Source organism: Lysobacter sp. F6437 (assembly GCF_052547215.1).
This window is the reverse complement of record NZ_JBQWRB010000001.1, coordinates 966060-1078536: the sequence shown is the minus strand read 5'-3', so window position 1 is coordinate 1078536 and position 112477 is coordinate 966060. Positions and strand designations below refer to the sequence as shown.

102 protein-coding genes, 5 tRNA genes, 3 pseudogenes and 1 riboswitch (2 of these 111 only partly in view) are annotated in these 112477 nt (G+C 67.8%); of the genes and pseudogenes, 54 read left to right on the top strand and 56 right to left on the bottom strand.

What is annotated here, in order from left to right:
- The 10 genes from ftsH to ACT9F5_RS04985 form a co-directional block, all read left to right on the top strand.
- Positions 1–1296: the 3' portion of an ATP-dependent zinc metalloprotease FtsH gene (ftsH, locus tag ACT9F5_RS05030; protein ID WP_445118811.1), read on the top strand. Its footprint begins 612 nt before the window's first position; the window shows 1296 of its 1908 coding nt (coding positions 613–1908); its start codon lies beyond the left edge, outside the window; it ends in the stop codon at positions 1294–1296.
- Between the two features lie 72 nt (positions 1297–1368).
- The gene (gene folP / locus ACT9F5_RS05025; RefSeq protein WP_445118810.1) at positions 1369–2274 is read left to right on the top strand and encodes a dihydropteroate synthase; all 906 of its coding nucleotides are present in this window, start codon (positions 1369–1371) and stop codon (positions 2272–2274) included.
- A 216-nt stretch (positions 2275–2490) separates the two neighbouring features.
- Positions 2491–3999 (top strand): sodium/proline symporter PutP, encoded by a 1509-nt coding sequence (putP, locus tag ACT9F5_RS05020; protein WP_445118809.1) that lies wholly within the window; start codon positions 2491–2493, stop codon positions 3997–3999.
- A gap of 48 nt (positions 4000–4047) precedes the next feature.
- A complete protein-coding gene (miaA, locus tag ACT9F5_RS05015) occupies positions 4048–5001 on the top strand; it encodes a tRNA (adenosine(37)-N6)-dimethylallyltransferase MiaA (RefSeq protein WP_445119498.1) in 954 nt (317 codons plus the stop codon).
- 218 nt (positions 5002–5219) lie between these two features.
- Positions 5220–5522 carry an RNA chaperone Hfq gene (hfq, locus tag ACT9F5_RS05010; RefSeq protein ID WP_445118808.1) on the top strand — a complete coding sequence of 101 codons (303 nt, stop codon included), beginning with the start codon at positions 5220–5222 and terminating at the stop codon, positions 5520–5522.
- 75 nt (positions 5523–5597) lie between these two features.
- Positions 5598–6974 (top strand): ribosome rescue GTPase HflX, encoded by a 1377-nt coding sequence (hflX, locus tag ACT9F5_RS05005; RefSeq protein WP_445118807.1) that lies wholly within the window; start codon positions 5598–5600, stop codon positions 6972–6974.
- 107 nt (positions 6975–7081) lie between these two features.
- Positions 7082–8212 carry an FtsH protease activity modulator HflK gene (gene hflK, locus ACT9F5_RS05000; RefSeq protein ID WP_445118806.1) on the top strand — a complete coding sequence of 377 codons (1131 nt, stop codon included), beginning with the start codon at positions 7082–7084 and terminating at the stop codon, positions 8210–8212.
- Positions 8209–9072, top strand: coding sequence for an SPFH domain-containing protein (gene hflC / locus ACT9F5_RS04995; protein ID WP_445118805.1), 864 nt, complete (start codon positions 8209–8211; stop codon positions 9070–9072). The genes hflK and hflC overlap by 4 nt, the downstream gene beginning before the upstream one ends.
- Positions 9073–9247: 175 nt before the next feature.
- Entirely contained in the window at positions 9248–10540 is a 1293-nt protein-coding gene (locus ACT9F5_RS04990; protein ID WP_445118804.1) for an adenylosuccinate synthase, read from the top strand.
- A 177-nt stretch (positions 10541–10717) separates the two neighbouring features.
- Positions 10718–12235, top strand: coding sequence for a PAS domain S-box protein (locus ACT9F5_RS04985; RefSeq protein WP_445118803.1), 1518 nt, complete (start codon positions 10718–10720; stop codon positions 12233–12235).
- Position 12236: 1 nt separating this feature from the next.
- On the opposite strand, the gene ACT9F5_RS04980 is transcribed toward ACT9F5_RS04985, so the two are convergent.
- The 4 genes from ACT9F5_RS04980 to ACT9F5_RS04965 form a co-directional block, all read right to left on the bottom strand.
- Entirely contained in the window at positions 12237–13262 is a 1026-nt protein-coding gene (locus ACT9F5_RS04980; protein WP_445118802.1) for a CorA family divalent cation transporter, read from the bottom strand.
- Positions 13263–13287: 25 nt separating this feature from the next.
- Positions 13288–13677 (bottom strand): hypothetical protein, encoded by a 390-nt coding sequence (locus ACT9F5_RS04975; protein ID WP_445118801.1) that lies wholly within the window; start codon positions 13675–13677, stop codon positions 13288–13290.
- 27 nt (positions 13678–13704) lie between these two features.
- Complete coding sequence (locus ACT9F5_RS04970; protein WP_445118800.1) at positions 13705–14316, bottom strand: hypothetical protein; 612 nt, start codon at positions 14314–14316, stop codon at positions 13705–13707.
- A gap of 398 nt (positions 14317–14714) precedes the next feature.
- Positions 14715–15200: a hypothetical protein gene (locus ACT9F5_RS04965; RefSeq protein ID WP_445118799.1), complete on the bottom strand. Its 486-nt coding sequence runs from the start codon at positions 15198–15200 to the stop codon at positions 14715–14717.
- 313 nt (positions 15201–15513) lie between these two features.
- Between ACT9F5_RS04965 and ACT9F5_RS04960 the strand changes: the two genes are divergently transcribed.
- The 6 genes from ACT9F5_RS04960 to ACT9F5_RS04935 all read left to right on the top strand — a co-directional run bounded on the left by ACT9F5_RS04960 (position 15514) and on the right by ACT9F5_RS04935 (position 24219).
- Positions 15514–17361: an N-6 DNA methylase gene (locus tag ACT9F5_RS04960; RefSeq protein WP_445118798.1), complete on the top strand. Its 1848-nt coding sequence runs from the start codon at positions 15514–15516 to the stop codon at positions 17359–17361.
- Positions 17358–18701: a restriction endonuclease subunit S gene (locus tag ACT9F5_RS04955; protein WP_445118797.1), complete on the top strand. Its 1344-nt coding sequence runs from the start codon at positions 17358–17360 to the stop codon at positions 18699–18701. The genes ACT9F5_RS04960 and ACT9F5_RS04955 overlap by 4 nt, the downstream gene beginning before the upstream one ends.
- Complete coding sequence (locus ACT9F5_RS04950; protein ID WP_445118796.1) at positions 18698–19159, top strand: hypothetical protein; 462 nt, start codon at positions 18698–18700, stop codon at positions 19157–19159. Before ACT9F5_RS04955 ends, ACT9F5_RS04950 begins: the two co-directional genes overlap by 4 nt.
- Complete coding sequence (locus ACT9F5_RS04945) at positions 19156–20082, top strand: DUF5655 domain-containing protein (RefSeq protein WP_445118795.1); 927 nt, start codon at positions 19156–19158, stop codon at positions 20080–20082. The genes ACT9F5_RS04950 and ACT9F5_RS04945 overlap by 4 nt, the downstream gene beginning before the upstream one ends.
- Before the next feature lie 153 nt (positions 20083–20235).
- On the top strand, positions 20236–21072 hold the full coding sequence (locus ACT9F5_RS04940) for an HNH endonuclease (protein ID WP_445118794.1): 837 nt from the start codon (positions 20236–20238) through the stop codon (positions 21070–21072).
- 42 nt (positions 21073–21114) lie between these two features.
- A complete protein-coding gene (locus ACT9F5_RS04935) occupies positions 21115–24219 on the top strand; it encodes a DEAD/DEAH box helicase family protein (RefSeq protein ID WP_445118793.1) in 3105 nt (1034 codons plus the stop codon).
- A gap of 7 nt (positions 24220–24226) precedes the next feature.
- Here the strand turns inward: ACT9F5_RS04935 and ACT9F5_RS04930 are convergent, their stop codons facing one another.
- The gene (locus ACT9F5_RS04930; protein ID WP_445118792.1) at positions 24227–24577 is read right to left on the bottom strand and encodes a MazG-like family protein; all 351 of its coding nucleotides are present in this window, start codon (positions 24575–24577) and stop codon (positions 24227–24229) included.
- Between the two features lie 38 nt (positions 24578–24615).
- Between ACT9F5_RS04930 and ACT9F5_RS04925 the strand changes: the two genes are divergently transcribed.
- The 3 genes from ACT9F5_RS04925 (at position 24616) to ACT9F5_RS04915 (ending at position 25689) form a co-directional block, all read left to right on the top strand.
- Positions 24616–25032: a VOC family protein gene (locus ACT9F5_RS04925; RefSeq protein ID WP_445118791.1), complete on the top strand. Its 417-nt coding sequence runs from the start codon at positions 24616–24618 to the stop codon at positions 25030–25032.
- A 76-nt stretch (positions 25033–25108) separates the two neighbouring features.
- Positions 25109–25393: a ribbon-helix-helix protein, CopG family gene (locus ACT9F5_RS04920; RefSeq protein WP_445118790.1), complete on the top strand. Its 285-nt coding sequence runs from the start codon at positions 25109–25111 to the stop codon at positions 25391–25393.
- A 2-nt stretch (positions 25394–25395) separates the two neighbouring features.
- A complete protein-coding gene (locus tag ACT9F5_RS04915) occupies positions 25396–25689 on the top strand; it encodes a type II toxin-antitoxin system RelE/ParE family toxin (protein ID WP_445118789.1) in 294 nt (97 codons plus the stop codon).
- Positions 25690–25732: 43 nt separating this feature from the next.
- Here ACT9F5_RS04915 and ACT9F5_RS04910 read toward each other — a convergent pair whose 3' ends face one another.
- The 8 genes from ACT9F5_RS04910 to ACT9F5_RS04875 all read right to left on the bottom strand — a co-directional run bounded on the left by ACT9F5_RS04910 (position 25733) and on the right by ACT9F5_RS04875 (position 32912).
- Positions 25733–27121: a M64 family metallopeptidase gene (locus ACT9F5_RS04910; RefSeq protein ID WP_445118788.1), complete on the bottom strand. Its 1389-nt coding sequence runs from the start codon at positions 27119–27121 to the stop codon at positions 25733–25735.
- Between the two features lie 147 nt (positions 27122–27268).
- Positions 27269–28678: a M56 family metallopeptidase gene (locus ACT9F5_RS04905; protein ID WP_445118787.1), complete on the bottom strand. Its 1410-nt coding sequence runs from the start codon at positions 28676–28678 to the stop codon at positions 27269–27271.
- Positions 28675–29079: a BlaI/MecI/CopY family transcriptional regulator gene (locus ACT9F5_RS04900; RefSeq protein ID WP_445118786.1), complete on the bottom strand. Its 405-nt coding sequence runs from the start codon at positions 29077–29079 to the stop codon at positions 28675–28677. The genes ACT9F5_RS04905 and ACT9F5_RS04900 overlap by 4 nt, the downstream gene beginning before the upstream one ends.
- A 90-nt stretch (positions 29080–29169) precedes the next feature.
- Complete coding sequence (locus ACT9F5_RS04895) at positions 29170–29385, bottom strand: hypothetical protein (protein WP_445118785.1); 216 nt, start codon at positions 29383–29385, stop codon at positions 29170–29172.
- Positions 29386–29398: 13 nt separating this feature from the next.
- The gene (locus ACT9F5_RS04890) at positions 29399–30181 is read right to left on the bottom strand and encodes a response regulator (protein ID WP_445118784.1); all 783 of its coding nucleotides are present in this window, start codon (positions 30179–30181) and stop codon (positions 29399–29401) included.
- Entirely contained in the window at positions 30178–31455 is a 1278-nt protein-coding gene (locus ACT9F5_RS04885; protein WP_445118783.1) for a histidine kinase, read from the bottom strand. The genes ACT9F5_RS04890 and ACT9F5_RS04885 overlap by 4 nt, the downstream gene beginning before the upstream one ends.
- Before the next feature lie 158 nt (positions 31456–31613).
- The gene (locus ACT9F5_RS04880) at positions 31614–32402 is read right to left on the bottom strand and encodes a DODA-type extradiol aromatic ring-opening family dioxygenase (protein ID WP_445118782.1); all 789 of its coding nucleotides are present in this window, start codon (positions 32400–32402) and stop codon (positions 31614–31616) included.
- A 78-nt stretch (positions 32403–32480) separates the two neighbouring features.
- On the bottom strand, positions 32481–32912 hold the full coding sequence (locus ACT9F5_RS04875; RefSeq protein WP_445118781.1) for a DoxX family membrane protein: 432 nt from the start codon (positions 32910–32912) through the stop codon (positions 32481–32483).
- Between the two features lie 138 nt (positions 32913–33050).
- On the opposite strand from ACT9F5_RS04875, the gene ACT9F5_RS04870 reads away from it, so the two are divergent.
- Positions 33051–33959 carry a LysR substrate-binding domain-containing protein gene (locus ACT9F5_RS04870; protein WP_445118780.1) on the top strand — a complete coding sequence of 303 codons (909 nt, stop codon included), beginning with the start codon at positions 33051–33053 and terminating at the stop codon, positions 33957–33959.
- A gap of 1 nt (position 33960) precedes the next feature.
- Here ACT9F5_RS04870 and ACT9F5_RS04865 read toward each other — a convergent pair whose 3' ends face one another.
- From ACT9F5_RS04865 to ACT9F5_RS04855, 3 genes are read right to left on the bottom strand one after another with little or no spacing between them, the layout of a single operon-like run.
- Positions 33961–35829, bottom strand: coding sequence for an FUSC family protein (locus tag ACT9F5_RS04865; RefSeq protein ID WP_445118779.1), 1869 nt, complete (start codon positions 35827–35829; stop codon positions 33961–33963).
- A 42-nt stretch (positions 35830–35871) separates the two neighbouring features.
- Positions 35872–36312, bottom strand: coding sequence for a type II toxin-antitoxin system death-on-curing family toxin (locus tag ACT9F5_RS04860; RefSeq protein ID WP_445118778.1), 441 nt, complete (start codon positions 36310–36312; stop codon positions 35872–35874).
- A 10-nt stretch (positions 36313–36322) separates the two neighbouring features.
- The gene (locus ACT9F5_RS04855) at positions 36323–36544 is read right to left on the bottom strand and encodes an AbrB/MazE/SpoVT family DNA-binding domain-containing protein (protein WP_445118777.1); all 222 of its coding nucleotides are present in this window, start codon (positions 36542–36544) and stop codon (positions 36323–36325) included.
- Between the two features lie 159 nt (positions 36545–36703).
- Here ACT9F5_RS04855 and ACT9F5_RS04850 point away from each other — a divergent pair, with 159 nt between their 5' ends.
- Complete coding sequence (locus tag ACT9F5_RS04850) at positions 36704–36976, top strand: hypothetical protein (protein WP_445118776.1); 273 nt, start codon at positions 36704–36706, stop codon at positions 36974–36976.
- Between the two features lie 93 nt (positions 36977–37069).
- On the opposite strand, the gene gcvP is transcribed toward ACT9F5_RS04850, so the two are convergent.
- Complete coding sequence (gcvP, locus tag ACT9F5_RS04845; protein WP_445118775.1) at positions 37070–39979, bottom strand: aminomethyl-transferring glycine dehydrogenase; 2910 nt, start codon at positions 39977–39979, stop codon at positions 37070–37072.
- 39 nt (positions 39980–40018) lie between these two features.
- A riboswitch (glycine riboswitch) is annotated at positions 40019–40137 on the bottom strand.
- 168 nt (positions 40138–40305) lie between these two features.
- Here gcvP and nhaA point away from each other — a divergent pair.
- From nhaA to ACT9F5_RS04830, 3 genes are all read left to right on the top strand, one after another.
- Positions 40306–42141 carry a Na+/H+ antiporter NhaA gene (nhaA, locus tag ACT9F5_RS04840; RefSeq protein ID WP_445118774.1) on the top strand — a complete coding sequence of 612 codons (1836 nt, stop codon included), beginning with the start codon at positions 40306–40308 and terminating at the stop codon, positions 42139–42141.
- 112 nt (positions 42142–42253) lie between these two features.
- Positions 42254–43117 (top strand): 4,5-DOPA-extradiol-dioxygenase, encoded by an 864-nt coding sequence (gene ygiD, locus ACT9F5_RS04835; protein WP_445118773.1) that lies wholly within the window; start codon positions 42254–42256, stop codon positions 43115–43117.
- Positions 43118–43241: 124 nt separating this feature from the next.
- Complete coding sequence (locus ACT9F5_RS04830) at positions 43242–45917, top strand: M1 family aminopeptidase (protein WP_445118772.1); 2676 nt, start codon at positions 43242–43244, stop codon at positions 45915–45917.
- Between the two features lie 39 nt (positions 45918–45956).
- Here the strand turns inward: ACT9F5_RS04830 and ACT9F5_RS04825 are convergent, their stop codons facing one another.
- A complete protein-coding gene (locus ACT9F5_RS04825; protein ID WP_445118771.1) occupies positions 45957–46859 on the bottom strand; it encodes a pirin family protein in 903 nt (300 codons plus the stop codon).
- A 23-nt stretch (positions 46860–46882) separates the two neighbouring features.
- Positions 46883–48382: a catalase gene (locus tag ACT9F5_RS04820; protein ID WP_445118770.1), complete on the bottom strand. Its 1500-nt coding sequence runs from the start codon at positions 48380–48382 to the stop codon at positions 46883–46885.
- Positions 48383–48617: 235 nt separating this feature from the next.
- Here ACT9F5_RS04820 and ACT9F5_RS04815 point away from each other — a divergent pair, with 235 nt between their 5' ends.
- A complete protein-coding gene (locus tag ACT9F5_RS04815; RefSeq protein ID WP_445118769.1) occupies positions 48618–49880 on the top strand; it encodes a Bcr/CflA family efflux MFS transporter in 1263 nt (420 codons plus the stop codon).
- Between the two features lie 80 nt (positions 49881–49960).
- On the opposite strand, the gene ACT9F5_RS04810 is transcribed toward ACT9F5_RS04815, so the two are convergent.
- From ACT9F5_RS04810 to ACT9F5_RS04780, 7 genes and pseudogenes are all read right to left on the bottom strand, one after another.
- Positions 49961–51055, bottom strand: coding sequence for an SRPBCC family protein (locus tag ACT9F5_RS04810; protein ID WP_445118768.1), 1095 nt, complete (start codon positions 51053–51055; stop codon positions 49961–49963).
- Positions 51056–51292: 237 nt separating this feature from the next.
- A pseudogene (locus ACT9F5_RS04805) lies at positions 51293–53245 on the bottom strand (M2 family metallopeptidase); the annotation flags it as partial.
- A gap of 157 nt (positions 53246–53402) precedes the next feature.
- Positions 53403–53846, bottom strand: a pseudogene (locus ACT9F5_RS04800) (hypothetical protein); the annotation flags it as partial.
- Positions 53847–53979: 133 nt separating this feature from the next.
- The gene (gene minE / locus ACT9F5_RS04795; protein WP_445118767.1) at positions 53980–54255 is read right to left on the bottom strand and encodes a cell division topological specificity factor MinE; all 276 of its coding nucleotides are present in this window, start codon (positions 54253–54255) and stop codon (positions 53980–53982) included.
- A 3-nt stretch (positions 54256–54258) separates the two neighbouring features.
- Positions 54259–55068 (bottom strand): septum site-determining protein MinD, encoded by an 810-nt coding sequence (gene minD, locus ACT9F5_RS04790; protein WP_445118766.1) that lies wholly within the window; start codon positions 55066–55068, stop codon positions 54259–54261.
- 85 nt (positions 55069–55153) lie between these two features.
- Entirely contained in the window at positions 55154–55936 is a 783-nt protein-coding gene (minC, locus tag ACT9F5_RS04785) for a septum site-determining protein MinC (protein WP_445118765.1), read from the bottom strand.
- Positions 55933–56544, bottom strand: coding sequence for a GNAT family N-acetyltransferase (locus ACT9F5_RS04780; protein WP_445118764.1), 612 nt, complete (start codon positions 56542–56544; stop codon positions 55933–55935). Before ACT9F5_RS04780 ends, minC begins: the two co-directional genes overlap by 4 nt.
- Positions 56545–56720: 176 nt before the next feature.
- On the opposite strand from ACT9F5_RS04780, the gene ACT9F5_RS04775 reads away from it, so the two are divergent.
- From ACT9F5_RS04775 to ACT9F5_RS04755, 5 genes are all read left to right on the top strand, one after another.
- The gene (locus tag ACT9F5_RS04775; protein ID WP_445118763.1) at positions 56721–57944 is read left to right on the top strand and encodes a histidine kinase; all 1224 of its coding nucleotides are present in this window, start codon (positions 56721–56723) and stop codon (positions 57942–57944) included.
- Positions 57941–58594, top strand: a complete 654-nt coding sequence (locus ACT9F5_RS04770; protein WP_445118762.1) for a response regulator — start codon at positions 57941–57943, stop codon at positions 58592–58594. The genes ACT9F5_RS04775 and ACT9F5_RS04770 overlap by 4 nt, the downstream gene beginning before the upstream one ends.
- A gap of 155 nt (positions 58595–58749) precedes the next feature.
- On the top strand, positions 58750–59922 hold the full coding sequence (locus ACT9F5_RS04765; protein WP_445118761.1) for a polyketide cyclase: 1173 nt from the start codon (positions 58750–58752) through the stop codon (positions 59920–59922).
- A gap of 103 nt (positions 59923–60025) precedes the next feature.
- On the top strand, positions 60026–60337 hold the full coding sequence (locus ACT9F5_RS04760; protein ID WP_445118760.1) for a DUF423 domain-containing protein: 312 nt from the start codon (positions 60026–60028) through the stop codon (positions 60335–60337).
- 1 nt (position 60338) lies between these two features.
- Entirely contained in the window at positions 60339–61013 is a 675-nt protein-coding gene (locus tag ACT9F5_RS04755; RefSeq protein ID WP_445118759.1) for a DNA-3-methyladenine glycosylase family protein, read from the top strand.
- On the opposite strand, the gene ACT9F5_RS04750 is transcribed toward ACT9F5_RS04755, so the two are convergent.
- The 6 genes from ACT9F5_RS04750 to ACT9F5_RS04725 all read right to left on the bottom strand — a co-directional run bounded on the left by ACT9F5_RS04750 (position 61010) and on the right by ACT9F5_RS04725 (position 65419).
- Entirely contained in the window at positions 61010–61822 is an 813-nt protein-coding gene (locus ACT9F5_RS04750) for a D-alanyl-D-alanine carboxypeptidase family protein (protein ID WP_445118758.1), read from the bottom strand. The genes ACT9F5_RS04755 and ACT9F5_RS04750 overlap by 4 nt on opposite strands.
- The gene (locus tag ACT9F5_RS04745) at positions 61822–63156 is read right to left on the bottom strand and encodes an alpha/beta fold hydrolase (protein ID WP_445118757.1); all 1335 of its coding nucleotides are present in this window, start codon (positions 63154–63156) and stop codon (positions 61822–61824) included. Before ACT9F5_RS04745 ends, ACT9F5_RS04750 begins: the two co-directional genes overlap by 1 nt.
- Before the next feature lies 1 nt (position 63157).
- On the bottom strand, positions 63158–63343 hold the full coding sequence (locus ACT9F5_RS04740) for a DUF4177 domain-containing protein (protein ID WP_445118756.1): 186 nt from the start codon (positions 63341–63343) through the stop codon (positions 63158–63160).
- On the bottom strand, positions 63340–63528 hold the full coding sequence (locus tag ACT9F5_RS04735; protein WP_445118755.1) for an Arc family DNA binding domain-containing protein: 189 nt from the start codon (positions 63526–63528) through the stop codon (positions 63340–63342). The genes ACT9F5_RS04740 and ACT9F5_RS04735 overlap by 4 nt, the downstream gene beginning before the upstream one ends.
- On the bottom strand, positions 63528–64388 hold the full coding sequence (locus tag ACT9F5_RS04730; RefSeq protein ID WP_445118754.1) for an SPFH domain-containing protein: 861 nt from the start codon (positions 64386–64388) through the stop codon (positions 63528–63530). Before ACT9F5_RS04730 ends, ACT9F5_RS04735 begins: the two co-directional genes overlap by 1 nt.
- 74 nt (positions 64389–64462) lie before the next feature.
- Positions 64463–65419: a hypothetical protein gene (locus ACT9F5_RS04725; protein WP_445118753.1), complete on the bottom strand. Its 957-nt coding sequence runs from the start codon at positions 65417–65419 to the stop codon at positions 64463–64465.
- A 104-nt stretch (positions 65420–65523) separates the two neighbouring features.
- Here ACT9F5_RS04725 and purT point away from each other — a divergent pair, with 104 nt between their 5' ends.
- Together purT and ACT9F5_RS04715 are read left to right on the top strand one after the other, a co-directional pair.
- Positions 65524–66726 carry a formate-dependent phosphoribosylglycinamide formyltransferase gene (purT, locus tag ACT9F5_RS04720; protein WP_445118752.1) on the top strand — a complete coding sequence of 401 codons (1203 nt, stop codon included), beginning with the start codon at positions 65524–65526 and terminating at the stop codon, positions 66724–66726.
- 34 nt (positions 66727–66760) lie between these two features.
- Entirely contained in the window at positions 66761–67219 is a 459-nt protein-coding gene (locus ACT9F5_RS04715; RefSeq protein ID WP_445118751.1) for a hypothetical protein, read from the top strand.
- Positions 67220–67225: 6 nt separating this feature from the next.
- Here ACT9F5_RS04715 and ACT9F5_RS04710 read toward each other — a convergent pair whose 3' ends face one another.
- Positions 67226–68470: an endonuclease/exonuclease/phosphatase family protein gene (locus tag ACT9F5_RS04710; RefSeq protein ID WP_445118750.1), complete on the bottom strand. Its 1245-nt coding sequence runs from the start codon at positions 68468–68470 to the stop codon at positions 67226–67228.
- On the bottom strand, positions 68467–69219 hold the full coding sequence (locus ACT9F5_RS04705) for an arginyltransferase (protein WP_445118749.1): 753 nt from the start codon (positions 69217–69219) through the stop codon (positions 68467–68469). Before ACT9F5_RS04705 ends, ACT9F5_RS04710 begins: the two co-directional genes overlap by 4 nt.
- A 92-nt stretch (positions 69220–69311) precedes the next feature.
- On the opposite strand from ACT9F5_RS04705, the gene ACT9F5_RS04700 reads away from it, so the two are divergent.
- Positions 69312–69947 (top strand): EF-hand domain-containing protein, encoded by a 636-nt coding sequence (locus ACT9F5_RS04700; RefSeq protein ID WP_445118748.1) that lies wholly within the window; start codon positions 69312–69314, stop codon positions 69945–69947.
- A gap of 107 nt (positions 69948–70054) precedes the next feature.
- On the opposite strand, the gene ACT9F5_RS04695 is transcribed toward ACT9F5_RS04700, so the two are convergent.
- The 5 genes from ACT9F5_RS04695 to ACT9F5_RS04675 form a co-directional block, all read right to left on the bottom strand.
- A complete protein-coding gene (locus ACT9F5_RS04695) occupies positions 70055–70249 on the bottom strand; it encodes a hypothetical protein (protein ID WP_445118747.1) in 195 nt (64 codons plus the stop codon).
- A gap of 2 nt (positions 70250–70251) precedes the next feature.
- The gene (locus ACT9F5_RS04690) at positions 70252–71424 is read right to left on the bottom strand and encodes a sigma-70 family RNA polymerase sigma factor (RefSeq protein WP_445118746.1); all 1173 of its coding nucleotides are present in this window, start codon (positions 71422–71424) and stop codon (positions 70252–70254) included.
- Between the two features lie 85 nt (positions 71425–71509).
- Positions 71510–72367 carry a hypothetical protein gene (locus ACT9F5_RS04685; protein ID WP_445118745.1) on the bottom strand — a complete coding sequence of 286 codons (858 nt, stop codon included), beginning with the start codon at positions 72365–72367 and terminating at the stop codon, positions 71510–71512.
- Positions 72368–72370: 3 nt separating this feature from the next.
- Complete coding sequence (gene tesB, locus ACT9F5_RS04680; protein WP_445118744.1) at positions 72371–73267, bottom strand: acyl-CoA thioesterase II; 897 nt, start codon at positions 73265–73267, stop codon at positions 72371–72373.
- A 130-nt stretch (positions 73268–73397) separates the two neighbouring features.
- Positions 73398–74000, bottom strand: a complete 603-nt coding sequence (locus tag ACT9F5_RS04675; protein ID WP_445118743.1) for an N-acetylmuramoyl-L-alanine amidase — start codon at positions 73998–74000, stop codon at positions 73398–73400.
- A gap of 102 nt (positions 74001–74102) precedes the next feature.
- Between ACT9F5_RS04675 and ACT9F5_RS04670 the strand changes: the two genes are divergently transcribed.
- Both ACT9F5_RS04670 and rlmKL read left to right on the top strand, forming a co-directional pair.
- A complete protein-coding gene (locus ACT9F5_RS04670) occupies positions 74103–74627 on the top strand; it encodes a hypothetical protein (protein WP_445118742.1) in 525 nt (174 codons plus the stop codon).
- Position 74628: 1 nt separating this feature from the next.
- Complete coding sequence (rlmKL, locus tag ACT9F5_RS04665) at positions 74629–76770, top strand: bifunctional 23S rRNA (guanine(2069)-N(7))-methyltransferase RlmK/23S rRNA (guanine(2445)-N(2))-methyltransferase RlmL (RefSeq protein WP_445118741.1); 2142 nt, start codon at positions 74629–74631, stop codon at positions 76768–76770.
- Positions 76771–76785: 15 nt separating this feature from the next.
- On the opposite strand, the gene ACT9F5_RS04660 is transcribed toward rlmKL, so the two are convergent.
- Together ACT9F5_RS04660 and ACT9F5_RS04655 are read right to left on the bottom strand one after the other, a co-directional pair.
- On the bottom strand, positions 76786–77301 hold the full coding sequence (locus ACT9F5_RS04660; protein ID WP_445118740.1) for a hypothetical protein: 516 nt from the start codon (positions 77299–77301) through the stop codon (positions 76786–76788).
- The gene (locus tag ACT9F5_RS04655) at positions 77298–77573 is read right to left on the bottom strand and encodes a hypothetical protein (protein ID WP_445118739.1); all 276 of its coding nucleotides are present in this window, start codon (positions 77571–77573) and stop codon (positions 77298–77300) included. The genes ACT9F5_RS04660 and ACT9F5_RS04655 overlap by 4 nt, the downstream gene beginning before the upstream one ends.
- Between ACT9F5_RS04655 and ACT9F5_RS04650 the strand changes: the two genes are divergently transcribed.
- A complete protein-coding gene (locus ACT9F5_RS04650; protein WP_445118738.1) occupies positions 77572–78429 on the top strand; it encodes a pirin family protein in 858 nt (285 codons plus the stop codon). The genes ACT9F5_RS04655 and ACT9F5_RS04650 overlap by 2 nt on opposite strands.
- On the opposite strand, the gene aqpZ is transcribed toward ACT9F5_RS04650, so the two are convergent.
- From aqpZ to ACT9F5_RS04620, 6 genes are all read right to left on the bottom strand, one after another.
- The gene (gene aqpZ, locus ACT9F5_RS04645; protein ID WP_445118737.1) at positions 78426–79169 is read right to left on the bottom strand and encodes an aquaporin Z; all 744 of its coding nucleotides are present in this window, start codon (positions 79167–79169) and stop codon (positions 78426–78428) included. The genes ACT9F5_RS04650 and aqpZ overlap by 4 nt on opposite strands.
- A 28-nt stretch (positions 79170–79197) precedes the next feature.
- Complete coding sequence (locus ACT9F5_RS04640; protein ID WP_445118736.1) at positions 79198–79647, bottom strand: hypothetical protein; 450 nt, start codon at positions 79645–79647, stop codon at positions 79198–79200.
- Between the two features lie 121 nt (positions 79648–79768).
- Positions 79769–80155 (bottom strand): hypothetical protein, encoded by a 387-nt coding sequence (locus tag ACT9F5_RS04635; RefSeq protein WP_445118735.1) that lies wholly within the window; start codon positions 80153–80155, stop codon positions 79769–79771.
- Positions 80156–80239: 84 nt separating this feature from the next.
- A complete protein-coding gene (locus ACT9F5_RS04630; protein WP_445118734.1) occupies positions 80240–80770 on the bottom strand; it encodes a histidine phosphatase family protein in 531 nt (176 codons plus the stop codon).
- A gap of 80 nt (positions 80771–80850) precedes the next feature.
- Positions 80851–84324 carry a transcription-repair coupling factor gene (mfd, locus tag ACT9F5_RS04625; RefSeq protein WP_445118733.1) on the bottom strand — a complete coding sequence of 1158 codons (3474 nt, stop codon included), beginning with the start codon at positions 84322–84324 and terminating at the stop codon, positions 80851–80853.
- Positions 84325–84462: 138 nt separating this feature from the next.
- Positions 84463–85005 carry a GNAT family N-acetyltransferase gene (locus ACT9F5_RS04620; RefSeq protein WP_445118732.1) on the bottom strand — a complete coding sequence of 181 codons (543 nt, stop codon included), beginning with the start codon at positions 85003–85005 and terminating at the stop codon, positions 84463–84465.
- A 138-nt stretch (positions 85006–85143) separates the two neighbouring features.
- Between ACT9F5_RS04620 and ACT9F5_RS04615 the strand changes: the two genes are divergently transcribed.
- From ACT9F5_RS04615 to mdoH, 3 genes and pseudogenes are all read left to right on the top strand, one after another.
- Entirely contained in the window at positions 85144–86070 is a 927-nt protein-coding gene (locus tag ACT9F5_RS04615; protein ID WP_445118731.1) for a cation diffusion facilitator family transporter, read from the top strand.
- Between the two features lie 257 nt (positions 86071–86327).
- A complete protein-coding gene (locus tag ACT9F5_RS04610; RefSeq protein WP_445118730.1) occupies positions 86328–87695 on the top strand; it encodes a glucan biosynthesis protein in 1368 nt (455 codons plus the stop codon).
- A pseudogene (mdoH, locus tag ACT9F5_RS04605) lies at positions 87683–89587 on the top strand (glucans biosynthesis glucosyltransferase MdoH); the annotation flags it as partial. The gene ACT9F5_RS04610 and the pseudogene mdoH, both read left to right, overlap by 13 nt.
- Before the next feature lie 153 nt (positions 89588–89740).
- On the opposite strand, the gene ACT9F5_RS04600 reads toward mdoH, so the two are convergent.
- The gene (locus ACT9F5_RS04600) at positions 89741–90598 is read right to left on the bottom strand and encodes a 23S rRNA (adenine(2030)-N(6))-methyltransferase RlmJ (protein ID WP_445118729.1); all 858 of its coding nucleotides are present in this window, start codon (positions 90596–90598) and stop codon (positions 89741–89743) included.
- Positions 90599–90682: 84 nt separating this feature from the next.
- Here ACT9F5_RS04600 and creB point away from each other — a divergent pair, with 84 nt between their 5' ends.
- The 4 genes from creB to ACT9F5_RS04580 all read left to right on the top strand — a co-directional run bounded on the left by creB (position 90683) and on the right by ACT9F5_RS04580 (position 95080).
- Entirely contained in the window at positions 90683–91360 is a 678-nt protein-coding gene (gene creB / locus ACT9F5_RS04595) for a two-component system response regulator CreB (protein ID WP_445118728.1), read from the top strand.
- Between the two features lie 24 nt (positions 91361–91384).
- Entirely contained in the window at positions 91385–92812 is a 1428-nt protein-coding gene (gene creC, locus ACT9F5_RS04590) for a two-component system sensor histidine kinase CreC (protein WP_445118727.1), read from the top strand.
- Positions 92813–92918: 106 nt separating this feature from the next.
- Complete coding sequence (gene creD, locus ACT9F5_RS04585; protein WP_445118726.1) at positions 92919–94304, top strand: cell envelope integrity protein CreD; 1386 nt, start codon at positions 92919–92921, stop codon at positions 94302–94304.
- Positions 94305–94429: 125 nt separating this feature from the next.
- Positions 94430–95080 carry a GNAT family N-acetyltransferase gene (locus tag ACT9F5_RS04580; RefSeq protein ID WP_445118725.1) on the top strand — a complete coding sequence of 217 codons (651 nt, stop codon included), beginning with the start codon at positions 94430–94432 and terminating at the stop codon, positions 95078–95080.
- A gap of 19 nt (positions 95081–95099) precedes the next feature.
- Here ACT9F5_RS04580 and ACT9F5_RS04575 read toward each other — a convergent pair whose 3' ends face one another.
- The 7 genes from ACT9F5_RS04575 to ACT9F5_RS04545 form a co-directional block, all read right to left on the bottom strand.
- Positions 95100–95651 carry a phosphatase PAP2 family protein gene (locus ACT9F5_RS04575; protein ID WP_445118724.1) on the bottom strand — a complete coding sequence of 184 codons (552 nt, stop codon included), beginning with the start codon at positions 95649–95651 and terminating at the stop codon, positions 95100–95102.
- Entirely contained in the window at positions 95611–96774 is a 1164-nt protein-coding gene (locus tag ACT9F5_RS04570; protein ID WP_445118723.1) for a glycosyltransferase, read from the bottom strand. Before ACT9F5_RS04570 ends, ACT9F5_RS04575 begins: the two co-directional genes overlap by 41 nt.
- Before the next feature lie 79 nt (positions 96775–96853).
- Complete coding sequence (gene ppx, locus ACT9F5_RS04565; RefSeq protein WP_445118722.1) at positions 96854–98386, bottom strand: exopolyphosphatase; 1533 nt, start codon at positions 98384–98386, stop codon at positions 96854–96856.
- 14 nt (positions 98387–98400) lie between these two features.
- Positions 98401–100560, bottom strand: a complete 2160-nt coding sequence (gene ppk1, locus ACT9F5_RS04560) for a polyphosphate kinase 1 (protein ID WP_445118721.1) — start codon at positions 100558–100560, stop codon at positions 98401–98403.
- Positions 100557–101897 (bottom strand): phosphate regulon sensor histidine kinase PhoR, encoded by a 1341-nt coding sequence (phoR, locus tag ACT9F5_RS04555; protein WP_445118720.1) that lies wholly within the window; start codon positions 101895–101897, stop codon positions 100557–100559. The genes ppk1 and phoR overlap by 4 nt, the downstream gene beginning before the upstream one ends.
- Before the next feature lie 36 nt (positions 101898–101933).
- Positions 101934–102662, bottom strand: a complete 729-nt coding sequence (gene phoB, locus ACT9F5_RS04550) for a phosphate regulon transcriptional regulator PhoB (protein WP_445118719.1) — start codon at positions 102660–102662, stop codon at positions 101934–101936.
- 126 nt (positions 102663–102788) lie between these two features.
- Positions 102789–104480, bottom strand: coding sequence for a M48 family metalloprotease (locus ACT9F5_RS04545; protein ID WP_445119497.1), 1692 nt, complete (start codon positions 104478–104480; stop codon positions 102789–102791).
- Between the two features lie 40 nt (positions 104481–104520).
- Between ACT9F5_RS04545 and grxC the strand changes: the two genes are divergently transcribed.
- The 3 genes from grxC (at position 104521) to ACT9F5_RS04530 (ending at position 107516) form a co-directional block, all read left to right on the top strand.
- Complete coding sequence (grxC, locus tag ACT9F5_RS04540) at positions 104521–104808, top strand: glutaredoxin 3 (RefSeq protein WP_445119496.1); 288 nt, start codon at positions 104521–104523, stop codon at positions 104806–104808.
- 76 nt (positions 104809–104884) lie between these two features.
- Entirely contained in the window at positions 104885–105892 is a 1008-nt protein-coding gene (locus tag ACT9F5_RS04535; protein ID WP_445118718.1) for an isocitrate dehydrogenase, read from the top strand.
- 247 nt (positions 105893–106139) lie between these two features.
- Positions 106140–107516 (top strand): Na+/H+ antiporter NhaC family protein, encoded by a 1377-nt coding sequence (locus ACT9F5_RS04530; protein WP_445118717.1) that lies wholly within the window; start codon positions 106140–106142, stop codon positions 107514–107516.
- A gap of 60 nt (positions 107517–107576) precedes the next feature.
- Here the strand turns inward: ACT9F5_RS04530 and ACT9F5_RS04525 are convergent, their stop codons facing one another.
- The gene (locus ACT9F5_RS04525) at positions 107577–108332 is read right to left on the bottom strand and encodes a Bax inhibitor-1/YccA family membrane protein (protein ID WP_445118716.1); all 756 of its coding nucleotides are present in this window, start codon (positions 108330–108332) and stop codon (positions 107577–107579) included.
- Between the two features lie 158 nt (positions 108333–108490).
- Here ACT9F5_RS04525 and ACT9F5_RS04520 point away from each other — a divergent pair.
- From ACT9F5_RS04520 to clpX, 8 genes are all read left to right on the top strand, one after another.
- A tRNA-Pro gene (locus tag ACT9F5_RS04520) sits at positions 108491–108567 on the top strand.
- Positions 108568–108595: 28 nt separating this feature from the next.
- A tRNA-Arg gene (locus ACT9F5_RS04515) sits at positions 108596–108672 on the top strand.
- Between the two features lie 43 nt (positions 108673–108715).
- Positions 108716–108792: transfer RNA gene (locus tag ACT9F5_RS04510), tRNA-His, on the top strand.
- A gap of 63 nt (positions 108793–108855) precedes the next feature.
- Positions 108856–108931: transfer RNA gene (locus ACT9F5_RS04505), tRNA-Lys, on the top strand.
- A 122-nt stretch (positions 108932–109053) separates the two neighbouring features.
- Positions 109054–109138 (top strand) — tRNA-Leu (locus ACT9F5_RS04500).
- 259 nt (positions 109139–109397) lie between these two features.
- On the top strand, positions 109398–110708 hold the full coding sequence (gene tig, locus ACT9F5_RS04495) for a trigger factor (RefSeq protein ID WP_445118715.1): 1311 nt from the start codon (positions 109398–109400) through the stop codon (positions 110706–110708).
- A gap of 116 nt (positions 110709–110824) precedes the next feature.
- Positions 110825–111451: an ATP-dependent Clp endopeptidase proteolytic subunit ClpP gene (gene clpP, locus ACT9F5_RS04490; protein WP_445118714.1), complete on the top strand. Its 627-nt coding sequence runs from the start codon at positions 110825–110827 to the stop codon at positions 111449–111451.
- A 187-nt stretch (positions 111452–111638) separates the two neighbouring features.
- Positions 111639–112477, top strand: partial view of an ATP-dependent Clp protease ATP-binding subunit ClpX gene (gene clpX, locus ACT9F5_RS04485; RefSeq protein ID WP_445118713.1) — the 5' portion only. Its footprint extends 457 nt past the window's final position; 839 of the gene's 1296 nt are visible here — the first part of the coding sequence; it begins with the start codon at positions 111639–111641; its stop codon lies beyond the right edge, outside the window.

The window sequence follows — 112477 nt, the reverse complement described above, 5'->3', positions numbered from 1 at the left end:
ACGCTGTTGGCGCGCGCGATCGCCGGCGAGGCCAAGGTGCCGTTCTTCAGCATATCCGGTTCCGACTTCGTCGAGATGTTCGTCGGTGTCGGTGCCAGCCGCGTGCGCGACATGTTCGAGCAGGCCAAGAAGCACGCCCCGTGCATCATCTTCATCGACGAGATCGACGCGGTCGGCCGCCATCGCGGCGCCGGCCTCGGCGGCGGGCATGACGAGCGTGAGCAGACCCTCAACCAGTTGCTGGTCGAGATGGACGGCTTCGAGGGCGGCGAGGGCGTGATCGTGATCGCCGCGACCAACCGTCCCGACGTGCTCGATCCCGCGTTGCTCCGCCCGGGTCGCTTCGATCGCCAGGTCGTGGTCGGCCTGCCGGACGTGCGCGGCCGCGAGCAGATCCTGCGCGTGCACATGCGCAAGGTGCCGCTGTCGGACGACGTGGAGCCGATGACGATCGCCCGTGGCACCCCGGGTTTCAGTGGCGCCGACCTGGCCAACCTGGTCAACGAGGCCGCGCTGTTCGCCGCCCGCGGCAACGCCAAGGACGTGCGCATGGAGCACTTCGACAAGGCCCGCGACAAGATCATGATGGGCACCGAAAACCGCTCGATGGCAATGAGCGAGGACGAGAAGAAGCTCACCGCCTACCACGAGGCCGGCCACGCGATCGTCGGCCGCGTCGTGCCCGAGCACGACCCGGTCTACAAGGTCACCATCATTCCGCGCGGCCGCGCGCTGGGCGTGACCATGTACCTGCCCGAAGGCGACAAATACAGCTACAACCGCACCGCGATCCAGTCGCAGCTGTGTTCGCTGTACGGCGGCCGCGTCGCCGAGGAACTGATCTTCGGCAACGACAAGGTCACCACCGGCGCGTCCAACGACATCGAGCGCGCGACCAAGATGGCCCGCAACATGGTCACCAAGTGGGGCCTGTCCGACGAGATGGGGCCGATCGCCTACAGCGAGGAGGACGACGAGGTGTTCCTCGGCCGCTCGGTTACCCAGCACAAGAGCGTGTCCGACGACACCGCGCGCAAGATCGACGAAGTGGTGCGCGGCATCCTCGACAAGGCCTACAACCGCACCACCCAGATCCTCAACGACAACCTCGACAAGCTGCACGTGATGGCCAACGCCCTGCTGCAGTACGAGACCATCGACGCCAACCAGATCGACGCGATCATGGAAGGTCGCGAACCGGGACCGCCGAAGGACTGGATCAAGTCCGGCCGGACCTCGAAGGATGACCGCGGTGGCAGCGCCGGCGCGATCGGCGGGCCGGCGGCGCAGACCTGACCTGCTGACGCGCTTGTCAGCGGTGTATCGAAAGGCCAGAGTCCGCTCTGGCCTTTTTTATTGAGCATCGCGATGTTCGACATTGCCCCGACCCTCGGCTGCAACGGCCGTGCCCTCGTGCTCGACCGCCCGCGCGTGATGGGCATCGTCAACGTCACCCCGGATTCGTTCTCCGACGGCGGCGCGCATGACAGCGTCGACGCAGCGGTCGCGCATGGCCTGCGGCTGGTGGAGGAGGGCGCCGACATCCTCGATATCGGCGGCGAGTCGACCCGCCCCGGGGCTAATGACGTCAGCGGCGAGGAGGAACTGCGCCGGGTAATTCCCGTCATCAAGCGGCTGGCACTGGAGACCACGCTGCCGATCAGCATCGACACGTCCAAGCCCGGGGTCATGCGTGCCGCAGTGGCGGCCGGTGCCGGCATGGTCAACGACGTCTGTGCGCTGCGCAACGACGGCGCGCTCGCCGCGGCTGCGGAACTCGGCGTGCCGGTGGTGCTGATGCACATGCAGGGCGAACCGCGCAGCATGCAGGCCAACCCGCAGTACGACGATGTCGTGTCCGAAGTGTTCCGGTTCCTCGCCGAGCGCATCTTCGCCGCCGAGATGGCGGGTATCGCGAAGAAACGCATCGTGGTCGACCCCGGCTTCGGCTTCGGAAAGAACCTGCAACACAACCTGGCGCTGCTGGCACAACTGCAGCGATTCGACGAACTCGGCGTGCCGCTTCTGGCGGGCATGTCGCGCAAGAGGATGATCGGCGAACTGACCGCGCACGACGACCCGCGCCAGCGCATCCACGGTTCGGTCGCCGCGCACCTGATCGCGGCCCAGCGCGGAGCCAGGCTGTTGCGGGTGCACGATGTCGCAGCGATGGTGGACGCGCTGAAGGTCTGGGATGCGGTGGCAGCGCAGCCGATGCCGAAGGCGAACGCGAACGCATCGGCGCCGACGATCCGCTGGCCCGATGAAGATTGAATCGGGCGTGTTCCGTACGATGGCGAATATTTCACCACGACAAACGGACCTCCCGCCGCCACGGGCTCTGCGGCAGTTGTCCACAGGCTGTTCCGACCCGTTGTCCACAGCGACTGTGAACAACCCGGGCTGAACCATCCGGGCAGGTGCGCTAGGCTGGAGTATTCGCGGTCGCTCCGGCGACCTGATACGCAATGACGGGGGAGCTGCCTGCCTATGACCGCCAACACGCCACTACTCATCACGTTCGGGATCTACCTGGCCGTGGTTGTACTGATCGGATTCGTCGCCTGGCGTTCTACCAAGACGTTCGACGACTACATCCTCGGCGGCCGCTCGCTCGGTCCCTGGGTGGTGGCGCTCGCCGCCGGCGCCTCGGACATGAGCGGCTGGCTGCTGATGGGCCTGCCGGGCGCGATGTACGTGGGTGGTCTTTCGGAAAGCTGGATTGGCATCGGCTTGATCCTCGGCGCGTTCGCCAACTGGAAGTGGGTCGCCGGGCCGCTACGCGTCTACACCGAGCGTGCCGGCGACGCGCTGACCATCCCCGACTACTTCACCAACCGCTTCGCCGACCACGACCGATTGCTGCGGGTGCTGTCGGCGGTGGTGATCCTGGTGTTCTTCGCCGTGTATTGCGCCTCCGGCGTGGTGGCCGGTGCGCGCCTGTTCGAGAGCGTGTTCGGGCTGTCGTACACCGAAGCGTTGTGGTGGGGCGCGGGCGCGACGATCCTCTACACCCTGGTTGGCGGCTTCCTTGCGGTCAGCTGGACCGACACCCTGCAGGCCGGTTTGATGTTCTTCGCGCTGCTGCTGGCGCCGAGCATCATCCTGATGAACAACGGCGGCTTCGAAGCGACGGTCGACGTGGTCCGCGAGTTCGACGCCACCCGGCTCGACTGGCTCGGTGGCGGCACGCTCGGCTTCGTCGGCGTGCTCTCGGCGCTGGCCTGGGGCCTGGGCTACTTCGGCCAGCCGCACATCCTTGCGCGCTTCATGGCCGCCGACAGCATCAAGACCATTCCGCCGGCACGCCGGATCGGCATGACTTGGATGATCCTGTGCCTGGCCGGTTCGCTCGGCGTCGGCTTCTTCGGCATCGCCTATTTCGCCAACAACCCGGCTGCGGCCGGCCCCGTGAACGACAACGCCGAGCGCGTATTCATCGAGCTCGCCACGTTGCTGTTCAACCCGTGGGTGGCCGGCGTACTGCTGTCGGCGATCCTCGCCGCGGTGATGAGCACGCTGTCATGCCAGTTGCTGGTCTGCTCCAGCGTCATGACCGAGGACTTCTACCGCGGCTTCCTGCGTCCCGCGGCAAGCCAGCGCGAACTGGTCTGGGCTGGCCGGATCTCGGTGGCGCTGATCGCGTTGCTGGCGCTTTGGCTCGCGCGCGATCCTGACAGCCGCGTGTTGGGGCTGGTCAGTTACGCGTGGGCCGGCTTCGGCGCCGCGTTCGGTCCGGTGGTGATCCTGTCGCTGTTCTGGCAGCGCATGACCCGAAATGGTGCGCTGGCCGGCATCGTGCTTGGCGCGGCGACCGTGATCGCTTGGAAGCTGGTCGCGGTCGACCAGTTCGGCTCGGCGCTGTACGAGATGGTGCCGGGCTTCATCGTCGCGACCCTCGGCATCATCATCGTCAGCCGTCTGGACCGCGAGCCGCCGCAGGAGATCCAGGCGCTGCACCAGCAGGTGCGCCAGAGCCTGCGCGAAACCGGTTACTGATCGGCGGCAACAACGCCCCCAACCGGCGCCACGAAGCGCCCGCGGACCCTGCCAATGAACGACACGCGTCCGCGGGCGGTTGCACTGATGGGGCCGACGGCCTCGGGCAAGACGGCGCTTGCGCTGGAATGGGCGGAACGCCTGGGCGGCGAGATCGTCAGCGTCGATTCGGCGCTGGTCTATCGCGGACTCGACATCGGCGCGGCCAAGCCCGATGCAGCGGAACTGGCCCGGGTGCCGCACCATCTCGTCGACATCCGTGATCCGTGGCAGCCGTATTCGGCGGCGGAGTTCGCGATCGATGCGCGACGTGCGATGGAGGACATCGCCGCGCGCGGCCGACTGCCGATCCTCGCCGGCGGCACCGGCCTGTATTTCCACGCGTTGTTGCGGGGGCTCTCGGCGATGCCCAGTGCCGACGCCGCTACCCGCGCGCAGATCGCCGCCGAGGCCGATGCGCGTGGCTGGGGTGCGCTGCACGCCGAACTGGTCGCGATGGACCCGGAGTCGGGAGCCCGAATCCATGCCACCGATGCCCAGCGGATCCAGCGGGCGTTGGAGGTGTATCGCCTCTCGGGCCGTACCATCAGTGCATGGCGCCGCGATCCGGTGCCGCCGCGGCTGCCGTTCAAGGTGCTCAAGCTGGTGCTTGCGCCCCCCGACCGCGCGTTGCTGCATGAGCGCATTGCCCGGCGTTTCGATCTGATGCTGGAGGCGGGCTTCCTCGACGAGGTCCGCCGGCTGCGCGCATTGCCCGAGCTGAAGGACCATCCGGCGCCGCTGGAACTGCCGGCACTGCGCGCCGTCGGCTATCGTCAGGCATGGGAGCATCTCGATGGCGCTCTCTCGGCCGGTGATTTCCGTGAGCGCGCCATCTTCGCCACCCGCCAGCTGGCGAAGCGCCAGTTCACCTGGTTGCGCGGCGAGCTGGACGCACGCTGGTTCGACCCCCCGACCGAACGCGATGGCCTGGAGCACGCGCTGGCGATGTTCCTGCCGTAAACCGGGGGGCGGCACCTGAAAAAGCGTGGCGCATCAGGATTTGTCCATACGGTCACAACTCCACCGGTGGAGTTGCAGCCGCCCACGCGCGTATCACCGCCTGTTCCGAGTTGCGCTACCATCGGCCATCGCCGCTGTGGGGACAGCTCCCGGCGATGCGCCACCCAGCGGCAACGGGTGTCGCCCATAACTAGAAACCACTGTTGGGGGAAATTTCGATGTCCAAGGGACAATCTTTGCAGGACCCTTTCCTGAACGCACTGCGCCGTGAACGCGTCCCGGTCTCGGTGTACCTCGTCAATGGCATCAAGCTGCAGGGCACGATCGAGTCGTTCGACCAGTTCGTCGTGCTGCTGCGCAACACCGTCAGCCAGATGGTCTACAAGCACGCGATCTCCACCGTGGTGCCCGCGCGCAACGTCCGCGTCGGCCCGGGCGGCGGCTACGTCCAGCCGGGCGACGGCGGCGGAAACGGCAATGGCGACGACCACCAGGCCAGCGGGTCCGGCGACGACGATTGAGCCGCGCCATTGATTTGTGGCTGCCCCGCAACCATCTGGTGAAGATGCCGAACCGGCGCCCAGAGACCATCCTCCTTGTTTGAACGTTCCCGCAAGGGTGAACACGCACTGCTGATCCAGCCCCATGCCGGCGGTCCGCCGGACGAAGGCCTGCTGGAGGAATTCGCCGACCTCGCCCGCACCGCCGGCGCGAGCGTCGCCGCCGTGGTGCCGGCGCGGATCGACCGGCCCAACGCCGCGACCCTGATCGGCAGCGGCAAGCTGGAGGAGGTCAAGGCCGCGGCCGATGCCAGCGGCGCCGACCTGATCCTGGTCAACCATCCGCTGAGCCCCAGCCAGGAGCGCAACCTCGAGCGCGCGCTGCAACGTCGCGTGGTCGACCGCACCGGCCTGATCCTCGACATCTTCGCGATGCGCGCCCACAGCCACGAAGGCAAGCTGCAGGTCGAGCTCGCCCAGCTGCGCCACATGGCGACCCGCCTGATCCGCGGCTGGACCCACCTGGAGCGCCAGCGCGGCGGTTCGATCGGCCTGCGCGGTCCGGGTGAAACCCAGCTTGAGACCGACCGCCGGCTGCTGCAGAAACGGCTGGAGCAATTGCAGGTGCGGCTCGACAAGGTCCAGGTGCAGCGCACCCAGCAACGGCGCGCGCGCGTCCGCAGTGAGCTGCCGCGGGTCGCGCTGGTCGGCTACACCAACGCCGGCAAGTCGACCCTGTTCAATGCCCTGACCGGTGCCGGCGCCTACGTCGCCGACCAGTTGTTCGCGACCCTCGACCCGACCGTGCGCCGCATCGAGTTGCCCGGTGGAGGGGTGGTATTGGCCGATACCGTCGGTTTCGTCCGCGACCTGCCGCACGAACTGGTCGCCGCCTTCCGCTCGACCCTGAGCGAAGCGCGCGAAGCCGACCTGCTACTGCACGTGGTCGATGCCGCCGACCCGCTGCGCGACGAGCGCATCCGCCAGGTCGACGAAGTGCTGGCGGACATCGGCGCTGGCGACCTGCCGCAGGTGCTGGTATTCAACAAGATCGACCGGCTCACCGACGAGGGCGATGGAGAGGATGCCGACGCGCATCCCCCAATCCCGGCGCCGCGCATCGACCGTCCCGCCGAAGGCCATCCCCGGGTCTGGCTGTCGGCCCGCGAAGGCCTCGGCCTCGACCTGCTGCGCGGCGCGATCGGCGAAGCCCTGCAACTGCGCCAGGTGACCGGCGACATCGAGCTGCCGGCCCGCGCCGGCCGCCTGCGCGCGCGACTCCACGAGCTGGGCGCGGTGCGCGACGAACGGCACGGCGAACACGGCTGGCAACTGAGCCTCGACATGGCCGAGGTCGATGCCCTGCGCCTGTACGCGCAACCCGATGGCGAGGCGTTGCGGCCGCTGCTGGACGGTGCGTCGCTGGACCGCGCCATGGACGACCGGCCCGACTACGGCGTCGACCTTGGTTGAGGCGAACCGCACCCCCACCTAGAATCATCGGTCGCCCGCGCAATTGCGGGGGCGGCGCCGCAGCCCGGCTCGACCGGGCCTCGGCACCCACCTTCTGAGGAGCAGGCATGGCCTGGAACACCCCTGGCAGCGACAACCCCGGCAATTCCGGTGGCCGTCCGCCCCGCAAGCGCGGTACCGGCAACCCGGTGGATGCGATCCTGGACCAGCTGCGCGGCCTGTTCGGCCAGGGCGCTGGCGGCGATGGTCCCAGCCACATCGGCCGCTGGGTGCTGCTGGCGGTCGGCCTGTGGCTGGTGTTCAACTGCTTCGTGCTGGTGACCGAGCAGCAGCGTGGCGTGGTGCTGCGTTTCGGCGAGACCGCACGCGTCCTGCAACCCGGTCCGCACCTCAAGCTGCCATGGCCTGTTGAGTCGGTGCTCAAGGTCAACGCCACCGCGATCAAGACCTTCAGCACCAGCGTGCCGGTGCTGACCCGCGACGAGAACATCGTGCAGGTCGACATCAACGTGCAGTACCGCGTCAGCGACCCGCAGCAATACCTGTTCGGTACCCGCGATGCCGACGCCATGCTGCAGCAGGCCGCGTTGAGCACCGTCCGCGAGCAGGTCGGCCGCTCCACCCTCGATACCGTGCTGGGAGCCCGTGGCGCGCTGGCGGTGTCGGCGCGCGACCAGTTGCAGGCGTCGCTGGAGGCCTATCGCACCGGCCTGGTGGTGACCGAGATGAACCTGCCCAACGCGCGCCCGCCGGAGGAGGTCAAGCCGGCGTTCGACGACGTCAACAGCGCCCAGCAGGATCAGGACCGGTTGATCAGCGAGGCCCAGGCCTACGCCGCCCAGGTGGTGCCCGAGGCGCGAGGCCAGGCGGCCCGCGTGCGGACCACCGCCGAGGGTTACCAGGCCGCCGTGGTGGCGAAGGCGCAAGGTGACGCCGACCGCTTCTCGATGCTGGTCGAGGAATACAAGGACGCGCCGGCGGTGACCCGCAAGCGCCTGTGGCTCGAGACCGTCGAGGAGGTCCTGGCCGGCAACCGCAAGATCGTCGGCGGCGACTCGCGCCAGCTCATCTACGTGCCGATGGAAGGGCAGGGTGGCTCGTCGTCCGGACAGGCCCCGCTGCTGACCCCCGAGGTGCTCGCGCCGGAGGTCACTGCCAACCCGTCGACCACCAGCGATTCCGCAAATACCCGGAGCGGCCGCACGCCGCGGACCGGCCGTGAGGAGGTGATCCGATGAAATACTCCGCATGGCTTGTACTCGCGCTCGCCGTGGTGCTGGCGCTCATGGGCTCGACCTATGTCGTCCGCGAAGGCCAGATCGCGATGGTGCTCAACCTGGGCCGGGTCGACCGCACCGGGATCGGCCCGGGCCTCCACCTCAAGTGGCCGCTGGTCGAGCGGGCGATGGTGTTCGACCGCCGCCTGCAGGTGCTCGACGCCGAGCCGGAGCGCTACCTGACCTCCGAGCGCAAGGACGTCAGCGTCGACTTCTTCGCCGTCGGCATGATCGAGGACGTGCGCGCGTTCTACCGCGCCACCGGCGGTGACGAGAGCATCGCCGTCGATCGCCTCGCGCCGATCATCAAGGACTCGCTGCGCAATGAGATCAACGCCCGGACGTTGACCGAGATCGTCTCCGGCGACCGCTCGGAGATCATCGGCCCGCAGCTGGAAGCCATCAACAAGGGTGCCGGTACCGTCGGCGTGGCGATCGTCGACCTGCGGATCAAGCAGATCGACCTGCCGACCGACAGCCAGGTGATCACCGACGTGTTCCGCCGCATGCGCGCCCAGCGCCACGAGGTCGCCAGCCGCCTGCGCGCGGAAGGTGCCGAACAGGCCCAGACCGTCCGCGCCCAGGCCGACAAGCAGCGCGCGGTGATCCTGGCCGAGGCCGAGCGCGACGCCCAGCGCCTGCGCGGCGAGGGCGACGCCCGGGCGACGGCGCTGTATGCCGCCGCGGCGCAGAAGGACGCCGGGTTCTATGCCTTCCAGCGCAGCCTGGAGGCCTATCGCAAGTCGTTCGAGGACGGCAACGGCGTGATCGTGCTGGACCGCGACGACGCCTTCCTGCAGTACCTGGGCGACGACCAGTAGCGTCTCGCCACCCCGTGGCAGCCCGCCTTCACGGCGGGCTGGCCCCGGCGGCCGGAAACCCGGATAATGCACAAAAGCCGGCTGGGGGCATTCCCCGCCCGGCTTTTTCTGTGCGCGGAACCTTCCGCCCGGCCCGGCCCCCGCCGGTCCCCTCAATGCTTCAGGAGCATGCGTAATGGGTCAGTCAGTCGTCGTTCTCGGTGCCCAGTGGGGCGATGAAGGCAAGGGCAAGATCGTCGACCTGCTGACGCAGGACATCGGCGCGGTCGTGCGCTTCCAGGGTGGCCACAACGCCGGCCACACGCTGGTGATCAACGGCAAGAAGACCGTATTGCACCTGATCCCTTCGGGCATCTTGCGCGACGGTGCGCTGTGCCTGATCGGCAACGGCGTGGTGCTGCACCCCGGCGCGCTGCAGAAGGAGATCGCCGAGCTGGAGGCCGAGGGCGTCGAGGTGCGCAGCCGCCTGAAGATCAGCCCGGCCACGCCGCTGATCATGCCGTACCACATCGCCCTCGATCAGGCCCGCGAGAAGGCCGCCGGCGGCAAGGCGATCGGCACCACCGGCCGCGGTATCGGCCCGGCCTACGAGGACAAGGTCGCCCGCCGCGGCATCCGCGTCGCCGACCTGCATTACCCCGAGCAACTGGCCGAGAAGCTGCGTGCCGCGCTCGATTACCACAACTTCGTGCTCACCCAGTACCTCAAGGTCGAGCCGGTCGACTTCCAGCAGACCCTCGACGAGGCGCTGGCGTTCGGCGAGTACGTCGAGCCGATGAAGTCCGACGTCGCCGGCATCCTGCACGACCTGCGCAAGCAGGGCGCGCGCGTGCTGTACGAAGGCGCTCAGGGCTCGCTGCTCGACATCGACCACGGCACCTACCCGTACGTCACCAGCTCCAACACCACCGTCGGCGGCGCGCTGGCCGGCACCGGCGTCGGCGCGGACTCGATCGACTACGTGCTTGGCATCGCCAAGGCCTACGCCACCCGCGTCGGCGGCGGCCCGTTCCCGACCGAGCTGCATGACGACGTCGGCCAGGGCATCCGCGACCGCGGCCAGGAATACGGCGCCACCACCGGCCGCCCGCGCCGTTGCGGCTGGATCGACATCGTCGCGCTCAAGCGCGCGGTCGCGATCAACGGCATTAGCGGCCTGTGCATCACCAAGCTCGACATCCTCGACGGCATGCCGACCCTGAAGCTGTGCATCGGCTACCAGTACCGCGGCAAGCAGACCGAGTACGCCCCACTCGACGCCCAGGGCTGGGACGAGTGCGAGCCGGTGTACCTGGAGTTCCCGGGCTGGGAGGAGAGCACCCACGGGATCACCGAATGGGACAGGCTGCCGCCCGCCGCGCGTGCCTACCTGCGCGCGCTGGAAGAACTCTCGGGCTGCCCGTTGGCGATGGTTTCGACCGGTCCCGACCGCGACGCCAACATCGTGCTGCAGGACCCCTGGGCCTGACCTGACCGGGAATCCACGCCATCAAGAAAACCCCGCCCAGGCGGGGTTTTTTTGTGCCTCCCGGCTCCGCGACTGAACTGTTAAGTCGTAGCGCGCCCGTTTGGGCTGGACGCCCTGCGCCCCTTACTTCGAGGCGCAAGGGCGGGGTAAGGTGGCGGTCCATCCGGGATCGATGCCTTGAGTCCATCCACTCTCCAGTCGTGCAGTCATGACACGCCACCGCCGGTCGACGACGCCGACTTCCGCCTGCTGGTGGAATCGGTGTCCGACTACGCGATCTTCCTGCTCGATCCCCACGGTCGGATCCGCTCGTGGAACGCCGGCGCACAGAAACTCAAGGGCTACCGTCCCGAAGAAATCATCGGCCGCAGCTTCGAGACCTTCTATCCGCAGGAGATGATCGACATCGGCTTCCCCGCACGCGAACTGAGCGAAGCGGTGCGGCTGGGACGATTGGAGGACGAGGGCTGGCGCATCCGCAAGGACGGCAGCCGGTTCTGGGCCAGCGTGGTGATCACCGCGCTGTTCGACGGGGACGGCCGGCACCACGGCTTCGCCAAGGTCACCCGCGACCTCACCGACCGGCGGGGACACGAAGAAAGACTGCGCCGTAGCGAAGAGCGCTTCCGCCTGCTGGTGGATGGCGTGCGCGACTACGCCATCTTCATGCTCGACCCCGATGGCCGCATCGCCAGCTGGAACCTCGGCGCCGAAATCAACAAGGGTTACACCGCCGAGGAGATCATCGGCGAACATTTTTCCGTGTTCTACCCGCAGGAAAAAATCAGCGAAGGTTGGCCCGAACAGGAACTGGAATACGCCCTGCGCGACGGCCGCTTCGAGGATGAGGGCTGGCGCATCCGCAAGGACGGCAGCCGGTTCTGGGCGAGCGTGGTCATCACCGCCTTGTATGACGAGCACGGCCGCCACTATGGCTTCGCCAAGGTCACCCGCGACCTCACCGAGCGCCGCCGCGTCGACACCCTGGAGAGCCAGGAGCGCTACCTCTACCAGTTCCTCGCGTTGCTTGGCCACGAGCTGCGCAACCCGCTCGCGCCGATCGCCAATGCGGTGTCGATCCTGCGGCTGGAGGCGTCCCTTTCCGAGCCGCTGCGCCAGACCCGGGACGTCCTCGAGCGCCAGGTCGCACATCTGACACGGCTGGTCGACGACCTGCTCGATGTCGGCCGCATCGTCAGCGGCAAGGTCTACCTCGAACGCCAGCCTGTCGACCTGCAACACGTGGTGGCCGAAAGCGTGGAAGCGCTGTCCCCGACCCTGCAGGCGCGCCACCATGAGCTCGTGGTGGACGTGCCACCGGAGCCGCTGGAGGTCATGGGCGACCGCGTGCGCCTGGTGCAGGTGCTCAACAACCTGCTGCACAACGCCGCCAAGTTCACCCCCGACGGCGGCCGGGTGTGCGTGACGCTGGCGCGCCGCGGCGACCACGCCGAACTGAGCGTCGCCGACAATGGCCCCGGCATCGCGCCCGGGGAGCTGAACTACGTCTTCAAGCTGTTCGCCCAGAGCGAGAACAGCTCCGGTGGACACCACGGCGGCCTCGGCATCGGCCTGAGCATGGTCCACCAGATGGTCAAGCGCCACGACGGCGAAGTCAGTGCCTTCAGCACCGGCGAACCCGGCAAGGGCGTCGAGTTCGTTGTGCAGCTCCCGCTGCTGGAGCGCGACGCCTAGCTCAGAACCAATGCTTCAGTCGCCCGATGACCAGGGCGATGATCCCCAGCAACGACATCGCCCCCGCGGCGACCATGAAGCCGGTGGTCCGGGTGTCGAAGAACGCCGCATCGAAGTTCATCCCCAGCACGCCGGCCAGCACCGCGAGCAGGCCCAGCACCACGGTCGCGAATGTCAGGACCGCCATCGACTTGTTGGTCTGCAGCGCGGTCTGGCTGCTGAACAGCTCGAAGCTGCCCACCACCAGTTCGCGTGCGTTCTCGACCACGTCCATCGCGCGTTCGAAGTGGATGTCCAGCTTCTCGAAATGGCGGTCGGCGTCCTCGCCCTCGGTGGGCCGGAAATCCGGGCGCGACATGCCGTCGAACACCACCCGATGCGGCGCCAGCATGCGCCGCAACCGCGACGCGCCCTTGCGCAGCTGGCGCAGCTGCGGGAGGCAGTCGAGCCGCCGGTCCGACAGGATCCCGACTTCCAGGCGCTCGATGTCCAGCTCGAAATCCGCCACCGCATCGAAGTAGGTCGACAGCTGCCAGTCCAGCAGCGCCGCGGTGAAGCTTTCGGCCGACATCGCACCGACGTGAGAGTCCACGTCCTCGCGGTTGCGCTGTTCGTCCAGGTACTCCACCGGCTCGTCGTGGATGGTGAGGACGAAGCGCTTGCCCGCAATGATCGCCAGGACCAGCCCCTTCGGGCGTACCCGCATGTCCTTGCGGGTCACGGCATCATCGTCCGGCGGGTTGCCGGCAAGCGCCGCGACCCGGACCCAGAACACCTCGCCGTTCTTGCCCAGCGCCGGCCGGGTCGCATCCTTCTCGATCGCCTTGCGCGATCGCTCCGGCAATTCGAACGCCTGCCAGATCTTGTCCAGCATGTCGGCACCGGGTGCCCGCAGGTCCACCCACAGCAATTGGGAGTCGGCCAGCTGCAGCCCGGCGAGGTCGTCCAGTTCCAGTCGCCGGTCGTCGCCGTCGGCATCGAACAGGATGGCGTAATGCCCGGTCGCTTCTTGCTCGGGGTTCGGCATGTCGGGACCGGGCGGCCGTGTGCGGCTAACCGAGCATTACCGCGCTCGTGGACGCGCCGGGCAGGGTGGCCACCCCGTCGGCGGAGGCGGTGTCGCGATGCATGTTGCGCATCCGGTGCCACGCCGCCGCCGCGGCCGAGCTGGCCTCGTCCCAGTCGAGCCGGCTGCCGCCACGGGTGCGCCGGTAGGTCTCGCCGAGTCCGTCGCGCATTTCCTCGAACGACCGCCCGTGGTCGTCGAGGTACGCATGGATGCCGACTTTCAACGCCGCCTCGTACTCCTCGTAGCCGCGGTTGGGACTGAAGGCGGGATGCTCCCGATAGGCGTAGCGCCAATACGCCAACTCCTTGTCGAGATCGACGAAGTTCTGTTGAACCGCGTCCTGCACCGAGTCGATGTCACTTGCGAACAGCATGGTTGTAGCCCTCCCGGAATCCGGAAATCACGAAAGCTGCTGCGCGCGCGCCTGCTCCGCGCGTGACGCGCCAATCGCGGTTTCCACCTGCTTGATTTCCTCCGGCGGCGGCAGCACCGCCGGCATCCCCAGCGACTGGATCCACAGCTCCCGGCACCAGCCCTTGGTGTGGTACAGATGATGGTCCTCGTCCTGCTCGACCGCGTCGTAGGCCTGCTGCAGCGCATCGGTTTCCTTGCCCTTGCCGTGCTCGGCCAGGTGACCGATCAGTTCCCAGTTGCTGTGGTCCTTGGTCTCCGCCAGCAGCACGCATTCGCACGCCACCAGCTCGGCCGCGGCCGGCTCGCCCTCGGTCAGCGCCATCTCCATCGCCTTGACCAGCGACGCACCGATGTGACCGGCCACCTTGCGTCCCGGCGTCATCGTGTCGGGTGACAAGCCAAGGGACTCGACCAGGTTGGTCATCACCTGCACGTGGGTACGGGTCTGGTCCAGGTATTCCGAAAACTCCTTGTACAGGTCCCCGTTGACGGTGCACTTCAGCGCGGTCTCGTAGATCTTGACGCCGCCCAGCTCGGTTTCCAGCGACTGGTACAACAGCTCCTCGAGCTGGGCACGGTCGTATCCGGTTTTTTTCATGCGGGGAACTCCGACGGGGGAACTCCGAGGGTGGACCCGCACCGATAAAAGCAAGGTGAAACAACCCACTTACGCGCGATTGCGAGGCTTAACGCTTCATCCTCGGCGCTCGCAGTTCCGGCGATGGCGCGACGCGCTGCAACGGCGATACGTTTTCCCGCACCGCAGTGGTTCAATGCCGCAGGCACGACGCTTTTTTCGCCGACGCCGGACCTCATCATCGTCACCAGCGGGACTTTTTAGGGCTACCTCGCGACTCCGTGCCCTGCGCACGACGCTTTTTTCGCCACCGCCGACGCGCCAGACATCACCGCCCAAACAAAAAGCCGCATCGCTGCGGCTTTTTGTTTCACCCGATGCAGGAGCGACGCAAGTCGCGACCCGGGGAATCCCCGCCGTCAGGCGGCCTCCCCCTCCGGAATACCATCCACTTCCACCACCCGGGGCGCCTTGCTGAAGCGACTCCCCAGATCCCTGCGCAACCCCTCCAAACCCTGGTTGCGACCCGCCACCTTCAACAACGCATACCCGTCCAGCGCACAGCGCATGATGTCGCTGCCCAGCGCCGTATCCGTGTCATTCGCCCGCTCGGTCAGCCGCTGCAGGCGCATCAGGCGCGGGCGCAGCTGGTCCAGCGCGGCGAGGTCGGCATGCGCCTCGGCCAGCGTCAGGCTGGGCGGCACCACCTGCGGGTTCTGCGCCAGCACCTCCAGCGTCTGCCGGCAGAACGCCTCCGACTTGTCGCCCATGCGCAGCACGCTGCGGCGCTGGTCCGCGTTGAGGGCGGTGAGCCCCGACAGGCGGGCCTCGATGTCCACCAGCGACTGGTCGATGGCCAGCCATTCGGACTCGGGCAGGTTCAAGGTGGCGAGGTTCTGTGCCATGGGCAACTCCTTTGCATGTGCGGGACGGCCGGCAGGACGGAATGCCTGTCTGGAAGCCAGCCCCGGGGGCTCCGCCGCGATCCATGGGGCGTGTGCTGCGTGGCCGAGCATGGCGGCGACGGGAGCGGGGTGGAGTTTGCGGGAGGGGGCGGGGTGGAGGATGTAGGAAAATGCCTACTTGGTGGGTCGGGGTTCTGCCCGTCGCGGCTACAAGGCGTAGCAGGCATGATGTATTCAGAAGAATCGCTTCGGGGGGAAGCATGCCCACACACAGTTCAGCCGGCCGGACCCAGCCGGGCATCAAGAAGAGCGCATGAATCAATCTGCCCTTTCCTCATTCATTTGGTCCGTTGCGGACCTTTTGCGCGGCAACTACAAGCCGCACGAATACGGCCGCTTCATCCTGCCTTTCACCGTCCTGCGCCGGCTCGACTGCGTGCTCGCGCCTACCAAGGACAAGGTGCTCGCCGAGTTCAAGAAAAAGACCGAGGCCGGGATCAACCCCGACCCGTTCCTCCGCCGCCTCGTCGGCGAGGCGCGCTTCTACAACACCTCGCCAATGGACCTGCCCAAGCTCCTCGGCGACCAGGACCACATCCGCCAGAACCTCTACGCCTACGTGCAGGGCTTCTCCCCGGAGGCGCGCGACATCTTCGAGCGCTTCGACTTCTACACGCAGGTCGAGCGGCTGGCCAAGGACAAGCTGCTGTACCTGATCACCGAGAAGTTCGCCAACATCGACCTGCACCCGGACCGCGTGGACAACGCGCAGATGGGCCACGTGTTCGAGGAGCTGATCCGCAAGTTCGCGGAGCTGTCCAACGAAACCGCCGGTGAGCACTTCACCCCGCGCGAAGTCATTCGGCTGATGGTCAACCTGATCTTCATCGAGGACGACGACGTGCTGACCCCCGGCAATGCCGTGGTGCGCACCATCTACGACCCCACCGCCGGCACCGGCGGCATGCTGTCGGTCGTGGCCGAGCACCTCATGGATCACAACCCCGCCGCACGCCTGACCCTGTACGGGCAGGAGCTCAACGACGAGTCCTACGCCATCTGTAAGGCCGACATGCTGATCCGCGGGCAAGACGTGGACAACATCGTGCCAGGCAACACCCTGAGCGAAGACGGCTTCACCCACCGCAAGTTCGACTACATGCTGTCCAACCCACCTTTCGGCGTGGAGTGGAAGAAGGTGCAGAAGGCCGTGCGCGACGAGCACGAGCAGAAGGGCTTCGACGGCCGCTTCGGCCCCGGCCTGCCGCGCGTGTCCGACGGCTCTATGCTATTCCTGCTTCACTTGGTGTCGAAGATGGCGCCGATGGTCAACGGCGAGGGCGGCAGTCGCTTCGGTATCGTGCTCAACGGCTCGCCGCTGTTCACCGGCGGCGCCGGCAGCGGCGAGAGCGAGATCCGTCGCTACTTGCTGGAGAACGACCTGGTCGAGGCCCTCATCGGCCTGCCGACCGACATGTTCTACAACACCGGCATCGCCACCTACGTCTGGATTGTCAGCAATAAGAAGCCCGATGACCGCCGCGGGCACGTGCAACTAATCGACGCCAGCGGCTTCTGGCGGAAGATGCGCAAGAGCCTGGGCAGCAAGCGCAAGGAGATGGGCGAGGACGATATCGCCACCGTCACCCGGCTATTCGGCAACTTCACCGAGGCCGAGCGCGTCACTGTGCTGGATGCCGAGGGCCGCGAGCTGGAGCAGCGCATCGTCACCGGCACCGACACCCCGCCGGTGGCGCCCGAGGGCGGAAAGCTCAAGCGCGTGCCGATCTCCCGCATCTTCGACAACGACGCCTTCGGCTACACCACCATCACCGTCGAACGCCCGCTGCGCGACGAGGCCGGCAACGTCGTCAAGTTCGAGAAGGGCAAGCAGAAGGGCCGGTCGCAGCCCGACAGCAGCCTGCGCGATACCGAGAACGTGCCGCTGGGCGAGGACATCAAGGCGTACTTCGAGCGCGAGGTGCTGCCGCACGCGCCGGATGCGTGGATCGACGAGAGCAAAACCAAAGTCGGCTACGAGATTCCGTTCAACCGCCACTTCTACGTGTTTGAACCGCCACGTCCACTGGAGGAAATCGACGCCGAGCTGAAGCAGGTGGCGGGGAACATCATGCGGATGCTGGGGGAACTGGCGGAATGAGTCTGCCGAGGTATCCGGAGTACAAAGACAGCGGGGTGGATTGGCTAGGAAACGTTCCGGCCCATTGGGATGTCGCACCACTAAAGCGAGGCTTTGACGTGCGGCTGGGGAAAATGCTTCAGCCCGCTCGTTCAGGGGGCGACGACCTCTTGGCGCCTTACCTTCGCGCAGCCAACATCCAGTGGGAAGGCGTAGACCTCACCGACGTAAAGAAGATGTGGTTCTCGCCTCGGGAGTCTGTAGAACTCACCCTAGAAGAGGGGGACCTCCTAGTAAGCGAAGGGGGCGACGTGGGGCGGTCGGCACTGTGGCGCCGTGAGTTGGAACGTTGCTTTATTCAGAACTCCGTCAACCGTGTTCGTTCACGCGGAAGGAATTCGACGGCATACCTCTACTACTGGATCGCTACGATCAAGGCGAAGGGATACGTAGATGTTCTATGCAATAAGTCGACCATCGCGCACTTCACAGCAGAGAAGGTGGAAGCGGTTCCCACGCCGTTCCCGCTAGTTGACGAGCAGCCGCAGATTGCGAGCTTCCTCGACCGTGAAACCGCCAAGATCGACGCGCTGATCGCAGAGCAAGAAAAGCTGCTGGTGCTGCTGGCCAAAAAGCGCCAGGCCACCATCTCCCACGCCGTCACCCGCGGCCTCGATTCCAACGCGCCGATGAAGGACTCCGGCATCGCGTGGCTGGGTGCGATTCCGGCGCATTGGCAGATCGCAAACATCAAACGTCTATGTGAATTGATCACGGACGGCGCTCACATATCTCCGGAAACCGAGGATGGCGCCTTTTGCTTCGTTTCCACAAAGGACGTTAGGCGAGATGGAATTGATTTCGAAGGCTGTCTGTTGACTTCGGCGGCAAGCTACGAATATCTCGTCAGAACGGGTTGTCAGCCGCTGGTCGGTGATGTTCTCTTCAGCAAGGACGGAACTGTAGGGCGCACCACTGTTGTGCGGGATAAGAAGGAATTCGTTGTTGCCTCTTCTCTCATCATCATCCGTCCGATGGGAGGGCGTTTGGACCCCAATTTTCTTGACTATCTGTGTCAGTCGCGGCTTGTGAAAAATCAGGTCGAAGGCTTTGTAAAAGGTGCAGGTCTTCCGAGGCTGTCGATCCAGAACCTCCTCAAAGTCGTCGGAGTTTTCCCCCCTCTCAGTGAGCAGCGCCGCATTTCCGGTTTTCTTGCCGGATGCCTTGAGCGGAGTGACAGGTTGGAAAATGAGGTGTTGCATGCTGTGTCGACGCTCAAGGAGCGGCGGAGCGCCCTGATCGCCGCGGCCGTCACCGGCCAGATCGACGTGCGTGGACTCGCCGAGGCACAAGCCGCATGACCCGGCGCGGAGACGGTAAAAGCGGAGCTGTTGTCGGGTTCGTGGCCAACCTGATGCCGCTGTACACCCATGAAGACCGCGATGGCGTGTGGTGCGCGCGTTCGCTGCAGGACGGCACACTGATCCTGCCGGTGGACGAATCGGAGTGGGACGAGGAGCGCGGCATCGTCAGGGTGTGGTGGCAGGGCGATCCCGAGCGCGTAATGCTGACCGACGGCGACCAGCTCACCACGCTGGCCCTTGAGCGCTACGTTCGTCTGCACGGCGTCGGTGCGACCGAGGAAGCCATCGCCGCTGAGTTGTGGTTCATGGCCCAGCACTTCCACTTCAAGACTGGATGCCACGTGTACCTGCCGGAGTTGCCGGAGCCACCGAGCGCATTGATGAAGCTGGCGAGAACCGCATTGCGATTCGGGGGCGGTGCAATGGTGGCCGTGTTCAAAGGGGTAATGCCGTGAGTGACATCCAATTGTTCCGTCTCGCAGGCGGCCACGCCGTCGAACTTCCGGGCCGCGCCGCCGCCGTGGAAAAGCAACTGCAAACCCTGATCGAGGCGCAGATGCCTGCCTTCCTAGGCGTGCGCTTTCTCGCCAGCGAGTACGCCACCGGCAAGACCCACAAGGGCCGCATCGACTCGCTGGGACTGGACGAGAACGGCTGCCCGGTCATCGTTGAGTACAAGCGCCACAGCAACGAGAACGTAATCAACCAGGGCCTGTTTTATCTGGACTGGCTGCTCGACCACCAAGCCGAGTTCCGCTGGCTGGTGATGGAGCGTCTGGGCAAGGATGTGGCCGACGCCATCGACTGGGCCGGCACGCGCCTGCTGTGCATCGCCGCCGACTTCACCCGCTACGACCAGCACGCGGTGCAGCAGATCCCGCGCAACGTCGAGCTGATCCGCTACAAGCTGTTCGGTGACGATCTGCTGCTGTTGGAGCTGGTCAACTCGGTCAGCGTGGTCGATGCGACCGCGGGCAAGGCCGATGCCTCGACGTCTGCCACCGGCAAGCCCCGGGCCGGCGGCAAGGACAAGACCGCGGAAGAGCAACTGGCGCAGGCGCAACCGGCTATCCGCGAGTTGTACGACTCGCTGGCCGGCTACCTCAACGCGCTGGGCGACGATGTGCAGGAAAAGCACCTCAAGCTCTATACCGCCTTCCGCCGGCTGAAGAACTTCGCCTGCGTGATCCCGTACCGCGACAAGCTGCTGGTGATGTTGAAGCTCGATCCCGATACGGTGGCACTGGATGAGGGCTTCAGTCGTGATACCCGGAACATAGGTACTTGGGGTACCGGCGACCTTGAACTGACGCTGCGTACGTTGGCAGACCTCGACAAGGCCAAGCCATTGATCGACCGCAGCTATCAGGAAAGCTGAGCCGGCGGACAGGAAGGGGGGAAGAATGGACCTGAATCAGGAACTTTCGGCCAACGGCTGGCTTTCCGCCGGAGGCGATGCCGCGCACTGCGACCGCGAGCACGGTTTGTCCCAGTGCCAGCTCGGTGGGAGCAGCGCCAGCGTGTCAGAAACATGAAGCACACGGGCCGCATGGCATTGGCGCAGCTGGTGGCGGAAGAGTTCGGCGTCCCGCTGGAGAGCATCATGCTGCTTCGACACTCCGCTGAGAGCGTCAAGAAGCTGCTGGCTGCTGGCGGCACCGTGGAGGACTACACGTACACACAGCCGACGGAATCGGCGTATGACTACCTCCATCCCCACAAGACGCCCGTCGAGCTGTTGGTGGTGATCGTGCGGGATCAGGTCTACGGCGTGTTCCGGGTTCTGGGCGTCGAACGCGAAGGCACGACGTATTCCCTTACGTCTGAGGCGCATCAGCGGTTTGACATGGCGCGAGGTAAGCCTCCGCGACCCGCGAAGCGCTTCTCGATGCAGCCGATGCACACCGCCTACGCCGATCTGCCGGTGCACGGATGGGAGGGCCGGAGCAGGACCGCCGTCCAAAGATCCGATGGGTCTTTCTTCCTGGAGATTGCGGTGGCGCCGCGGGTTGATCCAGAGGATGCAAGCACTCTTCAGCAGCAGCTCAACCAGCGACTGCAGGCGGCCTTGTCCGATACGCCCACGCGGCGCAGAGAGCGCCTTGCGCTTGCACCGAAGCTCCCTCGCATCGTGACCGTCACAACGGCTGCTTTCGTCAGAAACGCAGATGTGATCGCGGAAGTGCTGTTCCGCGCCGCCGGAAAATGCGAGAGCTGTCGGTCGCCTGCACCGTTTTTCCGCAGGAAGGACCAAAGTCCATATCTTGAGGTCCACCACAAGGTACGGCTCGCGGATGGGGGCGAAGACACCGTCGCCAATGCCATCGCGCTGTGCCCGAATTGTCACCGCCGCGAGCATTACGCCTAGCATTCAATTTGCTGCTGCGGAAAAGCGGCAGTCGGGGGAAGGATGAACCTGCACCTGGAGCACCACTTCGAGCGCGAAATCTGCGCGCACCTTGCGGCCAACGGTTGGCTCCACGCCGAAGGTGATGCCGCCCATTACGACCGCCAGCACGGGTTGTTCCTGCCCGACCTGCTCGCATGGATCGAAGCGACCCAGCCCGACAGCTGGCAGCGGCTGCTGAAGACCCACGGCCCGCAGCTGGGTGAGCGGCTGGCCGAGCGCGTCCGCAAGAACCTCGACGAGCGCGGCACGCTGGACGTGCTGCGCCGTGGCGTGGAGATGCTGGGGCTCAAGCAGCCGCTGTCGCTAGTGCAGTTCAAGCCAGCGCTGGCGATGAACCCGATGACCCAGCAGCACTACGCGGCCAATCGGCTGCGGGTGGTGCGGCAGGTCAAGCACTCGCCCAATCGGCCCAACGACTGCCTGGACCTGGTGCTGTTCGTAAACGGCATCGCGGTGGCGACGGCGGAGTTGAAGTCGGAATTCACCCAGAGCGTGGGCGACGCGGTGGACCAGTACCGCTTGGACCGGCACCCGCACCCCAAGGGCGGGTTGCATGAGCCGCTGCTGGCGTTCCCCGGCGGCGCGCTGGTGCACTTCGCGGTCAGCCAGGCCGAGGTGATGATGACCACGCGGCTGGCGGGGGAGGCCACGCGCTTCCTGCCCTTCAACCGGGGCAATGCGGGGGGAGCCGGCAATGCGTCGGACCCGGCGGGCTTCGCTACCCGCTACCTGTGGGAAGACGTCTGGGCACGCGACAGTTGGCTGGAGATCCTCGGTCGCTACCTGATTGGTAAGCGCGACGAGAAGAAGCAGCTGCAGACAGTGATCTTCCCGCGCTACCACCAGCTGGACGCTACCCGGAAGCTGGTCGCCGACGTGCACGAGCAGGGCGCTGGGCAGCGCTACCTGATCCAGCACTCGGCCGGGTCAGGCAAGACCAATTCGATTGCATGGACTGCGCACTTTCTCGCCGACCTGCACCGCGACAACAAGAAGGTGTTCGACAGCGTGCTGGTGGTGTCCGACCGCAACGTGCTGGACAGCCAGCTGCAGGAGGCGATCTTCGACTTCGAGCGCACCACCGGGGTGGTGGCCACCATCACCAGCGACAGCGGCAGCAAGAGCGCGCAACTTGGGCAGGCGCTGAAGGACGGCAAGAAGATCATCGTCTGCACCATCCAGACCTTCCCATTCGCGCTGCAGGCGGTGCAGGAGCTGGCCGCGACCGAGGGCAAGCGCTTCGCGGTGATCGCCGACGAGGCGCACAGTTCGCAGACCGGGCAGGCGGCGGCCAAGCTCAAGCAGTTGTTGAGCCCGCAGGAATGGGCCGAGCTGCAGGACGGCGGCGAGATCGACACCGAGGCTTTGCTGGCGGCGCAGATGGGCGCGCGCAGCGCCGAGTCCGGGCTGACCTATATCGCCTTTACCGCCACGCCCAAGGGCAAGACGCTGGAGTTGTTCGGCCGGCCCGGCCCGGACGGGCTGCCGCAGCCGTTCCATGTGTATTCGATGCGGCAGGCGATCGAGGAGGAGTTCATCCTCGACGTGCTGCGCAACTACACGCCGTACGACCTCGCGTTCCGCCTTGCGCACGACGGCAAGGAGATCGACCACACCCAGGTCGAGCGCAGCACCGCGATGAAGGGAATCATGCAGTGGGTCCGTCTGCATCCGTACAACATCGCCGCCAAGGTGCAGATCGTGGTGGAGCACTACCGCGAGAACGTGCAGCCGCTGCTGAGCGGCAAGGCCAAGGCGATGGTGGTGGTGTCGTCCCGACAGGAGGCGGTGCGCTGGCAGAAGGCCATCCGCGAGTACATCCAGCGCCGCGATTACCCGCTGGGCGTGCTGGTGGCGTTCTCCGGCGAGGTGAATGACCCGGAGACCTACCCCGAACCGGTCACCGAGACCAGCAAGTTGCTCAACCCGGGCCTGAAGAACCGCGACATCCGCGAGGCCTTCGCCCAGCCGGAGTTCCACCTGCTGCTGGTCGCCAACAAGTTCCAGACCGGATTCGACCAGCCGCTGCTGTGCGGCATGTACGTGGACAAGAAGCTTGGCGGCATCCAGGCGGTGCAGACGCTGTCCCGCCTCAACCGCGCATACCCCGGCAAGAAGACAACTTACGTGCTGGACTTCGTCAACGAAGCCGGCGACGTGCTGAAGGCGTTCAAGACGTACTACGAAACCGCCGAGCTGGAGGCGACGACCGACCCGAACCTGATCTTTGACCTGCGGGCCAAGCTGGATGCCGCCGGGCATTACGACAATTTCGAGGTGGAGCGCCTGGCCATCGTGGAGATGGACCCGCGTGCCACGCAGGCGCAACTGGTCGCCGCCATCCATCCCGTCGCCGACCGCCTGTTGAAGCGCTACAAAGCGCTTCAACAGGCCCGCGCGGCGGCGATTGAAGCCGACGATGGCGACGCGGAAAAGAACGCCAAGGACGAACTGGATGCCCTGATCCTGTTCAAGGGCGACATGGCGTCGTTCAACAGGCTGTATGCCTTTCTTTCGCAGATGTTCGACTACGGCAACACCGACATCGAGAAGCGGTTCCTGTTCTACACACACCTGTTGCCCCTGCTGGAGTTCGGTCGCGAACGCGACACCGTCGATTTATCAAAGGTGGTGCTGACCCATCACACCCTGCGCAGCGGTGGCAAGCAACCGCTCAACCTCAACGCGGACGGCACCTACAAGCTGCCTCCGCTGGATGCGGTGGGCAGCGGTCGGGTGCAGGACAAGCAGCAGGCGTACCTCGCCGAGATCATCGAGAAGGTCAATGGACTGTTCGAGGGACAGCTCACTGATGATGACCAATTGGTTTACGTCAACGGCGTGCTCAAGGGGAAGCTATTGGAGAACGAAACGCTAGTGCAGCAAGCGGCGGACAACAGCAAGGAGCAATTCGCCAATTCACCGGATCTGAAAGATGCATTGATGCACGCGATCATGGATGCGTTCGAAGCGCACACCAAGATGAGCAGTCAAGCACTTGGGTCGGAACGCATTCGAGACGGCTTGAAAGACATTTTGCTTGGCCCTGCGCAGCTGTATGAGGCGCTCCGGTCCAAGAGCGGGGAAATGCGGCCTTCTGGCTAAGGGGCGATTACAACTCCGTGTACTTCGTAATCCGCCCCTTCGCCCGCTCTACCGGATACTTCCTCCCGTTAGCCTCCATCTTCCGCCACGCGGCATCCACCGGGTCGATGCCCAGCTTGTCGGCCAGCTGCAGCACGTAGATCAGCACGTCGGCCAGTTCCTCGGCGACCTGTTCGCGCTTGTCGCCGGGCAGGTCGCGGCTCTGGGCTTCGGTCAGCCACTGGAAGTGTTCCAGCAACTCGGCCGATTCCACCGACAGCGCGGCGGCCAGGTTCTTCGGGGAGTGGAACTGCCCCCATTCGCGCTCGCGGGCGAATTCGCGCAGGGCGGCTTGCAGCGCTTCGATGTCCTGGCTCATGCGCGGTGTCCGGGCGGTGTCCGGGCTATCCTAAACCCATGACGATTCCCTTCTCCCTCCAACGCCTCGACCACGTCGTCCTGCGCGTCCGCGACGTGGCGGCGATGCAGGCGTTCTATTGCGATGTCCTCGGCTGCACGGTCGAGAAGCGGCAGGAGGCGATTGGCCTGCTGCAACTGCGTGCGGGGGACTCGTTGATCGACCTGGTCGATGTCGACGGCAAGCTCGGGCGCATGGGAGGCACCGCACCGGGGGCGCAAGGCCACAACATGGACCACCTGTGCCTGCAGGTGCTGCCGTTCGACCGCGAGGCCATCGCCGCCCACCTGCAGGCGCATGGCGTGCAGGTGGGCGAGTTCGGTTCGCGCTACGGCGCGATGGGCGAGGGGCCGTCGCAGTACCTGTCCGACCCGGAGGGCAACGTGGTGGAGCTCAAGGGGCCGCCGGCCGGCTGAAGCCCGGCAAGGAGTTACAGTGCAAGTGTCACAAATGTGCTACATTCGCCGTGACAAATTCGCGCTGGAGCGCGCCATGAGCACTACCACCATTCGCCTGCCCGACGAGCTCAAGGTCCGCATTGCCGAGGCGGCGAAACGTGCCGGCACGACCTCGCACAATTTCATCCTGGAAGCGATCGCCGAGAAAGCCGAGCTGGCCGAGCGCTACGCCGACTTCGATGCGGTGGCGGAACAGCGTTACGCCCGCATCGTCGAATCCGGGAAGACCATCCCCTGGGGCGAGATGCGCGGCTACCTTGAAGCCCGCGTCGCCGGCAAGGCAGCCCGGGCGCCGGTTGCTCGTAGCCTGGCGAAGTAACGTTGGCGCGCATCGAGCTGGCCCCCGAAGTCGGCGATGACCTGGGTCGGATTCTTGAACACCTGACCCAGCATGAGGCGGAGCATGTTGCCGCCCGCTTGCGCGAGATCATCGATGCCGTCGGGGTGCTTGAAACCAACCCGCTGATCGGCCGCCCGGCCCTCAACGACAAGCGTGAGCTGGTGATCGGCCGCGGTTCGCACGGTTACGTGGCGCTGTACCGCTACGTGCCCGCGCTCGATACGGTGTTCGTCTTGGCCGTACGCGGGCAGCGGGAGGCCGGCTTTTCGCCGTAGGTGAGCGGCAGGGCACTTGTTGCAAGCACTGGGCTGGCGAGGCTCAAGGGGCCGCCCGCGAATACAGGTCGATGATCTCCTCCACGGCGTCACTGCAGACATCGCAGTAGGCGTCGCTGCGGTCGAACATCAGGCATTGCATCTGCGGGCGGTAGTAACCGGTTGCGGCGTAGTTGGCGCCCTCGAAGGCGCCGACGACGTTCTTGTACGCCGCGTCCGAGAACAGCCGGTCGGTGTAGGCCAGCTCTTCGCGGAACAGCGCTTCCATCTCGGCCTCGGGCCGCTTGTCTGCGCGCAACTGGGCTCGAGTCTGCTGGAACTCGCGCTGGCGCGCTTCGTACTCGTTCTTCGGCCACGGCGTCGGCACCGGGGTTTCGGCGCGCACGCGGTGGCCCCACTTCAGCTGCGTCGGGTCGTGCAGGGCGGTGACGTTGGGCTCCCACGGTTCGACCTTGGCGTCGCTGGGCGCGTAGGCCACCGGCGAGGTGTAGTACTCGTCGGCAAGGCCGGCGAAGTGGTGGCTGAACTCGTGCACGAACAGGTAGTCCGCGAATGCGTTGTCGGCCGCGGCGGTGCTGAACTGGCCGAAGATGCCGCCGCCGCCGTAGGTCTGGTTGTTGACCAGGATCTCGATGAACTCGTTGGGCGCGTGCTGGGCGATCTCGCGCAGGGCGCGGTTGTCGAGCGCGAGCACGTAGCGCTCGCTGCCGAAGATGTCGTAGCGCGCGCCGAGCGCGGAGGGGTGGTGGTCGCCGGTCGACGGGCGCGAGATGCCGGACTGCGGCGTCGGTGCCATCAGCGCCCAGACGTTGAAGTCGGCGGCGCGCTGCTTGAACGGCGAGACGGTGAACAGATGGTCGCTCAGGCGGCGGGCGTCGGCGATGAATTTGTCGCGCTCGGCTTCGGTGTAGCCGTCGCCGAGGATCAACAGGTCGACCTTCTGCGCCGAGGGGCCGTTGTCGCGGATGGCGACGGGCTCGAGCGTGGAGGGCAGCGCCTTGCGTTGGATGTCGAGCGCGTCGGGATCGACGTCGATGCTCCAGACCGGCACGAAGGCGTTGGTGGCATCGCGTTCGTAAATGCGCACGGTGACGGGGGTGGCCGGCGCGGGGAAACGCAATGATTCCTGGAACCCGCGCGACATGCCGTCGGCTTCTTCGGTGGTGCGCCATTCGGCGAACACGGTGCTGAAGCCGCGCGAGTACAGCAGCTCGCCGCTCGCGGCATCGACCACTTCGAACTTGTTGTTGCCGCGGTTGCTGTCATCGATAGGCCGCGCCGGGTTGCCTGCCCACGGCAGCGGTTCGATCACGATGCGGTCGAGCGCGTAGTGCTGCTCGCCGACATCACCGGTGTGCAGGTAATCCAGCCGCATTGTCTGCGGCGTCGCGTCCGGCGAGGCGACGGCCATGCCGATGGACGCGAGCAGCAAGATGAGCGAGCCAACGGCGGTTCGGAACAGGCGGTGGGTCATTGGACTGGCCGGCGAGTGGTGTCCCGGCGAGTCTAGGGCGACGGCTGCGGACATGCACTCGGCCAGCCGCATTGCCGGCGCCGCGCCGGCAATGCGGGGGATCGATCAGTAACCCGATATTTCCAGCGTCAAGACTGTCCAGGTGTCGCCTTGCAGTTCGCTCTGGACATGGACCAACGCGGTGGCTTTCGGGCCCGCAACCGCGAACCTGAGGTCGGCGCGGTCGTCGCCTATCCAGATGTCATGGCCGCTGTCCACGGCGCGTACCGGCGAGCCGACCACGCCGATCACGCCAGCGTCGGCTTGCACGCTACGCAGTGCGGACTGGTACGCGGCGCTGGTGGTCGGCGCGGGTGGTGCTGGCGGGGCCGGTGGCGCGGGCGGGGCGGATGGCACCGGTGGCACCGCGCCCGACCACGGCGCAGGCGGTGCGGGTGGGGCCGGCGGCGGTGGCGGTGGAGCCGGCGTGTGGTGTTCGACCGAGGTAACGGTCGCGGGTGGCTGGGCAGCGGTGGTGGATTGCGGCGACTGCAACTGGGCGGCCAGCAGCGCGCCGGAGCACACCGCGGCAATGACGCCCATCGGGATCGCCCAGCGCAGGCGCGGTGGACTGGGGGCGGCAGGGTCGTATGACAGCAGGCGGGCAACGCGTTTCATGAGCGGACCTCCAGTGGCGGACAGGGCAAGCGCAGGGGTGGGCAAGCGGTGGTGTTCCAGCGTCGCCAGCGCCTCGGCCAGCACGATGGCGTCGCCACACACCGACACCGCCAGGTCGTCGCAGGCGTTCTCGCGTTCCTGGCGGATGCGGCGGCTGAGCCACCACATGCCGGGGTGGTAGAACAGCAGCGCTTCGACGGCGCACTGCAGTCCGTTCCAGATCCAGTCGAGGCGCCGGATGTGGGCCAGCTCGTGTGCGATCAGTGCTTCGATCTGGTCGGGGTCGAGCCGGGTCAGGATCGACAGTGGCAACCACACCACCGGTCGCCATGCGCGGGCGGTGCACGGCAGGTCCAGCCGCTGCAGCAACCGGACGACGACTGGCCGACGGATGCCGAGCCGGCGCCGCAACCGGTCGGTGCGTTGCAGCCAGTGCGCGGGCAGTGACGAGAAGTCCTGCCGGTCGAGCGTACGCACGACCCACCAGCCACCCAGCAATCGTGCCGCCATTGCCAGCACGCCGGCGCACCACAGCCAGGGCAGCCAGTCCGGGGCGGTGATTGCACGGCTTGCGGCGATGTCGAGTGCAGGCGACACCACCAACGCCGACCACGCCGGGTTCGCTGCAGGCATGCCCTCGGCCACTGCGGGTTGTCCGAGCAGCCACGCGAAGGTCGCCACCGGCGCGGCCGCCATCAACAGCAGGAATGCCATGGCGACGGCGTGCCGGGTCGCGGCACTGTGCCGTTGCAACAGGGCCAGTACCGAAGCCGCGAGCAGCGTCAGCAGCGCCACCTGCCAGAGCGAGTGCAACAGGCTGGTCGCGAGTGCGGATTGCACCGTGTGGAGCATGTTCATGACGAACTCCCGTTGCCGCTCCCGCGTTGCTTCCTGGCCTGCGCGATCATCCGCGCGATTTCATCGAGGTCTTCGGCGCTGGTCCTGTCGACGTCCAGTGCGCGCTGCACGAGTTGCAGCGCCGAGCCGGAAAACGCGCGGTGCATGAGGTCGGTAAGCAGCGCCGATTGCACCTGCGGTTCCGGATGCACGGCCGCATAGCGATGGCTGCGTTCGGACTCGTCGCGGACCACCAGGCCCTTGTCGGCCATGATCGTCATCATCTTCAGCACGGTGGTGTAGGCGGTGTCCCGGGTGCGCGTCAGCGCGTCGTGGACCTCGCGCACGGTGCAGGGGCCGGGGCGATCCCACAGTACGCGCAGGATCGCCAGTTCGCCTTCGGTGGGACGGGGTTGGGACATGTCGGCTCCTCTCTACGAATCGGATAGTACTACTCGATTAGTAGATGTCAACATCCAGCCGCATTGCCTGTGGCTGGTTGCCTCAACCGGTCATGGCTCCGATGCCAATGTCGGCGCACCCGTGGCGGGAGCCCATTGCAGATCAAATGCCCATCGCGAGGCAGCCGGGGTCGTCGATTCGGCATCGTCACTGCCAAGACTGAGCGACAGGCTGACGCTTATCGAGGGGCCTGTTTGCAGGATACCGGCGGTCAGGATGATGGCGGACAGCGCAGCTGCGATGATCCATTTGTTCATTCTGTTCATTGCCAATCCCTCGCTACATGCCGCGGAACAGCGCCATGAACGGCTGGCTGACGGTCAGGGTTTCCGGGCGACCCTTGAGCCGCAGCACGCCCTTGCCGGTGTCGTCGCGGGTCACCGAAGCGATCGCCTTGAGGTTGACGATGGTCGAGCGGTGGACCTGCTTGAACCGGGTCGGGTCGAGCACGCCCAACAGCTCGCGGATCGGTTTGCGCAGCAGCGCTTCACCGTCGGCGGTCATCGCCACCGTGTACTTGTTGTCAGCGCGGAAGTAGGCGACGTCGTCGACCATGATCAGGCGGGTGTCGCGGCCGTTGCTGGCGGTGATCCAGGTCAGGGGCTGGGGGGCGTCGGTCCGCGGCAGTTCGCCGAGTTGGCGGAACAGGGTCGCCAGTGCCTCGGTGTCGATCGTGGCGGTGTCGGATGATTCATTGGCCGCGCGGTCCTGCAGGCGCTGCACGGTGGCGGCCAGGCGTTCGCGCTCGATGGGTTTGAGCAGGTAGTCGATCGCGCCGCGGTCGAAGGCGTCGATGGCGTACTGGTCGTAGGCGGTGGTGAACACGATGCGGGTGGCGGGGCTGGCACTGGCCGCGGCGCTGGCGACCTCCAGCCCGTTGAGGCCGGGCATGCGGATGTCGAGGAAGGCGACGTCGGGCTGGTGCTCGGCGATCGCGTCCAGTGCGCTGGCGCCGTCTTCGCACTCGGCGGCGATCTCCAGGTCTGGCCAGGCGTCGTGCAGCAGCTCGACCAGCGACTGGCGCAGCAGGGCTTCGTCCTCGGCGATGACGGCGCGGGTCATGCGGTGGCGTCCTCGGCATGCCCGCTACGGTCGGTGGTGACGGCGGGCACAACTGCGGGAACGGTAATCGTCGCGGCGACGCCGGCGGGGACGTTGGCCACCACCGCCAGCGAGGCGTCACTACCGTAGAGCAGGTTCAGCCGCTCGCGTACGTTCTTCAGGCCGATGCCGGTGCCGGCGGTCTCGCTGCCGAAGCCCTGGCCGTCGTCGGCGACGGTGACGGCGATCGCGTCGCCGTCGCGGCGCGCGAGGATCCACACGGTGCCGCCGCCGGGCTTGGGTTCAAGGCCGTGCTTGATCGCGTTCTCGACCAGGGTCTGCAGCATCATCGGCGGCAGCGGGGTGGGGCGCAGCGGTTCGGGCACGTCGATCTGCAGGCCGAGGCGCGCACCCATGCGGATCTTGAGGATCTCCAGGTAGGCGCGGGCGCGTTCGAGTTCATCGCCCAAGGTCGACAGGCTGTCCTCGGCGCTCGGCAGCGAATGGCGCAGGTAGGCGATCAGGTGGCCGAGCATCTCGTCGGCCTGCGCCGGGTTGCCGCGGGTCAGCACCTGCGCGCTGGCCAGCGTGTTGTAGAGGAAGTGCGGTTCCACCTGGGCCTGCAGCAGGCTCAGGCGGGCGACGGTGAGCTCCTTCTCGGTCGCGGTCTGGGCGCTGGCGCGTTGCTCGTTGCGACGGTGCTCGCCGATGCGGCGGGTGATCGCGCGGGTGATCGCCTCGGCGTTCTCCAGGTTGGTGCCGTCGTCGACCCGGAACCAGTCGCTCCACGCACCGCTCTCGGGTTCGCAGATCAGGGTGACGCTGCCGGTGCCGTTGCCGGGAGTGACGGTGGCGAGGATCTGGTTGCGCAGGCTGCCGAACCAGTTGGCCGGGTTGAGCTGGCCGAACACGCTGCGGCCGTAGGGTTCGGGGCGCTGCACCTTGGCGCGCACCTGCAGGCTGTCGCGCGCGCTTTCGACTTCCTCGGTGCGCGGGAGGTCGCGGATCGCGGCGTCGAGCAGGTCGAACGCCTCGCCGGCCTCCAGCGGAATCTCGATCTGCCGGCGCTGGCGGTTGGAGAGCGTCGCCCGGTCGATGTCACCCGCGATCAACCGTACGCGCCGCAGGTGAGAGAACGCGCCGGTGATGACCAGCGCCAGCACGATGCAGCCAATCAGGAACACCGGCGTGATGTCGCCGATGATCGGGATCGAGTCCAGCACGATGGCGAGCAGGAACAGCGCCAGCAGCCACGCCAGCGCGACGCGAAGGATGAAGAAGAAGCTCTTGGTCACGATGGATTCCGCCACGGTTCCGGGATTGCGCCGAAGCATAGTGGCGCAATGCGGGCGCTTGGCGGTGGTTGCGACGAAACCCCGGTGGGTGCGACGGGAGCGCCCGGACACGGAATGAAACCGGACGCCGGGACAGCCGTGGCACGGTCAGGACGGTGTCACGGCGCGGGCGGTTCCCATGCATACGAATCCATCGACAGCGTGCCGTAGGTCAGCCCGCCCTCGATCCGGCGCGCGCGGTCGCGTTCGTCGCTGGCGCCGAGTGCGACCAGCAGCGGCAGGTAGTGCTCCTCGGTCGGATGCGCGCGGGCCCCGTGCGGTGCACGGCGGCGGTAGTCGACCAGCGCATCGATGTCGTTGCGGGCGACGGCGTCGGCGATCCAGTCGGCGAACTGCTGCGCGTACTCCGGGTCGTCGATGTGTTGGCGGAACTCGTACAGGTTGTGGGTCAGGCTGCCGGAGCCGACCACCAGCACGCCGGCATCGCGCAGCGGCGCGAGGGCGCGGCCGAGTTCGAATGCGGTGTCGGTGGACAGGTCGTTGGGCATGGATACCTGGAACACCGGGAGGCTCGCGTCCGGCAGCATGTGCCGCATCGGGACCCAGGCGCCGTGGTCACGTCCGCGGCGCGAATCGGGTTCGACCTCGAAGCCGGCTTCGCGCAACAGGCGCGCGGCCGCGGCGGCGTCGTCGGGGGCACCCGGCGCGGGGTACTGGAACTCGTACAGCGGCGGCGGGAAGCCGCCGAAGTCGTGGATGGTTTCCGGTTCGGTCGTGGCCAGCACGCGCACCTTGTGCAGCGTCTGCCAGTGCGGCGACACGACCAGCACCGCGCGCACGTCCCGCAGGCCGGCGCCGAACTGCCGCAGCTTCGGCCCGAGCAGGCCGGGCTCCAGCGCGAACATCGGCGAGCCGTGGGAAATGAAGAGGGCGGGGGTACGGGTCATGGCGATCTCTGCGGGTCTCTGGCGGGACGTGGGGAAGCGCGCGGCTGGGGGCAGCCGCGCGCCGGGTACTGCCTGTGGTCAGGCTTTTGGCTGGCTGATGGCGTAGCGGCCGCCGCCGAGCAGCGCGACCACGATCGCGGTCATGAGCAGGTACACGGGGTATTCCCAGCCGCCACCGGCGTTGGAGAAGCTCCAGCCGGCGCTGGCGTGCGGGATGATCGAGCCGGCCAGGATCGGCAGCGTCAGCAGCGCGACCAGGCGGGTGCGGAAGCCGACGATCAGGGCGATGCCGGCCAGCACTTCGGCCGGGGAGACCACGTAGGCGGCCCAGCCGGGGAAGCCGATGGACTCGAAGTAGGCGTAGGTGCCGGGCAGGGTGAAGGTGAAGAACTTCATCAGGCCGTGGGCGAGGAACATCACGCCGAGGCTGGCGCGGGCCAGCAGGGCGGCGGTGTCGGTGGTGGTGGCCTGGGTAGCCGTCGCGGCAAAGGGAAGGGTGGTCGCATTCATGGTGGTTGCCTGTTGTCTGGGAGGGCGGGTGGGCGCCCGTATTGCCGGGCACGGGACAACTTTATTGGCAACGTCATCTGTGATAAACAGCGTTTTTAGTGATTTACTGTCTCGATATTCAAGACAAACGGAACGGCGATGGACAAGGTCCAGGAAATGACGAGCTTCGTGGCGGTGGTCGATGCGGGCAGCTTTGTCGGCGCCGCCGAGGCGCTGGGGCTGTCGAAGGCGGCGGTTTCGCGCCATGTCGGCGAACTCGAGAAGCGACTGGGCGTGCGCCTGTTGCAACGCACGACCCGGCGTCTGTCGCTGACCCCCGAGGGCCAGCAGTTCCAACTGCGCTGCCGCGACCTGCTGGCGGCGATCGACGAGGCCGAATCGGAATTGAGCTCGCGCAGCGGCGAAACGCGCGGCCAGTTGCGGATCAACGCGCCGCTGACCTTTGGCGTGCTGCACCTGGCGCCGCTATGGGGCCGGTTCGCGCAGGCGCATCCGCGGGTGGCGCTGGACATCACCCTGAGCGACCGTCTGGTCGACCTGGTCGACGAGGGTTACGACCTGGCGGTGCGCATCAGCACGCTGCCCAGTTCCAATCTGGTCAGCCGCCAGCTGGCGACCACGCGCATCGTGGCGTGCGCCTCGCCCGGCTACCTCGCGCAGCACGGCACGCCGGTGCATCCGCACGAGCTGGCCGCGCACCGGACCATCAGTTACAGCTACTGGGCCACGCGCGATGCATGGCAATTCGAGGGCCCCGACGGCCCGGTCACGGTGCGCATCCGCCCGGTCCTGCATGCCAACAACGGCGACACCTGCCGCGCGGCCGCGCTCGACCACCAGGGCGTGATCCTGCAGCCGGACTTCATCGTCGGCGACGACCTGCGCAGTGGCGCGCTGGTGGAACTGATGCCGGGGTACCGCTCGATCGAGCTCGGCATCCATGTCGTCTACCCGACCCGCAAGCAGTTGCCCTTGCGGGTGCGGCGGATGGTGGACTTCCTTGTGGAGGCGTTCGAGCATCCATCCTGGGTGCAGGCGGAGCCGTGAGTCAGCCCGGCGGGTGGGCCTGCGGCTTGCGCACGAGGCATTCGCGCAGGTTGACCAGTTCGGCCTCGAGTACGTGCGGCAGTTCGGGCAGTGGCGGGGGCGTGCCGCCGTCGCGGACGGCGTCGGCGAGGACGTCCAGCGCCTGGTGCACGCGTGCTTCGCCGTCGTCGCCGAACATCGACGGCCCGGCCGTGCTTTGGCGGGTGGCATCGTCGCCGTGCCGTTCCAGCGACCAGCAGGCCGACAGGGTGCGGTAGGCGAGGCGCTCGGTGGCGGCGATAGCGGGCCAGTTGTGCTCCGCGGTGCGGCGTTGCCGGGGTGAGGCGACGAGGCTCTCCTCGTGCGCCTGGGCGAGGGCGAAGCTGGCGTGTTGCAGCTGGCGCCGCGTGTGCCTGGCCGCGGGCGTGGTGACGCTGCCTGCAGCGAGGTGGACGATCACCGCATCGACCGCCCGGAGCGCGTGCACCAGTTGTGCCGGGATCGCCGCGGTCGACGCGCGCGGTGGGATCAGCCGGAACACCAGCAACGCCACCACGCAACCGGCCAAGGTGTCGACCCCGCGCGCCAACAGGTAAGCCGCGGGCGACGCCACCGGCTGCCCGCCACTGGCGATGGTCAGTGCCGCGCCGGTGATGAACACCACCGCCAGCGTGTAGTTGCGCACCACCACCATCTCGATGGTGAACTGCAGCGCCATCACTACCAGTGCGATCCACAGGCCCTGCGGGTGCGCGACGATGATCGCCCCGGCCACCAGCAACCCGACCCAGGTGCCGAGCAGGCGCTCAATGCTGCGCTGGAGCATGCGCAACCAGTCGAAGCCCTGGTGCAGCATCAGCACCGCCGCTGCGACTGCCCAGTACGCGCGGTCGAGGTGGATCGCCGCACCGAGCGCACCGGCGACCACCGCCGCCACGCCGACGCGCAGGATCACCCGGCGCGCGTTGGAGCCGGGTTGCAATGCTTCCAGCAGCACGGCACGGACGCCGGGGTGGCCCAGTGGTATCGCATCGGTGGTGGAGCCGGGGAGTTCGCGCGGGTCGCGGATCTGCGCGAGCAGCCGGTGCAGGTCGTCGCGCAGGCCGGTCGGCAGAGGCGACTGCCGGCTGGCCGCGCCCATCGCCTCGGCGAAGCGCAGGTGCAACTCGCGGTTGAGCGTGCGCAGGCGACCGAGCGTGCCGTTGGCGCGTGCATGCGCGGGCTGCTGGCTGACCAGCACCGACCACGCCCGGTGCAGGGTGAATGCCGCGCGGTGGCGGGCCTGGCCTTCGCGGGCGCTGCCGATCGCAGCGACGTAGTCGATCACCGCCGCGCCAGCGACCGAGACCGCACTGCGCTCCGGCCCGTGCGGAAGGAACAGCGCGCCGCCCATGTGCACCAGCCAGGCAAATCCGCCACCGGCCAACACCAGTGTCGCCGCATGCAACGGGCTCAGGTGCGCAGCCGGCATCGCGGTGCCGGCCGCGCAGGCCAGCGCGAACATGTAGGCGCCCGGCGGCCCGATCTGCAGGGCATTGCCCAGCCAGGTGGCGAGCATCGCAATGAGCGCGACCATCACCACCGTCGCCCACGCCGTCGTGCCCGCCCACAATCCCAGGCCGACCGCTAGCGCGAAGGCCACTGCGATCACCGCCAGGTGCCGGGCGCGGCTCAGGTAGGGGCGGCCCGCGCCATACAACGCGGTGAAGCCGCCAATGCCCGCCATCAGCCCGGCCGGCACGTCCCCGGCCAGTGCGCCGGCGACGATCGGCGCACCCATGCAGGCGCTGGCGCGCAACGCGAACAGCCAGCGTCGCGGCGTGGGCGGCTGGAAATGCAGCATGCCGCGAAGCATGCGGCGGGTGGAGGACAACGGTGGCGCGGTCGACATGCGGCGATTGTGGCCGATCGCCGTCGGGACTGGCGCGACGACTCAGCCGCCGGACTTGACCGCGTAACGCGTCGGCGGCTCGTGGACGTCACTGCCGGAGTCGAGCCGGATATGGCGACGCAGCCAGGCGGCGAATTCGGCTTCGGACATCGAGCCCTCGGCGAGGGCGATGTAGACCGGGTATAGCGCCAGGTCGTCGGCTTCCAGGATGGTGGCATTGAGCATCAGGAAGGTTTCGCAGGCTACCGCCGCAGTACGCTTGTTGCCGTCGGCGAACGGATGGTTGCGGGCGAGGCCGAAGGTCAGGCTGGCTGCCAGGTCCACAAGGTCCGGCGGCGGATCGCCGTAGACATGCAACTGCTGCGGCCGGGCCAGTGCCGAGTCCAGCAGCGATTCGTCGCGCACACCGCCGATGCCGCCGTGCTCGGCCAGTTGGCGGTCGTGGATGGCGAGGATAAGTGGCTTTTCGATCCAGACGATCATCCCGGCCACCTCACTGCGCGAGCTTGTGCAGCAGGGTGCGGCGCTTGCGCATGACCTGTTCGGCGACTTCCATCTGCGCCGCGAGGCTCGGGTCGTAGGTGGTCAGGCGAACGCCGTCGGGCGTCTCCAGCGCGAACAACTCGTCGCCCTTTTCCAGCCGCAGCCGGGCCAGCAGGTCCTTGGGCAGGATGACGCCGGCGGAATTGCCGATGGTGGTGATCTTGAGCTTCATGGGGTACTCCCGGTACAGAATAACGTTATAACTTAAGTTATATACGGCACAAGAGCAGGTGGCAAGTGCGCTGGCCACTGCTGCGAAACGCGCAATGGATTCACACCGGTTCCCGCGCCGCCCCCGTACCTTCGGGGCAATCCTCTCCCGGGAGCCACCATGTCCGACGAAACCCCCAAGACCCCGCTCGACCACGTCATCGACCTGGCCACCCAGCTCAAGGAGATGCGCCATTACACGAAGAACAACGTCGAGCTGCTGACGGCGCAATGGCTCAAGTTCGACGAGGGCAAACTGAAGAAGCTCGGCGAGTCGAACACCATCGAAGAGCTGATGACGCGCCAGGGCGAATTCCATGACGCGCTGGAGGCGGCGATCGCCGAGCTGGACGAACTGGCGGAGGAACTGAAGCCGCCGCCGGAAGCCGCCTGAACCGATCGTCGCCACTTTCGGCGATGCAAAAAAACGGGCCGCATCAGCGGCCCGCTTTCATTGCGATGCGTCCATTGCGACGCGGTGCGGCGGCTACGCTACGTTCGGTTCGCTGAAGGCTTCGATCTCGCCCTCGAACTCGTTGATCGGCACGCAGCTGCAGAACACGTTCTTGTCGCCGTAGACGTTGTCGACGCGCGCCACCGGTGGCCAGTACTTCTGCTGGCGCAGCACCGCCAGCGGGAACGCCGCCAGCTCGCGCGGGTAGGCGTGGGTCCACTCGGAGGCCGAGACCTGCGCGGCGGTGTGCGGGGCGTGCTTGAGCGGATTGTCGTCGCGGTCTAGCTTGCCGTCCTCGATCGCGCGGATCTCCTCGCGGATCTCGATCATCGCGTTGATGAAGCGGTCCAGCTCGTGCATCGACTCGCTTTCGGTCGGCTCCACCATCAGCGTGCCGGCGACCGGGAAGCTCAGGGTCGGGGCATGGAAGCCGAAGTCGATCAGGCGCTTGGCGACATCCTCGGCCGAGACCCCGGTGGCCTTTTCCAGCGGGCGCAGGTCGAGGATGCACTCGTGCGCGACCAGGCCATTGCGGCCGGTGTAGAGGGTCGGGTAGTGCGGGGCGAGGCGCCTGGCGATGTAGTTGGCATTGAGCATTGCCACCTGGGTCGCCTTGCGCAGGCCCTGGGTGCCCATCATGGTGATGTACATCCAGCTGATCGGCAGGATCGAGGCGCTGCCGAAGGTCGCGGCCGACACCATCGCGCCGTCACCCACGCCTTCCGTGCGCATGCCGCCGAATGCCTTGGGCAGGTACGGCGCGAGGTGCGACTTGACCGCGCACGGGCCGACGCCCGGGCCGCCACCGCCGTGCGGGATGCAGAAGGTCTTGTGCAGGTTGAGGTGGCTGACGTCCGAGCCCCACTTGCCGGGCTTCGCCAGACCGACCAGCGCGTTCATGTTGGCGCCGTCGGTGTACACCTGGCCGCCGTGCTGGTGGACGATCTCGCAGATCTCGACCACGTCTTCCTCGAACACGCCGTGGGTCGACGGGTAGGTCATCATGATCGCGGCGAGGCGGTCGCTGTACTTTTCGGCCTTGGCGCGGATGTCCTCGACGTCGACGTTGCCGTTGGCGTCGCACTTGGTCACCACCACCTTCATCCCGCACAGCTGCGACGACGCGGGATTGGTGCCGTGCGCGGACTCCGGGATCAGGCAGATGTCGCGCTGTTCGTCGCCGCGGGCGCGGTGGTAGGCGCGGATCGCCAGCAGGCCGGCGTACTCGCCCTGCGCGCCGGAGTTGGGCTGCAGGCTGACGTTGTCGTAGCCGGTGATCTCGACCAGCATCGCCTCCAGCCCGTCGATCAGCTCCTTGTAGCCCTGCACCTGCTCGGCCGGCGCCAGCGGGTGGATGTTGGCGAACTCCGGCCAGGTGATCGGGATCATCTCGGCGGTGGCGTTGAGCTTCATGGTGCAGCTGCCCAGCGGGATCATCGTGCGATCCATCGCCAGGTCCTTGTCGGACAACGCGCGCATGTAGCGCAGCAACTCGTGCTCGGAGTGGTGGGTGTTGAACACCGGGTGGGTCAGGAACTTCGACTCGCGCAGCAGCGCGGCCGGCAGCGCGTCGGCGGTGTCGACGTCGAGCGCGTCGATGTCGTCGATCTGCGCGCCGAACAACCCGGCGATCGCGATCACGTCCTCGCGGGTGGTGGTCTCATCACAGCTGATGCACAGGTTGGCATCGTCGATCGTGCGCAGGTTGATCCGCGCGGCCTTGGCGTTGGCGTGCACCGTGGCGGCGTCGACGTTGCTGACGTGCAGGGTGTCGAAGAAGTCGTCACCGACGTGCGCGCCGACCCCGCGCAGTGCGCCGGCCAGGATCGCGGCGAAGCGGTGGGTGCGACGCGCGATGCGGACCAGGCCTTCCGGACCGTGGTAGACCGCGTACATCGACGCCATCACCGCCAGCAGCACCTGCGCGGTGCAGATGTTGGAGGTCGCCTTCTCGCGGCGGATGTGCTGCTCGCGGGTCTGCAGGGTCAGGCGGTAGGCGTTGTTGCCTTCGACGTCGAGCGAGACGCCGATCAGGCGGCCCGGCATCGAGCGCTTGTAGGCGTCGCGGCAGGCCATGAACGCCGCGTGCGGGCCGCCGAAACCGAACGGCACGCCGAAGCGCTGGGTGTTGCCGACCACGATGTCGGCGCCCCATTCGCCCGGTGCCTTGAGCAGGGTCAGCGCCAGCAGGTCGACCGCGACGCAGACCAGGCCCTGGCGCGCGTGCACCGCATCGCTGATGGCCTGGTAGTCGGCGCCCGCGCGGCCGAAGGTGTCGGGGTACTGCAGCAGCACGCCGAACGACTCGACGCCGGCGGCGTCGGCCTCGTCACCGACCACCACCTCGATGCCGATCGGTTCGGCGCGGGTGCGCACCACTTCGATGGTCTGCGGGTGTACGCCGTTGGAGACGAAGAACACGTCCGACTTCGACTTGGCCGAGCGCTTGGCCAGGGTCATCGCCTCGGCTGCGGCGGTCGCCTCGTCGAGCAGCGACGAGTTGGCGATCTCCATGCCGGTCAGGTCGGCGCACATGGTCTGGAAGTTGATCAGCGCTTCCATCCGGCCCTGCGAAATCTCCGCCTGGTACGGCGTGTAGGCGGTGTACCAGCCCGGGTTCTCGAGGACGTTGCGCAGGATGACGTTCGGCGTATGCGTGCCCGAATAGCCCTGGCCGATGAAGCTGCGGAACACCTCGTTGCGGTCGGCGACCTGGCGGATCTTGGCGATCGCCTCGACCTCGCTGATGGCCCTCGGCAGAGCGAGCGGCTGCGGCGAGCGGATCGAGCCCGGCACGATGGCGTCGGTGAACGACTCCAGCGAGTCGTGCCCGACCGTGCGCAGCATCTGCGCGACCTCGGTGTCGTTGGGGCCGATGTGGCGCTCGAGGAACGCGAAATGGTGCTCGAGCGAGCGCAGTGAAACGTGGGTGTCCTGACTCATGGCTGGGCGTCCGATGGCGAACGTGCGGTGCCGCACGCGGGGCGCCCCTCTGTCCTTTTGCCTGAGAGTTCGGAAGCGTGCTCCATGACGGCAGCGGGGGAGGGTCGCTTCGTGCACCTTCGGCGCCGGATTGAACCGGTCTCTCCAGAGTTGTCACAGTCGGTGGTACTGGGGCCTGAGCGATTACGGGCGTTGCGCCTTCGGCAGCGGCCGCGCCCGGAGGCTGGACCGCTTCTCCCACCGGCTGGGAATCACCCGGCGATTATAACGGGCGGCGCGCTACCCTGCCCGTTGCCCCGGCCCCTCCGCGAGACAAGCTCCCCGTGATGACCCCGGCAGACACCCACCGCCTCGACCGCCGCGTGGACCCGTCCCGCGACCATGTCCTGGGCACGGACCAGGCCGGGATGACCCTGGTCGAGTACGGCAGCTACGACTGCCCGCACTGCCGCGCGGCCAACCGCGTCATTGCCGACCTGCGCGACCGCTTCGGCGACCAGCTGCGCTACGTGTTCCGGCACCGGCCGCTGACCGGCAGCGACCTGGCCCGGCGCGCGGCCGAAATGGTGGAGCGGGTCGACCCGGAGCGGTTCTGGGACGCGCACATCGAGCTGATGTCGCGCTCGGAGCAGTTGACCGAGGCCGACCTGGCCGCGGTGGCCGCCGAGTTCGGGGTCGAACCGTGGGGGGACGAGGCCGACTCCACGGCAAAGGCGCAGGCCCGCGCCAGCGCGCGGGTGGATGCCGACGAGCGCAGCGCCCATGCCAGTGGCGTCCACTTCACCCCGACGTTCTTCATCAACGGCCGGCGCTATTTCGGCTCCTGGGACGAGGCCGAACTGGCCGACGCGCTGGTCGGCTCGCTCGGCCACCGCATGCGCTCCAAGGCGCTGGAATTCGCCAGCTGGGGCCCGTCGGCCGGCCTGCTGCTGGTGCTGGCCTCGGTGCTGGCGGTGGCGATCACCAACTCGCCGCTGGGGCCGGCCTTCATGGCGCTGTGGGAGACCCGGGTGGGGCTCAACTTCGGCGCCGACGTGTTCTCGATGTCGCTGCTGCACTGGGTCAACGACGGCCTGCTGACTATCTTCTTCCTGGTGGTCGGGCTGGAGATCAAGCGCGAGTTCACCGTCGGCCACCTGACCAACCGGCGCTCGGCCGCATTCCCGATCGCCGCCGCGTGCGGCGGCATGATCGTGCCGGCCGTGGTCTACAGCCTGGTCATCCCCTCCGGTCCGTGGGCGCACGGGTGGGGCATACCGATCGCGACCGACACCGCGTTCGCGATCGCGCTGATCGCGATGCTCGGCCGTCGCGTGCCGGTCGAGTTACGGATCTTCCTGACCGCCGCCGCGATCGTCGACGACATCGTCGCGATCCTGCTGGTGGCGGTGTTCTATTCGGCCGGCCAGAACTGGGACTGGCTGCTGGCCGGGCTGGTGATCCTCGGCCTGCTGGCGCTGCTCAACCGTATGCATGTGTACCGCGCCGCGCCCTACCTGTTGCTGGGCGTGGTGTTGTGGGTGTGCATCTACCAGGGTGGCCTGCACGCCACCCTGGCCGGCGTGCTGCTGGCGATGTTCATCCCCAGCCGCCCGCCACCGGACTACAAGGCGCTGATGGTGCAGGCCGACGCGATCCTCGCGGCCGAGGCCAAGCGCGGAAAAGAAGCCTTGCGCGGCGGCCCCTCCGAACCGGCGATGCACGCGATGGACGAGATCCACGACCGCCTGGAGTCGCCCACCGAACGCATGCTGCGCTACGCCGGCGCGCGTTCCAGCTACATCGTGCTGCCGCTGTTCGCGTTCGCCAACGCCGGCGTGGTGATCGACGCCAGCGTGGTCGGCGGCCACGAACTGCTGATGCTGGCGATCATCGCCGGCCTCGCGTTCGGCAAGCCGGCCGGCATGGTCGCGTTTTGCGCGCTGGCCGTGCGCCTGCGCATCGCCACCAAGCCCGATGCGTACTCGTGGGTGCAGGTACTGGGCGCCGGCTCGCTGGCCGGTATCGGCTTCACCATGTCGCTGCTGATCGCCCAGCAGGCCTTCGCCGAGCCGTCCGACTTCGCCGCGGCCAAGATCGCGATCTTCGCCGCCTCGATCCTCGCCGCCGTCATCGGCACCGCCGTGCTGTGGCGCGCCGGCCGCGCCCCCCGCCCTTCGTAGGAGCGGCTTCAGCCGCGATCTGAAACCGGCGGGGGCCGGCAGAGGGCCTGAAGCGCCATTCACCCCGCGCGCGCTAGGCTCCGCGCGAACGGCACTGCAAACGGAGGCTCCCATGGACGTACCCCTGAAGATGCCCGCCGCCTTCCTTGGCCACGGCAGCCCGATGAACGCGCTGGAGCGCAACCGCTTCACCGACACCTGGCGCGCGTTCGGCGCCTCGGTGCCGCGGCCGCGCGCGATCCTGATGGTGTCGGCGCACTGGTACGTCAACGCCACTGCCGTTACCGCGATGGCCCGGCCCAGGACCATCCACGACTTCTTCGGCTTCCCGCAGGCGCTGTTCGACGTGGAGTACCCGGCGCCGGGACTGCCGGAACTGGCGGAGGAGGTGGCGGATTTCGCCCAACCCGACCACGTCGGTCCCGACCATGACGGCTGGGGTCTCGACCACGGTACCTGGTCGGTGCTGGTGCACGCCTTCCCCGAGGCCGACATCCCGGTGGTGCAACTGTCGATCAACGCGCTGAAGCCGCCGGAGTGGCACGTCGAACTCGGCGCGCGGCTGGCCCGGCTGCGCGAGAACGGCGTGCTGCTGATGGGCAGCGGCAACGTCGTCCACAACCTGCGCGCGATCGACTGGAAGCAGCCCGACGCCGGCTTCGACTGGGCGTGCCGCTTTGACGAGCACGCCCGCCAGGTGATGACCGAGCGCCCCGGGGACGCCGCTTCGCTGGTCGCCCACCGCGACTTCGCGATGGCCGCCCCGACCCCCGAACACTTCCTGCCGCTGCTCTACATCGCCGGCGCCGCCGCGGCCTCCGGTACCCCGGCCGAGGCGCTGGTCGACGGCTACGCCTTCGGCTCGCTGTCGATGACCAGCTACGGCGTCGGAACCGCGTGCCCGGAGGCCGACGACAGCCTCGCCGGCTCCGCGCCGCTGTCGGAGGACGTGCCGGCGGACGAGAGCAACATCTGAGCGGATGGGCGGCCTGCCGCCATGACTTCCGGCGGTGGGGTGACCCGGCGCCTGCGGTCACCATCGGGGGTTCCGAGGCTCTCGTCGGCCGTTCCGGACCGACCGCCCCCAGCGAGGATTCCGCATGCGCCGCACCCTGGTGACCGCCATCGCCCTGGCCCTGTCCAGCGTTTCCGTTCCCGCCATCGCCCAGGCGCCGGGCGCACAGGCCGAGGCGCCGCGAGTGGTCGACGCCACCACCCAGCTGCCGCGCGACGTGAGGCCGACCCATTACGAGGTCGCGGTAATACCGCACGCCGACAAGCTGACCTTCAACGGCACGGTGGCGATCACGCTGGAGGTGCTCGAGCCGACCGACAGCATCACCCTGAACGCGGTGGACATGGCCTTCGCCAACGTCGCATTGGCACGGGCCACGGGCGGAGCGGAGCCGATGACGCCGGAAGTGGCCGTCGATGCCGCCGCACAGACTGCGACCTTCAGTTTCGACAAGCCGCTGCCGGTGGGCAGCTACACGCTGTCGATGGACTACACCGGCAAGATCGGCACCCAGGCCAATGGCCTGTTCGCGATCGACTACGTCACCGAGGAAGGCAGGAAGCGCGCGCTGTACACGCAGTTCGAGAACTCCGACGCGCGCAAGTTCGTGCCGTCATGGGACGAGCCGAACCACAAGGCCACCTTCGGGCTGACCGCCATCGTTCCGGCGGAGCAGATGGCGGTCAGCAACATGCCGATCGCCGAGTCGACCGACCTGGGCGATGGCACCAGGCAGGTGCATTTCCAGACCTCGCCGAAGATGTCGACCTACCTGCTGTTCTTCGGCCTCGGCGATTTCGAGCGCGCGACGATGCAGATGGACGGCACCGAGATCGGCGTGATCACCCAGGCCGGCAAGGTCGACCAGGCGCGGTTCGCATTGCAGTCCTCGGCTGACGTGCTGCGCGAGTACAACGACTACTTCGGCGTGCCGTACCCGCTGCCCAAACTCGACAACATCGCCTCGCCCGGCCGCAGCCAGTTCTTCAGCGCGATGGAGAACTGGGGCGCGATCTACACCTTCGAGTACGCGTTGCTGCTCGACCCGACCATCTCCACCCAGCGCGACAAGCAGCGCGTGTTCTCGACCGACGCGCACGAGATCGCGCACCAGTGGTTCGGTGACCTGGTGACGATGAGCTGGTGGGACGACCTGTGGCTCAACGAGGGTTTCGCCACGTGGATGGCGGCGCGCACCACCCAGAAGCTGCATCCGGAATGGAACACCCACCTGTATTCGGTCGGCGGGCGCGAGTCGGCGATGTCGCTGGACGCCGCGGTCACCACCCATCCGGTGGTGCAGCACGTCGAGACGGTGGAGCAGGCCAGCCAGGCGTTCGACTCGATCACCTACCAGAAGGGCGGGGCGGTGATCCGGATGTTGGAAGGCTACGTCGGTGCCGATGCCTGGCGCGAAGGCGTGCGCAGCTACATGAAGACGCACGCCTATGGCAACACCGTGTCGGACGACCTCTGGCGCGCGGTGCAGGCGGCGGCCGGCAAGCCGATCCTCGACATCGCGCATGACTTCACCCTGCAGCCGGGCGTGCCGCTGATCCGGGTCGCCTCGGCCACCTGCAAAGACGACACCACCACGCTGCAGCTGACCCAAGGCGAGTTCACCAAGGACCGCCCCGACAAGCAGCCGCTGTCGTGGCGCGTGCCGGTCATCGCCCAGGCCGTCGGTGGCGAACCGGCGCGCACGGTGGTGGATGGCGGCGCCGGCAGCCTGCAGGTGCCCGGATGCGGCACGGTGGTGGTCAACGCGGGGCAAAGCGGCTACTACCGCACGCTGTATTCGCCCGAGCAGTTCGGCACGATCCGCGACGACTTCGCCAACCTCGCGCCGATCGACCAACTGGGCCTGATGGGCGATACCTGGGCGCTCGGCATGGCCGGGTTGCAGCCGGCCTCGGATTACCTGGAGCTGGCCGCGGCAACGCCGGTCGACGCCGACCCGCAGATCTGGGGCGACATCGCCGGGAGCCTGGAAAGCCTGCACCGCTACTACCGCGGCGACGATGCCGGACAGGCGCGGCTGGATGCGTTCGGCGTCGCCACGCTGGCGCCGGTGTTCGAGCGCGTGGGCTGGAAGGCGCCGGCCGACGAGGCCGCACCGATGGCGATCCTGCGCACGCAGCTGATCGGCACGCTGGCCGAGCTGGGCGACGCGTCGGTGATCGCCGAGGCACGCCGCCGCTACGCCGCGCGCGACAGCGACAATGGCAATGACCCCCAGGCGATGCCCGCGGCACTGCGCAAGACCATCCTGTCGGTGGTGGCCACGCATGCCGATGCCGCGACCTGGGACCAGTTGCATGCGTCTGCAAAGAGCGAGAAGACCCCGCTGGTGCGCGACCAGTTGTATGGGCTGTTGTCGAGCGCGCAGGACCCGGCGCTGGCCCAGCGTGCGCTCGACCTGGCGCTGACCGAGGAGCCGGGGCAGACCAACAGTGCCGGCATGATCCGCACCGTGGCCTACCAGCATCCCGACCTGGCCTTCGATTTCGCCGTGTCCCATCGCGCGCAGGTGGATGCCAAGGTCGACACCACCTCGCGCAGCCGTTACTACCCGGGGCTGGGCAGCCCCTCAAGCGATCCGGCGATGATCGACAAGATCAGCGCCTACGCCGACGAGCACATCGCCGACAGCTCGCGCCGCGCCACCGAGACCGCCATCGCCAACATCAAGTACCGCATCCAGGTACGCGACGAGCGCCTGCCGGCGATCAGCCAGTGGCTGGAGCAGCACGGGGGCTGACGCCAGACGATCCCGCTGCACACCCGCAGGCCACCCGCATCACGACATCGGGTTGGCTGGCGTGTGCTCGGCGTCGCCGGGCAGCGGAATGAACTCGTGGTTGTCGAGATCCGGCAGCTTCATCCGGCCAGCGCGCCAGTCCGCCTTGGCCTGCTCGATCCGCTCCTTCGAGCTGGACACGAAGTTCCACTCGATGAAGCGCTGGCCCAGCGGCTCGCCGCCCAGCAGCATCAGCAGGCTGGGCTGCAATGCGCGGATCGTCGCCGCACCGGGCTTGAACACCAGCATCCGGCCGGGCCCGTGGCGCTCGCCACCGGCCTCGATTGCACCCTGCACCACGTAGGCTGCGCGCTCGGGGTATTCGTCGGGCAGTGCGAGGGTGGCGCCGGCGTCCAGTTCGCAGTGCAGGTAGAACAGTGGCGAGTGGGTCTTCACCGGTGAGGCCAGGCCCCAGGCCTTGCCGGCGACCAGCCGTGCGCGCAGGCCGCCGTCGTCGAGCCGCGGCAGCGCACTGTCGTCGTAGTGGTCGAACGCCGGGTCGCCTTCCTCGTCGGCCTCCGGCAACGCCACCCAGCTCTGTATGCCGTGCATCGGCCCGCCGTGCGCACGGGCCTGCTCGAAGCGCTCGGAGTGGGTGATGCCGCGGCCGGCGGTCATCCAGTTGACCTCGCCGGCACGGATCGGCTGCTCGGAGCCGACGCTGTCGCGATGCATCATCTCGCCGGCGAACAGGTAGGTGATGGTCGACAGCCCGATGTGCGGGTGCGGGCGTACGTCGATCTCGCGCGGGATGCCCGGCGGGAAATCGGTCGGGCCGATGTGGTCGAAGAAGATGAAGGGCCCGACCATGCGGCGCCCGCGCACGGGCAGGATCCGGCCCACCTCGAAACCGCCGCCCAGGTCCTTGCGGCGTTGGTCGATCACCATGTCCAGCATCGGCATTCCTCCGTTGGTTCGGTCAGGGACTAGCCTTCGCCCATGCCCTCGGCCGGTTCCGGCGCGCTGCCTTCGCGAACCTTGCGTTCGATCCGCTGGCCGACATCGGGATCGATGTTCTTCCAGTACTCGAACGCCCGCTCCAGCACCGGGCTGCGCACGCCCCCGAGCAGGCTGCCGGCGACTTGGTCGACCAGCGCGTCGCGCTCGGCGTCGCCCAGTACCTCGCGCACCAGCGTGCCCGGCTGGCCGAAGTCATCGTCCTCGGCATGCAATGTGTAGGCGCTGCGGACCATCTCGCCATCCGCCTCCCAGCCATCCGCGACCGGGCCGGTTTCGTCCGCCCACGGCCGCCCGCCACTGTTGGTGGCGTGCACCGGCGCGTTGCCGCTGTGGTGGTAGGCCATCTGGCCGTCGAACATGTAGGTGTTGACCGGGCACTTGGGCTGGTTGACCGGCAACTGGTGGAAGTTGGTGCCGATGCGGTTGCGCTGCGCGTCGGCGTAGGCGAACGCGCGGCCCAGCAGCATCTTGTCCGGCGAAAGACCAATACCCGGCACGGTGTTGCCCGGCGAGAACGCGGCCTGCTCGATCTGGGCGAAGAAGTTCTCCGGGTTGCGGTTGAGCGTCATCGTGCCGACCGGGATCAGCGGGTAGTCGGCGTGCGGCCAGACCTTGGTCAGGTCGAATGGGTTGAAGCGGTAGTTGGCCGCGTCGGTGTACGGCATCACCTGCACCGACAGCTTCCAGCGCGGGTGCTCGCCGCGCTTGATCGCGTTGAACAGGTCGCCGCGGTGGAAGTCCGAATCCTGCCCCGCCATCTGCGCGGCCTCGGCATTGCTGAAGAACTCCATGCCCTGTTCGGTGTGGAAGTGGTACTTGACCCAGAACTTCTCGCCGGCGGCATTCACCCACATGTAGGTGTGCGAGCCGTAGCCGTTCATGTGGCGCCAGGTGCGCGGCAGGCCGCGGATGCCCATGACGTAGGTGACCTGGTGCGCGGACTCGGGGTTGTTGGTCCAGAAGTCCCACTGCATGTGGTTGTCGCGCAGGCCGGAGTCGGGCAGGCGCTTCTGGCTGCGGATGAAGTGCGGGAACTTCATCGGGTCGCGCACGAAGAACACCGGGGTGTTGTTGCCGACCAGGTCGTAGTTGCCCTCGTCGGTATAGAACTTCAGCGAGAAGCCGCGCACGTCGCGCCAGGTGTCGGGGCTGCCCTGTTCGCCGGCGACGGTGGAGAAGCGGGCGAGCATCTCGGTCTTCGCGCCCGGCTGGAACAGGGCCGCCTTGGTGTACTTCGACACATCCTCGGTGGTCTCGAATACACCGAACGCACCCGCGCCCTTCGCATGCGGCTGGCGCTCCGGCACCTTCTCGCGGTTGAAGTGCGCCATCTGCTCCAGGAAGTGCACGTCGTGCAGCAGGATCGGGCCGTTGGGTCCGATGGTCAGCGAGTTGCGGTCACTGGGCGCGGGGGCGCCGGTGCCGGTGGTCGAACCGTGCGGCTGCTTCGGATCGTTCGTGCTCATGGGGGCTCCTTCGGTGGCGGCGGCTGCCGGGATGCGCAAAGATTGCCTTTATCTATCGATTATCGCTATTCGATTTATCTTATGGATCTGATAGGCGGTGCCTTGCATCCTAGCGACGTGGACGTTACGCACACGCCAACCTTTTCCACGAAGCAGGCACGTCGCGCCAATCGCCGCATCGGGACAGCGGCAATCGGCGATGCGTTGCTATCCTGCCCGCTCCACGGAACACCCGATGACCGACGCCCCCGCGCCAACCCCGCCGATCTCCCTCCGCCGCCTGGCCCTGCTGCTGGGCGGGCTGGCGATGTTCGGGCCGTTCTCGATCGACACTATCTTCCCGGCGTTCCCGGCGATGGGTGCACAACTGGGCGCCGACAAGCTGGCGATGCAGCAGACGATCAGCATGTACCTGATCGGCTATGCGCTGATGAGCGTGGTGCATGGGCCGCTGTCGGATGCGATCGGGCGGCGCAAGGTGATCCTCGGCGGGCTGGCGGTGTTCACGCTGGCGTCGGTGGGCTGCGCGCTGGCGACGGACCTGACGACGTTGCTGGTGTTTCGCATGGTGCAAGGCCTGTCGGCGGGCGTGGGACTGATCGTCGGCCGCGCGGTGATCCGCGACGTGCTGCATGGTGACGATGCGCAGCGGTTGATGAGCCAAGTATCGATGATCTTCGGCATCGCGCCGGCGATCGCGCCGATGATCGGCGGCTGGATACTGGGCTGGAGCCGCTGGCCGATGATCTTCTGGTTCCTGGTGCTGTTCTCGCTGGTGCTGCTGCTGGCGACCTGGTGGTGGCTGCCGGAGACCCATCCGCAGGACGCACGGCTGGAGCTGCGGCCGAAGCGGTTGGCGCGCGACTATGTGGCGATCCTGCTCAACCCGCGGTTCCAGCGGCTGGCCGCGGCGGCTGCGTTCAACTTCGGTGCGTTGTTCCTGTACATCGCCTCGGCGCCGGCCTACGTGCTGGACCTGCTGCGGCTGGACGAGCGCCAGTTCGGCTGGTTCTTCGTGCCCACCATCGGCGGCATGATCATCGGCGCATGGTTGTCGGGCCGCGCGGCCGGTCGGATCAGTGGCGGACGATTGGTGACGATCGGCTTCGTGGTGTCGGCGGTTGCGGCGCTGTTCAACGTGACCTACAACCTGTCGACCGACGTGTTGCAACTGCCGTGGGCGGTGCTGCCGATGAGCCTCAATGCGTTCGGCATCGCGTTGGTGTTCCCGATCCTGACCTTGGCGGTGCTCGACATGTACCCGCGCCAGCGTGGCTCGGCGTCGTCGTTGCAGGCGTTCACCGCGCTGGTGAGCAATGCGCTGGTCGCGGGTGTGGTCTCGCCGTGGCTGAGCGGTAGCGGGTTGTGGCTGGCGGTGGCGGCGGGATTGTTCACCGCCGTGGGCTGGGCGTTCTGGCGCTGGGAGTCGGTGGTGTCTTCGGCTGAAGGGCGGCGCGGTGGGAGTGCGGGGCCGAAGGTGCCGGGGGAGGCGTTGTAGGAGCGGCTTCAGCCGCGATCGGGAGTCGGCGCGGACGACCGATTTCAGATCGCGGCTGAAGCCGCTCCTACGAATAGCGCCTACGGGATGGTCTGGCGGTAGATGCTGCGCAGGAGTTCGTGGAAGTGGTGGACGGCGTTCTCTCGCAGGGGGTTCAGGCGGCCGGGCTGGTAGGACCCTGACGCCAAGCCGCGTTGCACGTCTTCGCAGATGGTCAGGTCTTCGAGTTGCACTTCGTCGCTGAAGGCGAGGTCGGCCTCGCGGCGGGCGCGGGCTTCGCCGCTTTCGTCGGGCGTGTAATAGAAGTCGAACTCGACCCGGCAGCGGTCGACGCCCAGCGGCACCACGCGGTTGGTCTGCAGGCGGCCGGGCAGGATGTTGAGCATCGTGTTCGGCCACATCCAGTAGTACAGCGCGTCGCCGTCGCCGTAGAGGGTGTCTCCGCTTTCGAGCGGGCTGAACTGGTGGGAGTGCCAGGTCGCGGTCTCGGTGACGTAGCTGCGGTAGTCGAGCAGCTTGTTGAGCCCGGGGTGGATGTGCGGGACGTGGTAGCCCTCCAGGTAGTTGTCGACGTAGACCTTCCAGTTGCAGGCGACGTCGTAGCCGACGCGGTGGTGGTGGGCGTAGCGCTCCAGGCCGCGGGTGGCGCCGAGGCGGGCGTCGATGCCTTCGACGAATGCCTCGAAAGGCGGTGCGTTGGCTTCGTCGACGCAGGCGAACACCAGCCCTTGCCAGACCCGCACCGCGAGTTGCGGAAGGTGGACGTCGGCGACGTCGAAGTCCGGCGCGGCGCCCATTTCCGGCGCCGATTTCAGGACGCCGTCGAGGCCGTAGGTCCAGCCGTGGTAACGGCAGCGCAGTGACTTCGCGGCGAGGCCGTCGCAGCTGGCGATCGGTCCGGCGCGGTGGCGGCAGACGTTGTGGAACACGCGGATGGTGCCGGGCCCCTTGTCTTCGTCGGCGCCGCGCACCGCGATTACGGGGAGGCCGGCGAAGTCGGCGATGACGTGGTCGCCGGCGGCCTGCAACTGGCACACGTGGGCGAGCAGTTGCCAGCTGCGGTCGAAGATCGCGGCGCGATCGCGCGCGACCATGCGCGGGTCGGTATAGAACCGCGCGGGCAGGGCGGTGGCGTGGTTGAGTGGCTGCGGTGCGAGATCGGTGGCGGTATCCATGGCCGCAGTATGCCGCCGGGGACAGGGCCGGAAACACGAAGGCCGGCATTGCGCCGGCCTTCGTGGTGTTGCAGTGGATGCGGATCAGCCCTGCTTGGCGGGCGCCGCGTCCGCGTCGGCCGGTTTGGCATCCGGCGCCGGCTTGTCGGCAGCTGGCTTTTCCGCTGCGGGATCGTCGGACGGCGTGGCGGCCGGCTGCTTCTCGGCCGGCTGGGCGGCGGTGGTGGTGGTGGTCGCGGCCGCGCTCGGCTGCCAACCGCAGGCCTGGCCTTCGTTCTGCTGCTTCAGCCAATCCTGCAGGGGGGCGAAGTACTCCAGCACCGGGCCGGCGTCCATCTTCCCGCCGCCGGTCAGTTCCTTCAGCGTGGCCTGCCACGGCTGGCTGGCGCCCTTGTCGAGCATCGCCTGCAGCTTCGCGCCCGCGGCCTTGTTGCCGTAGAAGCTGCACTCGTGCAGCGGGCCGGTGTAGCCGGCGGCGTCGCACAGCGACTTGTAGAACTGGAACTGCAGCACGTGGGCCAGGAAGTAGCGCGTGTACGGGGTGTTGCCCGGCACGTGGTACTTGGCGCCCGGGTCGAAGAACTCCTCGCCGCGCGCCTGCACCGGGGCCACGCCCTGGTACTTGGCCTTCAGGTCCCACCACGCGGTGTTGTACTGGTCCGGGGTGATCGAGCCGTCGAACACGCCCCAGCGCCAGCGGTCGATCATCAGGCCGAACGGCAGGAACGAGACCTTGGCCAGCGCCATCCGCATCTGCGCGTTGATCAGCGCCTCCTCGGACTGCTGCTGCGCGTCGACCAGGCCGATCGACTCCAGGTACTTCGGCGTCATCGCCAGCACGATGGTGTCGCCGATCGCCTCGTGGAAGCCGTCATGCGCGCCGGCCTGGAACAGCGGCGGCTGCTTGTTGTAGGCCAGGTCGTAATAGAGGTGGCCGAGCTCGTGGTAGATGGTGGTGAAGTCTTCCTCGTTCGGCTTGATGCACATCTTGGTGCGCACGTCGCCTTCCATGTTCATGTCCCACGCGCTGGCGTGGCAGACCACGTCGCGGTCGCGCGGCTTGATGAACTGGGTGTTCTCCCAGTAGCTGTCGGGCAGCTTCTGCAGGCCGAGCGAGGTGTAGAAATCCTCGGCGCGCTTGGTCATCTGGCGGGCAGCGGCTTCCTGCGCCTCGTGCTCGATGTCGGCCAGGCTCGACGGGCTGCGGTCACCGGTGTGCTGGGCCAGCTTCTGGGCGTGGATCTGCTGGTAGCGCGACTCCAGCGCGGTGGTGATGTCGAGGCTGCCGGCGTTCTCGTACGGGACGACGATGTCCCACAGGTTGCCCCAGTCCTGCTGCCACATGTTGCCGAGCAGGTGCGCGGGCAACATGCCGCCGGCGACCTGCGCCTTGTCCTCGCCGTACTCCGTGCCCAGGCGGGTACGGGTGTAGCAATGCAGTTGCTCGTACAGGGGCTTGACCTGGCTCCACAGGCGATCGGTCTCGGCGGCGATCTCGACCGGGCTCATGTCGTAACCCGAGCGCCACATCTCGCCGGCATCGGCGAAGCCCATCTCGTCGGCGCCGAGGTTCACCAGCTCGACGAAGCGGGTGTAGTCGTCGCGCATCGGCTTGGAAATGGTGTGCCAGCCGCGCCAGGCCTCGAGTTGCGCATCGTAGTCACGGCTGTTGCGCAGCACGTCCTCGAGCGCGCCAAGCTGGCGGCAGGTCGACTTGTCGGCCGGGTTGGTGCAGTAGGTGCCCTCGCCGTACATGCCTTCCATCTCGGCGGCGATCCTGGTCAACTCGGCCAGCTTGGCCGGATCGCTCGGCGCGGGCATCGAGGTGGCCAGCTTTAGCAACTGGATCGAGCGTGCGGTCTCGGGCGACATCTGCTGGCCTTCGAAACGCTTGGCCTGTTCGATCCAGTCATTGAGCTGGGACAGGTAGCGTTCGTTGGCCTTGGCCGCCAGCAACTGGCTGTCGTCGTTGATGTAGGTCGATGAGAGCCACTGGGCCGCCGTCATCTGCGGGTACATCGCCTTGAGTTCGCTGTTGACGCGGGCGATGAACTGGTCGGCGGTCTCGTCGGCCGGTGCGGTGGTGGCCGACGGGGCCTGCTGGCCCGGGCTCGGCGACCGGTCGCAACCGGCGAGGCCGACCACGGCCGCGGAAATGCCAAGCGCAAGCACTGCGCGTACGAGTTTCATCCTGGGAGGCTCCCTTTTTTGCATGAAGCGCGTGGGTCGCGCCGAATTCCGAAGGCTAGAGGCGGGCCGGGTCCGGCGCAAGCAAGCCGGGCGCCGGCGCCCGTTCAGGCAAAGCGCTCGACGGAGCGCGTTCCGCCAGGCGCCGGTGCTGCAGGTCCACCAGCCCGCGTGCGGCCAGCCACCGCCAGGCGCTGTCGGAGTCGCGTTCGAAGTAGGCGCGGGCCGAGCCGAGACGGAAGGTGTAGCCCCAGGCATCCATGTCGGCGAGCACCCGGTCGCGGCCAACGCCGGGCAGTTCCCCGCCGAGCAGGGCCTGCAGCACGCAGACCGCATCCTCCTCCTCGATCGAGTCGGTGGCATCGGTGTGCACGGCGGCGCGACGCTCGGACGGCAGCACGATCAGGTGCGAGGCCTCGTGCAGCAGTGAATGCACCGGGGTGTCGGCGCGGGCGTACACGTCGGTGCCGATGATGCCGGCCTCGCATTCGCCCCAGTAGCTGCCGGGGATGGCGTCGCCGTCGGGGACGCGCAGCAGTTGCAGGCCGTAGCGGGCGAGCAGGGCGGCGGGCGCGTCGAAACCGGTGTCGGCGAGGGTAAGCATGGGATGGGTGGGCTTTTCGCAGGAGCGGCTTCAGCCGCGATCGGATGGTGGGTCGCCCGTGCCGATTCCAGATCGCGGCTGAAGCCGCTCCTACAAAAAAAGCCGCAGGCAAGTGGCTGCCGCGGCGATGCCCTCAGCCGTTGGCGACCGCGCGGGCCTCGTCCTTTTCGGGCAGCGAGACGGAAATGTCCAGCACCTTGTTGTCGCCGTCGCCCATCAGGTCGACCTTGACCGCGTCGACGTCGACATTGACGTACTTGCGGATCACCTCCAGCAACTCGCGCTGCAGCATCGGCAGGTAATCCGGGCCGCCACGGGTGGCGCGCTCGTGGGCGACGATGATCCGCAGTCGGTCCTTGGCGACCGAGGCGGTCTGCTTCTTGACCAGCAGGAAGTCGAACAAACCCATGTCTTAACCTCCGAACATCTTGCTGAAGAAGCCTTTCTTTCCGGGCGTCACGAAGCGCATCGGGCGGGTGTCGCCGAGCAGGCGGGCGACGGCGTCGTCGTAGGCCTGGGCGGCATCGGACTCGGTCTCGAGGATCACCGGCTCGCCCTTGTTGGAGGCGTGCAGGACATCGGTGGATTCCGGGATCACGCCGATCGTCTTGAGGCCGAGGATCTCCTCGACGTCGCCGACGCTGAGCATCTCGCCGGACTCCACCCGCGAGGGGCTGTAGCGGGTCAGCAGCAGGTGCTCCTTGACCCGCTCGCCGTTCTCGGCGCGGCGGGTCTTGGACGCCAGCAGGCCGAGGATGCGGTCGGAGTCGCGCACCGAGGAGACTTCCGGGTTGACCACGACCACGGCCTGGTCGGCGAAGTACATCGACAGGAACGCGCCCTTCTCGATGCCGGCCGGGGAGTCGCAGACGATGTAGTCGAAGCCGTCGGCGGCGAGGTCGTCGAGCACCTTCTGCACGCCTTCCTGGGTCAGCGCGTCCTTGTCGCGGGTCTGCGAGGCGGCCAGCACGTAGAGGTTCTCGAAGCGCTTGTCCTTGATCAGCGACTGCTTGAGGTTGGCCTCGCCATTGACCACGTTGACGAAGTCGTACACCACGCGGCGCTCGCAACCCATGATCAGGTCGAGGTTGCGCAGGCCGACGTCGAAGTCGATGACGGCCACCTTGTGGCCACGCCGGGCAAGGCCGCAGGCAAGGGAGGCGCTGGTCGTGGTCTTGCCGACGCCGCCCTTGCCCGAAGTGACTACGATGATTTCGGCCAAGTTCAAATCCTCCGGATATTTGGGATGGAGCCGCGGACGCGGGGGCGTCGCGGCGGAGCAGGTGACAGCATGCCCGGTTTCTCGCTCACGGTGTGTCCAGCGCGGCGATATGCAGTTGTTCGTCTTGCAACCAGACCTGCACCGCCTTGCCGCGCAGGTCCTTGGGGATGTCCTCGAGCACCTTGTAGTGGCCGGCGATCGCGACCAGCTCGGCATGGAACTCGCGGCAGAAGATCCGCGCCTGCGGGTTGCCCTGGGCGCCGGCGAGGGCGCGGCCACGCAGCGGGCCATAGATATGGATCGAGCCGTCGGCGATGACCTCGGCGCCGGCGCCGACCGCGGTCAGCACGGTCAGGTCGCGGTTGTCGGCATAGATCTGCTGGCCCGAGCGCACCAGTGCGGCGTGGATCATGCCGGGCTGGCCGCCGGGTGCGGCGGGGGGGGGCGCGCGGGCCGGTGCCGGTTCCGTTGCGGGGGCTTCACGGCGCGGCGCGGCCGGGGGCGGTTCGGGCGCACCGTCGGCACGCTCGTACTGGGCGCGGAACTTGGCCAGCAACGGCAGGCCGAGCGCCTCCGACAGGCGTTCTGTATCGCTGGAGCCATAGGCCAGCGCGACCGGCAACACGCCGGCACCACGCAATCCGTCGAGCAGGGCCTGCGCCGTGGCGACATCCGGCGCCTGCGCCAGGCCGCCGAAGTCGATCACCACCGCGGCACGGCGGAACAGCTTGGGCGCGCGCTGCACCCGGCCGCGCATCTCCTCGACCAGCCCGGCGACGTCGAGGGTGCGGATGCGCAGGTTGGCGATCCCGACCTGGCCGATCTTGAGCTCGCCGGCCGGTTCGTAATCCATCGTCGCCGCGCTCACGGACCGGTTCCGGTCGAACGCGAGGCCAGCGAGCCATCCGGTGGAACCCGTGCCGGCGCGATCCAGGGCACGTTGGGCAGCGACTTGCCGTAGGTCTGGTCGATCCAGGCATGGCTGCACAGCGGCTTCATCAGCATCGCGGCGCGGATGCCGGTGGCCGGCATGACGTGCTGGCCGACTTCGCGGAAGCCGAAGCTGCCGTGGAACAGCAGCACCGGATCGTTGTCGCTGTCATCGAGGAACACCTCGCAGGCCATCTGCGGGTAGCGCAGCTCGGCGTAGCTCTGGGCATCGGCGTAGAACGCACGCCCGACACCGCCGCCGCGGCGGCGGCTGGCGACCACGATCCGGTCGATATAGAAGAATTCCGGGTAGCGCTCGCGGAACCAGCCGAAGTTGCTGCTTTCGTGGCCTGCGTGGCTGCCGATGCCGATCAGGAACCCGGCCAGGTTGCCGTCGCGTTCGGCGATGCGGAAATATTCGGCGGTTTCGAAGAAATGGCGCAGTCGTGCCGCATCCAGCGGCAGGATGGTGGGACCGGCGGCGTTGTTGAGGGCAAGGACGGAATCCAGCTCGTGCTCAAGCACGTCGCGGACAACGATCGACATTCCGGGCTCCAGGATATTTTCTGATGCAGTGCGCGGTGGTCGCGCAGCGGGGCCGATTATCGCACGTGGTCGGTCGACCGGCGACTGGGCGGCTGGCCGGCGAACGCATCGCAGCCCGCATTCAGGCATGACTTTCGGGTGCACCGGCGGGTGGCCGATGCCAGTAGCATGCGGGGATGCTAGCTCGCCTTAACCACAGCCGACTGTTGCGCTACGCCGGTCTCTTCACCTGGGCCATGGTCGGCTGCTGGCTGATCAACGTACTCGTCACCCTGCGCCTCGATCCGAGCCAGATCGGGCAACTGCCCGGCGGCGCCCAGCACCCGGTCGAGCTGTTGATCGCGCGCTGGGTGGCACTGCATCTGAGCTTCGGCGCGGTTTATTGGTGGATCACCCGCGACCTGGGCCAGCGTCGGCCCGGTTACGTCGACCATGCCCTGCTGTTGGTGCTGACCGTCTGCGCGATCGGGGTCAGTTTCTTCTCCGCCACCGGCTTGGGCAGCGTGTTGTTCATGGTCATGGCCGGGGTGATGCCGTGGCTGTTGCCGGTCCGTTTCGGGGTGGCGTGGCTGGTGACCGCAAACCTGGCGATGATCCCGGCATTCGTGACATTGCTGGGCTTCCCCGTGGTACTGGCGGTGGTGCAGTCGCTGCTGTACGCGGGCTTTTCGATCTTCGTGTTCGTGACCGCGCTGGTGGCGATGCAGCAGGCCCAGGCGCGCGAGGAGCAACGCCGGCTCAACGCCGAGTTGCGCGCGACCCGGTTGCTGCTGGCCGAGAGTGCGCGGATCAACGAGCGCACCCGGATCTCACGCGAGTTGCACGACCTGCTGGGCCACCACCTGACCGCGTTGAGCCTCAACCTGGAGGTTGCCGGCCACCTGGTCGAGGGCCGCGCCAAGGAGCATGTCAGCCAGGCCCACACCCTGGCCCGGCTGTTGTTGACCGACGTCCGCGAGGCGGTGAGCCGACTGCGCGAGGACGGCGCGATCGACCTCGCAGCGGCCTTGCAGCCGCTGGCCGAGAACGTCCCGGCGCTCGATATCCACATGGAGATCGATGGCCCGTTGACGCTCGACGACCCCGAGCGCGCCCACGTGCTGTTGCGTTGCGCCCAGGAGATCATCACCAATGTCGTTCGCCACTCGGGTGCGGGCAACCTGTGGATCCGGGCCCGGCGCGACCACGGCCATATCGTCATGACGGCGCACGACGATGGTCGCGGCGCCGCCCAACTGATCGCGGGCAACGGGCTGCGTGGCATGCGCGAGCGGCTTGTCCAGCACGGTGGGGACCTGACCATCGAAACCCGGCCGCAGGCAGGCTTCCGCCTGTCATTGACGCTGCCGGCCACGGCGGCCGCGGTTGCGGTCGTCGCCAGTGAGGGAGTCACACCATGAGTTCCGTTCCGATCCGAGTCATGCTTGTCGACGACCAGACGCTGGTCCGGCAGGGCGTACGTTCGCTGCTGGCCCTGGCCGATGGCGTGGAAGTGGTGGCCGAGGCCAGCGACGGCCGGCAGGCGATCGAGGTCATCCCGCAGGTCAATCCGGACGTGGTCCTGATGGACATGCGGATGCCGGTGATGTCGGGCCTCGAGGCATTGCAGGCGCTGGCCCGGCTCGGCACGCTGCCGCCGACGATCATCCTGACCACCTTCGACGACGACCAGCTGGTGCTGGCCGGAATCAAGGCCGGGGCCAAGGGCTACCTGCTCAAGGACGTGTCGCTGGAGCAACTGGTGGATGCGATCCAGACCGTCGCCGCCGGGGGGTCGCTGATGCAGCCGGCGATGACCCAGCGCCTGCTGTCGGGGCTGGAGCACATGCGCAACGATTTCGTCAGCCTCGACCGGCCCGATCCACTGACCGAACGCGAAACCGAGATCCTGCGGCTGATGGCGGGCGGCTTCTCCAACAAGGAGATCGCCAATTCGCTGGGCGTGGCCGAGGGCACCATCAAGAACCACGTGTCCAACATCCTGTCCAAGCTGGGCGTCCGCGACCGCACCCGGGCGGTGCTCAAGGCGTTCGAATTGCAACTGGTCTGACTTTGCGCAGTTTGCGCAACCGGGGGCCATGGCCCGCCCGGCCCCGGTATCCGTCACGATTTTTGATCGAAGGAGGCTGCGCCAGCCGCGGCTTCCTTGCTAGGATTACCGGTCTGCGCCCAGTCCCGCCCCGGGCCCGGCCCTGGAGAACCTGAATGACCCGTCTGATCGAGATCCTGATTTCGCTTGCGATCGTCCTTGCGCTGTTCCTGGTCGTCGGCTTCATGCTGCCGTCGAGTCGCCACTTCGAGACCTCGGTGGAGACCAACCGCAAGATGACGATTGTGTACGACACCCTGAACAGCGTGCGCCGTTTCGACGAGTGGAATGTGCTGGTGGCGCATGACCCGCGCATGGAACGGAAGCTCGCCGGCCCGGCCGAGGGCGTCGGTGCCCGCTTCGAGTACAGCTCCGACGAGAAGGGCGTGGGCGATGGCAGCTGGGAGATCGTCGACACCAAGGAAGGCCAGAGCGTCTCCTATGCGATCACCAACAACCAGCGCGGCAAGAACAAGCGCACCAGCTTCCTGCTCGAGCCGACCGGTCGCAACGACCGCAACGTCAAGATCACCCAGACCTATGACGTCGACTACGGCATGAACCTGTTCGGTCGCTATGCAGGCATGTACGTCAGCAGCAACATGGGCCAGGAAATGAAGATGAGCCTGACCCGCCTGAGCAACATGCTGGCGGCGGTGCCCAACTACGACTACGACGAGTTGAGCAAGGACGATCCGTCGATGGCTCCGCGCGTCGAGCAGCGCCAGGCCCAGAACCTGCTGGTGGTGGGCGCGCAGGTCGAGCGCAACAACGACGTCGTGCAGCGCACGATGAAGAACAACATGCAGTGGATCGACAAGGTGATGAAGGCCAACAACCTCGTCGCTGATGGCCCGGTCCGCATCATCACCAATGAACTGGGTGGCGAGAGCTACTCGTTCGAGGTCGCCCAGCCGGTCCGCAAGGCCGGTGGCGCGTCCGATGATGGCGCGGCCGCCAGCGAGGACGAGGCTGCGGACGAAGCGGCTGCAACCGAGGCCGACACCGAAGTCGCCGCTGCCGGCGAAGAAGCCGCGGCGCCGGCCGGCCAGCTCGACATCGAGCTGCAGGGTCCGGTGACGCAGGCGTACGTGGAAGCCGGCACCGTTGCCGCCGTGCCCTTCAAGGGCCACATGGCCAACCTGTCGAAGGTCCGCGATGCACTGCGCGGCTGGGCGCTGACCCGCGGTTACCAGACGGTCGACCGTCCGTACGAGTCGTGGATCAACGGCCTGGACAAGGGCTTCAGCGAGGAAGGCGAGTTCGTCGTGTACTGGGCGATCAAGTAAGTCGTCCGTACACGTGGATACGATTCCCAAAAACGCGCCGCGAATTTCGCGGCGCGTTTTTTTGTGGGGCTGGCCCTGTCGGGCGCTTGCCGCACTGGGCGCGGTGCTTGCCGCGGCGTCGGTCGCGCTGTTTGCCTACGCAGCGCATTCCGCCGAGCCCCAGGTCCAGGCGAGCCTGCACTCGGCGGCGCTGTTCGCGTTCGGGCACGGCATCGCGCTGGCGGCACTGGCACCGCATGTGCGGCGGCGATTTGGCGCGGCCGCACTGTGCGTGCTGGCGCTGGGGACGTTGCTGTTTTCCGGCAGCCTGGCCTGTGCGCACGCCTTCGGCACGCCGACCTCGCTTGCACCGATGGGTGGCAGCCTGATGATCCTCGCCTGGCTGCTTTGGGCGGCCGATACGTTGAGGGGCTGAGATGCCACGCCATTCGCGCGGATTCGACACCGGGGCGGCGCGCGCCCACCTGGCCCGGCGCGACCGCAAGCTCGGCACCTGGATGCGCCGGATCGGCGTGATCGATCCGGATCCGCGCTGGCGCAAGTCGTTCGACCCGGTCGATGCGCTGGCCCGCGCGATCCTCTACCAACAGCTCAGTGGCAAGGCGGCGGCGACGATCGTTGGCCGGGTCGAGGCGGCGATCGAGAGCGACCGTTTCCACTGCGACACCCTCGGCCGTTGCGACGATGCGACCCTGCGCGCCTGCGGGGTGTCGGGCAACAAGTTGCTGGCATTGCGCGACCTGGCCCTGCGTGAGTCGGCCGGCGAGATCCCGACCCTGCGGCGGATGGCGACCATGGACGACGACGCGATCGTCGCCGCGCTGGTGCCGGTGCGCGGGATCGGCCGCTGGACGGTCGAGATGATGTTGATGTTCCGGCTCGGCCGCCCCGACGTATTGCCGATCGACGACCTGGGTATCCGCAAGGGCGCCCAGATCGTCGACGGACTCGACGCGATGCCGACGCCGAAGGCGCTTGCGCAGCTCGGTGAGCGCTGGGGGCCGTATCGCAGTTACGCCAGCTTCTACCTGTGGCGGATCGCCGACTTCGCGGTGGAGGCGAAGACACCGACCAAGCGTTCGCAGGATTAGGGCGAGGCGTCGTCCGCGCTCCAGCGCCAGTGCCACGGCTCGTAGACGATGCCGTGCGGGTTGTTGCGCGGATAGCTCATGGCGAAGCCATGGCCTCCTGCGTTGGCGGCCAGCCAGTCGAACGCGGGCGTCTGTTCGAAGGTTTCCTCGGCCGGTGGTTCGCCGGGTGTTCCGATGTCGAGGGCGAGGCCGGAGTGGTGCTCGCTGTAGCCGGGCGCGGCATTGACCGCGAGGATTTCGTCGACGCCCAGACCGCGTGCGATCTTCCGCTCGAAGATGCCGAGCTGGTAGTCGTGGCTGCGATAGCCGGAGATCGCCTCCAGCACCACGCCGTCGCGCCGTGCGGCCGCCTGCAGGTGGCTCCATGCGCGTGCGGCATTGACGTGCAGCCACAGCGGGCGGCGGTAGCGGTCGAAACCGGCGAGCGCGAGCCAGTCGGGTTCGGCGACCAGTGGCAGGCCGGTGCGCTCGGCGTATTCGCCGTCGATGCCGAGCAGGTCGAGTCGTTCCTGCAACCGGTCCAGTGGCAGTTCGCCCACCCGCTCGATGCCGGGACGGCGACGGGCGGGGTGCAATTCCAGCGCATCCAGCGCCGCGTCGATGCCGGGTTCGTGCATCAATCGGTGGACCAGCGGCAACACGCCCTCTGGCAGGTCGGCGGCGAGGTAGCGGCCGTCGCGCTTGCGTCGCAGCACATGCCGCGCACGCGACATCGCGCGCGCATCGTGGTTGCTGCGCGCCCGCAGCAGTCCGTGCGGCCAGAGTTCGATCTCCGGCGTGTTGATCAGGATGTCGGGTTGGCCACGCATCAACGCTTGATCCACTCGGCGATGTCGTCGACCAGGGGCGGATCGACGTGGCCCGGGACCTTGTATTCCTCCACCGAACCCGGGCCTTCACCCACGATGCCCAGATGGTTGAGCGCGGGGTAGTGCCTGAGGGTGGCGTTGGGCTGGTCGGCCAGCGCCTTTTTCCAGAGCTCCCAGTCGGTATCGACCACCTGGAAATCGCGACCGCCCTGCAACAGCAACATGGGCACGTCGATGGCGAGTGCGTCGGCGACCGGATCGATCTGGTCGAACTCGCGCCAGTACCTGACGGGCAGCCCCAGGGGAGTGTCGGCGGCCTCCATTGGCTCCGAACCGCGGACCTGCGCGATGCTGGCGTCGAGCTGGTCGAGGAAATCCTGTTCGGCCTGGTTGATCGACCCGTCGGCGTTGAGCAGGTAGCGGTTCTGTTCCGGAAGTATGTCGAGCAACGACCGCGCCGGCGCGGCCAGCATGACCAGCCCGGCGACCTGTCCGGAGCGCGCGGCGATGCGGGGCGCGAGCATGCCGCCCTGGCTGTGGCCGAGCACGAAAACGCGTCCCGGGTCGATTTCGTCGGTCGCCCGCAACGCCGCGACCGCGGCGACGGCGTCGTCGGTGGTTTCGTCGTCGACGTCGTAATCGCCATCAGCGAAGTCCTGCGGTCGCGCCTGGGTGCGCTTGTCGTAGCGCAGCACCGCGATGCCCCTGGCGGCGAGTCCGCGCGCGATGTCGAGGAAGGGCCGGTTGCCACCGACGGTCTCGTTGCGATCCTGCGGCCCCGAGCCGTGGACCAGCACGACGGCCCGGAACGGGCCGTCGCCCTTGGGCAGGGCAAGGGTGCCGGGCAGGGCGCGCCCGCCCTGGCCGACGCTGAAGTCGCGCTCGATGAAGGCGGCGTCCCGGGCCGGCGGCGGAGGGGCTGGCGGCGCGGCCGGGCGGACCATGAAGCCGGCGATGCGGCCATCGGCCGTGACCGCGATCGATGCGATCACGTCGCCGTTGGCGTAATGCAGCGGCACGATCACGACCTGGGTGCCATCGTGATCGGTGACCTCGAGGTCACCGCGGCCGCGCGCGGCGCCGAGTTGCTTCGGCAGCGATTCCCACACCGCCTGGAGCTTGTCGGCCGGCACTGCGCTGGCCATCTGCGCGGTGAACCGCGCGTTGGCCGCGGCGTAGTTGCCCGCATCGAGCTGGTCGAGCAGGTGGCTGGCAACTGCCTGCGGGTCGACCTGTGCCGCAGCCGTGCCTGGCTCCTCCGACGCACCAGCATCGCTGGCCGGCACGAGGGCGAGCAGGGCGGCGGTGGCCAGCGCGATCATCGGCGCGCGCACGTCACGCCACCTTCTTGAGGATCAGCCGCACTTGGTCGAACGGGTTGACCTGGTTGGCCGATACCAGTTCCCAGCCCTGCCGGCCAAGGCGGTCGAGTTCCTCGCGCAGGCGCTCGGTCATCGACGGGCCGAGCATGTTCGGGCTCAATTCCACCACTTCATAGGTCCAACGGGCGCTGGTGCTCATGGTGTCTCGTCCTTCATCGGGGGCTTGCGGGGGGTGCCGGGCAGCCGGCCGGCCTTGCGCAGTGCGTCGCGCAACACATACTCGATCTGCGCGTTGAGGCTGCGCAACTCGTCGTCGGCCCAATGCTGCGCCGCCGCGAGGATCTCGGCGTTGATGCGCAGCGCGTAGCCTTTCTTTTCAGTCACTAGTACAAGCTGCCGGTGTTGACGATCGGCTGGGTCGAGCGGTCGCTGCACAGCACCACCAGCAGGTTGCTGACCATCGCCGCCTTGCGCTCCTCGTCGAGCTGCACGATGTCGTTCTTCTGCAGTTCCTCCAGCGCCATCTCGACCATGCCGACCGCGCCGGCGACGATCCGGGTGCGCGCGGCGATCACCGCGTTGGCCTGCTGGCGCTGCAGCATCGCGCCGGCGATTTCCGGGGCGTAGGCGAGGTGACTGATGCGGGCGTCGATGACGTCGACGCCGGCGGTGGTCAGGCGCTCGTCGAGCTGGGCCTTGAGGTGCTCGGAGATCTCGACCGGATGGCTGCGCAGCGACACTTCGTCCTCGTGGCTGTCGTACGGATAGCTGGTCGCCATCGCCCGCAGCGCGGCCTCCGACTGGATGGTGACGAAGCTCTCGTAGTCGTCGACGTTGAACACCGCCTCGGCCGAGTCGACCACCTTCCAGACGATCACCGCGGCGATCTCGATCGGGCTGCCTTCCAGCTCGTTGACCTTGAGCTTGCCGCTCTCGAAGTTGCGCACGCGCAGCGAGACCTTGCGCTTGACGTAGAACGGGTTGTTCCAGCGCAGCCCGGGGTCGGTGACGGTGCCGACGTACTTGCCGAACAGGCTCAGCACCGCGGACTGGTTGGGTTCGACCATGTACAGGCCGACCAGGCAGAACAGGGCGAGGGCGGCGATCAACACCGCGCCGGCAATGGTGCCGAGGCTCTGGTCGTTGATGCCGCTGAAGAACAGCCAGGCGGCGACCAGCATTGCGACGATCAGCGCCAGCAGGGTCGGGATGCCGGGCAGCGAGCGGATCGGGTTCTCTTTCATGGCGGGTGCCTCGCGGTGGTTTGATTAATTGATATCAAATTGATATCAAAAATGCAATCCGTCGCGACCGCTGGTCAGGGCGTGATCCGGTACAGCGGGGCCGGAATGAACTCGCCGGTCGCATACAGGCTGCGGCCATCGGCTGCCCAGCCCAGCGCTTCCGCCTGTGGCAGCCACGGCAGCACGCTGGTGCGTGGCTGGCGCGTCACGGCGTCGGCCCAGTTGCCGTCCCCGGCCCGTGGGTACAGCAGCAGGTAGCGATAGGTCATCACCGCGAGCGTGGACCCATCGGGGGACAGCGAGGCGGCGGTGACCTGGCCGTCGAGTTTGGCCCGCTCCGGTGCGTGCTTCAGGCGCTCCGGGTCCAGCGCCGGCATGCCATTGAGGGTCGCTAGCGGTTGGGCGGTCAACAATTCGCCCGCGGGCGGGCGCAACGGCAGCGAAAACAGCTCCGGCGGTTGGCGCTTCTTGGACACCAGCAGGATCTCGCCGCGCCGTGCGTCGACCGCCACCGCCTCGCAATCGCGGGCGCCGTCCGGCCAGCGGAACGCGATCGACCAGGCCGGCTTCAACCGCGCATTGCGCAGCGTGGCGGGTTCCTCGACCACGTGCAGTTGCAGGGTCCGGCGCAGCCCGCCGTTGTCGCCGGTGTCGGCGATCAGCAGGTAGCGCTTCCCGTCGAGTTCGAACGCGGCGATGTCTTCCCAGTCGGTCTTGGTCACGCCCTCGATGCGGAACGTCGCCAGCCGGCCGCCACGCTCGTTGACCGCGAACAGCCGCGGCGGGTTGTCGCCGTCGTCGTGCAGCCACAACACGCCGTCGTGCCTGTGCGAAACGGCCAGGCCGCTGATCTCGCTGAGCTGCAGGTCGAGCAACACGCCGGACAGCTCACTGCCCGGTTCGTTGCCGGTTGCATCGTCCTCTTGCTGCACGCATCCACCGGCGAGGGCGAACAGCGATGCCAGCGCCACGGCGCGCAGGGCGGTGGCGAAGCGGGATCGGGGAGACGGAGCGGGCGGGCGCGGCGGCATCGGCGAAGCATCGCATGAGGTGCGACGCCCCGAAACCTCGATTACGGCGACGCGGGCACGGAAGTTAGACTAGCCGGCGCCTTCGACGATTGATTGGAACCCGCATGGTCACCCTCGGCACGCCGCTGTCCCCGCACGCGTTTCGCGTCCTGCTGCTCGGCTCCGGCGAACTCGGCAAGGAGGTCGCGATCGAGTTGCAGCGCTTCGGCGTCGAGGTCATCGCGGCCGACCGTTATGCCGATGCGCCCGGGATGCAGGTGGCCCATCGCAGCCACGTCATCGACATGCTCGACGGCGCCGCGATCCGCGCGCTGATCGCCAGGGAGCAGCCGCAGCTGATCGTGCCGGAGATCGAGGCGATCCACACCGGGACACTGGTCGAGCTGGAGCGCGAGTTCGCCGGGCGCGGCTGTGGCACCCGGGTGATCCCGACCGCCCGCGCCGCGCGCCTGACGATGGATCGCGAGGGCATCCGCCGGCTCGCCGCCGAAACCCTCGGCTTGCCGACTTCGCCATACCGCTTCGTCGACACCCTCGACGACTATCGCGCGGCAGTGGCCGAGATCGGCGTGCCGTGCGTGATCAAGCCGGTGATGTCGTCGTCGGGCAAGGGTCAGTCGCTGGTGCGCACCGAGGCCGACATCGACACGGCCTGGGAGTACGCCCAGACCGGTGGCCGCGCGGGCGCCGGCCGGGTGATCGTCGAGGGCTTCGTCGACTTCGACTACGAGATCACCCTGCTGACCGTGCGCCACGCCGGCGGCACCAGTTTCTGCGCGCCGATCGGCCACACCCAGGCCCACGGCGACTACCGCGAGAGCTGGCAGCCGCAGCCGATGTCGGCGCTGGCACTGGAGCGCGCGCAACAGGTGGCGCGCGCGGTCAGCGACGACCTCGGCGGCTGGGGTGTGTTCGGCATGGAGTTCTTCATCAAGGGCGACGAGGTCTGGTTCAGCGAGGTTTCGCCGCGTCCGCACGACACTGGACTGGTGACGCTGATCGGCCAGGACCTGAGCGAGTTCGCGCTGCATGCGCGCGCGATCCTGGGCGTGTCGATTCCTGTCATCCGAACCCACGGCGGCGGCTCGGCGTCCTGCGCGGTGCTGGCGGAAGGCCACGGCGTGCCGGTGTTCTCCGGCGTCGACACCGCGCTGGCGCAGCCCGACACCCAGTTGCGCCTGTTCGGCAAGCCGCGGGTCGAGGGCCAGCGCCGGGTCGCGGTGACGCTGGCATTGGGCGAGGATGTGGAACAGGCGCGCGACAAGGCCCGTCGCGCCGCCGCCGAACTGAAGATCGAACTGCGCTGAGAAGCGCTCCGCTTTGCAAATCGAAGGAACCACGATGAGCGACAACAACGGTTACGCCGTATTTTTCTATCCCAAGGCACTCGAGGCGCTGGGTGCGGGCATCCAGCCCTACCTACAGGAGGGCCCGGCGGGTATCCACATCGTCTGCCGCGAGGTCGATACCGGTGGCGCACTGATCCGGATGACGCTCGACGCGCGGACCACCGCCGGCGACACCATTTCGCTTGAGTTGCTGGTGCCGACCAGCATGGTGCTGATGATCGTGTCGGCGCGGACCGACGAGGCGTTCGGGTTCGGGCCGCGGATTGCGGTGGACGCCGCCCGTCCGGCCGGCGATGGCTCCGGCGCGCAAGTCGAGGTGAAGACCGCTGCAAAGTCGGGCACGGCGGCGAAGAAGCCGGCGGGGAAAGCGCCTGCGAAGACTGCGAAGAAAGCAAAGGCGGCGAAGTCGAAGCCCGCCGCCGCGCCGCGCAAGCGCTCGAAGAAGAAATAGCTCGCGTCAGCGCGCCGGCGCCACGAGGTCGAGCCAGACCAGGTGGTGGTCGCTGGCGCCGGCGATGGCGGCGTCGGCTTCACCTTCGGCCGGCCAGAACACGCCGCCGTCGCGCACCCGCAGGTTGTCGGAAGGCAGCACGTAATCGAGCCGCAGGGTGCCGCCCTTCGGGCCGAAGTCACCGGTATGGGTGGCGACGTCGCCATCGCGCGGCAGGCCACGCTGGGCCGCGCGCTCGACCGCGCCGGCGCTGCGCGGGACGATGTCGGCGTTGACCCGGGGATGGTCGAGCAACTGCGCGATCGCGCCGGGCTCGCCATCACCGTCGACGGGGTCGGCGTTGTAGTCACCGACCAGCACGAACCGCGCATCGGCCGGCAATCCGCCGCACCGGCCGCGGTCGTCGCACAGCCAGTCGTTGGCGCCGCGACCGATGTACTCCGCCCACAACCGTATCTCGTCGAAGTTGCGCAGGCCGTTGCGGTTCTCGGCGCCGTCGAACACAGGCGGGGTCGGATGCGCGGCGAGCAGGTGGACGGTGCCGAGCGGCGTCGCGATCGGCACGTCCCAGTGCGACTTGGACGACAGCCGCAACTGCGACCAGATTTCAGTCGGATACCACGCTGCGCCGGTCGCCGGGTCGCGTGGCTGGCGGGCGCCGGGCAGCGCGCTCCACTTCAGCTGTTGGAACGTCCGCACTCCGGTGTTCTCGATCGGATAGCGCGACAGCACCAGCATCCCGTATTGCCCCGGATGCATCCCGTAGCCCCAGGCGTCGTTGCCGCGGCTGCGGCCATCGCCGCCAGCCTCGCCGTTGCGGTCGAGGTCGAGCCCGCTCGGCACGCCGGTGTTGACCGGCGCCAGGTAGCGGTACGGGTAGTGCAGCGGGTCGCCGCCGCCAGGTTGGGCGACCTCGAGGTAATCGCGCTGGAACAGGTCCGCCGCGCGGCCCGCAGGGTCGTAGTCGAACTCGTTGAGCAGCACCACGTCGGGCCGCACCCGTTGCAGCACCGAGGCGATCCTGCGGGCGTCGTCGTCACCGGCCTGCAGGTGGCGGACCAGGCCGCCGTTGGTGTCGTCGTAGAGCGAGGTGTTGTAGGTCGCGACCCGTAATGGGGTCGGATTGATCGAGTCAGCCATGCGTTCGGCCCAAGCCTCCGGATCGCCGTGGACGGTGACGCGCAGGCAGCCCGAGAGCGCCACGGTCGCCAGCAGTCCGGCGAGGGTGGCGATGCGTTGCGATCGGGTCATGCAGGGTCTCCAGGGTCGAGGTCTCGCCAGTTGCGGCCGTCGAAAGCCTCGAGCGGACGGAACCGGCGTTTGTAATCCATCTTGCGGTGTCCGTCGATCCAGTAGCCCAGGTACAGGTGCTGGCGACCTTCGCGACGCGCCCATTCCAGTTGCCTGAGCACGGCGAAGGTGCCGAGTCCGCGTGCGGGCTGGTCGGGATCGTAAAAAGTGTAGACCGCCGACAGCGCGGTTTCGATGACATCGGTGACCGCGACCGCCAGCAGCGGGCCACGCCCGTGGTCGACCCGTTGGCGGAACTCGAGGAAACGGCCCTCGCTCCAGCGCCCGATCAGGAACTGCTCGAACTCGTTGGCGCCGTGGTCGTCCATGCCGCCGCCACGGTGGCGTGCGGCGAGGTAGCGCCGGTAGAGCGCCAGTTGCTCGTCGGTGCGCTCCGCCGGCAACACGCGGACTTCGACATCGGTATTGCGCGCGAGGCAGCGGCGCTGGCTGCGGTCCGGGACGAAGCGGTCGACCGGGATGCGAACCGCCACGCAGGCGCGGCAACCGTGGCAGTGCGGCCGGTAGACGATGTCTCCGGAGCGGCGGAAGCCCCAGCCCAGCGCCAGTGGATACCACTGCGGCAGGCGCGGGTCGCGAGGGTCCAGCACCAGGTCGCGGGCGAGCCGCTCCGGCCAGTAGCCGCACGGATGCTCGCCGGTGTGGAACAGGCGCAGCTCGTCGAGGTCCTGGCCGGGGTCTTTGCCCATGGCGCCAGCATAGCGCCGGCTGTCAACCGGCGGCAGGGCGGCGCGTTTTCATTCCCGATGGCGCCATGCCGGCGCCTGTGCAGGAGTCCCCCATGAACCTTCGCATCATCCGCGCACCGGCGCTCGTCATCGGTATCGCCCTTGCCGGCGTCGCAATGGCGACCCCGCAGGATCATAAAGCCCAACCACAGCCCCGCTCGATGCTGGATCTCAACCACGACGGTGCGATCGATCGTTCGGAAGCGGCGGCCCACCCGCGCCTGGCTGAACATTTCGACCGCATGGATCGGGACGGTGACGGAAAAATCGAGCGGGGCGAGCGGCCCCGTCACATGCACCGCGGTGGCAAGCGCATGCATCGCGGGCACCACGGTGCCATGGCCGCGATCCGGCTCGACACCGATGGCGATGGCCGCATCAGCACGATCGAGGCCGCTGCCTCCCGCTTCGCGACGACGTTCGGCGAGATCGACCGCAATCGCGATGGTTATCTCGTGCGCAGTGAGCTGGACGCCGCCGCGGAAAAGCGCCGCAGCGAATTCGCGGCCAAGCGCATACAGCGGTTCGAGGCGAAATTCACCGAGGCCGATGCCAACCGTGATGGTCGCCTGAGCCGTTCCGAGGTCGAGGCCGGATGGCCGCGCCACGCCCGTGCATTCGCGTTCCTCGACGAGGACCGCGATGGCCAACTCAGCCGCGCCGACCTGATGCCGCGCAGCCAGCGCTGAACCGGCGGATTGCCACGACGCCGGTCGCGCGCAGCACCACGTGGAATCCCTGACCCGTGCCGATGATCTCCGCGGCACGGGTCTTTTTTGCCCGGGCTTACGGCCGGCTACTTGAGCCGGCAGCCATGACGCCACGCCCACCAGGTGTTGAGCGAGGCGACCAGCAGCGCGGTGATCGCACTCCACATCGCGCTGCCCGCCAGATCGATTTCACCGCGCAACGCCTGGACCCCCAACAGGACCACGATCGCCACGGTGAACACCAGCGCGAAGCGGCGGATCCAGAATGCGGACAGGGTCATCCTCACAATCTCCCGCTGATGATCAGGCCATACAACAAGCCGCCGAAACCGCTGACGAAGCCGATGCTTCCACCCAGCCAGCACAGCCAGCGCTCGCGCCGGCGGCGTGCGGCCGCCCTGGCCGGGTCGCGCTGTGCTTCCAGCGCATGGCGACGCGCCAGGATGCGCGGCTGCGCCACCATCGTCTGGTAGAAAATCGTCGCCATGAACACCAGCGTCAACAGCGTTGCCGCGATCCAGCCGTCGTCATAGCGGGCAATCAGCACGATCCCCGCGATGAATCCGGCGGACGCCAGCGACGAGATGACTGCGCTGCGAATCAGCGCAAATCGTTCGGCGGCGTCGATCGCACCCTTCAACTGGGTGCGCAAGCCCAGCCACACGCCGGCCAACGCTGCGACGAAGCCGATGCCGATGCTGCCGGCGGCGCCGACCAGCACCTTGCCCAGCGTGCTCCCACCACCCGCGGCCAGCGCGCTTCCGAACACCCCCGCCGCGGCCGCCGGCGGGCTGGCCACCGCAAGCGCAGTGCCGACCGCGGCGGTGAAGCCCACCGATGGCGCCGAGGCGCGGGCGAACTCGCCGAAGCGCGCCAGCAACTCGTCGCGAACGGTGGCGCGCGCGCGGGACAGGCGCTTGCGCACCGCGGCGTCGGACAGGCCCAGCAAATCGGCGACCTGCTGCGAGCGCTGGCCTTCGCGGTAATACAGCAACAACACTTCGCGGCTGTCGGACGGCAGCGCGGAGATCAGTTCGACGACGACGTCAGTGCGTTCCTGCTCGATCAACCGCTCGAACGGCTGCGGCTGCGGATCGGCCGCGGCCGCGATCAGCGCGTCGGCGTCACGCGCCTCGCGCGGCAGCCGCTGGCGTTCGCGCAGGTGGTCGCGGGCGAGGTTGCGGGTGATCTGGCGCAGCCACGGCAGGAAGCTGGCCGGGTTCTGCAGCCGCCTGAGGTTCTGCCACGCGCTGAGGAACGCCTCCTGCGCGATGTCCTCGCTGGCCGGCACGTCGCGCACGATCGCCAACGCGATCGCAGTGACCGAGTTCTGGCAGGCGGCGACGATCCGGCCATAGGCCGCGCGATCGCCGTCGGCGGCGGCCGCCAACTGGGTGTCGATCAATCGCTCCAGCGGCGGCCGGTCGAGCGGGGCGGATTGGGCGACGGTGTTCATGACGGTCGGGCTCCCTTGCGCTCATCCATGGTGGATGCATGGACCAAGACGCCATTGCGGGGCGAATGTGACCGGCCGGATGTGCCTAGAAGCCGATGAGCCCGCGGTTGCGCACGTGCTTGACCACATCCACCACCTGCCACCGGCCGTCCACCCGCGCGACTTCGAGGGTCTTGTAGCTGGCCCACATGCGATGGTGGTAGGCACTGTATTCGATCAGCCCTCGGTCCGGCGCGGACGGTTTGAAGCCATGGACCTCGATGATCGTGGCCGCCTGTCCGGACACGCGGTGGTGGCTGCCGCGCTCCTCGTCGGCCTGTTCAACGCAGGCCGATGCCTGCACCAGCTTGCTGTCGGGCGTGGTGGACTGCAGTGACTGGATGAACTCGATCGGGGCATCCCTGCCATCCATGCCGACGCATGCGACCGGCGTGCCCACCTCACCCAGCTCGCTGGCGAAGACCGCTCGCGCCACCGGCAGCAGGGTCGCGGCGGTACTGCCGTCGAACGGTGGCGCGGCGAGCTGCCGGACCGACGCGGGCTGGTTGATTCCACGCCAGGTGGCGATGCCGGCAACCACGACGATCAGCGCGATCAGGCCGATCTTGAACCTCATCGCGCGCTTGCGGGTGGGCGACATGGCGGTGGTGTGCTGTTCGGCCTGGAAACGGAAGTTCGGGCTGACGTAGCCCTCTTCGGTGCGGGTCGAGTCGAGCAGTCCGGCTTCGCGCAACAGCTCGCGTGCGGCCACCTGCTGGTCCGATTGCACCACCCACACGGCCGGTGTCGGTGCGTCGCCACGGTCGCTGTAGCTGAAGGTGCCGCGACGGTTGCCCTTGTAGGAACGGCCATTGCTGACCCGCACCTCGATCCCGGCGTCGCGCAGCAATTTCGCCACGCCTTCGACGTTCTCCAGACGCTGGCTGCTGAAGACCTTGCGCACCGGTCAGTCCCGGGCCGGCACGAGCGCGGCGGCCTGGGCGTCACCGACCACGCGGATCAGGCCTTCCTGCGCGGTGCTGGCGACCAGCTTGCCGTGGCGGTCGTAGACCATGCCGCGGGCCAGGCCGCGCGAGCCCTGCGCGCTGGGGCTGTCGATCGAGTAGAGCAGCCAGTCGTCGGCGCGGAACGGGCGATGGAACCACAGCGCGTGGTCGAGCGAGGCCATCTGCACGTTGGGCTGGTAATAGCTGATGCCGTGGGGGAAGGTCGCGGTGCCGAGCAGGTGGAAGTCTGAGGCATAGGCGAGCAGGGCGCGGTGCAGCTCCGGTGCGTCGCCGACCCGCTCGGCCAGGCGGAACCAGACCTGCTGGAACGGCGGCCGCTTGGGCGGCTTGAGCTCGTCGCGCGGATAGACGTGGCGGAACTCGAACGGGCCTTCCTTCGACAGCCAGCGCTGGATCTTCTCCGGCAGTTCCGCCATCACCCGTTCGGGCACGGCGTGGCCGGGCTCGATGTCCTCGGGTTGCGGCACCTCGGGCATCGAGAGTTGGTGCTCGGCACCGTCTTCGTCGCGCTGGAACGAGGCGGCGAGGAAGAAGATCGGCTGGCCGTGCTGGATCGCGGTCACCCGCCGCACCGAGAAACTGCCGCCATCGCGGGTGCGGTCGACCTGGTAGACGATCGGCGCGGCGATGTCGCCGGCCTTGAGGAAATAGGCGTGCAGCGAATGAGCAGTGCGCGCCTCTTTCAGCGTCGCCTGCGCCGCCGAAAGCGCCTGCCCGACCACCTGTCCGCCAAACACGTACTTGGTGCCGATGTCGCGGCTCTGGCCGCGGAACAGGTTGTCCTCAAGGCGTTCGAGCGACAGCAGTTCGATCAGCTCGGAGACGGGGGTGGTCATGCGGGTGGGAGCCGGTTCGGACAGGCCGGCGATTATAGCCGCCGCCCCGGCGATAGCCTGTAGGAGCGGCTTCAGCCGCGATGGATGCCTGGTCGCCCGCGCCGGCTCCCGATCGCGGCTGAAGCCGCTCCTACAACGGAATGCGTGCCAGCTTGATCGCCGCCAGGACCTGCGGCCACGGAAACCGCGGCCCGGGGTCGCGCTTGCGCCGGACCTGCAGCGACGCATCGTCACTGGCAGCAACTTCGACCGTGTCCAGATCCTCGTGGCCGGCGATGAACCGCAGCGCCGGCAGTTCCGCCTGCAACCGTTGCAGCAGCGCGACCAGGGCGGCGACCTGCGCATCGGTATACGGCTCTTCCAGCGTCTGCCGCCGCGAATCCAGCCAGTCCGGGTAACGGCCGCGATTGACCAGCTCGATCCCGACCGAGCGCTCGTTGTAGCCGCGGACGTGGTGGGCGACGCGATCGGGCGCAACCCAGCGGTACACGCCGCCATCGCGGTCGATGTAGAAGTGGCCGCTGTTGCCGGTGCCGCCGCTGCCGTCGGCGCGGGGTTCGTACAGCACGCGCTCGCCGTAGTCGCGCGCGGTGGCCAGGTCGGGCAGCTCGGTGCAATGGACCACCACCAGGTCGACCTGCGCCAGCGGACGCGACTGCAGCCGGGCCTCGTAGGGCAGCGGTTCGACCCGAATCTCGGGCGAGGCGGGCGGAGGCGGCGACTCGGTCGGCATGGCGCGGATGCTAGCATCGCGCGCATTCCCCACTGCGCGACGCGCGTGATGCGCCGCCGCGGTGCGTCGGCACGGCGCGCGTTGCTTCGACCGGACTCTTCCATGCGCGGACACTGCATCCTCTCCCACGGCTTTGAAAGCGGCCCCGACGCGACCAAGGTTACCGCCCTGGCCGAGATCGCCGAACGCTTGGGCTGGAGCTGCGAGCGTCCCGATTACACCGACTTGGACGGCAAGCGCGAGGTCAGCGAGCTGGGCGACGTCCCGGCCCGGCTGCGGCGGCTGGCGGCACTGGCGACGGATGCCGCCGCGCGCGGGCCGCTGGTGCTGGCCGGTTCGAGTCTTGGGGCTTACGTTTCCGGCCTGGTCTCGCTGAAGGTGCCGGTGGCCGGCCTGTTCCTGATGGCGCTGCCAATCCGCATGGGCGAGGCGCACCCGTTCGACGCTGCCGCCGTGCCGACCAGCATCATCCACGGTTGGGATGACGAGCTGTGCCCGACCGCCGAGGTCATCGACTGGGCCCGGACCCGTCGCGCCCGGTTGCTGCTGGTGGGCGACGGACACCGGTTGTCGGACCACGTGGCGACCAGTGCCGGCGCGTTCGAACAACTGCTGGCGGAGCTCTGAGATGAAATTCTTCGCAAGCTGCGGCAAGGGCCTGGAATACCTGCTGGCCGACGAACTGCTCGCGCTCGGCTGCACCCGCGCCACCGCGACCATGGCCGGGGTCAATGTCGAGGGCAGCCTGCTCGACGCCCAGCGTGCGGTGCTGTGGTCGCGCCTGGCCAGCCGGGTGCTGTGGCCGATCGCCGATTTCGATTGCGCCGACGAGCAGGCGCTATACGCCGGCGTCGCCGCGCTGCCGTGGCCGGAGCACCTGGCCGACGGTGACACCATCGCGGTCGACGCCCACGTATCCGGCACCGCGCTGACCCACGCCCGCTTTGCCGCGCAGCGGGTCAAGGACGCCATGGTCGATGTCATGCGCGATGCCACCGGCACGCGGCCGGACGTCGATGTCGACACCCCGGACCTGCGCATCAACCTGGTCGTGCGCAAGGATCGCGCGATCGTCTCGATCGACCTTGGTGGCGGCCCGATGCATCGCCGCGGCTGGCGCCAGCAGCAGGGCGAGGCGCCGCTGAAGGAGAACCTCGCCGCCGCGGTGCTGCTGCGTGGGCGCTGGCCGCAGGTCTACGCCGATGGCGGCGGCCTGCTCGACCCGATGTGCGGCAGCGGCACGTTGCTGATCGAGGGCGCGTTGATGGCGGCGGATGTCGCACCCGGCCTGCTGCGCCACGGCGGCTTCATGCCGACGCGATGGAAGGGCTTCGACGAGGCCGGTTGGCGCTCGTTGCTGGATGAAGCGGGTGCCCGCGAGAGCGCCGGCCGCGCCGCGCTGCGACCGGTGTTCTTCGGCCGCGACCTCGATCCGCATGCGATCGGTTCGACCCGCGATAACGAGGTCATGGCCGGGCTGGCCGGGGTGATCGACCTCAAGGCCGCCGGCGTCGAGGCCCTGCAGCCCGACGGCCTGCCCGAACGCGGTTTGGTCGTCAGCAATCCTCCCTACGACATCCGCCTCGCAGCCGACCCGGCGCTGTATCGCGGCCTCGGCGACACGCTCAAGCGCGCGGTGCCGCAATGGCGCGCCAGCCTGCTGTGCGGCGACGCCGAACTGGCCCACGCCACTGGCCTGCGCGCGCAGAAGAAGTACCAGCTGTTCAACGGCGCGATCGAGTGCACCCTGATCGTCGCCGACCCGGTCGCGCCGCCGCAGCGTGAGCGCAGCGAGCAACCGCAGGCGCTGAGCGAAGGCGCGCAGATGGTCGCCAACCGCCTGCGCAAGAACCTGCGCAAGCTCAAGGCCTGGCGGCGCGCGGAAGACATCACCTGCTTCCGCGCCTACGACGCCGACCTGCCCGAGTATTCGGCGGCGATCGACGTCTACGAAACCGACGAGGCGACCCCGCGCCGGTTCCTGCACGTGCAGGAATACGCCGCGCCGGACGAGATCCCGGAAGCGACCCAGCGTCGGCGGCTCAACGAGCTGCTGGCCGCGGCGCGCGAGGTGTTCGAGGTCACCCACGAACAGGTCGCGCTGAAGACCCGCGCACGTGGCAAGGGCGGCTCCAAGTACGGCCGCTTCGACAAGCGCGGCGAGTTCCTCACCGTGCGCGAGGGCGACGCGCGGTTGCGGGTCAACCTGTTCGACTACCTCGACACCGGCCTGTTCCTCGACCACCGGCCGATGCGCCTGCGCATCGCCGCCGAGGCCGAGGACACCCGCTTCCTCAATTTGTTCGGCTACACCGGCGCCGCCACCGTGCAGGCTGCAGTCGGCCGCGCGCGGTCGACCACCACCGTCGACCTGTCGGCGACCTACCTGCAGTGGTGCGCCGACAACCTCGCCGAGAACGGCATCGCCGGTGCCCGTCACAAGCTGGTGCAGGCCGACGCGGTGTCCTGGCTGGCCGCCGACCGCGGCGAGTACGACCTGATCTTCTGCGACCCACCGACGTTCTCCAATTCCAAGCGCGCCGACGATTTCGACATGCAGGGCGGCCACGTGGCGCTGCTGCGCGCCGCCGTGGCGAGGCTGTCGCGTGATGGCGTGCTGTACTTCTCCAACAACTTCCGCCGCTTCCGCCTCGATCAGGACTCGGTGGCGCAGTTCGCCCGCTGCGAGGAGATCAGTGCCGAAACGATCCCGCCCGACTTCGCCCGCCACGCGCGCATCCACCGTTGCTGGCGGTTGCGGCGTGGCTGAGCGGCAGGTTCGCGGCTAGTCCGCGGAGGCCATCGCGGGTTGGACCGGCACGTTCGCGGCGTCGAGCAAGGCATTGCCTTCTTCCGCTGACTTGCCAAACACGCCCTCGAACGTCTTCGCATCGATGCGACGGATCCGGGCGATGTCGCAGGCCTTGCCGGTCGCAGGCTCGCTGCCATGTGGGACCACGGCGTCGTTGATGTCCCCACAGATGCGGCCATCGTCGGCGCCCATCGTGCCGGCCAATGTCGGGCTGGTACCGCTGAACCCGAGGGAAGAGCCGTTGCGGAACGAGATCTGCGGACGCGTCTGCAAGTCGCTGCAGTCGGAGGTCAGCTTGATGTCGTAGTAACGCTGTCCAAGGGTTTCGACCACCAGGCGGCGCTGGTCCACCACGCCCCAGTTCTTCACTTCGTCCGGCACCAGGCACGCCGAAGTGGGCTGCAGCGCGGGGGAGGCCGGGGTCGGCGGCTCGCCGGCAACGGCGAGGGTCGGCGCCAACAGCAAGGCAAACATCGGGATCATTTTCATGATGCATCTCCATTGCGGGCCCGGCCGGAGTAGCCGGGCCTGGTTTGCACTACGGAGCCGTGCGGCCGCACCGGTTCCGTGACCAGCATCACGCTGAAGGTGGTGCAGAGTATTAACCTAACCCAAATGAACGTTTGTTCAAAAAATTCCGACGGTGCATCGGCATCGACATTGAAGCCGAGCGTGGAACAGAGGTTTGCATTCGCTGTGCTGGCGATCCGTCCCGGCGGCATCATGTCGCGGGAATCCAATCGCAATGCGGAGAACGCCATGTCCACCGATTCCAGCCAGTACGCCCGCATCGACCGCATCGTCCGCGGCCAGCCGGCATCCGACGGCGCCGGCGTGCGCCTGACCCGGGTCATCGGCGGCGCGCAGTTGCCGGACCTCGATCCGTTCCTGCTGCTCGACGAGTTCGGCACCGACCGTCCAGAGGACTACCTCGCGGGGTTCCCGGATCATCCGCACCGTGGTTTCGAGACCGTCACCTACATGCTCGACGGACGCATGCGGCACAAGGACAACCACGGCAACGAGGGTGTGCTGGTGCCCGGCAGTGTGCAGTGGATGACGGCCGGCCGCGGACTGGTGCACTCGGAAATGCCGGAGCAGGAGTCGGGCCGCATGCGCGGCTTCCAGCTTTGGGTCAACCTGCCGGCGAGCGACAAGATGGTGGCGCCGAAGTACCAGGAGTTCGCGCCGGACCGTATCCCGCAGGTAGAGCCTGCCGACGGGGTGTCGGTGAAGGTCGTCGCGGGGCAGGTCGACAACGCGCAGGGGCCGATCGCGCAACCGGCCACCGAACCGGTCTACCTGGACATCACGCTCGCGCCGGATGCCGACTGGCAGTACGCACTTCCGGAGGGCCACAACGTGTTCACCTACGTGTTCGAGGGCGACCTCGCGCTGGGCGCTGGTGAAGACGCGCGCCCATTGGTGGCGCAGCAACTGGCGGTGCTTGGCGGCGGATCACTGGTACGCGTGCGTGCCGGTGGAGATGGTGCCCGCCTGCTGCTGGTCGCCGGCAGGCCGCTGCGCGAGCCGGTGGTACGCCATGGCCCGTTCGTGATGAACACCCGGCAGGAAGTGATGCAGGCGTTCGTCGACTACCAGGAAGGGCGCTTCTAGTCCGCCGGATCGCCGACGACATCCGGTCGGTCGTGGCCGAGCCAGCGGTAGACGATGCCGCCGAGCAGGCCGCCCAGCAGCGGCGCGAGCCAGAACAGCCACAGCTGGCCGATCGCGCCGGAGCCGGCGAACAGCGCCACGCCGGTCGAACGGGCCGGATTCACCGAGGTATTGGTGACCGGGATGCTGATCAGGTGGATCAGGGTCAGCGCCAGGCCAATCGCGATGCCGGCGAAACCGACCGGCGCGCGGCCGTGGGTCGCCCCCATGATCACGATCAGGAAGAACGCGGTCAGCACCACTTCGCACAGGAATGCCGCCGCGACCGAGTATCCGCCCGGGGACAGCGCGCCATAACCGTTGCTGGCGAAAGCCCCGGCCGCCGCCGGGTCGATCGTGAACCCGCTGGCGCCGCTGGCGATCTGCAGCAGAATCCCGCCGGCAGCGATCGCGCCGACCACCTGAGCCACGATGTAGGGCACCACGTCCCGGACCGGGAATCGGTCGCCCGCCCATAGCCCCAGGGTCACGGCAGGGTTGAAATGGCCCCCCGATACGTGGCCGAACGCATAGATGCCGGTGAGCACGGTGAGGCCGAACGCCAGGGCGACCCCGAGGTACCCGATGCCGAACTGGTAGCCATCGGCACCGACCACGTGGGCCGCCAGCACCGCACTGCCACAACCACCAAGGACCAGCCAGAAGGTGCCGAGCAACTCGGCTGCAAGTCGACGCGTCATCCGCTTCTCTCCGTGGTGTGGCGGGGTTTTACTGGCCGGCGGCGACCTGTCGGTCACGCCCGAAATGCAGTTGCCCGGTCAGGTTGAGCGCCTTGCGCAACTGGTCGCCGGACCGGGCCTGCAACCAGATGTGCGCAACCCGGCCATCGTCGAGTTCGAGCAGCGTCTCGCGCGCTTCGATGTCGGGCTTGGTGACCAGCTCGGCGCGGTACCACTGCACTTCGCGGCCGTCGACCCGGCCCTCTTCCTCGCGGTTGCCCCGCTTGGGTTCGAACGGCGAATCATTGGCGATGTAGACGCCGAAGGCTTCGGTGCCGTCCACGCGCAGCGCGCGGCAGAAATCGGAACCGTTGGTATTGCGGTGTTCCCAGATCAGGTCGGTGCCCGTGGGCAGTTGCGGACAGCCCGGTACGTCCTGCGCCTGTGCCGCGGACGCGGCCAACAGCAGAATGGGCAGGCAGAAAGCCGTCTTTTTCATGTAATCCCCCTGTTCGTGGCCGATCCCGTGCGGCCACGGATGGACCATAATCGAGAATCAGGGCGTTGACAAACGTGGGGATTTCAGGTGCGCATGAACAGGGCGCGGTGTGCCGGACCCGTCAGTCGGTCGGGTCGACCTGCACCGTTGCCTGCGGTGTGTCGCCGAACTCCAGCGACAGCAGCGTCAGTTGCCACTTGCCGACCGATGCGGTTGGCGACTCCGGAATGTTGACGGTGACCGGGACCGCGCTGCCCCCGGCCGGGGTGAACTCGAACGCGACGTCGGCGTCGCCGGCACGGATGCATTGCACGCCGGGCGGGCAGCGTGAGTCGGCGGTGACCCCGACGTAGCGCAGCGCGGCATCGCCGGGCAGGGCGACCTGTTCGCTGACCTGCAGGGTGACGGGCTGGCCGAGCGTAGCGGTGCGTACGTCGCCGCTGGCGCAGCCGGGCAGTGCGCCGGCGGCACATGACACCAGGCAGGCGAGGGTCAGGGATCGGGTCATGACGGCTCCATCAGGTGGGGGACGCTGCGGCCGGAACGTATCGCGATGGGCGTGAACATCCGGTGCCTGCGGTGGGTGCGCCGCTCAGGGCATCGATATCGGTGCGGTGAGCAGGGTGATGTCGCCATCACCGTCGATATGGACGGTCATGCGGCGGTCGTACTCGGACTCGTCCATCGGCTCGACCTTGCAGCCACACAACGCGGCGGCGATGTCGGGCGCGGTGTTGCTGTGGCCGACCACCAGTACCGTGCCCGAGGGATGGGCACTCAGCAATCGCGCGGCCAGTGTCTGGGCGGGTTCCTTGTCGGGGTAGGTGATGATCGGCAAACCGTGTGCCTGTGCGGTGGGCGTGGCGGTCTGGCGGGTGCGGCGGGTGTCGGTGGAATACACCGCAACCATGTCGGCGCCTGCCAGCGCGTTCGCGATGGCCTGTGCGCGTGCGCGCCCGGCGGCTGTCAGCTCCGGGTCGTTGGAGCCGTCGGGCACCTTTTCAGCATGGCGCACAATGACGAAATCGCGTGAATTATCGGCGCCGGGCCAACTGGCGCAGCCGGCCAGTGAAGCCAGCGACAGTGCAATCGCGATGCGCGCGGTGAAACGGCTGGAAAGCATCCTGAAACTCCGTAGGCAACCCGCGTGATAGTGCGCCGGGTACGAGTGGCATGCCAGACGCGCCGCAACAATGCGCGCGGTCAGTCCGGCGCCAGCGCGATCATCAGGCCGCGCGCCGCCGCCAGCCGTGCGCTGGCATCGGCCAGTTCCAGCGTCAGCCGCAGTTTGTTCGGCCCGTCCATCCGGTAGAGGTTGGGCTGGCCCTGGATCAGCTTGATGATTGCCATCGGGTCGACGTTGGGTTTCTCGACAAATTGCACGCGGCCACCCTTTTCGCCGATGTCGAGCTTGCTGATGCCCAGCGCGGTGGCCTGCAGCTTCAGTTCGGCGACCGCGAACAGGTGCTTGGCCGGGTCCGGCAGCAGGCCGAAGCGGTCGATCATCTCGACCTGCAATTCGCGCAGGTCGTCGTTGTCGCGGGCGCCGGAGATGCGCTTGTACAGGGTCAGGCGGGTGTGGACGTCGGGCAGGTAGTCTTCGGGGATCAACGCCGGTACGTGCAGCTCGACCTCGGCGCCGCGGATGCTCTGGCCGTCGACGTCGGGCAGCTCGCCGCGCTTGATCGAGCGCACCGCGCGTTCCAGCAACTCGGTGTAGAGGCTGAAGCCGACCTCAGCCATCTGGCCGCTCTGGTCTTCGCCGAGCAATTCGCCGGCGCCGCGGATCTCGAGGTCGTGGGTGGCCAGGGTGAAGCCGGCACCGAGTTCGTCCATCGATGCGATCGCGTCCAGCCGCTTCTTCGCATCGGCGGTGATCGAGCGGTGGTCGGGCACCACCAGGTAGGCATAGGCGCGGTGGTGGCTGCGGCCGACGCGACCGCGCAACTGGTGCAGCTGGGCGAGGCCGAACTTGTCGGCGCGGTTCATGATGATGGTGTTGGCGTTGGGGATGTCGATGCCCGACTCGATGATGGTCGTGCACAGCAGCACGTTGAAACGCTGCTTGTGGAAGTCGAGCATCACCCGTTCCAGCTCGCGCTCGGGCATCTGGCCATGGGCGATGCCGATGCGCGCCTCCGGCACCAGCTCCTGCAGCTCGCGCTGCATCCGGCCGATGCTCTCGACGTCGTTGTGCAGGAAGTAGACCTGGCCGCCGCGCGAGATCTCGCGCTGGAACGCCTCGCGCAACTGGCTGTCGTCCCACGGCACGACGAAGGTCTGCACCGCCATCCGGTGCGCCGGCGGAGTGGCAATGATCGACAGGTCGCGCAGGCCCGCCATCGCCATGTTGAGGGTGCGCGGGATCGGGGTCGCGGTGAGCGTCAGCAAATGGACGTTGGCGCGCAGGGCCTTGAGCGCCTCCTTCTGGCGCACGCCGAAGCGCTGCTCTTCGTCGACGATGACCAGCCCGAGGTCCTTGAACTTCACGTCTTTCTGCAGCAGCCGGTGGGTGCCGACGATGACGTCGATCTCGCCGCGCGCGGCCTTCTCCAGCTCGGCCTTGATCTCCTTCGCCGTCTTGAAGCGCGACAGCACCTCGACCTTGAGTGGCCAGTCGGCGAAGCGATCGCGGAAGTTGCGGTAGTGCTGCTCGGCCAGCAGCGTGGTCGGCACCAGCACCGCGACCTGCTTGCCGGCCGCGGCCGCGGCGAACGCGGCGCGCACCGCGACCTCGGTCTTGCCGAAGCCGACGTCGCCGCAGACCACCCGGTCCATCGGCTGGCTCGATTGCAGGTCGCGCACCACCGCCTCGATCGCGGCGAGCTGGTCGGGGGTTTCCTCGAACGGGAAGCCGGCCGCGAACGGCTCGTACATCGCCCGGTCCAGCTCGATCGCGAGGCCCGCGCGGGCCTGCCGCTTGGCCTGGATCTCCAGCAGTTCGGCGGCGACGTCGCGGACCTTTTCCTGCGCCTTGCGCTTGGCCTTGGTCCACTGCTCGCCGCCGAGCGAATGCAGCGGCGCAGTCTCGACCGAGGCGCCGGAGTAGCGGTTGATCAGGTGCAACTGCGCGACCGGCACGTACAGGCGGTCGCCCTTGGCGTACTCGATCTCGACGTATTCGTTTTTCTCGCCGCCGGCCTCCAGCGTGATCAGCCCGCGGTAGCGGCCGACGCCGTGGTCCTCGTGGACGATAGGTGCGCCTTCGGACAACTCGCCGAGGTCGCGGATGATCGCCTCGGGTTCGCGGCCGACGCGCTTGCGCCGGCGCGGCTGGCTGGCACGCTCGGGGAACAGCTGGCGTTCGGTCAGCGTGGTGAGTTGCGGCTGGTCGAGCACGAAGCCGTTGTCGAGCGGCGCGACCGCGATCGCGAAGCGCGTGTCTGCCGCGGCGAACGCCGGCCAGTCCGGCAACACCTGCGGTTGCAGCGACGCGCCCTGCAGGATTTCCAGCAGCGCCTCGCGCCGCCCCGGCGAATCGGCCGCCACCAGCACCCGGCCCGGATAGTTGTCGAGGAAGGACTTCAACGCCTCGGCCGGGACGTGGTCGCGCGCGGTGATCGGCAGGTCCGGTGCCGGCTGGCTGGCCAGCACGTGGGCGCGTTCGCGCTGCGGATGGGCTTCGCCGCAGACCTCGACGCGCTCGCCCTGGTTGAGCCGCTCGCGCAGCGCGGCCGGCGACAGGTACAGCGCGTCGGGCGGCAGCAGCGGGCGTTCGAGGTCGTGGCGGCGCTGCTCGTAGCGGTCGCCCGTGTGGGTCCAGAACTGCTCGGCCGCCTCCAGCGCGCCCTCGCCGAGCAGCGGCAGGGCGTTGTCGCCGAGGTAGTCGAACAGGGTCGCGGTCTGCTCGAAGAACAGCGGCAGGTAGTACTCGATGCCCGACGGCGCGGTGCCGGTCTTGAGGTCCTGGTACAGCGCGCTGCGACGGGTGTCGAGGTCGAAACGTTCGCGCAGCGCGTCGAGTGCGCGCTTCAGCGACGCCTCGTCGAGCGGCAGCTCGCGGCCCGGCAGCAGGTGCACCGCGTCGATCTTGTCGAACGAGCGCTGGGTCTCCGGATCGAAGCCGCGGATGGTATCGATCTCGTCGTCGAGCAGCTCGACCCGGAACGGCTGGTCGGCGCCCATCGGGTAGACGTCGAGCAGCCCGCCGCGCACCGCGAAGTCGCCCGGATCGAGCACCTGCGGCACGTGGCGATAGCCGGCAGATTCCAGACGGCGCTTCTCGGCATCGAGATCCAAGCGCTGGCCGACCTGTACGTCGAAGCTGCCACCGACCACGTGGCGCAACGGCGCCAGGCGTTGCAGCAAAGTCTGCACCGGCACCACCACGATGCCGCGCTTGAGCGTCGGCAGCCGATGCAGCGTCGACAACCGCTGGCTGACGATTTCCGGGTGCGGGCTGAAGTGGTCGTAGGGCAGGGTTTCCCAGTCCGGGAAGGGCAGCACCGGCGTGGCGCCCGTGGACGCGGCGGCCTCGCAGAGCAGGGTCCGCAGGTCGGCTTCGAGCTGGTGCGCGGCGTGGTTGTCGCGCGCGATCACCAGCAGCGGGCCGTCGTGGGCAGCGGCCGCGCGGGCGACGTGGAAGGCTAGCGCCGAAGGCGAGGCCGGCGCACGCCACCAGGCGCGCTGCTGGCCCGCTTGGGGCAGCGGCGGGGTAGGGAAAGTGGGGGGTGTCATCAGCCGGCAATTTTAGCCGATGCGGCCGTGTTCCGCTGCGCGCCGCCTTGGTAGGAGCGGCTTCAGCCGCGATCGGGAGCCGGCCCGAGCGAACGGTTTCAAATCGCGGCTGAAGCCGCTCCTACGCCCCGAAGAGCGTCATAACGGCTTGTCGAGGTGCAGGACCACCCGGATCAGGCTGTCGTTCTGCGACTCGCGTTCGAAACCCAGCGACTTCGCCAGTGCCAGCATCGGCAGGTTGTGCTCGAACACGTCGCCGTAGATCCGCTCCAGCTTCTTGCTGCGCGCCCACTTGACCAGCCGGGTCATCAGATAGCGGCCCAGGCCCATGCCCTTGATGTAGCGGCTGACCAGGATGGCGAACTCGCCGGCACGCCCGTCCGGATCGACCACGATCCGCGCCACGGCGCCCACCAGTGCCTCGCCGGGCGGCAGCGGCTCGGCCGCCACCAACGCGAATTCGCTCTTGGGACTGACCCGGGTGAAGCGCTCGGCCATCTCCGGGCTCAACTCCTGCAGCGAGTGCAGGAACCGCTGCCGCACCTCGTCGGGCTGCAGCAGGCCGAAGCCGGCGCGCAAGGGCTCGGCATCTTCGGGCCGGATGGGACGGATCAATACTTCGCGCCCGTTGGGCAGCGTCTGGCGCTCGTGCCAGGGAGGGAGACGTTCGCGCGCGGTCATGGCCGGATAGTGGCATACCAAATGTAAACAGCGCCTTCATTCCGCGCTCACGCCGTCGCCGGTTTTGGGCTGCACGACGATGGGACATTCGCGGACCGGTGCTAGACTCGCGCCGCTTACAGACTCGGGAATTCCAGCATGGCCGGTGGTGGTGATTCGACCCGTGCGATCTTCTTCGCGCTTGGCGCGAACTTCGCGATCGCGGTCGCCAAGGGCGTGGCCGCATTCTTTACCGGGTCCAGCGCGATGCTGGCCGAGACCGTGCACTCGCTGGCTGATTGCGGGAACCAAGGCTTGCTGCTGCTCGGGATGAAACAGTCGAAGCGCCCGGCCACGCCGGAGTATCCGCTCGGTTACGGCAAGGCGATCTATTTCTGGTCGTTCCTGGTCGCGCTGATGCTGTTCACCGTCGGCGGCATGTTTTCGCTGTACGAGGGCATCCACAAATTGCAGGTGCACGAGGCGGTCGACATCAGCAAGCTGTGGTGGGCGGTCGGCGTGCTGGTATTCGGCATCGTGGTCGAGGGCATCTCGATGCGAGCGTGCCTGCAGGAGGTCAACAAGTCCCGCGGCCACCGTAGCCTGTGGCGCTGGTTCCGCGAGAGCCGCCAGGCGGAACTGGTGGTGATCTTCGGCGAGGACCTGGCGGCGTTGCTCGGCCTGGTGTTCGCGCTGGTCGCGGTCGCCCTGACCATGATTACCGGCAATCCACTGTGGGATGCGCTGGGCACGATCGCGATCGGCGCGCTGCTGATCATCGTGGCGGTGTTCGTCGCGATCGAGGTCAAGGCATTGTTGATCGGCCAGAGCGTCGATCCCGATCGCCAGCAGCAGATCCACCAGTTTCTCGACGGGCGTCCGGAAGTCGCCGAGACCATCAGCGTGCTGACCCTGCAGCTCGGCAACGACGTGATGGTGTCGGTGCAGGCATGCATGCGCGAGCGTGACAACGCGCGGGTGATGATCAACGAGATCAATGCCGTGGAGGTCGCGATGAAGCAGGCGTTCCCGGAAGTGCGCTGGAGTTTCTTCGAGCCGGAGGCGGGAACGGGCGGGCCTCCCTGACTTCGGTCCCGGCGGCGCTTCGGCAGTGCCGACGGGCAAACCGGCGGTTCGCGTGACGTTAACGGGCGCCTGTTCAGAATGGCCGGCTTTCCCGTTGACCCCACAGGATTGCCGTGCACCGACGCCAGCTCCTCAAGGCGGCCATCTGCTCCCCCGTCGTATGGGCCGGGGCAGCCATGCCGTGGGCGGCTGGTGCGCAACCAACGGGTGATGCCGGAGCGTTCAGCGCGGATATGGTCGGTCGGTTGGCACGCGGGTTGGCATCTGCGCCATTCGCGAGGGCACCCGACGATCTTCCGGCCTGGCTGTCAGGGGCCGATTACGACCGCTGGCGTGACATCCGCTTTCGCCCGGACGAGGCGTTGTGGCGCGGGCAGGACCGGGGCTTCGAACTGCAGTTCTTCCATCGCGGCTACCTCCACCGCGAGCGGGTCCGCATTGATGAAGTGGTCGACGGGAAGGTGGTCGAGGTCCGCTACCAGCCCGACCAGTTCGACTTCGGGAAAGACCCGCCCGGCGTCGCGGTGGACCCGTCGCTTGGTTTCGCAGGGTTCCGTGCGCATGCCGCGCTGAATACCCGGGAGTACCTCGACGAGGTCTGCGCGTTCCTTGGCGCCAGCTATTTCCGCGCGGTTGCACGCGGGCAGGTGTACGGGCTGTCGGCCCGGGGGCTGGCGCTGCGGACCGGCGACACCCGCGGCGAGGAGTTTCCGCGCTTCACCCGGTTCTGGATCGAGCGTCCGGCACCCGACGCCGGCCAACTGGTGGTCCACGCGCTGCTCGACGGGCCCTCGGCCAGCGGGGCATTCCGTTTCGTGATCACCCCGGGCGTGGAAACCGTTTTCGATGTCGACATGCGTCTGTACCCGCGGGTCGAGCTGGATGCGGTCGGGATCGCGCCGCTGACCAGCATGTACTACTTCGACTCGGCCGATCGCGCCGGGATCGACGACTTCCGCGACGCGGTCCACGACTCCGACGGGCTGGCCCTGCATGGCAAGGACGGTTCACTGTCCTGGCGCCCGCTGCAGAATCCACCGACCCTGCAGGAGAGCACCTTCGACGGCGCCCGCGGGTTCGGGTTGATGCAGCGCAAGCGCCGGTTCGAGGATTTCGGCGACAGCGAGGCGCGCTACCACGACCGGCCGAGCCTGTGGGTCGAGCCGGGCCGTGGCTGGGGCGACGGGCGGGTGCACCTGTTCGAGCTGCCGACCGCCGACGAATACCAGGACAACATCGTCGCGTTCTGGCGCCCGCGCAAACCGTTGAAGGCCGGCACCGAACACCGCTTCGCCTACCGCTTGCACTGGGGCCGGTCCCATCCGTGGCAGCCCGGCCTTGCGCGCGTCGCCCAGACCCGGGCCGGCGCCGGTGCCGATGGCCGCCGCCATTTCGTCATCGATTTCGACGGTGGCCCTTCCAACACCATCGACGCGCGAATCGAAGTGGCCAGCGATGCCGGCCAGATCGAAAACCCCGTGGTCGATGCGCGCGCCGGCGGCGGCTGGCGCGCGGCATTCCTGCTCGACCCGGATGATGCCGCGCTCGCCGAGCTGCGCCTGCGCATCGTCAACGCCCATGGCACCCCCCTTTCCGAAACCTGGTTGTATCGATGGATCCGATGAACACGACACCCACCCCGCGCGTGGATGCGCCCATGCTGCCTCCGGAAGCCCCGTTGGCGATGCCGTTGCAATCGCTGCGGGAAAGCGCCGACGCAGCGCGACGCCTGCCGGGTACGCCCGACACCATCGCCTGGCGGCGCCTGTGGGTATTCGGCGGCACCGCCGCGCTCACCGGGACCGCGACCGGGCAGTTGGGCTGGGCGTTGGCCGGCAACGGTCTTGCGCCGCTCGAGTACCTCGGCCTGGCGCTGTTCGCGGTGCTGTTCGTGTTCGTGGCGCAGAGCTTCATGAGCGCGCTGGCGGGGTTCGGCCGGATCGTGCACGGCTACCGTCGCCGCGAGCGGCTCGGGCTGGTGGACGGTGGTCCGTTGCCGCCGCTGCAGACCCGCACGGCGTTGCTGATGCCGACCTACAACGAGGATCCGGAGCGGCTGATGGCCGGCATGCAGGCGATCCATGAGTCGCTGATGCGTACCCGCCGCCTGGCCGATTTCGATTTCTTCATTCTCAGCGACACCACGAAACCGGAGATCCGCGAGCGTGAACTGGTGGCGTTCAACGCGCTGCGCCGGGAGGTCGGCGAGGACGCCCGGCTGTTCTACCGGCTGCGCCCCGACAACGTGGAACGCAAGGCCGGCAACATCGCCGAGTGGGTGCGCCGCTTCGGTGCCGCCTATCCGCAGATGCTGATCCTCGATGCCGACAGCCTGATGACGGGCAAGTCGATCGTCCGGCTTGCGATGGCGATGGAACGCAACCCGGGCGTGGGACTGATCCAGACCTTGCCGGTGGTGGTCAACGGCAGCACCGCGTTCGCGCGGATGCAGCAGTTCGCAGGCCGCGTGTACGGGCAGGTGCTGGCGGTGGGCAATGCGTGGTGGCACGGCACCGACGGCAACTACTGGGGCCACAACGCGATCATCCGCACGCGTGCGTTCGCGGAGCAGGCCGGCCTGCCGCCGCTGCCGGGACGCAAGCCGTTCGGCGGTGCGATCCTGAGCCATGATTTCGTCGAGGCGGCGCTGCTGCGCCGCGGCGGCTGGGCCGTGCACCTGGTGCCCGGCCTCGGTGGCAGCTACGAGGAGGGCCCGCCGTCGCTGACCGACATGCTGGTGCGCGATCGCCGCTGGTGCCAGGGCAACCTGCAGCATGCCGGCGTGCTGCCGGCCAAGGGCCTTCACTGGCTCAGCCGCTGGCACCTGATGACCGGCATCGGCCACTACATCACCGCGCCGATCTGGGCGATGCTGATCGTGATCGGCGTGCTGATGACGATGTCCAGCGGCGGGGTCCCGGTCGAGGCGGTGGATGCGTCCGGGAGCGGCCAGGCATGGCTGGCGCGCGAAGCGGCGGGACGGTTCCTGTGGGTGTTCGGTTTGACGATGACGTTGCTGCTCGGCCCGAAACTGTTGGGCTTCGTGTTGAACTTCGTCGATCCGTGGGCGCGGCGCGGCTGCGGTGGTGCTTGGCGCATGCTCGCAGGCCTGCTGCTGGAAACCCTGCTGACCACGCTGATGGCGCCGGTGACGATGTACGTGCAGTCGCGTGGCGTGCTGGAGGTGCTGGCCGGTCGTGATTCGGGCTGGGAAAGCCAGCGCCGCGACGATGGCACCCTGCCGTGGTCGGGCCTGGTCCAGCGCTATGGCGGCGTCACCGCGTGTGGCGTGGTGCTGGCGGTGGCGGCCTGGCTGGTCTCGCCGCCGCTCATGCTGTGGATGAGCCCGGTGCTGGCCGGCATGATCCTGTCGATCCCGCTGGTGGCAGTGACCTCGGCGCCTGCGCCGGGGCGCTGGTTGCGCGAGGTCGGCGTGTTCCGCACGCCGGAGGAAACCGCGCCGCCGCCGGTGCTTGCGCGCGCCCAGACGTTGCGCGGCAACCCGTGGATACGGCCGCGTCGGTTCGGGCAACTGCCGCTGCCGGAGGTCCCGCAATGGACACGCACGGCAGCAATGGTGTCGTCGGAATGGTTGCGGCAGAAAGGCGGTGCATTTGCCGCACGGCTGGAATCGCGGCGCTGAACCGGGCGACGCCGGCCAAGCGGTTACTCAGGCGGCAGGCTTGAGCCATTCCACCCGGGACGAGGCTCCGGCCTCGCCCAGCGCACCCTGCAGCAGCGGCAGCACCGAGGCCAGCGTCCGGTCGAGTTGCCAGGGCGGATTGAACAGCAACATGCCGCTGCCGTTCATGCGCAGTGGCGAATCGTCGGGGTGGATCATCAGTTCCGCCAGCAGCGACGATTTGGCCGGCACCGTGGCCGCGCGGCGCAGGAACGGTTGCAGCGAGCGCCGCCGCTTGATCGGATACCAGATCGCGTAGGTCGCCTGCGGCCAACGCGTCAGCGCCTCGCGCACGGCGCCGATGATGTGGTCGAACTCTTCCAGCTGCGCCTCGTACGGCGGATCGATCAGCACCAGTCCGCGGTTGAATTTGACCGTGCCGAGTTTCGGCGGCAGCAGCGCCTTCATCGCCGCATAGCCGTCGCGTGCGTGCACCGCGACGCGCGAGTCGCGCGCAAAGTTGCTTTTGAGCTGGGCGGCCTCCTCCGGCAACAGCTCGCAGACTGCGATGCGGTCGTCCTCGCGCAGGGCGTGCGCCAGCAGCCACGGCGAGCCGGGGTAGCTTGCGTGGCCGTGTTCGGCACGGCAGGCCCGGGTCGCGCCGAGATATCGCGCGATCGCCGGGTGCTTGGGCGCCTCCGCCAGCAGCCGGCCGATGCCGCCCTCGGCCTCGCCGGTGCGTTGCGCCGAGTTGCTGTCGAGCGCGTACAGCCCGCGCCCTGCATGGGTATCGAGCGCGAACACGGGCGTCGGCTTGGCCAGCAGCGCGTCGCAGACGGCCAGCAGCACGACGTGCTTGAGGACATCGGCGTGGTTGCCGGCGTGGAAGGCATGGCGGTAGTTCATCGCGACAGGGTATCCCGCCGATGGCGCCGGTGGCTGGCTTATCCTGTCGACGCCCCGCCATCGCGGCCGAATCCGGTTCCTGCCATGCCCCGAATCCTCCTGGTCGAAGATGAGCCGGCGATCGCCGACACTGTGCAGTACGCCCTGCGAGCGGAGGGCTTCGAGCCGGTGCATTGCCTGACCGGTGGGGAAGCGCTGCGGCGGGTGGCGACGGAAGACTTCGCACTGGCGGTGCTCGACGTCGGCTTGCCGGACATCGGCGGCTTTGCCCTGTGCCGGGAGCTGCGCCGCGGGCGCGAGCTGCCGGTGATCTTCCTGACCGCGCAGGGCGCCGAGGCCGATCGCATCCTCGGGCTGGAAATCGGTGCCGACGACTACGTGACCAAACCATTCTCGCCACGCGAGCTGGTCGCGCGGGTGCGGGTGGTGCTGCGCCGGGCCAGCGCCGCCGCGGCCGAGCGGCCGGCCACCACTGCCGGTTTCGTACACGACGCGGACGGCAAGCGCATCCGTTTCCGCGGCCAGCCACTGGACCTGACCCGCTACGAGTACGGCCTGCTTGCCGCGTTGCTGCAACGGCCCGGCGCGGTGCTGTCGCGGGCGCAGCTGATGGACCGGGTCTGGGGCGATGCGCTCGACAGCGGCGACCGCACGGTCGACACCCACATCAAGACCCTGCGCGCCAAACTGCGCGAGGTCGACGCCACTGCCGATCCGCTGCGCACGCATCGCGGCCTGGGGTATTCGCTCGATGCACGCTGAGGCGCGCGCAGGGGAGGGGGCCAAGTGAACATCGGCCTGCGGATCTTCCTCGGCTACTTCCTGATCGTCGCGCTGGCGGCGTTGCTGCTGGCGCAGGTGTTCGTCGAACAGGTCAAGCCCGGCGTGCGGCAGGCGATGGAGGACACCCTGGTCGACACCGCCAACGTGCTGGCCGAACTCGCGACCGACGACCTGGTCGCCGGCCGGATCGCGACCGGCCCGTTCGCCCGGCGCGTGCGCGAGGTGGCCGGTCGCGACTTCGGCGCCGAGATCTGGGGGTTCGACAAGCGCGCGGCCAGCTACCGGGTGTACGTGACCGACGCGCGCGGCACCGTGGTGTTCGACAGCAGCGAGGCGGAGTTGGGCGCCGACTACTCGCGCTGGAACGATGTGTATCTCACCCTGCGTGGCGAATATGGCGCGCGCTCCACCCGTGCCGATCCCGACGATCCAGATTCCACCGTTATGCATGTCGCCGCCCCGATCCACGACGCCAGCGGAGCGATCATCGGGGTGCTGACGGTGGCCAAGCCGAACCGCGCGCTGCAGCCCTTCATCGAGCGCAGCCAGGCCGTCGTGCTGCGTTGGGGCGCGGTGCTGATGGGCGTGGCGCTGCTGGTCGGGCTGGTGGCGGCGTGGTGGTTGTCGCGCCAGCTCGGCGGACTGCGCCGCTACGCGCATGCGGTGACCGCAGGCGAACGGGCCACCTTGCCTGCATCGGCCGGCGAGTTCGGTGAGCTTGGCGAGGCGCTGGAAACCATGCGCGTGCGACTGGAAGGCAAGCAGTACGTCGAGCAGTACGTGCACAGCCTGACCCATGAGATGAAGGGGCCATTGGCGGCCATCCGCGGCAGCGCGGAATTGCTGGAAGCACCGCTGCCGGACGCCGATCGCGTGCGCTTTGCCGACAGCATCCATGCCCAGAGCGAGCGGCTGGCACAGATGATCGACAAGCTGCTGGCACTCGCTGCAGTGGAGCATCGGCAACGGATCGAACAACCCCTTCCGGTCGACCCCGCGGAACTTGCAGCCGAGGTCGCGGAACTGTGTGCACCCGCAATCGCACGTTCGGACGTCGAACTGGAACTCCAGCTTGAGGACCTTGGCCGTATCGAAGGCGATGCGTTCCTGTTGCGGCAGGCGCTGGCGAACCTGGTAGGCAATGCGGTCGAGTTCGCACCGGCCGGAAGCGTGGTCGTGCTGCGACTGCGACGCGAGGAGGGCGATGCGGTGTTCGAGGTCACCGACCAAGGCCCCGGTATCCCCGACTACGCATTGCCACGGGTGTTCGAGCGTTTCTATTCGTTGTCGCGCCCCGATGGCGGCAGCCGCAGCAGCGGCCTGGGCCTGTGCTTCGTCGCCGAGGTGGCGGCCCTGCATGGCGGCCGTGCCGAACTCGCCAATCGCGAAGGTTGCGGTGCGGTCGCGCAGTTGATCGTCCCGCTGCGCTGAAGCCGGTCCGCCCGCCCGCGCACTTCACCCACGCTTCATCGTCGCGCCATCGTGCACGCACTGTCGCAGCCGATCCTGCCGGCCGTTGCCATGACAGGAGTGCGAGATGCGACTTTGGATGAGGATAGCGATGGTGCTGGGGCTGACCCTGGCGATCCTGGTGCCGCTGACAATGGTCCGCGGGGTGGTGCACGAGCGACAGGAGTATCGGCGCCAGGCAGTGGCCGACATCGCCCGCAGCTATGCGGGTGCGCAGACGTTCGCCGGACCGGTGCTGGTGGTGCCATACCAGGAGGAGATCGAGGTCGAGGAGGCCGACCGGTCCGGTATCGTCCGCACAGTGAACAAGACGGTGCAGCGGCGGTGGACGTTCTTCCCGAAGACCCTTGCGGTCGAGGGCCTGCTCAAGCCCGATATCCGTCGACTCGATCTGCATGAGGTCCGGGTGTACCAGTGGCACGGCACGGTCAAGGCCGGGTTCGAGGTCGCTATTCCCGCCGACGCCGGTACCGGAAGGCAGCGCCGGCTCGGGCAGCCCTACCTGAGCTACGCGATCTCCGACGTGCGTGGCGTGACCGTGCCGGTGTTGCGGGTGGACCGGCGGACGCGTGCGGTCGAAAAGGGCGGTGCGCCCGGTCACCATGGTCGCGAGGGCCTGCACGCGGTACTCGACGCGGTGCGGTCCGGGCAGGTGAGCACCGTGCAGACCGAACTCCAACTGGTGCTGGCGGGCACAGAGAGCCTCGCACTCGTGCCGCTGGGCGAGCAGAACAATTTCTCGTTGTCGTCGACCTGGCCCCACCCGCGCTTCGAGGGCCGCTCACCGCAGACCCGGATGATCGATGCCGACGGCTTCCGCGCCGGCTGGGACATCCCCGGCGTCGCCACCAACGCGCAGCAGGGTTACCTCGCGGCTCCCCGGTCCGATGACGGCGCGCGCGCGGCGAACACGCTGGCCGGCGTCGACACCGTCAGCGTGTCGCTGGTCGATCCGGTCGACGTGTACTCCAAGACCGACCGCGCGACCAAGTACGGCCTGCTGTTCGTGCTGCTGACCTTCATCGGGTTCTTCATCTTCGAGTTGACCAAGGCCTTGCCGATCCACCCGATCCAGTACGGCCTGGTCGGGCTGGCGCTGGCGATGTTCTTCCTGCTGCTGCTCAGCCTCAGCGAACACGTCGAGTTCGGCTGGGCGTACCTTGCCGCCGGTGTCGCCTGCATCGGGCTGATCACCTTCTACCTCAGCGCGGTGCTGCGCAGTGTCGTGCGCGCGCTCGGCTTCGCGGCGATGTTGTCGACGCTGTATGCGGCGCTGTACGGCCTGCTGGTGTCGGAGGACAACGCGCTGGTGCTCGGCGCCGGGCTGCTGTTCGTGGTGCTGGCGACGCTGATGACGGTGACCCGCAAGGTCGACTGGTACCAGTTGGGTGGGCGCGCGCCGTCGCCGGGCCGTCGTGGACCCGGCCTGCCGGGCGGGATGCCAGGGGACTGACCCGGATGGCGTGGCCGCTGGTCCGGGGGATTGTCGTTTACCGGACCATGCGGCACGGCCTCGTGCCACGGCGCACCGCCCAGATCATCCGCCGCCTGACGGGGACGTTGACCTTGCACACCTCCATGACTCCACTGACGGCGTTCGACCCGGCGAACGCCGGCCATCCCGCAAACCAGTTGCTGACCGTGCGTACGGTGGTCGGTGAGGCGATTGGCGCGCACGCCGCCGATATCGCCCGCCTGCGGTTGGCGGTGTTCCGCGAGTGGCCGTGCCTGCTTGAGGACGGTGCCGGTGGGGAAGACCGCCACCTGCAGGCCTGCACTGGCTCCTGGCGCAGCCTGGCGGTGCTGGTGTTCGACGCGGGCACGTTGGTGGGGGCATCGACCGGCCTGCCGCTGGCGGATGCGGCCGAGCCGATCCGGCAGCCCTTCGCCGCCGCGGGCGTGGATATCCAGCAGGTGTTCCATTGCGGTGGCTCGGCGTTGCTGCCGGCTTACCGGGGACGCGGGCTTGGCCATCGTTTTTTCGACGAGCGCGAGTCGCATGCGCGGATGCTGGGCGACTTCGACCAGATCGCATTCTGCGCGGTCGACCGCGCCGCCGACCACCCACGGCGTCCACCGTTCGGGCGTGGCAACGAGGCGTTCTGGCAGCGTCGCGGCTACCGGCCACGCACGGACCTGAAGGTCGCGATGGACTGGAACGAGGCCGGCGAGGGACGCGTCGCGCACACCCTGACCCCGTGGTTCCGGCCACTTGAACGCATGCGCTGACAGCCCCGGCGATGAGCGCTCAACCGCCCGGCAACATCCCGGGTGCCAGCCACAGCGACACCCCGGCCAATGCCGAGCCGATCATGCTGGCAGCCAGCACGTCGCTGGGGTAATGCAGCCCCAGCGCGACCCGCGAGGCGGCGACGCTGGCGGTGAAAGGCACCAGCAGCCATGCCAGCGACGGGTAGTGCGCGATCGCCACCAGGCTGAAGGCCACCGCGTGCAGGGTATGGCCCGAAGGAAAACTGAACTCGTCGATCGGCGCGACCCAGGCCTGGATGCGCCGGTCCGAGGCGAACGGCCGCGGCCGCCGCGTCCAGCGCTTGAGCAGCTTGTACAGAGTCAATGCGATGACACCGGTGGCCGCCAGGTGGGCGGATGCAACCAGGCCCTGGAAACCGTCGGCGACGACCATCATCGCCATCAATCCGTACCAGAACACCCCGTCACCCAACCGGCTGACCGCGGCGAAGTACTGGCGCGGGCGCGGTCCGCTGCAGGCCCGGTTGGCCCGCAGGCACCAGTTCGCCTCACCGGCCGCGAGGCGTTTGTGCCAAGGCGATTGGTTCATGGCGTCCACCGTGGACGAGTTGTTGCAACAGTGCATCGAAGTCGGCCGCGACCTGTTGTGGCCGGAGCTGGCTGACCGCGTCGACGCCCGCCCGCGACATCGCCGTGCGTGTGTCGTCGTCGGCGGCGAGTCGCACCGCGGCGGCGATGAATCCATCGTCATCGCCATCGGCGATCGCCGCGCCGTGCTCGCCATCGCGCAGATGTTCGCGAGTGGCGCCGTAGTCGAAGGCGACCGGCGGAACGCCGCTGGCCATCGCTTCCAGGGTCACGTTGCCGAAGGTCTCGCTGCGGCTCGGGAACAGGAACAGGTCGCCGCCCGCATAGTGCCGGGCCAGTGATTCGCCGCGCCGTACGCCGGTGAAGATGAAGTCCGGGTTGTCGGCCTCCAGCCTGGCCCGTGCGGGTCCGTCGCCGACCCATACGAAACGCGCGTCCGGCCGCACCTGCTGCACGCGACGGAACGCGCGCACGGCGAGGTCGAGGTTCTTCTCCGCGGCAAGCCGGCCTACGTGGAGCACCACCAGGTCGTGCGGCCCAACGCTCCATTCACCGCGCAGCGCGTTGTCGCGCCAACGCGGGTTGAAGCGCTCCGTATCGACCGCCCGCGGTAGCCGCTGTACCTGCCTGAAGCCCTGCAACTGCAGGAAGCCGGCGAGCTCCCGGGTCGGCACCAGCGTGGCATCGGCACGATTGTGGAATCGCCGCATCCAGCCCAGCGCAACCGGTGCCAGCCACGCGGCGCCGTAATCGCGCATGTACTGGTCGAAGCGGGTGTGGAAGCCGGTCGCGGCCGGGATGCCCAGGCGCCGTGCCGCCCGCAACGCCGACCAGCCCAACGGGCCTTCGGTGGCGATGTAGATCGCGTCCGGCGGGTCCGCCTTCCAGTGGCGCAGCAGCCTGCGGGTGGCCGGGACGCCGAACTGCAGGCCGGGGTAGCGTGGCAGGCGGACGCCGTGCACCAGCAGTTCGCCGGGGACTGGCGCGACGGCTTCGTGTCGCCGCGGCCGGACCACGTCGACGTCGTGTCCACGTGCGCGCAGCCCCTGCTCCAGTGCCTGCACGGTCAGGGCGACGCCGTTGACCTCGGGCGGATAGGTTTCGCTCACGATCGCGTAATGCATGCGCGGCTCCCCGGTTTGGGAAAGCATGCGCGCGCGGCATGTCACGCGGATTGCAGGGCGATGACGGTCGGATGACGCGTTACGGGGTGGTCTCGATCCGCAGCTTGATTCCCAGTGCCGCGATATCGTGCGGCTCGCCCTCCAGGTCGGCCTTCAGCAGCGGCCTGGCTTCCAGCCAGCGCTGGTCGAGGCTCAATGTGAGGTTTTCGCCGTCCACGTGGGCATCAAGGCGCGGGATCGGATCGGCTTCGTGGGCACGGTGCACCAGTACCGCCAGCCTCAGCAATGCGGCGCTGCGGCGGACCGCGGGCAAGAGACGATCGGGCAGGGCATCGAACGCGGACCTGGGCACCTTGCGCCGGTGGGTGCGCACCAGTGCGGCGAGGAACTGTTGCTGCTGGCGCGAGAAGCCGGAAATATCGGTGTGTTCGACCACGTAGGCGCCGTGCACCTGGTACTGGCTGTGGGCGATGGTCAGGCCCAGCTCGTGCAGGCGCGCGGCGCGGCTGAGCATCAGCCGGTCGTCGATGCCCAGTTGCCAGCCGTCGGCGACCTGGTCGAACAGCCGGAGCATCGTCGCCTCGACGCGTCCGGACTGGACCTTGTCGATGCCGTAGCGAAGCATCAGCGCCGCGACCGACGCATCGCGCGGATCGTCGACGCCGCCGCGGCCGAGCATGTCGTAGAGCACGCCCTCGCGCATCGCCGCCTTGCTGATCATCAGGCGCTGCAGGTCGAGAGCATCGAACGCGGCCTCGAGGATCAGCAGCCCGCCGGCAATGATCGGGCGACGGTCGGCGGACAATCCGGGCAGGTCGATCGCGTCGATCCGGCCGGCCTGGAGCAGGCGGTCGCGCACCTGCGGCAGTGCCTCGGCGGTGACTGCGCCCTTGGTCAACTTCATCGCCGCGCAGATGTCGCCGATGGCCTTGTTGGTGCCGGAAGCGCCGATCGCGTCGGTCCACCCGAGCGCACGGTAGGCCGCGGCGAACTGCTGGAATTCAGCGGTGACCTCGACCAGTGCCTCGCGCCAGCGACGCCGGGTAAGCTTGCCGTCGCCGAAGAAGCGCATCGTGCTGGCCACGCAGCCCAGTTGCAGGCTCTCGCGTTCGATCGCCTCGAAGCCGCTGCCGATGATGCATTCGGTGGAACCGCCGCCGATATCGATCACCAGCCGCAACTCGTCCGGCTTGGACGGCTGCGCGTGTGCCACGCCAAGGTAGATCAGGCGCGCCTCCTCACGGCCGGCGACCACTTCGATGGCGTGGCCGAGTGCGCTCTCGGCCGGCATCAGGAACGATTGCGGCGAGGCCAGCCGGCGCACGGTGTTGGTCGCGATCGCGCGGACCTGCTGCGGCGGGATGTCGCGGATGCGCTGGCCGAACCGCGACAGGCATTCGAACGCACGCTGCCGCACCTCGGCCGACAGGTGGCCGCGACCGTCCAGGCCCTCGGCCAACCGCACCTGTTCGCGCAACCGGTCGACCACGCGCAACTGGCCCAGCAGGTACTGCGAGACCACCATGTGGAAGCTGTTTGATCCGAGGTCGACCGCGGCGAGCAGGTCGCCGTCCTGCAATGGCAGGGCGGCGCTCGGGAAGATGTCCGTCATCGCGGAATGATCCTTCATCCGCAAAGCTTGGCCAACAGGCAGGCCTGCCCGGAATGCGGCGCGGCGTCATCGTGCGGCTCGATCCGGGTGTAGCTGCCGTCGGGTTGCAGCGCCCAGGCATTGAGGTTGTCGGCGAGGTAGTTCGACAACACTTCCTCGTGCACGCGGACGGCGAGCCCGGGGTCGAGGATCGGGAAGCAGGTCTCGACCCGGCGCAGCAGGTTGCGTTCCAGCCAGTCGGCGCTCGCACCGAACAGTTCGGGCGCGCCGTCATTGCCGAACCAGTACACGCGGCTGTGCTCGAGGAAGCGCCCGACGATCGAACGCACCCGGATGTTGTCGCTCACCCCCGGCACGCCGGGTCGCAGGGTGCAGGCGCCGCGTACGATCAGGTCGATCTGCACGCCGGCCTGCGAGGCGCGGTAGAGCGCACTCACCACGCGAACCTCGTTGAGGGCATTCATCTTGGCGATGATGCGCGCAGGCCGACCGGCCTGCGCGTGGGCGGTTTCGCGCTCGATGCGCTGCAGCACCCCGGCATGCAGGGTGAATGGTGATTGCAGCAGGCACTTGAGCTTGAGCCGCGGCGCGAGCCCGGACAGTTGCTGGAAGATCAGGTGGACGTCGTTGCCGATGTCGGGGTTGGCGGTGACCAGGCCGATGTCGGTGTACTGCCGCGCGGTGCCGGCATGGTAGTTGCCGGTGCCCAGGTGCACGTAGCGTCGCAGGCGCGCGCCCTCGCGGCGCACCACCAGCAGCATCTTGGCGTGGGTCTTGTAGCCGACCACGCCGTACACCACCTGCACCCCGGCCTCCTGCAGGCGGTCGGCGAAACCGAGGTTCGCCTCCTCGTCGAAGCGCGCGCGCAGCTCGACCACCACGGTCACGTCCTTGCCCTTGCGCGCGGCCTGGACCAACTGCTCGACGATCTGCGAATCCTTGCCCGAGCGGTACAGCGTCTGCTTGATCGCCAGCACGCTGGGGTCTTCGGCCGCCTGTCGCAGCAGTTCCAGCACCGGCGTGAACGCGTCGAACGGATGGTGCAGCAGCACGTCGCCGCGCGACACGGTATCGAACATGCTGTCGCTGCCGGGCAACGGCCGCGGCTGGAACGGCGGGAACTTCAGGTCGGGCCGCTGGACCAGGTCGTACACCTGGATCACCCGGTTGAGGTTGACCGCCCCATCGATCCGGTAGACCGCGTTGGCGGGCAGGTCGAAGTTGTCCAGCAGCGTGCGCACGATCGGCTCGGGGCACTGCTCGGCGATCTCCAGCCGCACCGCGCGCAGGTAGCCGCGGCCGACCAGTTCGTCGCGCAGGGCCAGCGCGATGTTGCCGACTTCCTCCTCGTCGACCAGAAGCTCCGAGTTGCGGGTCACCCGGAACTGGTATGCACCTTCGACCTCCATGCCCGGGAACAGCTCGTCGACGAAGGTCGACAGCACGCTGGAGAGGAACACGAAGTCGTGCGGGCCGCCGCTCACCGATTCGGGGATCTGGATGATGCGCGGCAGCGAGCGCGGCGCGCGCACGATCGCCAGGTTGCCCTCGCGGCCGAACGCGTCGCGGCCGTGCAGCACCACCACGATGTTGAGCGACTTGTTGAGGATCTTCGGGAACGGATGTGCCGGGTCCAGGCCCAGCGGTGACAGCACCGGCATGACCTCGTCGCGGAAGTAGTCGCGCAGCCAGCGGGACTGCGCGGGGTTCCAGTGGTCGCGCGAGAGCACGCGCACGCCGGCCTTGTTCAGGGCGGGTCGCAGCATGTCGTTCCAGCAGTCGTACTGCGCGCCGACCAGTTCCGCCGCGCGGTCGTGGATGCGCCCCAGCACGGTGGCCGGCGCAAGCCCGTCGGGGCCGGCCACCAGCCCGAGGTCGTGCGCGTGGCGCAGGGTGCCGGCGCGGATCTCGAAGAACTCGTCGAGGTTGGTGCAACTGATGCACAGGAACTTCAACCGTTCCAGCAGCGGCACCTGCGGATCCTGGGCCTGGGCGAGGACACGGAAGTTGAAGTCCAGTTGCGACAGTTCGCGATTGAAGTACAGCGTCGGGTCGCGCCACGGATCGTCGTCGTTGCCGTGCGCCGGCTCGGACGGGGCTGGCGTCTCCGTCGCCTGGCTGACGTTGTCCCGGGTTCCGGCCGGGTTTGCGGTCGTGTCATCGGGACGGGTCATGCATGCGCCTCCGCGCGTCCGGTATCGGCGTCACCTGCATCGCGCGGACGGATGCGCTCACTGCCGAAGTGGCAGGCGAAGGTGCTGCCACGGCCGACTTCGCTGGTGATCTCCAGCCGGGCCTGGTGCAGGTTGAGGATGTGCTTGACGATCGCCAGGCCCAGCCCGGTGCCGCCACTTTCGCGCGAGCGGCTGGTCGATACCCGGTAGAAGCGCTCGGTGATCCGCGGCAGGTGCGCGGCCGGGATGCCGTAGCCGCTGTCGCTCACTTCCAGCGCCACGCCCCGGCCCGCACGCAGGAACCGGATGCCGATCTCGCCGCCGGCAGGGGTATAGCGGACGGCATTGCTGACGAGGTTGGAGAACGCGCTGTGCAATTCCTTGTTGGAACCGAACAGGTCGACCGTCGCGCTGTCCTCGACGTTGATCCGGTGCCTGCCCTGGCTCAGCGCGATGGCCTCGCGCCGCAGCGTGTTGAGCACCGGCGCCATCGCGACGGTCTCCTCGGCCGACAGGGTGCCCTGCGATTCCAGTCGCGACAGCGTCAACAGGTCTTCCACCAGTTGGGTCATGCGCTGCGACTGGCGCTGCATTTCGTTGAACATAGGCTGCCATTCCGGCAGGTCTTCCTGCTCGATCATGTCCAGGTAGCCATGGATCACGGTCAGTGGCGTGCGCAGTTCGTGCGAGACATTGGCGACGAAGTCGCGACGCATCTGCTCCAGTTGCAGCAGCCGGGTGACGTCGCGTGCGACCAGCAGCCACAGGTTTTCCGAGTAGGGGATCAGGCGCAGGCTCAGCGTGGTCGAGCTGTTGAGCGGCGACGGTGTTTCCAGCGCTTCGGCATTGCGGCCACCGGCCAGCCAGTGCGCAAGTGGCAGTGGCTGCAGGCGCTGCACCAGCGGTGCATCGATGTCGTCGGGATAGTGCAGGCCCAGCAGCGGCGTGCTGGTCTCGTTGAACCACTGGATGCGCTGGCTGTTGCGGTCCACCACCACGATCGCGTCCGGCAACGCGGCGGCCGCGGCGCGATAGGCGCGCAGCATCTCGACCAGGCGGCGCTTGCGTCCCCGCATCTCGACCTGGCCGCGATGCAGCAGGCGGTCGAGTTCATTCCAGACCCCGATGCCGTCCGGCGGTGCGTAGCGTTGGCGGGCGGTCAGGCGGCCGAGCACGCGGTGCAGCCGCCAGTAGTGCCAACCCACCACGCCCAGCGCGACGATCGCCAGCACCTGCCATGGATAGCCGATCACGATACCGAGCACGGCCGCGCCCACCAGGACCACGAAGAGCAGGCCGAGGGTCCGGAACCAGGCGGTGCGGGCGTGCGGAGGCATGGATCGAGTATCCGTCAAATGACGTGACCGCCGCGGTCAGTCGGTCATCGCGGCGGAGAACCGGTAGCCCGAGCCGCGCACGGTCTGAATCATGCCGTCCAGTTCATACGGCTCCAGCGTCTTGCGCAGCCGACGGATGTGCACGTCGACCGTGCGTTCCTCGACGTAGACGCTGCCGCCCCATACGTGGTCGAGCAGTTGGGTCCGGGAGTAGACGCGCTCGGGATGGGTCATGAAGAAGTGCAGCAGCCGGTATTCGGTGGGTCCGATCTGGACCGGCTGGTCCGGGCCGCGGGCCTCGCCACTGACTGCCTCGCCACGGGCGAACACCCGGTGCGCCAAACCGTCGATCCGCAGCGCGCCGACGTCGATGCTGCCGTCCTCGTCGTCCTCGCGCGAGCGTCGCAGCACCGCGCGGATCCGGGCCAGCAGTTCGCGTGCCGAGAAGGGTTTCACCACGTAGTCGTCGACCCCGGCCTCGAGGCCGCCGACACGGTCGTTCTCCTCCCCGCGCGCGGTCAGCATGATGATCGGGATCTCGCGGGTCAGCGACTCCTTGCGCCAGCGCCGGGCCAGCTCCAGGCCACTGGTGCCGGGCAGCATCCAGTCGAGCAGGATCAGGTCGGGCACGCGGTCGGCGATCGCGGCCTGGGCCTCGCGGGCGTCGCCGGCGTGGACCGGGTCGTATTCGCCCTTGCGCAGGGCGAAGGCCACCATGTCGCGGATGGCGGGTTCGTCTTCGACGATCAGGATGCGTTTCTGCACGGGTCACCGAGGGGCAGGGGCGGAGGCCTTCCCGGGAGGCGGTGTTCCGGCCATGCCCCGAGGCCGCCCCAGTACACTACCGTTTTGTGACACGACCATGACAGCGTCGCGGGACTGTCACGATGCTCAGCGCCGGTCGAGCACCTCGTCATAGATGCCCTGGCGGTGCAGTTCGAGTACCACCGGCGTGATCTGCGCGATCCGGGCCTCGATCCGGGCGCGTGCGTAATAGTCGACCTCGGGCCGCTTCTTCAACGTATTCAGCTGGATCAGTGCCTGTTCCGCGCGACCGCCCAGGAAGGCCGCCTCCGCATAGGCCTCGCCGGCGCGGACCGGTTCCCCGGCGACCTCGCTGGCGCGCGCATAGATCCGCTGGAACGCGGGGTCGTCCGAGGACCGCGCCAGCAATGGCCGCAATACCGCCTGGGCATGCTTGCCTGCTTCGGTGGTGTTGCGTTCGGACAGCACCTGGGCATAGGTCAGGGCGACGGCACGGTTGTTGGGCGCGCGGGCGAGCAGGCTGGCGAACCGTTCGTCCGCGGCGTCGCGCTGGCTGCCGCGGGCCTGCGCCTCGGCCAGCCCCAGCTCGATCCAGAGGTCGCCGGGACGATCCTCGAGCAGTGCCGCCAGGTCGTCGATCGCCGCCGCGATTTCATTCGCGCGCAGGCGGGCAACCGCCCGCCCGTAACGTTGCGCCTCGTCCAGCTTGCCGCTGCGGGCCAGCTGTTCGTATTCGCGCAGGGCCGCGCGCGGGCTGTCCGCGCTCAGCACCCGCAGTCGCTCGCGGGCCAGCTCGAACTCGCCGGTACCGCCGCGTGCCAGCACGTCGCTGGAAATCGTCAGGCCGCCGGGAAGCAGCGGATTGTCGGTGGCGATGGGGGCGGCCGTGAAGCCGCCGCCGGAGCGTTGCAACTGCTCCGAACGCGACTTCGCCTCGCTGATGCGGGTGGTGGTGACCGGGTGGGTCCGCAGGTAGTCGGGCGTGTCGTAGGCCCCGGCCCCGTTGGCCCGCGAACGCGTCTGCATGGTGACGAAGAACTCGGCCATCGCGTCGGTGTCGTAGTGGCTGCGCGACAACGTCTGGATGCCGAGCCGGTCAGCCTCGTGCTCGTTGGACCGGGTGTAGTTGATCTGGCGCTGCTGCATCAGGCCGAGGCCGGACACGATCGCCGCCTGCGCCGCGTCGTCGCTGGAGTTGCCGCCGGCCGACTGGGCCAGCACCACCGCGCCGAGCATCGCCAGCAGGATCGGCAACTGGTCGCGCTGGGCGCGTTCGACACCGCGCAGCACGTGTTCCTGGCTGACGTGGGCGATTTCGTGCGACATCACCGCGGCGACTTCGTCCTCCCGCTCCGCCGCCAGCACCAGGCCGGCGTTGACCGCGACGTAACCGCCCAGCGTGGCGAACGCATTGATCTCGCGCTGGCGCAGCATGAAGAAGGTGAACGGTTGGCGTGGCGAATCGCTGTTGGCAGCCAGGCGCGAGCCGAGGCTGTCGAGCCAGCTGTCCACCAGCGGGTCCTCCAGCACGTAGTCATAGTGGCGCAACTGCGCCAGCATCATGGCGCCGTATTGTTCCTGCTGGTGCGGCGTCAGCAACTGGCCCGCCGACGAGCCGATATCTGGCAACGAGTCCTGGGCCGGTGCGCAGACGCTGGCCAGGGCGAGGGTGGCGGTGGCGGTGAGCAGGACGATGCGGCGCAAGCTTGACTCCCTGGAGGCGCTGGACAGTTGCGGCGGCCGTGGCGGCGGGCTGGAAATGCCGGGATCGAGGACCCATATCCGATGACACGTCCAAACGCGACCATTCGACCACATCCGGTCGTCCGAGTTCATTAACACAACCCCACGCAGGAGAATCGTCTTGAGCGACACAACGCCCGCCACCCCCGGGATCGTCATCTACACGTCCGCGGTCTGCCCGTACTGCGTTGCCGCCAAGAACTTCCTCAAGAGCAAGGGCCAGGCGTGGACCGAGGTCCGGATCGACCAGGACCCGGCCGAGCGCGAGAAGATGATGGCGTTGACCCGGCGTACCAGCGTGCCGCAGATATTCATCGGCGATACCCATGTGGGCGGCTATGACGACATGATCGCGCTGCACCGCGAGGGCAAGCTGGAACCGCTGTTGGAAGGTGCGGCATAATTCCGCGGTTCACACACGGCGCCGTACGGGCTTTTGCCGGCCAAGTGCCGCGCCCCCCAGCAGGAAGAATCCCCCAATGACGCAGACCATAACGGTCATCCGTGGCGACGGTATCGGCCCGGAAATCATGGACGCCACCTTGCACGTGCTCGACGCGATGGACGTCGGCCTGCAGTACGAATTCGCCGACGCCGGCCTGGTCGCGCTGGAGAAGACCGGCGAGCTGCTGCCGGCGGCGACCATGGACTCGATCCGCAAGAACCGGGTGGCGCTGAAGAGCCCGCTGACCACCCCGGTCGGTGGCGGCTTCTCCTCGATCAACGTCGAGCTGCGCAAGCGCTTCGACCTGTACGCAAACGTGCGCCCGGCCAAGTCGTTCCCGAACACCAAGTCGCGCTTCCCGACGGGGGTGGACCTGATCACCGTGCGCGAGAACACCGAAGGCGCCTACAGCGCCGAAGGCCAGGCGGTGTCGGAGGACGGCGAGACCGCCACCTCGATCACCAGGACCACCCGCCGCGGCTCCGAGCGGATCGTCCGCTACGCCTTCGAGCTGGCCCGCAGGACCGGCCGCAAGAAGGTCACCGTGGTGCACAAGGCCAACATCCTGAAGTCGACCTCCGGCCTGTTCCTGAAAACCGCGCGCGCCGTCGCCGCCGAGTACCCGGACATCGAGTGCGACGAGATGATCGTCGACAACACCTGCATGCAACTGGTGATGCGGCCGGAGCAGTTCGACGTGATCGTCACCACCAACCTGTTCGGCGACATCATCTCCGACCTGTGCGCCGGCCTGATCGGCGGCCTGGGGCTGACCCCGGGGGCCAACATCGGCACCGATGCGGCGATGTTCGAAGCCGTGCACGGCACCGCGCCGGACATCGCCGGGCAGGGCAAGGCCAACCCGTGCGCGCTGCTGTCGGCGGCCGCGCAGATGCTCGACCACCTCGGCATGGCCGACAAGGCAACCCGCCTGCGCGACGCGATCGTCGCCACGCTGGAGGCCAAGGACAACCTGACCCCCGACCTGGGCGGGCAGGGCGACACCATGGGTTTTGCCAAGGCGATCGCCAGCCGGGTCTGAGGCGATATCCACGTGATACCGGACGGGGCGCCATGAGCGCCCCCTTTTTTTGGGGGACTGCCGGTGCACGGCCCGGCGATATCGGGCTCTTGTAGGAGCGGTTTTAGCCGCGATCGGATAATCGTTCGCCCGTACCAACTCCGGATCGCGGCTAAAGCCGCTCCTACAGTGTTCCACCAGCATGCTCGACAGGGGTGGCGGGTCGCGGCACAATCGCGCTCTTGTTTCTTTCCATCCGAATAAAGCGATGAATGATTCGCGCCCACCGGTTCCCGCCCCGCGGCCCAGCCCCATCGCGCTGACCCCGTTGCTGCTGTTCCTGCTGCTGTTCTTCGGTGCGGGGCTGTATTTCACCGCGCAGGGCGAGGCGATGGGGTTCTACCAGTTGCGTGCGCCCGTCGCGATCCTGCCGGCGCTGGCGCTCGGCGCGTGGCTGGCGTGGCGCCGCGGGATCAAGCCGGTCGATACCCTGCTCGAGGGCATGGGCCACAGCAACGTCATGCTGATGGTGCTGGTGTTCCTGCTGGCCGGCGCCTTCGCGAGCGTGACCAAGGCGATCGGCGCGGTCGACGCGGTGGTTGCGCTCGGCCTCGGTGCGTTGCCGCCGGCGCTGATCCTGCCGGGGCTGTTCGTCGTCGCTGCGTTTGTGTCGCTGTCGATCGGCACCTCGATGGGCACGATCGCCGCGGTGGTGCCGATCTCGATCGGCCTGGCCGACGCGGCCGGGATCGATCAGGCGCTGGTGCTGGGCGCGGTGGTCGGCGGGGCGATGTTCGGCGACAACCTGTCGATCATCTCCGACACCACCGTCGCCGCGACCCGCAGCCAAGGGTGCCGGATGAACGAGAAGTTCCGCGAGAACTTCAGGATCGCGCTGCCGGCGGCGCTGGCGACCGTCGCCCTGTTGGCGGTGCTCGGCGACGCCGCGCCGGTCAGCGCGCCCGAAGCGGCGTCGGCCTGGCTGGTGTTGCCGTACCTGGTGGTGCTGGTGCTGGCACTGCTCGGCCTGGACGTGGTGCTGGTGCTCGGCCTCGGCCTGCTGGTGGCCGGCGTCTTCGGTTATGTGCTGGCCGATGGTTACGACGTGATCAGCTTCGCCAGCGATATCTACGCCGGTTTCGAGAGCATGGTCGAGATCACCCTGCTGTCGATCCTGATCGGCGGACTGGCCGCGTTGATCAAGGCCAATGGCGGCCTCGAATGGCTGGCCGCGACGATCGCGAAGTTCGCCCGTGGCCATACCGGTCGCCGTGCCGGCGAGATCAGCATCGCCGCGCTCGCTGCCGGCGGTGACGCGCTGACCGCCAACAACACCGTCGCGATCCTGGTCGGCGGCGATCTCGCCCGCGACATCGCCCGGCGCCATGGCGTGACCCCGCGTCGCGCCGCCAGTGTGCTCGACATCTTCTCCTGCGTGGTCCAGGGCGTGCTGCCCTACGGCGCGCAGATCCTGCTGGCCGGCTCGCTGGCCGGCCTGTCGCCGCTGCTGATCGCCGGCAAGGTCTGGTACTGCTGGCTGCTGGCGCTGGTCGCGATCGGCTTCATGCTGTGGCCGACGCGCGCATCACGGCTGGCCGGCGGTGCACCGGGCGGAGCCGCGCCAAAAGGTGCCGGCGGCGCATGAAAAAGGGCGCCGAAGCGCCCCTTTCCACATCGACCGGCTGGTGCCGATGAAGCTGGCGACTCAGCGCGACTGCAGCTTCGACAGCAGCCGCAGGAACTCGATGTACAGCCACACCAGGGTGACGATCAGGCCGAACGCGCCGTACCACTCCATGTACTTCGGCGCGCCCTTCTCGACGCCGGTCTCGATGAAATCGAAGTCCAGCACCAGGTTCAGCGCCGCGACCACCACCACCACCAGGCTGAAGCCGATACCGACCAGCCCCGACTCGTGGATCATCGGGATGTTGATGCCGAAGAAGCCCAGTACCATGCTCGCCAGGTAGACCAGGAAGATGCCGCCGGTCGCCGCCGCCACGCCCATCTTGAAGTTCTCGGTGGCCTTGATCAGGCCCGAGCGGTAGCAGAACAGCATCGCGAACAGGGTGCCGAAGGTCAGCAGCACCGCCTGCATGACGATGCCTTCATACATGTGGTTGTACATCGCCGAGATCGCGCCGAGGAACAGGCCCTCGACCACCGCGTACAGCGGCGCGCTGACCGGCGACCATTCCTTCTTGAAGATCGTCACCAGTGCCAGCACCAGCCCGCCGATCAGCCCGCCCCACATGTAGGGTGCGGCGCCGACGATCCCGGCCGGGGTCGACACCTGGCTCCAGGCGAACGCCGCGCTGAACACGCACAGCAGCAACAGCATGCCGGTCTTGTTGACCGTGCCGTTGAGGGTCATGACGTTGCCGTCGTCGCGCACGATGGCGCCACTGCCGAGGTCGAGGAAGGTCGACTCCTTGAGAGCCGGGTTGCCGCTGCGAATCATGGGAATTGCCCCGTGGATGCTTTGATGAGTGTCTGGTGGCGAGCATACACGGGCCCGGCCGTGGCCCGCCGACAGCGCCTGAACTCGTTGACACCGGCGTGGCGCGCGCCCAAAATGACCGGCCTTTCGCGGCACTGGCGTGCAACGAGGGCCCGGATCGGGGCATAGCGCAGTCTGGTAGCGCATCTGGTTTGGGACCAGAGGGTCGGGGGTTCGAATCCCTCTGCCCCGACCATCTAGCGGCGCCGGTAAGATGCTTGCAGGCGCCCGTAGCTCAACCGGATAGAGCACCGGCCTTCTAAGCCGGTGGTTGCAGGTTCGAGTCCTGCCGGGCGCGCCAGTCGATGCGACAATGCTTCATGTTGTAGTGGTTGTTTTCCGTGGTGGATGTAGCTCAGTTGGTTAGAGCACCGGATTGTGATTCCGGGGGTCGCGGGTTCGAATCCCGTCTTCCACCCCACTTGCAGTTCAGCGCAAGTGTTGATTCCAGGCAGGGACTTCCTGCTACAATTCACCGCTTAGCGGGCCGTTAGCTCAGTTGGTAGAGCAGTTGACTCTTAATCAATAGGTCCAAGGTTCGAATCCTTGACGGCCCACCAAATCGGAAAAGCACCTGGTTCGCGCCAGGTGCTTTTTTCTTTGTCCGGAACCCTCCGGGCGTGACGGCGGCGACGGCGGAGGCCTAGAATCGCCTCGCGCCGGCCGCGTCCGGCCCGGCATCGCGAAAGTGGCGGAATTGGTAGACGCCCTGGCTTTAGGTGCCAGTGCCGCAAGGCGTGCGGGTTCGAGTCCCGCCTTTCGCACCAACCCGGGCAGGCAATCGGCAGCCGGGCAGTCCAAACGAGCGTTCGCGAGCCGCGCGCTGTCCGCTGGGTGGTTTTGCTCGTGTCGGCCCCTTTCGCACGGCCACCTCGCACAACTGGCGGCCGCGCCCGGAATCAGCGAAACTATTGCGTTCCGCCGCGGGCGCGGGGTGGCCGCGTGGCCCGCCGGGTCCCATCGAAAGTTCGTTCATCAAATCAAATCATCGTGCCGCGGTTGTCCGCCGCGGTTGCAGGAGTGGATATGCCAGCCTTGGAACAGCCCGCGTCGGTCGAGTCGATCGGCAACCTCGAACGCCGCATGACCTTCAGCCTTCCGGCCGAGCGCCTGGAGAGCCAGGTCGGTGGCCGCCTGCGCGAGATCGCGAAGGGCGCCAAGATCAAGGGCTTCCGCCCCGGCAAGGTGCCGACCAAGGTGATCGAGCAGCGTTTCGGCCAGCAGGTCCGCGCCGAAGTGCTTGACGGCCTGCTGCGCGAAAGCTTCGGCACCGCCGTGCGCGAGAACGAGCTGCAGATCGCCGGCAACCCGAAGATCGAGCCGGTCACCGAAGGCGAGAACCTCGCCTATGTCGCCACCTTCGAGGTGGTGCCGGACTTCGGCGAGATCGATGTTTCCGCGCTGAAGGTGATCCGTCACACCGCCGAGGTGAAGGACGAGGACATCGACGCGATGGTCGAGAACCTGCGCCTGCAGCGCCGGACCTGGAACCCGGTCGAGCGCGGCGCGCAGACCGGCGATGCGGTCGAGCTGGAAACCTTCTCGACCGTCGATGGCGAGCGCCTGCCGGCGGAGGGTGCCGAACGCGGCGCCACCGTGATCGGTTCGGCCGCGATGTTCCCGGCGATCGAGGCGGCGCTGGTCGGCCTCAAGGCGGGCGAGGACAAGGACGCCGAGGTCGAATTCCCGGCCGAATGGCGCGTGCCGCAGTTCGCCGGCAAGAAGGTCACGGTCAACGTCAAGGCGACCAAGGTATCCGAGCCGGTCATGCCGGAAGTCGACGCCGGTTTCATCAAGAGTTTCGGCATCAAGAGCGGCGACGCCGAGCAGTTCCGCGCCGACATCCGCAGCAACCTGCAGCGCGAGCTCAAGGGCGCGCTGATGGCGCGCCTGCGCCGCGAGGTCGGCGAGCAGTTGATCGCGACCTATGCCGGCGTCGAGATGCCGGCCAAGCTGGTCGAGAACGAGGCCCGCGACATGGCCAACAATGCCGCCGAGCAGGCCCGCCGCCAGGGTCGCAAGGTCGATGTGCCGGCCAACGCCCACGAGCAGTTCCTCGACGTGGCCCGCAAGCGCGTGCTGGTCGGCCTGCTGGTCGGCGAGGTCGCGCGCCGCAACGAACTCAAGCTCGATCCCAAGCGCGTCAACGAGACCCTGCAGCTGATCGCCTCGACCTACGAGGAGCCGCAGCAGGTGATCGACCTGTACCGCCAGGACCAGCAGCTGATGTCGGGCCTGCAGGGGCGGGTGATGGAGGAGCAGGTAATCGACTGGATCGCCGAGCGTGCCCAGCACACCGAACAGGCGATGTCGTTCAGCGACGCGATCCGGCAGTAAGCTGCAACCGGCCCGCTTGCTGGCGGGCCGGGCGCCTCTTGCGTTGGCGCGGACCGGCCGCATATCGACTGCTCCGGGCCAAAGCCCCACCACGTCATTCAACAGGTGCCGTCCAGATGGATAACCGAACCCAAGCGCTGAACCTCGTGCCGATGGTGGTCGAACAGACCAGCCGCGGCGAGCGCGCGTACGACATCTACTCGCGCCTGCTGAAGGAGCGGGTGATCTTCCTGGTCGGCGGCATCGACGACCACGTCGCCAACGTCATCGTTGCGCAGATGCTGTTCCTCGAGGCCGAGAACCCCGAGAAGGACATCAGCCTGTACATCAACTCGCCCGGTGGCGTGGTCACCGCCGGCATGGCGATCTACGACACCATGCAGTACATCAAGCCCGACGTGAGCACGATCTGCGTCGGCCAGGCCGCCTCGATGGGCGCGCTGCTGCTGGCCGCCGGTGCCAAGGGCAAGCGCTACGCGTTGCCGAACTCGCGGGTGATGATCCACCAGCCGCTGGGCGGCTTCCAGGGCCAGGCCAGCGACATCGAGATCCACGCCCGCGAGATCCTGGCGTTGAAGCAGAAGCTCAACGAGGTACTGGCCAAGCACACCGGCCAGGCGCTGGAGACGATCGCCCGCGACACCGAGCGCGACAACTTCAAGAGCGCCGAGGCCGCCCGCGACTACGGTCTGGTCGACCAGGTGCTGGAGCGCCGTCCGGACGAGTCGATCCAGGCCGGGTGACGATTACCGGGCGGCAGGATCGCACGGCGGCAACCGGCGCCCGGCTGGACTCCAAGTTATTGATCCAGAATGATTTGCAGCCTCCGGCACGGCCCAATGGCCGCCCGGAACGCTGTGCTATTCTCGGATCGCGACACGGACCCGCCTCCGCAAGGCGGGTCCGGCAAATGAACCTTCAGGCATACGCATGACCGACGACCGACAGGGCCGCAGCACCGGCGACAGCACCAAGATCTTGTACTGCTCGTTCTGCGGCAAGAGCCAGCACGAGGTCCGCAAGCTGATTGCCGGCCCCAGCGTGTTCATCTGCGATGAGTGCGTCGAGCTGTGCAACGACATCATCCGCGAGGAACTCGAGGAGAAGGCGCAGTCGGCCCGCAGCCACCTGCCCAAGCCCAGGGAGATCCTGGAAGTCCTCGACCAGTATGTGATCGGCCAAGCGCGTGCCAAGCGCACGCTCGCGGTCGCCGTGTACAACCACTACAAGCGGATCGAGAGCCGGCAGAAGAACGACGACGTCGAGCTGGCCAAGTCCAACATCCTGCTGGTCGGCCCGACCGGCTCGGGCAAGACGCTGCTGGCCGAGACGCTGGCGCGCATGCTCAACGTGCCGTTCACCATGGCCGATGCCACGACGCTGACCGAGGCCGGTTATGTTGGCGAGGATGTCGAGAACATCATCCAGAAGCTGCTGCAGAAGTGCGACTACGACGTCGACAAGGCGCAGCAGGGCATCGTCTACATCGACGAGATCGACAAGATCTCGCGCAAGTCGGACAACCCGTCGATCACCCGCGACGTGTCGGGCGAGGGCGTGCAGCAGGCGTTGCTTAAACTGATCGAGGGCACCGTCGCCAGCGTGCCGCCGCAGGGCGGGCGCAAGCATCCGCAGCAGGAATTCCTGCAGGTCGACACCCGCAACATCCTGTTCGTGGTCGGAGGTGCGTTCGCCGGCCTGGACAAGATCATCCAGCAGCGCAGCACCGAGGCCGGCGGCATCGGCTTTGGCGCCAAGGTCAAGAGTTC

Coding starts and splice junctions, on each gene's coding strand:
- ACT9F5_RS04970 (WP_445118800.1), bottom strand. CDS start 14,316: ATGAAAAAAACCGGATACGACCGTGCCCAGCTCGAGGAGCTGTTGTAC.
- creB (WP_445118728.1), top strand. CDS start 90,683: ATGCCCCGAATCCTCCTGGTCGAAGATGAGCCGGCGATCGCCGACACT.
- ACT9F5_RS04925 (WP_445118791.1), top strand. CDS start 24,616: ATGACGATTCCCTTCTCCCTCCAACGCCTCGACCACGTCGTCCTGCGC.
- hfq (WP_445118808.1), top strand. CDS start 5,220: ATGTCCAAGGGACAATCTTTGCAGGACCCTTTCCTGAACGCACTGCGC.
- ACT9F5_RS04660 (WP_445118740.1), bottom strand. CDS start 77,301: ATGAAAATGATCCCGATGTTTGCCTTGCTGTTGGCGCCGACCCTCGCC.
- ppk1 (WP_445118721.1), bottom strand. CDS start 100,560: ATGACCCGTCCCGATGACACGACCGCAAACCCGGCCGGAACCCGGGAC.
- tig (WP_445118715.1), top strand. CDS start 109,398: ATGCCAGCCTTGGAACAGCCCGCGTCGGTCGAGTCGATCGGCAACCTC.
- ACT9F5_RS04775 (WP_445118763.1), top strand. CDS start 56,721: ATGCTAGCTCGCCTTAACCACAGCCGACTGTTGCGCTACGCCGGTCTC.
- ACT9F5_RS04940 (WP_445118794.1), top strand. CDS start 20,236: ATGAAGCACACGGGCCGCATGGCATTGGCGCAGCTGGTGGCGGAAGAG.
- minE (WP_445118767.1), bottom strand. CDS start 54,255: ATGGGTTTGTTCGACTTCCTGCTGGTCAAGAAGCAGACCGCCTCGGTC.
- ACT9F5_RS04825 (WP_445118771.1), bottom strand. CDS start 46,859: ATGCCGATGCTGGACATGGTGATCGACCAACGCCGCAAGGACCTGGGC.
- tesB (WP_445118744.1), bottom strand. CDS start 73,267: ATGACCACCCCCGTCTCCGAGCTGATCGAACTGCTGTCGCTCGAACGC.
- ACT9F5_RS04830 (WP_445118772.1), top strand. CDS start 43,242: ATGCGCCGCACCCTGGTGACCGCCATCGCCCTGGCCCTGTCCAGCGTT.
- ACT9F5_RS04920 (WP_445118790.1), top strand. CDS start 25,109: ATGAGCACTACCACCATTCGCCTGCCCGACGAGCTCAAGGTCCGCATT.
- ACT9F5_RS04780 (WP_445118764.1), bottom strand. CDS start 56,544: ATGTCGATCGTTGTCCGCGACGTGCTTGAGCACGAGCTGGATTCCGTC.
- ACT9F5_RS04675 (WP_445118743.1), bottom strand. CDS start 74,000: ATGCCGACCGAGTCGCCGCCTCCGCCCGCCTCGCCCGAGATTCGGGTC.
- ACT9F5_RS04530 (WP_445118717.1), top strand. CDS start 106,140: ATGAATGATTCGCGCCCACCGGTTCCCGCCCCGCGGCCCAGCCCCATC.
- ACT9F5_RS04855 (WP_445118777.1), bottom strand. CDS start 36,544: ATGAAGCTCAAGATCACCACCATCGGCAATTCCGCCGGCGTCATCCTG.
- ACT9F5_RS04900 (WP_445118786.1), bottom strand. CDS start 29,079: ATGTCCCAACCCCGTCCCACCGAAGGCGAACTGGCGATCCTGCGCGTA.
- ACT9F5_RS04635 (WP_445118735.1), bottom strand. CDS start 80,155: ATGACCCGATCCCTGACCCTCGCCTGCCTGGTGTCATGTGCCGCCGGC.
- ACT9F5_RS04730 (WP_445118754.1), bottom strand. CDS start 64,388: ATGAAAGAGAACCCGATCCGCTCGCTGCCCGGCATCCCGACCCTGCTG.
- nhaA (WP_445118774.1), top strand. CDS start 40,306: ATGACCCCGGCAGACACCCACCGCCTCGACCGCCGCGTGGACCCGTCC.
- folP (WP_445118810.1), top strand. CDS start 1,369: ATGTTCGACATTGCCCCGACCCTCGGCTGCAACGGCCGTGCCCTCGTG.
- ACT9F5_RS04650 (WP_445118738.1), top strand. CDS start 77,572: ATGTCCACCGATTCCAGCCAGTACGCCCGCATCGACCGCATCGTCCGC.
- ACT9F5_RS04620 (WP_445118732.1), bottom strand. CDS start 85,005: ATGACCGCGCGCGAACGTCTCCCTCCCTGGCACGAGCGCCAGACGCTG.
- ACT9F5_RS04890 (WP_445118784.1), bottom strand. CDS start 30,181: ATGACCCGCGCCGTCATCGCCGAGGACGAAGCCCTGCTGCGCCAGTCG.
- purT (WP_445118752.1), top strand. CDS start 65,524: ATGGTCACCCTCGGCACGCCGCTGTCCCCGCACGCGTTTCGCGTCCTG.
- ACT9F5_RS04965 (WP_445118799.1), bottom strand. CDS start 15,200: ATGGCACAGAACCTCGCCACCTTGAACCTGCCCGAGTCCGAATGGCTG.
- putP (WP_445118809.1), top strand. CDS start 2,491: ATGACCGCCAACACGCCACTACTCATCACGTTCGGGATCTACCTGGCC.
- ACT9F5_RS04850 (WP_445118776.1), top strand. CDS start 36,704: ATGTCCGACGAAACCCCCAAGACCCCGCTCGACCACGTCATCGACCTG.
- ACT9F5_RS04905 (WP_445118787.1), bottom strand. CDS start 28,678: ATGAACATGCTCCACACGGTGCAATCCGCACTCGCGACCAGCCTGTTG.
- ACT9F5_RS04715 (WP_445118751.1), top strand. CDS start 66,761: ATGAGCGACAACAACGGTTACGCCGTATTTTTCTATCCCAAGGCACTC.
- ACT9F5_RS04670 (WP_445118742.1), top strand. CDS start 74,103: ATGCGCGGACACTGCATCCTCTCCCACGGCTTTGAAAGCGGCCCCGAC.
- ACT9F5_RS04655 (WP_445118739.1), bottom strand. CDS start 77,573: ATGGCGTTCTCCGCATTGCGATTGGATTCCCGCGACATGATGCCGCCG.
- ACT9F5_RS04545 (WP_445119497.1), bottom strand. CDS start 104,480: ATGTGGTCGAATGGTCGCGTTTGGACGTGTCATCGGATATGGGTCCTC.
- ACT9F5_RS04575 (WP_445118724.1), bottom strand. CDS start 95,651: ATGAACCAATCGCCTTGGCACAAACGCCTCGCGGCCGGTGAGGCGAAC.
- ACT9F5_RS04935 (WP_445118793.1), top strand. CDS start 21,115: ATGAACCTGCACCTGGAGCACCACTTCGAGCGCGAAATCTGCGCGCAC.
- ACT9F5_RS04860 (WP_445118778.1), bottom strand. CDS start 36,312: ATGATCGTCTGGATCGAAAAGCCACTTATCCTCGCCATCCACGACCGC.
- ACT9F5_RS04525 (WP_445118716.1), bottom strand. CDS start 108,332: ATGATTCGCAGCGGCAACCCGGCTCTCAAGGAGTCGACCTTCCTCGAC.
- ACT9F5_RS04770 (WP_445118762.1), top strand. CDS start 57,941: ATGAGTTCCGTTCCGATCCGAGTCATGCTTGTCGACGACCAGACGCTG.
- ACT9F5_RS04950 (WP_445118796.1), top strand. CDS start 18,698: ATGACCCGGCGCGGAGACGGTAAAAGCGGAGCTGTTGTCGGGTTCGTG.
- ACT9F5_RS04690 (WP_445118746.1), bottom strand. CDS start 71,424: ATGAACACCGTCGCCCAATCCGCCCCGCTCGACCGGCCGCCGCTGGAG.
- ACT9F5_RS04750 (WP_445118758.1), bottom strand. CDS start 61,822: ATGCGTGGCCAACCCGACATCCTGATCAACACGCCGGAGATCGAACTC.
- ACT9F5_RS04895 (WP_445118785.1), bottom strand. CDS start 29,385: ATGAACAGAATGAACAAATGGATCATCGCAGCTGCGCTGTCCGCCATC.
- rlmKL (WP_445118741.1), top strand. CDS start 74,629: ATGAAATTCTTCGCAAGCTGCGGCAAGGGCCTGGAATACCTGCTGGCC.
- ACT9F5_RS04710 (WP_445118750.1), bottom strand. CDS start 68,470: ATGACCCGATCGCAACGCATCGCCACCCTCGCCGGACTGCTGGCGACC.
- clpP (WP_445118714.1), top strand. CDS start 110,825: ATGGATAACCGAACCCAAGCGCTGAACCTCGTGCCGATGGTGGTCGAA.
- ACT9F5_RS04535 (WP_445118718.1), top strand. CDS start 104,885: ATGACGCAGACCATAACGGTCATCCGTGGCGACGGTATCGGCCCGGAA.
- hflC (WP_445118805.1), top strand. CDS start 8,209: ATGAAATACTCCGCATGGCTTGTACTCGCGCTCGCCGTGGTGCTGGCG.
- gcvP (WP_445118775.1), bottom strand. CDS start 39,979: ATGAGTCAGGACACCCACGTTTCACTGCGCTCGCTCGAGCACCATTTC.
- aqpZ (WP_445118737.1), bottom strand. CDS start 79,169: ATGACGCGTCGACTTGCAGCCGAGTTGCTCGGCACCTTCTGGCTGGTC.
- ACT9F5_RS04705 (WP_445118749.1), bottom strand. CDS start 69,219: ATGGGCAAAGACCCCGGCCAGGACCTCGACGAGCTGCGCCTGTTCCAC.
- ygiD (WP_445118773.1), top strand. CDS start 42,254: ATGGACGTACCCCTGAAGATGCCCGCCGCCTTCCTTGGCCACGGCAGC.
- ACT9F5_RS04875 (WP_445118781.1), bottom strand. CDS start 32,912: ATGAATGCGACCACCCTTCCCTTTGCCGCGACGGCTACCCAGGCCACC.
- ACT9F5_RS04755 (WP_445118759.1), top strand. CDS start 60,339: ATGCCACGCCATTCGCGCGGATTCGACACCGGGGCGGCGCGCGCCCAC.
- ppx (WP_445118722.1), bottom strand. CDS start 98,386: ATGACGGACATCTTCCCGAGCGCCGCCCTGCCATTGCAGGACGGCGAC.
- hflK (WP_445118806.1), top strand. CDS start 7,082: ATGGCCTGGAACACCCCTGGCAGCGACAACCCCGGCAATTCCGGTGGC.
- ACT9F5_RS04765 (WP_445118761.1), top strand. CDS start 58,750: ATGACCCGTCTGATCGAGATCCTGATTTCGCTTGCGATCGTCCTTGCG.
- mfd (WP_445118733.1), bottom strand. CDS start 84,324: ATGACACCCCCCACTTTCCCTACCCCGCCGCTGCCCCAAGCGGGCCAG.
- ACT9F5_RS04615 (WP_445118731.1), top strand. CDS start 85,144: ATGGCCGGTGGTGGTGATTCGACCCGTGCGATCTTCTTCGCGCTTGGC.
- ACT9F5_RS04640 (WP_445118736.1), bottom strand. CDS start 79,647: ATGAAAAAGACGGCTTTCTGCCTGCCCATTCTGCTGTTGGCCGCGTCC.
- ACT9F5_RS04955 (WP_445118797.1), top strand. CDS start 17,358: ATGAGTCTGCCGAGGTATCCGGAGTACAAAGACAGCGGGGTGGATTGG.
- ACT9F5_RS04630 (WP_445118734.1), bottom strand. CDS start 80,770: ATGCTTTCCAGCCGTTTCACCGCGCGCATCGCGATTGCACTGTCGCTG.
- ACT9F5_RS04870 (WP_445118780.1), top strand. CDS start 33,051: ATGGACAAGGTCCAGGAAATGACGAGCTTCGTGGCGGTGGTCGATGCG.
- ACT9F5_RS04975 (WP_445118801.1), bottom strand. CDS start 13,677: ATGCTGTTCGCAAGTGACATCGACTCGGTGCAGGACGCGGTTCAACAG.
- ACT9F5_RS04725 (WP_445118753.1), bottom strand. CDS start 65,419: ATGCCGCCGCGCCCGCCCGCTCCGTCTCCCCGATCCCGCTTCGCCACC.
- phoR (WP_445118720.1), bottom strand. CDS start 101,897: ATGCCTCCGCACGCCCGCACCGCCTGGTTCCGGACCCTCGGCCTGCTC.
- ACT9F5_RS04990 (WP_445118804.1), top strand. CDS start 9,248: ATGGGTCAGTCAGTCGTCGTTCTCGGTGCCCAGTGGGGCGATGAAGGC.
- ACT9F5_RS04930 (WP_445118792.1), bottom strand. CDS start 24,577: ATGAGCCAGGACATCGAAGCGCTGCAAGCCGCCCTGCGCGAATTCGCC.
- ACT9F5_RS04880 (WP_445118782.1), bottom strand. CDS start 32,402: ATGACCCGTACCCCCGCCCTCTTCATTTCCCACGGCTCGCCGATGTTC.
- ACT9F5_RS04960 (WP_445118798.1), top strand. CDS start 15,514: ATGAATCAATCTGCCCTTTCCTCATTCATTTGGTCCGTTGCGGACCTT.
- ACT9F5_RS04600 (WP_445118729.1), bottom strand. CDS start 90,598: ATGAACTACCGCCATGCCTTCCACGCCGGCAACCACGCCGATGTCCTC.
- ACT9F5_RS04815 (WP_445118769.1), top strand. CDS start 48,618: ATGACCGACGCCCCCGCGCCAACCCCGCCGATCTCCCTCCGCCGCCTG.
- ACT9F5_RS04580 (WP_445118725.1), top strand. CDS start 94,430: ATGACTCCACTGACGGCGTTCGACCCGGCGAACGCCGGCCATCCCGCA.
- ACT9F5_RS04740 (WP_445118756.1), bottom strand. CDS start 63,343: ATGAGCACCAGCGCCCGTTGGACCTATGAAGTGGTGGAATTGAGCCCG.
- creD (WP_445118726.1), top strand. CDS start 92,919: ATGCGACTTTGGATGAGGATAGCGATGGTGCTGGGGCTGACCCTGGCG.
- ACT9F5_RS04810 (WP_445118768.1), bottom strand. CDS start 51,055: ATGGATACCGCCACCGATCTCGCACCGCAGCCACTCAACCACGCCACC.
- ACT9F5_RS04695 (WP_445118747.1), bottom strand. CDS start 70,249: ATGACCCTGTCCGCATTCTGGATCCGCCGCTTCGCGCTGGTGTTCACC.
- ACT9F5_RS04820 (WP_445118770.1), bottom strand. CDS start 48,382: ATGAGCACGAACGATCCGAAGCAGCCGCACGGTTCGACCACCGGCACC.
- ACT9F5_RS04570 (WP_445118723.1), bottom strand. CDS start 96,774: ATGCATTACGCGATCGTGAGCGAAACCTATCCGCCCGAGGTCAACGGC.
- ACT9F5_RS04700 (WP_445118748.1), top strand. CDS start 69,312: ATGAACCTTCGCATCATCCGCGCACCGGCGCTCGTCATCGGTATCGCC.
- ACT9F5_RS04980 (WP_445118802.1), bottom strand. CDS start 13,262: ATGCCGAACCCCGAGCAAGAAGCGACCGGGCATTACGCCATCCTGTTC.
- ACT9F5_RS04865 (WP_445118779.1), bottom strand. CDS start 35,829: ATGTCGACCGCGCCACCGTTGTCCTCCACCCGCCGCATGCTTCGCGGC.